This window comes from Caballeronia sp. NCF2 (assembly GCF_023631205.1).
Classification (GTDB): Bacteria; Pseudomonadota; Gammaproteobacteria; order Burkholderiales; family Burkholderiaceae; genus Caballeronia; species Caballeronia zhejiangensis.
On sequence record NZ_JALQDN010000009.1, the window covers coordinates 1 to 111395 of the forward strand.

The 111395-nt window shown below is 63.2% G+C and carries 110 protein-coding genes and 3 tRNA genes (1 of these 113 running past the window's edge); 63 read left to right on the forward strand and 50 right to left on the reverse strand.

Annotation, left to right across the window (positions count from 1 at the left end):
* Positions 1 to 504 precede the first annotated feature (504 nt).
* Positions 505 to 1251, forward strand: coding sequence for an HNH endonuclease (locus NCS02_RS05710; RefSeq protein WP_250482027.1), 747 nt, complete (start codon positions 505 to 507; stop codon positions 1249 to 1251).
* Between the two features lie 492 nt (positions 1252 to 1743).
* Positions 1744 to 3051 (forward strand): hypothetical protein, encoded by a 1308-nt coding sequence (locus NCS02_RS05715; protein ID WP_250522936.1) that lies wholly within the window; start codon positions 1744 to 1746, stop codon positions 3049 to 3051.
* Positions 3052 to 3398: 347 nt separating this feature from the next.
* On the opposite strand, the gene NCS02_RS05720 is transcribed toward NCS02_RS05715, so the two are convergent.
* From NCS02_RS05720 to NCS02_RS05760, 9 genes are all read right to left on the reverse strand, one after another.
* On the reverse strand, positions 3399 to 3725 hold the full coding sequence (locus tag NCS02_RS05720) for a hypothetical protein (RefSeq protein ID WP_250522937.1): 327 nt from the start codon (positions 3723 to 3725) through the stop codon (positions 3399 to 3401).
* A 30-nt stretch (positions 3726 to 3755) separates the two neighbouring features.
* Positions 3756 to 4544, reverse strand: a complete 789-nt coding sequence (locus NCS02_RS05725) for a hypothetical protein (RefSeq protein WP_250522938.1) — start codon at positions 4542 to 4544, stop codon at positions 3756 to 3758.
* 590 nt (positions 4545 to 5134) lie between these two features.
* Positions 5135 to 6184: a 2,3-butanediol dehydrogenase gene (locus tag NCS02_RS05730; RefSeq protein ID WP_250522939.1), complete on the reverse strand. Its 1050-nt coding sequence runs from the start codon at positions 6182 to 6184 to the stop codon at positions 5135 to 5137.
* Positions 6185 to 6245: 61 nt separating this feature from the next.
* Positions 6246 to 7400: a hypothetical protein gene (locus tag NCS02_RS05735; RefSeq protein WP_250522940.1), complete on the reverse strand. Its 1155-nt coding sequence runs from the start codon at positions 7398 to 7400 to the stop codon at positions 6246 to 6248.
* Between the two features lie 142 nt (positions 7401 to 7542).
* The gene (locus NCS02_RS05740; RefSeq protein WP_250522941.1) at positions 7543 to 8322 is read right to left on the reverse strand and encodes an acetoin reductase; all 780 of its coding nucleotides are present in this window, start codon (positions 8320 to 8322) and stop codon (positions 7543 to 7545) included.
* A gap of 78 nt (positions 8323 to 8400) precedes the next feature.
* A complete protein-coding gene (locus tag NCS02_RS05745) occupies positions 8401 to 10203 on the reverse strand; it encodes an NAD(P)/FAD-dependent oxidoreductase (RefSeq protein WP_350029927.1) in 1803 nt (600 codons plus the stop codon).
* Between the two features lie 91 nt (positions 10204 to 10294).
* Positions 10295 to 11437, reverse strand: coding sequence for a sigma-54-dependent Fis family transcriptional regulator (locus tag NCS02_RS05750; protein WP_250522942.1), 1143 nt, complete (start codon positions 11435 to 11437; stop codon positions 10295 to 10297).
* Between the two features lie 1256 nt (positions 11438 to 12693).
* On the reverse strand, positions 12694 to 13104 hold the full coding sequence (locus NCS02_RS05755; RefSeq protein WP_008350411.1) for a hypothetical protein: 411 nt from the start codon (positions 13102 to 13104) through the stop codon (positions 12694 to 12696).
* Positions 13105 to 13189: 85 nt separating this feature from the next.
* On the reverse strand, positions 13190 to 13330 hold the full coding sequence (locus NCS02_RS05760; RefSeq protein ID WP_160172896.1) for a hypothetical protein: 141 nt from the start codon (positions 13328 to 13330) through the stop codon (positions 13190 to 13192).
* Between the two features lie 261 nt (positions 13331 to 13591).
* Between NCS02_RS05760 and NCS02_RS05765 the strand changes: the two genes are divergently transcribed.
* A complete protein-coding gene (locus NCS02_RS05765; protein ID WP_250519384.1) occupies positions 13592 to 15178 on the forward strand; it encodes an inorganic phosphate transporter in 1587 nt (528 codons plus the stop codon).
* An 11-nt stretch (positions 15179 to 15189) separates the two neighbouring features.
* Here the strand turns inward: NCS02_RS05765 and NCS02_RS05770 are convergent, their stop codons facing one another.
* The 3 genes from NCS02_RS05770 to NCS02_RS05780 all read right to left on the reverse strand — a co-directional run bounded on the left by NCS02_RS05770 (position 15190) and on the right by NCS02_RS05780 (position 17783).
* Positions 15190 to 15708: a hypothetical protein gene (locus NCS02_RS05770; protein WP_250519434.1), complete on the reverse strand. Its 519-nt coding sequence runs from the start codon at positions 15706 to 15708 to the stop codon at positions 15190 to 15192.
* A gap of 172 nt (positions 15709 to 15880) precedes the next feature.
* A complete protein-coding gene (locus NCS02_RS05775) occupies positions 15881 to 17338 on the reverse strand; it encodes an esterase-like activity of phytase family protein (protein ID WP_250522943.1) in 1458 nt (485 codons plus the stop codon).
* A 169-nt stretch (positions 17339 to 17507) separates the two neighbouring features.
* Positions 17508 to 17783: a hypothetical protein gene (locus tag NCS02_RS05780; RefSeq protein ID WP_008350405.1), complete on the reverse strand. Its 276-nt coding sequence runs from the start codon at positions 17781 to 17783 to the stop codon at positions 17508 to 17510.
* Positions 17784 to 18020: 237 nt separating this feature from the next.
* On the opposite strand from NCS02_RS05780, the gene NCS02_RS05785 reads away from it, so the two are divergent.
* Entirely contained in the window at positions 18021 to 18596 is a 576-nt protein-coding gene (locus NCS02_RS05785; RefSeq protein WP_250519386.1) for a hypothetical protein, read from the forward strand.
* Positions 18597 to 18924: 328 nt separating this feature from the next.
* Positions 18925 to 19632, forward strand: coding sequence for a DUF2968 domain-containing protein (locus NCS02_RS05790; RefSeq protein ID WP_250456440.1), 708 nt, complete (start codon positions 18925 to 18927; stop codon positions 19630 to 19632).
* 62 nt (positions 19633 to 19694) lie between these two features.
* On the opposite strand, the gene NCS02_RS05795 is transcribed toward NCS02_RS05790, so the two are convergent.
* Positions 19695 to 20006 (reverse strand): hypothetical protein, encoded by a 312-nt coding sequence (locus NCS02_RS05795; protein ID WP_372492530.1) that lies wholly within the window; start codon positions 20004 to 20006, stop codon positions 19695 to 19697.
* Here NCS02_RS05795 and NCS02_RS05800 point away from each other — a divergent pair.
* Positions 20005 to 20247 (forward strand): hypothetical protein, encoded by a 243-nt coding sequence (locus NCS02_RS05800; protein WP_008350396.1) that lies wholly within the window; start codon positions 20005 to 20007, stop codon positions 20245 to 20247. The genes NCS02_RS05795 and NCS02_RS05800 overlap by 2 nt on opposite strands.
* 51 nt (positions 20248 to 20298) lie before the next feature.
* On the opposite strand, the gene NCS02_RS05805 is transcribed toward NCS02_RS05800, so the two are convergent.
* Entirely contained in the window at positions 20299 to 20805 is a 507-nt protein-coding gene (locus NCS02_RS05805) for a PRC-barrel domain-containing protein (RefSeq protein ID WP_250519387.1), read from the reverse strand.
* Between the two features lie 110 nt (positions 20806 to 20915).
* On the opposite strand from NCS02_RS05805, the gene NCS02_RS05810 reads away from it, so the two are divergent.
* Positions 20916 to 21587, forward strand: a complete 672-nt coding sequence (locus NCS02_RS05810) for a reverse transcriptase-like protein (RefSeq protein ID WP_250519388.1) — start codon at positions 20916 to 20918, stop codon at positions 21585 to 21587.
* Between the two features lie 12 nt (positions 21588 to 21599).
* On the opposite strand, the gene NCS02_RS05815 is transcribed toward NCS02_RS05810, so the two are convergent.
* Positions 21600 to 22340 (reverse strand): SDR family oxidoreductase, encoded by a 741-nt coding sequence (locus NCS02_RS05815; protein ID WP_250519389.1) that lies wholly within the window; start codon positions 22338 to 22340, stop codon positions 21600 to 21602.
* 217 nt (positions 22341 to 22557) lie between these two features.
* Here NCS02_RS05815 and NCS02_RS05820 point away from each other — a divergent pair, with 217 nt between their 5' ends.
* From NCS02_RS05820 to NCS02_RS05835, 4 genes are all read left to right on the forward strand, one after another.
* Positions 22558 to 23727: a porin gene (locus NCS02_RS05820; protein WP_244807919.1), complete on the forward strand. Its 1170-nt coding sequence runs from the start codon at positions 22558 to 22560 to the stop codon at positions 23725 to 23727.
* A 66-nt stretch (positions 23728 to 23793) separates the two neighbouring features.
* The gene (locus NCS02_RS05825) at positions 23794 to 24426 is read left to right on the forward strand and encodes a LysE family translocator (protein WP_008350388.1); all 633 of its coding nucleotides are present in this window, start codon (positions 23794 to 23796) and stop codon (positions 24424 to 24426) included.
* A 420-nt stretch (positions 24427 to 24846) separates the two neighbouring features.
* A complete protein-coding gene (locus NCS02_RS05830) occupies positions 24847 to 26391 on the forward strand; it encodes a peptide MFS transporter (RefSeq protein ID WP_008350387.1) in 1545 nt (514 codons plus the stop codon).
* 39 nt (positions 26392 to 26430) lie between these two features.
* Positions 26431 to 26507, forward strand: a tRNA-Met gene (locus NCS02_RS05835).
* 330 nt (positions 26508 to 26837) lie between these two features.
* Here NCS02_RS05835 and rpsU read toward each other — a convergent pair.
* The 4 genes from rpsU to NCS02_RS05855 all read right to left on the reverse strand — a co-directional run bounded on the left by rpsU (position 26838) and on the right by NCS02_RS05855 (position 28737).
* Positions 26838 to 27050, reverse strand: a complete 213-nt coding sequence (gene rpsU / locus NCS02_RS05840; RefSeq protein ID WP_006999077.1) for a 30S ribosomal protein S21 — start codon at positions 27048 to 27050, stop codon at positions 26838 to 26840.
* A gap of 164 nt (positions 27051 to 27214) precedes the next feature.
* Positions 27215 to 27523: a 2Fe-2S iron-sulfur cluster-binding protein gene (locus NCS02_RS05845; protein ID WP_244808106.1), complete on the reverse strand. Its 309-nt coding sequence runs from the start codon at positions 27521 to 27523 to the stop codon at positions 27215 to 27217.
* A 26-nt stretch (positions 27524 to 27549) separates the two neighbouring features.
* Complete coding sequence (locus NCS02_RS05850) at positions 27550 to 28143, reverse strand: IMPACT family protein (RefSeq protein ID WP_175979941.1); 594 nt, start codon at positions 28141 to 28143, stop codon at positions 27550 to 27552.
* Positions 28144 to 28197: 54 nt separating this feature from the next.
* Positions 28198 to 28737: a GNAT family N-acetyltransferase gene (locus NCS02_RS05855; RefSeq protein WP_175979942.1), complete on the reverse strand. Its 540-nt coding sequence runs from the start codon at positions 28735 to 28737 to the stop codon at positions 28198 to 28200.
* 270 nt (positions 28738 to 29007) lie between these two features.
* On the opposite strand from NCS02_RS05855, the gene NCS02_RS05860 reads away from it, so the two are divergent.
* From NCS02_RS05860 to NCS02_RS05920, 13 genes are all read left to right on the forward strand, one after another.
* Positions 29008 to 30594 (forward strand): EAL domain-containing protein, encoded by a 1587-nt coding sequence (locus NCS02_RS05860; protein ID WP_250519390.1) that lies wholly within the window; start codon positions 29008 to 29010, stop codon positions 30592 to 30594.
* A 61-nt stretch (positions 30595 to 30655) separates the two neighbouring features.
* Positions 30656 to 31054: a hypothetical protein gene (locus tag NCS02_RS05865; RefSeq protein WP_033537211.1), complete on the forward strand. Its 399-nt coding sequence runs from the start codon at positions 30656 to 30658 to the stop codon at positions 31052 to 31054.
* 281 nt (positions 31055 to 31335) lie between these two features.
* A complete protein-coding gene (locus NCS02_RS05870) occupies positions 31336 to 32025 on the forward strand; it encodes an ABC transporter permease (protein WP_008350371.1) in 690 nt (229 codons plus the stop codon).
* Between the two features lie 23 nt (positions 32026 to 32048).
* On the forward strand, positions 32049 to 32780 hold the full coding sequence (locus NCS02_RS05875; protein ID WP_008350370.1) for an ABC transporter permease: 732 nt from the start codon (positions 32049 to 32051) through the stop codon (positions 32778 to 32780).
* A gap of 21 nt (positions 32781 to 32801) precedes the next feature.
* Positions 32802 to 33629, forward strand: a complete 828-nt coding sequence (locus NCS02_RS05880; protein WP_051996525.1) for an ABC transporter ATP-binding protein — start codon at positions 32802 to 32804, stop codon at positions 33627 to 33629.
* 43 nt (positions 33630 to 33672) lie between these two features.
* Positions 33673 to 34644, forward strand: coding sequence for a GlxA family transcriptional regulator (locus NCS02_RS05885; protein WP_235366349.1), 972 nt, complete (start codon positions 33673 to 33675; stop codon positions 34642 to 34644).
* Positions 34645 to 34754: 110 nt separating this feature from the next.
* Positions 34755 to 35981, forward strand: coding sequence for an aspartate aminotransferase family protein (locus NCS02_RS05890; protein WP_034472090.1), 1227 nt, complete (start codon positions 34755 to 34757; stop codon positions 35979 to 35981).
* Positions 35982 to 35997: 16 nt separating this feature from the next.
* Positions 35998 to 37044: an arginine/ornithine succinyltransferase subunit alpha gene (aruF, locus tag NCS02_RS05895; RefSeq protein WP_244808107.1), complete on the forward strand. Its 1047-nt coding sequence runs from the start codon at positions 35998 to 36000 to the stop codon at positions 37042 to 37044.
* Complete coding sequence (gene astA, locus NCS02_RS05900) at positions 37041 to 38072, forward strand: arginine N-succinyltransferase (RefSeq protein ID WP_244807920.1); 1032 nt, start codon at positions 37041 to 37043, stop codon at positions 38070 to 38072. Before aruF ends, astA begins: the two co-directional genes overlap by 4 nt.
* 12 nt (positions 38073 to 38084) lie before the next feature.
* Positions 38085 to 39557, forward strand: a complete 1473-nt coding sequence (gene astD / locus NCS02_RS05905; RefSeq protein WP_008350362.1) for a succinylglutamate-semialdehyde dehydrogenase — start codon at positions 38085 to 38087, stop codon at positions 39555 to 39557.
* 15 nt (positions 39558 to 39572) lie between these two features.
* Entirely contained in the window at positions 39573 to 40913 is a 1341-nt protein-coding gene (astB, locus tag NCS02_RS05910; protein WP_244807921.1) for an N-succinylarginine dihydrolase, read from the forward strand.
* Entirely contained in the window at positions 40897 to 41913 is a 1017-nt protein-coding gene (gene astE, locus NCS02_RS05915; RefSeq protein ID WP_250519391.1) for a succinylglutamate desuccinylase, read from the forward strand. Before astB ends, astE begins: the two co-directional genes overlap by 17 nt.
* Positions 41914 to 42036: 123 nt before the next feature.
* Entirely contained in the window at positions 42037 to 42840 is an 804-nt protein-coding gene (locus NCS02_RS05920) for an ABC transporter substrate-binding protein (protein ID WP_250519392.1), read from the forward strand.
* Between the two features lie 66 nt (positions 42841 to 42906).
* On the opposite strand, the gene NCS02_RS05925 is transcribed toward NCS02_RS05920, so the two are convergent.
* Genes NCS02_RS05925 through NCS02_RS05940 form a run of 4 tightly spaced genes read right to left on the reverse strand, consistent with a single transcriptional unit; the run spans position 42907 to position 47717 of the window.
* Positions 42907 to 43770: an efflux RND transporter periplasmic adaptor subunit gene (locus tag NCS02_RS05925; protein WP_250519393.1), complete on the reverse strand. Its 864-nt coding sequence runs from the start codon at positions 43768 to 43770 to the stop codon at positions 42907 to 42909.
* 41 nt (positions 43771 to 43811) lie between these two features.
* Positions 43812 to 44015 (reverse strand): DUF1656 domain-containing protein, encoded by a 204-nt coding sequence (locus tag NCS02_RS05930; protein WP_008350357.1) that lies wholly within the window; start codon positions 44013 to 44015, stop codon positions 43812 to 43814.
* Entirely contained in the window at positions 44002 to 46203 is a 2202-nt protein-coding gene (locus NCS02_RS05935) for an FUSC family protein (protein WP_250519394.1), read from the reverse strand. Before NCS02_RS05935 ends, NCS02_RS05930 begins: the two co-directional genes overlap by 14 nt.
* 2 nt (positions 46204 to 46205) lie before the next feature.
* Positions 46206 to 47717, reverse strand: coding sequence for an efflux transporter outer membrane subunit (locus NCS02_RS05940; RefSeq protein ID WP_250519395.1), 1512 nt, complete (start codon positions 47715 to 47717; stop codon positions 46206 to 46208).
* 167 nt (positions 47718 to 47884) lie between these two features.
* Here NCS02_RS05940 and NCS02_RS05945 point away from each other — a divergent pair, with 167 nt between their 5' ends.
* Together NCS02_RS05945 and NCS02_RS05950 are read left to right on the forward strand one after the other, a co-directional pair.
* Positions 47885 to 48823, forward strand: a complete 939-nt coding sequence (locus NCS02_RS05945) for a LysR family transcriptional regulator (RefSeq protein WP_008350353.1) — start codon at positions 47885 to 47887, stop codon at positions 48821 to 48823.
* Between the two features lie 124 nt (positions 48824 to 48947).
* A complete protein-coding gene (locus tag NCS02_RS05950) occupies positions 48948 to 49106 on the forward strand; it encodes a hypothetical protein (protein WP_244807928.1) in 159 nt (52 codons plus the stop codon).
* A gap of 18 nt (positions 49107 to 49124) precedes the next feature.
* On the opposite strand, the gene NCS02_RS05955 is transcribed toward NCS02_RS05950, so the two are convergent.
* The 5 genes from NCS02_RS05955 to wrbA all read right to left on the reverse strand — a co-directional run bounded on the left by NCS02_RS05955 (position 49125) and on the right by wrbA (position 53291).
* On the reverse strand, positions 49125 to 49835 hold the full coding sequence (locus NCS02_RS05955; RefSeq protein WP_034472073.1) for an SOS response-associated peptidase: 711 nt from the start codon (positions 49833 to 49835) through the stop codon (positions 49125 to 49127).
* A gap of 28 nt (positions 49836 to 49863) precedes the next feature.
* Entirely contained in the window at positions 49864 to 50667 is an 804-nt protein-coding gene (locus NCS02_RS05960; protein WP_250519396.1) for a metallophosphoesterase, read from the reverse strand.
* Positions 50664 to 52118: an FAD-binding oxidoreductase gene (locus tag NCS02_RS05965; protein ID WP_250434505.1), complete on the reverse strand. Its 1455-nt coding sequence runs from the start codon at positions 52116 to 52118 to the stop codon at positions 50664 to 50666. The genes NCS02_RS05960 and NCS02_RS05965 overlap by 4 nt, the downstream gene beginning before the upstream one ends.
* Positions 52119 to 52278: 160 nt before the next feature.
* Entirely contained in the window at positions 52279 to 52674 is a 396-nt protein-coding gene (locus tag NCS02_RS05970) for a DUF2069 domain-containing protein (protein ID WP_175979949.1), read from the reverse strand.
* Entirely contained in the window at positions 52671 to 53291 is a 621-nt protein-coding gene (gene wrbA, locus NCS02_RS05975) for an NAD(P)H:quinone oxidoreductase (RefSeq protein ID WP_175979950.1), read from the reverse strand. The genes NCS02_RS05970 and wrbA overlap by 4 nt, the downstream gene beginning before the upstream one ends.
* A 94-nt stretch (positions 53292 to 53385) precedes the next feature.
* Here wrbA and NCS02_RS05980 point away from each other — a divergent pair, with 94 nt between their 5' ends.
* Entirely contained in the window at positions 53386 to 54693 is a 1308-nt protein-coding gene (locus tag NCS02_RS05980) for a YihY family inner membrane protein (RefSeq protein WP_175979951.1), read from the forward strand.
* 18 nt (positions 54694 to 54711) lie between these two features.
* Here NCS02_RS05980 and NCS02_RS05985 read toward each other — a convergent pair whose 3' ends face one another.
* The 3 genes from NCS02_RS05985 to NCS02_RS05995 form a co-directional block, all read right to left on the reverse strand.
* Positions 54712 to 55032, reverse strand: coding sequence for an Mpo1-like protein (locus NCS02_RS05985; RefSeq protein ID WP_008350338.1), 321 nt, complete (start codon positions 55030 to 55032; stop codon positions 54712 to 54714).
* A 123-nt stretch (positions 55033 to 55155) separates the two neighbouring features.
* Positions 55156 to 55998, reverse strand: a complete 843-nt coding sequence (locus NCS02_RS05990) for an alpha/beta fold hydrolase (RefSeq protein WP_175979952.1) — start codon at positions 55996 to 55998, stop codon at positions 55156 to 55158.
* Positions 55995 to 57332, reverse strand: coding sequence for an O-acetylhomoserine aminocarboxypropyltransferase (locus NCS02_RS05995; protein WP_250519435.1), 1338 nt, complete (start codon positions 57330 to 57332; stop codon positions 55995 to 55997). Before NCS02_RS05995 ends, NCS02_RS05990 begins: the two co-directional genes overlap by 4 nt.
* Positions 57333 to 57581: 249 nt before the next feature.
* Between NCS02_RS05995 and NCS02_RS06000 the strand changes: the two genes are divergently transcribed.
* The 3 genes from NCS02_RS06000 (at position 57582) to aroC (ending at position 61317) form a co-directional block, all read left to right on the forward strand.
* A complete protein-coding gene (locus NCS02_RS06000; protein ID WP_008350333.1) occupies positions 57582 to 58034 on the forward strand; it encodes a CBS domain-containing protein in 453 nt (150 codons plus the stop codon).
* A gap of 183 nt (positions 58035 to 58217) precedes the next feature.
* Entirely contained in the window at positions 58218 to 60158 is a 1941-nt protein-coding gene (locus tag NCS02_RS06005) for an MFS transporter (protein ID WP_250439579.1), read from the forward strand.
* 52 nt (positions 60159 to 60210) lie between these two features.
* Positions 60211 to 61317: a chorismate synthase gene (aroC, locus tag NCS02_RS06010; protein WP_250519397.1), complete on the forward strand. Its 1107-nt coding sequence runs from the start codon at positions 60211 to 60213 to the stop codon at positions 61315 to 61317.
* Positions 61318 to 61359: 42 nt separating this feature from the next.
* Here the strand turns inward: aroC and NCS02_RS06015 are convergent, their stop codons facing one another.
* Positions 61360 to 63033 carry an electron transfer flavoprotein-ubiquinone oxidoreductase gene (locus NCS02_RS06015; RefSeq protein ID WP_250522944.1) on the reverse strand — a complete coding sequence of 558 codons (1674 nt, stop codon included), beginning with the start codon at positions 63031 to 63033 and terminating at the stop codon, positions 61360 to 61362.
* A gap of 203 nt (positions 63034 to 63236) precedes the next feature.
* On the opposite strand from NCS02_RS06015, the gene NCS02_RS06020 reads away from it, so the two are divergent.
* Positions 63237 to 64016, forward strand: coding sequence for an SDR family oxidoreductase (locus NCS02_RS06020; RefSeq protein ID WP_008350325.1), 780 nt, complete (start codon positions 63237 to 63239; stop codon positions 64014 to 64016).
* A 17-nt stretch (positions 64017 to 64033) separates the two neighbouring features.
* A complete protein-coding gene (locus NCS02_RS06025; protein WP_008350323.1) occupies positions 64034 to 64471 on the forward strand; it encodes an acyl-CoA thioesterase in 438 nt (145 codons plus the stop codon).
* A gap of 10 nt (positions 64472 to 64481) precedes the next feature.
* Here NCS02_RS06025 and NCS02_RS06030 read toward each other — a convergent pair whose 3' ends face one another.
* The gene (locus tag NCS02_RS06030; RefSeq protein ID WP_008350321.1) at positions 64482 to 65027 is read right to left on the reverse strand and encodes a LuxR C-terminal-related transcriptional regulator; all 546 of its coding nucleotides are present in this window, start codon (positions 65025 to 65027) and stop codon (positions 64482 to 64484) included.
* A gap of 217 nt (positions 65028 to 65244) precedes the next feature.
* Between NCS02_RS06030 and NCS02_RS06035 the strand changes: the two genes are divergently transcribed.
* The 14 genes from NCS02_RS06035 to NCS02_RS06100 all read left to right on the forward strand — a co-directional run bounded on the left by NCS02_RS06035 (position 65245) and on the right by NCS02_RS06100 (position 78834).
* Positions 65245 to 65949 (forward strand): CoA transferase subunit A, encoded by a 705-nt coding sequence (locus NCS02_RS06035; protein WP_008350318.1) that lies wholly within the window; start codon positions 65245 to 65247, stop codon positions 65947 to 65949.
* A 2-nt stretch (positions 65950 to 65951) separates the two neighbouring features.
* A complete protein-coding gene (locus NCS02_RS06040; RefSeq protein WP_008350316.1) occupies positions 65952 to 66593 on the forward strand; it encodes a CoA transferase subunit B in 642 nt (213 codons plus the stop codon).
* Between the two features lie 202 nt (positions 66594 to 66795).
* Positions 66796 to 67716: an alpha/beta fold hydrolase gene (locus tag NCS02_RS06045; protein WP_250507355.1), complete on the forward strand. Its 921-nt coding sequence runs from the start codon at positions 66796 to 66798 to the stop codon at positions 67714 to 67716.
* Positions 67717 to 67789: 73 nt separating this feature from the next.
* Complete coding sequence (locus tag NCS02_RS06050; RefSeq protein WP_008350311.1) at positions 67790 to 68143, forward strand: RidA family protein; 354 nt, start codon at positions 67790 to 67792, stop codon at positions 68141 to 68143.
* A gap of 32 nt (positions 68144 to 68175) precedes the next feature.
* Positions 68176 to 70398, forward strand: coding sequence for a RelA/SpoT family protein (locus tag NCS02_RS06055; RefSeq protein ID WP_034472050.1), 2223 nt, complete (start codon positions 68176 to 68178; stop codon positions 70396 to 70398).
* Positions 70399 to 70497: 99 nt separating this feature from the next.
* A tRNA-Val gene (locus NCS02_RS06060) sits at positions 70498 to 70574 on the forward strand.
* A gap of 293 nt (positions 70575 to 70867) precedes the next feature.
* A complete protein-coding gene (gene thrS / locus NCS02_RS06065) occupies positions 70868 to 72775 on the forward strand; it encodes a threonine--tRNA ligase (RefSeq protein ID WP_250519398.1) in 1908 nt (635 codons plus the stop codon).
* 47 nt (positions 72776 to 72822) lie between these two features.
* Entirely contained in the window at positions 72823 to 73350 is a 528-nt protein-coding gene (gene infC / locus NCS02_RS06070; RefSeq protein ID WP_075583511.1) for a translation initiation factor IF-3, read from the forward strand.
* A 234-nt stretch (positions 73351 to 73584) separates the two neighbouring features.
* On the forward strand, positions 73585 to 73782 hold the full coding sequence (gene rpmI, locus NCS02_RS06075; RefSeq protein WP_004191477.1) for a 50S ribosomal protein L35: 198 nt from the start codon (positions 73585 to 73587) through the stop codon (positions 73780 to 73782).
* A gap of 25 nt (positions 73783 to 73807) precedes the next feature.
* Entirely contained in the window at positions 73808 to 74167 is a 360-nt protein-coding gene (gene rplT / locus NCS02_RS06080; RefSeq protein ID WP_008350196.1) for a 50S ribosomal protein L20, read from the forward strand.
* A 203-nt stretch (positions 74168 to 74370) separates the two neighbouring features.
* On the forward strand, positions 74371 to 75384 hold the full coding sequence (gene pheS, locus NCS02_RS06085) for a phenylalanine--tRNA ligase subunit alpha (protein WP_033537244.1): 1014 nt from the start codon (positions 74371 to 74373) through the stop codon (positions 75382 to 75384).
* A gap of 77 nt (positions 75385 to 75461) precedes the next feature.
* Positions 75462 to 77894: a phenylalanine--tRNA ligase subunit beta gene (gene pheT / locus NCS02_RS06090; protein WP_250522945.1), complete on the forward strand. Its 2433-nt coding sequence runs from the start codon at positions 75462 to 75464 to the stop codon at positions 77892 to 77894.
* A gap of 65 nt (positions 77895 to 77959) precedes the next feature.
* Entirely contained in the window at positions 77960 to 78364 is a 405-nt protein-coding gene (locus NCS02_RS06095; RefSeq protein ID WP_008350190.1) for an integration host factor subunit alpha, read from the forward strand.
* An 89-nt stretch (positions 78365 to 78453) separates the two neighbouring features.
* Entirely contained in the window at positions 78454 to 78834 is a 381-nt protein-coding gene (locus NCS02_RS06100) for a MerR family transcriptional regulator (protein ID WP_008350188.1), read from the forward strand.
* 845 nt (positions 78835 to 79679) lie between these two features.
* Here the strand turns inward: NCS02_RS06100 and NCS02_RS06105 are convergent.
* The 3 genes from NCS02_RS06105 to NCS02_RS06115 form a co-directional block, all read right to left on the reverse strand.
* Positions 79680 to 79756 (reverse strand) — tRNA-Pro (locus NCS02_RS06105).
* Positions 79757 to 79845: 89 nt separating this feature from the next.
* Positions 79846 to 80256, reverse strand: a complete 411-nt coding sequence (locus NCS02_RS06110) for a hypothetical protein (RefSeq protein ID WP_008350183.1) — start codon at positions 80254 to 80256, stop codon at positions 79846 to 79848.
* A 141-nt stretch (positions 80257 to 80397) separates the two neighbouring features.
* Positions 80398 to 81288 (reverse strand): LysR family transcriptional regulator, encoded by an 891-nt coding sequence (locus NCS02_RS06115; protein WP_250434526.1) that lies wholly within the window; start codon positions 81286 to 81288, stop codon positions 80398 to 80400.
* A gap of 103 nt (positions 81289 to 81391) precedes the next feature.
* Here NCS02_RS06115 and NCS02_RS06120 point away from each other — a divergent pair, with 103 nt between their 5' ends.
* On the forward strand, positions 81392 to 81808 hold the full coding sequence (locus NCS02_RS06120; RefSeq protein ID WP_250519400.1) for a DoxX family protein: 417 nt from the start codon (positions 81392 to 81394) through the stop codon (positions 81806 to 81808).
* Positions 81809 to 81811: 3 nt separating this feature from the next.
* On the opposite strand, the gene NCS02_RS06125 is transcribed toward NCS02_RS06120, so the two are convergent.
* Both NCS02_RS06125 and NCS02_RS06130 read right to left on the reverse strand, forming a co-directional pair.
* Positions 81812 to 82735, reverse strand: a complete 924-nt coding sequence (locus NCS02_RS06125; protein ID WP_008350178.1) for a LysR family transcriptional regulator — start codon at positions 82733 to 82735, stop codon at positions 81812 to 81814.
* A gap of 34 nt (positions 82736 to 82769) precedes the next feature.
* A complete protein-coding gene (locus NCS02_RS06130; RefSeq protein ID WP_250519401.1) occupies positions 82770 to 83588 on the reverse strand; it encodes an IclR family transcriptional regulator in 819 nt (272 codons plus the stop codon).
* Positions 83589 to 83799: 211 nt separating this feature from the next.
* Here NCS02_RS06130 and NCS02_RS06135 point away from each other — a divergent pair, with 211 nt between their 5' ends.
* From NCS02_RS06135 to pcaC, 6 genes are read left to right on the forward strand one after another with little or no spacing between them, the layout of a single operon-like run.
* Positions 83800 to 84492 carry a 3-oxoacid CoA-transferase subunit A gene (locus NCS02_RS06135; protein ID WP_008350174.1) on the forward strand — a complete coding sequence of 231 codons (693 nt, stop codon included), beginning with the start codon at positions 83800 to 83802 and terminating at the stop codon, positions 84490 to 84492.
* Positions 84493 to 84508: 16 nt separating this feature from the next.
* Positions 84509 to 85165, forward strand: coding sequence for a 3-oxoacid CoA-transferase subunit B (locus NCS02_RS06140; protein WP_034472035.1), 657 nt, complete (start codon positions 84509 to 84511; stop codon positions 85163 to 85165).
* Between the two features lie 22 nt (positions 85166 to 85187).
* Positions 85188 to 86390, forward strand: a complete 1203-nt coding sequence (gene pcaF, locus NCS02_RS06145) for a 3-oxoadipyl-CoA thiolase (RefSeq protein WP_175979962.1) — start codon at positions 85188 to 85190, stop codon at positions 86388 to 86390.
* 4 nt (positions 86391 to 86394) lie between these two features.
* Entirely contained in the window at positions 86395 to 87750 is a 1356-nt protein-coding gene (locus tag NCS02_RS06150) for a 3-carboxy-cis,cis-muconate cycloisomerase (RefSeq protein ID WP_250518147.1), read from the forward strand.
* A 27-nt stretch (positions 87751 to 87777) separates the two neighbouring features.
* On the forward strand, positions 87778 to 88566 hold the full coding sequence (gene pcaD / locus NCS02_RS06155) for a 3-oxoadipate enol-lactonase (RefSeq protein WP_250519402.1): 789 nt from the start codon (positions 87778 to 87780) through the stop codon (positions 88564 to 88566).
* A gap of 2 nt (positions 88567 to 88568) precedes the next feature.
* Positions 88569 to 88952 (forward strand): 4-carboxymuconolactone decarboxylase, encoded by a 384-nt coding sequence (gene pcaC, locus NCS02_RS06160; RefSeq protein ID WP_008350165.1) that lies wholly within the window; start codon positions 88569 to 88571, stop codon positions 88950 to 88952.
* A 64-nt stretch (positions 88953 to 89016) separates the two neighbouring features.
* Here pcaC and NCS02_RS06165 read toward each other — a convergent pair whose 3' ends face one another.
* Positions 89017 to 90303, reverse strand: a complete 1287-nt coding sequence (locus NCS02_RS06165) for a DUF3443 domain-containing protein (protein WP_250519403.1) — start codon at positions 90301 to 90303, stop codon at positions 89017 to 89019.
* 10 nt (positions 90304 to 90313) lie between these two features.
* Positions 90314 to 90775 (reverse strand): DUF2844 domain-containing protein, encoded by a 462-nt coding sequence (locus NCS02_RS06170; protein WP_250519404.1) that lies wholly within the window; start codon positions 90773 to 90775, stop codon positions 90314 to 90316.
* A 415-nt stretch (positions 90776 to 91190) separates the two neighbouring features.
* On the opposite strand from NCS02_RS06170, the gene bamC reads away from it, so the two are divergent.
* Both bamC and NCS02_RS06180 read left to right on the forward strand, forming a co-directional pair.
* Positions 91191 to 92399 (forward strand): NlpB/DapX family lipoprotein, encoded by a 1209-nt coding sequence (gene bamC, locus NCS02_RS06175; protein ID WP_034472024.1) that lies wholly within the window; start codon positions 91191 to 91193, stop codon positions 92397 to 92399.
* Positions 92400 to 92859: 460 nt separating this feature from the next.
* Positions 92860 to 93150, forward strand: a complete 291-nt coding sequence (locus NCS02_RS06180; RefSeq protein WP_008350158.1) for a putative quinol monooxygenase — start codon at positions 92860 to 92862, stop codon at positions 93148 to 93150.
* Positions 93151 to 93167: 17 nt separating this feature from the next.
* On the opposite strand, the gene NCS02_RS06185 is transcribed toward NCS02_RS06180, so the two are convergent.
* From NCS02_RS06185 to NCS02_RS06195, 3 genes are all read right to left on the reverse strand, one after another.
* A complete protein-coding gene (locus tag NCS02_RS06185; protein ID WP_008350156.1) occupies positions 93168 to 93428 on the reverse strand; it encodes a hypothetical protein in 261 nt (86 codons plus the stop codon).
* 153 nt (positions 93429 to 93581) lie between these two features.
* The gene (gene aceB, locus NCS02_RS06190) at positions 93582 to 95192 is read right to left on the reverse strand and encodes a malate synthase A (protein WP_250519406.1); all 1611 of its coding nucleotides are present in this window, start codon (positions 95190 to 95192) and stop codon (positions 93582 to 93584) included.
* A gap of 18 nt (positions 95193 to 95210) precedes the next feature.
* Positions 95211 to 96050 (reverse strand): haloacid dehalogenase type II, encoded by an 840-nt coding sequence (locus tag NCS02_RS06195; RefSeq protein ID WP_250522946.1) that lies wholly within the window; start codon positions 96048 to 96050, stop codon positions 95211 to 95213.
* Between the two features lie 138 nt (positions 96051 to 96188).
* On the opposite strand from NCS02_RS06195, the gene NCS02_RS06200 reads away from it, so the two are divergent.
* Complete coding sequence (locus tag NCS02_RS06200; protein WP_034472020.1) at positions 96189 to 97091, forward strand: LysR family transcriptional regulator; 903 nt, start codon at positions 96189 to 96191, stop codon at positions 97089 to 97091.
* Between the two features lie 132 nt (positions 97092 to 97223).
* On the forward strand, positions 97224 to 97658 hold the full coding sequence (locus NCS02_RS06205; protein ID WP_008350148.1) for a universal stress protein: 435 nt from the start codon (positions 97224 to 97226) through the stop codon (positions 97656 to 97658).
* Positions 97659 to 97744: 86 nt separating this feature from the next.
* Here the strand turns inward: NCS02_RS06205 and aceA are convergent, their stop codons facing one another.
* The 3 genes from aceA to NCS02_RS06220 form a co-directional block, all read right to left on the reverse strand.
* A complete protein-coding gene (gene aceA, locus NCS02_RS06210; RefSeq protein ID WP_250519408.1) occupies positions 97745 to 99052 on the reverse strand; it encodes an isocitrate lyase in 1308 nt (435 codons plus the stop codon).
* Positions 99053 to 99426: 374 nt separating this feature from the next.
* Positions 99427 to 101091, reverse strand: coding sequence for a DEAD/DEAH box helicase (locus NCS02_RS06215; RefSeq protein WP_250519409.1), 1665 nt, complete (start codon positions 101089 to 101091; stop codon positions 99427 to 99429).
* A gap of 474 nt (positions 101092 to 101565) precedes the next feature.
* Entirely contained in the window at positions 101566 to 101835 is a 270-nt protein-coding gene (locus tag NCS02_RS06220) for an acyl-CoA-binding protein (protein WP_008350142.1), read from the reverse strand.
* A gap of 178 nt (positions 101836 to 102013) precedes the next feature.
* Between NCS02_RS06220 and tsaB the strand changes: the two genes are divergently transcribed.
* Genes tsaB through NCS02_RS06240 form a run of 4 tightly spaced genes read left to right on the forward strand, consistent with a single transcriptional unit; the run spans position 102014 to position 105147 of the window.
* Positions 102014 to 102793, forward strand: coding sequence for a tRNA (adenosine(37)-N6)-threonylcarbamoyltransferase complex dimerization subunit type 1 TsaB (gene tsaB, locus NCS02_RS06225; RefSeq protein ID WP_244808014.1), 780 nt, complete (start codon positions 102014 to 102016; stop codon positions 102791 to 102793).
* Entirely contained in the window at positions 102790 to 103284 is a 495-nt protein-coding gene (rimI, locus tag NCS02_RS06230; RefSeq protein ID WP_008350138.1) for a ribosomal protein S18-alanine N-acetyltransferase, read from the forward strand. Before tsaB ends, rimI begins: the two co-directional genes overlap by 4 nt.
* Positions 103271 to 104164 (forward strand): uracil-DNA glycosylase, encoded by an 894-nt coding sequence (locus tag NCS02_RS06235; protein WP_250434551.1) that lies wholly within the window; start codon positions 103271 to 103273, stop codon positions 104162 to 104164. Before rimI ends, NCS02_RS06235 begins: the two co-directional genes overlap by 14 nt.
* Positions 104164 to 105147: a DUF1853 family protein gene (locus tag NCS02_RS06240; protein WP_250519411.1), complete on the forward strand. Its 984-nt coding sequence runs from the start codon at positions 104164 to 104166 to the stop codon at positions 105145 to 105147. Before NCS02_RS06235 ends, NCS02_RS06240 begins: the two co-directional genes overlap by 1 nt.
* An 11-nt stretch (positions 105148 to 105158) precedes the next feature.
* Here NCS02_RS06240 and thiD read toward each other — a convergent pair whose 3' ends face one another.
* Genes thiD through lplT form a run of 4 tightly spaced genes read right to left on the reverse strand, consistent with a single transcriptional unit; the run spans position 105159 to position 108761 of the window.
* The gene (thiD, locus tag NCS02_RS06245; protein WP_350029880.1) at positions 105159 to 105965 is read right to left on the reverse strand and encodes a bifunctional hydroxymethylpyrimidine kinase/phosphomethylpyrimidine kinase; all 807 of its coding nucleotides are present in this window, start codon (positions 105963 to 105965) and stop codon (positions 105159 to 105161) included.
* A gap of 10 nt (positions 105966 to 105975) precedes the next feature.
* Complete coding sequence (gene thiE, locus NCS02_RS06250; protein WP_244808016.1) at positions 105976 to 106623, reverse strand: thiamine phosphate synthase; 648 nt, start codon at positions 106621 to 106623, stop codon at positions 105976 to 105978.
* A 1-nt stretch (position 106624) separates the two neighbouring features.
* A complete protein-coding gene (gene thiM / locus NCS02_RS06255) occupies positions 106625 to 107440 on the reverse strand; it encodes a hydroxyethylthiazole kinase (protein ID WP_250519413.1) in 816 nt (271 codons plus the stop codon).
* A 13-nt stretch (positions 107441 to 107453) separates the two neighbouring features.
* Positions 107454 to 108761 (reverse strand): lysophospholipid transporter LplT, encoded by a 1308-nt coding sequence (gene lplT, locus NCS02_RS06260; protein WP_008350127.1) that lies wholly within the window; start codon positions 108759 to 108761, stop codon positions 107454 to 107456.
* A gap of 281 nt (positions 108762 to 109042) precedes the next feature.
* On the opposite strand from lplT, the gene alr reads away from it, so the two are divergent.
* Positions 109043 to 110113: an alanine racemase gene (gene alr / locus NCS02_RS06265; RefSeq protein WP_034472003.1), complete on the forward strand. Its 1071-nt coding sequence runs from the start codon at positions 109043 to 109045 to the stop codon at positions 110111 to 110113.
* A 39-nt stretch (positions 110114 to 110152) separates the two neighbouring features.
* Positions 110153 to 111395, forward strand: the 5' portion of a protein-coding gene (radA, locus tag NCS02_RS06270; RefSeq protein ID WP_175979974.1) for a DNA repair protein RadA. The gene runs 143 nt beyond the window's last position; only the first 1243 of its 1386 coding nucleotides appear in the window; its start codon is at positions 110153 to 110155; its stop codon lies beyond the right edge, outside the window.

The following is a 111395-nucleotide window of genomic DNA, read 5'->3' on the forward strand; positions in this document are numbered from 1 at the left end:
AGAGCCGGATGCGGGAGATCTGCATGTCCGGTTCGATGAGCGGGGTGTGGAAACGGGGTTAAGGCGAGGTTACTCGGTCACCGCCAGACGAAAGGGGCGGCAACAGACAAACCGAACCTACCGCTACCGCGCCACATCTCGACTCTACCGGGTTGCGTCATCCCCGTCCTCCGCCTCCTCGCCGGTGAGCGGCCCGTGTAATTCTGCTTGCCCAAAACGGCCTTTAGTCACAGCGCGCGCTCCCGACCCACATCAGTCGATCGACACCAGTTGGGCGGGCGTTTCTTTCTGCCATAAAGCGGCCGTTGGCGACCTCTCCTGTTCGGCCAACATCCGTCGCTCCATGGAATTCCTACGCAGACATTCGAAAGTCAACCGACACATGCACACGCCGCCGGCTGGGCTCTCGAGTCCGCAGTTGAGAAGTCGTGGTCGCGATACCATACTACTTCAATTGTGTAGACGTCTTACGACGTTACGATATCTTTTCATTAATTGCAGAAAATGACCGATAAGAAGAAAAAGCAAGAAAGTACACCGGAAATGATCGAAGCGGGATACGAGATTTCTCGCCGGGTTTTCGAAGGGACGTTGCCGGAAAACAAGGCGAACGAGCTGTTTATGTCACGCCTGAGCCTTGAGCCTAATCGAAGCCGAACCGCCAACGGGTATTGGCAATGCTATCTCTACCTGCTTAACCGCCGCCTCATTCAAAACACGATCTCTGAGGATGGTTGGCGATACAACTTCGAAAAAATCGTTGCGCTGGGACCCGGCTTCCTAGCTACGGCTCTCTTTACGCTCAACAGCCACATTGCGTATGTCAAAAGAACGAATCCAACCTACCGTGTTCCGGAACGGATTCACAGACACTTTCTGGCGAGACTGTCCTTGATAGACGGAAGTAGTACGGAAGCAATCGATCTTGACCTTCGGGTCAGAAGCGCGCTTCTCGCGTCAGAAGTCGAGCGTAAGCGAGCCGTTGCGCAAATGCCAGCCGTCCCGGAGAAGATGACGGTGACGACGACCGTTTTCAAAAGAAACCCCTTCGTCATCGCCCAGGTTCTACTCCGGTCGAACGGAAGGTGCGAGGGCTGCCATAATCCGGCGCCCTTCCTCCGGCCTGATGGAAGCGCGTACCTTGAGGTGCATCACGTTCAACGCTTGGCGGATGGTGGGCTCGATACCGAAGAGAACGCACAGGCCCTTTGTCCAAACTGCCATCGAGAAAGACACTTCGGAGCGCGATAGTCGGAAAGCAAGTCAAAGTGTTATGAGAGTAGGAACTACCGCCGCCTTGTCCGGAAACGTTCGGCCACATCCTGTCGTTGCGCAAGCGGGGAAACCTGCCTTTGAGACGGCAGCAGTACTCCTGAACCTGACGGACCAACCACGCGCGCAGTTCGGCCTTTATAGGTCGCTCGTTGATCGTCGCTGGGTCGGCCGTTCCATGAGCCAGGCCGCCGTTCATGCAGCGGGCACCTCGAAAGGCGACTACTCATCTTATTCAGCGGGACGAGTTCTTCGACGCATCCCAGTCTTTCGACGTCACATCGCAAGACCGGTAGCTTCTATGCCCTTCCGATCATTCCTGCAGCCGCTCAAACCGAACATCAAGCAAAAGGTAGGCGAGGTGCTGAATTCCGGCGGCATGTTCATGGATGTCGCGGTTCCCGGCCTTAATCAAAATGCTAAACTTATAAAAGTGTGCGTCGCTATATCGCTTCCCCGAGACTAAAGACGATGAAATCTACAGAAAACCAAGAGCGCATTTACAATGTCTTAGTATATGGCTTTGAAAGGAAGGGGTTGCCGGTACCGACGGAGCCTCTTCGTACAAGAAACTATTCGTTATTCTTTGAACCGTATGGCACTACCAGGCGATTCCAAGAATACGATGCTGTTGTCTTGTTTCAGGGATTATTCGAGACGTTCGAGCGACACAACAATTACGCAGGTTCATACCTTGGGCATAAATTCGACCCAGATGAACTTGACAAACGAAAAAAGGAGGCCGCACTACTATTGGGGAAAGGGGGATTTCTTTGCTATCTTCTCACCCATCGGTTCGTCGACCACGAGGATGGACGCGATTTCTCACGCACCGACCTAGTCAAGTACCAGCTATCCTACAGCGGATTCTATAGAGAAAACTTCGCCTCCCGTCATGCTCATCCCGCGCCCGTGCTCGATGAGTTCAAGCGTTTCCTAGAAATGTTTGGAGCAGCGAATAGCTATTTTACGTGCCACGACGATTCGCTCGATTTCCGACCGTTGGCGACGGCCGGTGGCAGGACTGTCGGTTTCTTGCTGAACCGTGGCGAATATTTTGTCCCTTCCCTGATTCCAGACAGTCGCGATGAAGTAGTTGAAGAATATCTGGAGTTGCTTGTTGATGCGGTAATTGCTGTACACAACAAGCTGCATGAAACTCTCCCCGGATGGATTGCCTCGTATAACTTTGAAGAGGAAGATTCGCTGTCCGCAGGTAAGAGCGACTTACTTCTTAAAATAGCTGAAATCGACCGCCGCTTGCAAGAGTTGTCCAAATTTAAAGCGGCTCTCTTTCATAGCGGTTCCGAACTAGTCGCTGACGTGAGTGCCATACTGCATGCAGCGCTGGGGACGAGAGTTGATGCAACCGATGATTTGCGAGAAGACATCAAGCTATTGGATGACGATGGGAAAGTTATCGCGGTATGTGAGGTAAAAGGTATCAATCGTGGAGTCGGGCGCGAGAACATAAACCAGACCGACTCGCATCGCGATAGGTCGGGATATGATGAGAATTTTCCAGCAATACTTGTCGCAAATACGAACATAAAAAACGCGCGATCCATCGCCGAGAAAGATCAGGAGATCGATGGGCAACAAATCAGACACGCAGTGAACATGCGCATTCTGGTAACGCGAACTATCGATCTGCTCGGTGTGCTTCGGCTGGTGCTTGCAGGCAAGCTATCTCAACAAGACGCTCGTGGCCTGTTCCTTGAGAATGTGGGCTGGCTCCGCGTGGCAGGGGACGAGATCAGCGTCCTTAACGGGCAGTAGAATATCGTCAAGATGATCGACTGCTGGTTCGTCTGTCAGGGGTTCCGGAGTAATGTAGCCGGTCCAACGACACGGGCGCCGCAACTGGACGCGACAGACCGGCCGAGCAAGTCCGCCATCGCTCCGTCAGATCAGCGCGTCCCGAGCGGCCACTGAAGTTGCGTTCTACCTAGCCCCGGAAAGGCCGACCTGCCGTCCCCGCGAAGTCGGCTTGGATGACCGGACCATTCTGTTACCTGCCGTTGAATTCCTGATAGCGCGACCGGCGGCCGTGGGTCGTTCAGCGACGTTGATCGACCGCGTATAAATCCGCGAAGTGTACTTCGCCGTAAAGCAAGAAAATCTCACTACCTGTACCGGGCGATTCGCTCCTTCTTGTCTTCGAAGGCTTGGATCGGTTCGGGCAGGGGCGGAATGATTTCATGAAACCCCTTGTGGAGGTTTCTCGCCATCTTCACAAGCCAGTTCATCAGCCGATGACCGTCCTGCTGCGTCTCCTGGATGTGTTGCTTAAGCCGCACCGTGGTATCACCGCTTTCCTTGAGATAACGCGCATCCACCTCGCCGCCGTTGTGTTCGTAAACATGGCGGCGATGGAAAAGTCGCGTCACGAACTCGATTTCCTCGGCCTGCATGCCGCCGCATACCTCGATGCCAAAATACTTGGAGAACACATCGCAGACCTCGGCAAGGTCGTGGAACCTTCAACCCGTCAGGCGTTTCCGCCGCTGCTCCACCATCGGCACGAGGAGCGCGAGTGCCTTGGCGTATTGGGCGATGAAGGTGTCGATCGCGCCCACGCCGTCGCGTACGCAGTCGGAAGGGCTTGCACCTGCGTTCAGCCGGTCACGTATGGCCGGCACTATCCGGTCTTCAAAGTCCATGAGATCGTTGCGCGTCCCGCACAGTGAGCAGAACCCGAAACGCCCAAGGATGTCGTTGAACTCCTCGCAGGCACGGCATGTGAACTTGTGCTGCTGGCTCTCTTCGGAAACGTAAAATGACGGTTTTTCGCCCGAGGCCCCCACAGCCTCAGCGACGGCGTCCATGTCGATGGCTACGTCGCGCGCGTCGTCAGAGGACATGGCGGCAACTAGCACCTCACAGTAGTGGCGTACGTAACGACGCTGCGCACGCGACAGAAACTCGTACGATTGAAGCTGGACGGCGCAGTAAGGGCAGACGTTGGCCCACGGGCCACTGCGCCAGTAGCTATCGCAAGCAGGGCAGTGATGCCCGAACTTGCCTTCGCTGTCGGATGCCACCAGCACCGCGATGCATCCTGGAAACGGTGGTCCATCTGGGCCCGCGACGTTATACGTCGAGACGGGTATGCCTGACTCCGCCAGCGCCCAGACACCGGTCAGGACCACCGGTACCGGGCGCGACGACGAGTAGGACATCTGATATCCCTCGCGCCCGTCTGAGTCGGTCACACTCTTAAATGTAATCCTGCCACCCGAATGGCCGATCTCTTCGAACTCGCCCGCCATGCCCACCCCGGTTGTTGATTATCGGTAACAGTGTACGACGGCCGACGTCTAAGCTCCCAAAGCGGCCTCTCGTCTGGCGCGAGGCTGAAAGGCCGCAACGGGTCGGGAGTTCGCGTTGACGACGGGCCGTTATCCGGCAGCCAAGCCCAGATGGCCGCTTTGCGGCGACGAGTTCGTAGCTCGGATGGGCTCACCCCGACCCCTTGCCGTCACTCAGGTCGAAACTTCGGCAATGGCCGCTCCCGGAACTCTAACGGACCTCCGCCCACGTCACATCGTCCGAAATTTTGCAGCCGTTGTGTGATCTGTTATCAGAAGTGTCGACAACGCCCGGTCCGAGCGTACGGATTTCTACCCGATGTGTGAATGCCCGCACGGCACCGGCGCAGCAAAGACGATATTCGGTGGTGCGCTCATCGAAGGTAGTGGCGGCGATTCCGTGACGAATGAACAGTCCCTCACAAGTGCTGATCGACGAGTCAGACTCTGGAGAACGGGTACCCAGCACCGCCTAAGGCCGGTGAGACGCCGCATTGCTGCTATAACGGAGTGTGCCCTATGTCAGCAATGACCCGTTCCGCGACTGGTTTCTATTGTGTTGGGTCAACCAACACTTTCATTTTCCGCCCAGCTCGCAGTTCCTCAAAACCTTCCGAGAGCACATTCTCCAGCGGCACGGTTTCCACCCAGCCCGTGGTTTTGTAGTGTCCGCGTTCCATCAGAGCGATCACGCTCTCGTAGTCCTTGCCTGTGTAACAGAGCGTCCCCTGTATGCGCCGTTCACGCATAACAGTCTCGAGCAACGGCGTAAGCATCGGCTTGTCGTAGATCGCAACGCTCACAAGCGTCCGGTGCTCGCCCAATGATTTCAACGCAGCCGAGATAGCAGCCGGCACGCCAGCGGCGTCGTACGCGGCATCGACGCCTTCACCGTTGGTTCTATCCGCGATGAGTGCCGGCACGTCAATGCTCGTCGGGTCGATCGTGCGGGCTCCTAGCCCTTCAATTGCTTTGCGACGGATCGCCGACGGCTCTACCACGTCGATCTCGGTTACGCCCATGCCGCGCAAAGCGAACCACAGACCTATGCCAATTGGACCCGCGCCGAAAACAAGCGTACGACTCTGATCGGTCACATCCCCGAGCGTGGCCGCATGATAGGCGACCGCCATTGGCTCGACCAGCGCGCCCATTTCGACGGGGACGATGCCGGGTAGCTTGTGAACCATGTGGCTCGCCACGACCGCATATTCCGCCATGCCGCCGTCGGATGAGAGTCCCTGAAAGCCGACGCATCGGCACACGTTGTAGAAGCCGGACTTACATGGCCTGCACATGCCGCACCGAATAACCGGCTCGATCGCGACGTTATCCCCTTCCTCGATGCCGGTGACGTCGCGCCCCACTTCCACGACAGTTCCGGAGAACTCATGCCCGATCACCACGGGCAAGGTCCTTCCAGTCAATGGATGCGGCTCGGTCTTTGGAATCAGGACTGGACCGTCGTAGTATTCGTGGATGTCGGTCCCGCAGATGCCGTTCCGACTGACCTTGATCTTCACTTCGCCTTTCGATGGCGACGGCTCTGGAACATCGTCAATTGTGATTTGGCGATTACCATAGTAGACAGCAGCTTTCATAGTGATCGACTCCTTCGGTTAAGTGCAGAATGCACGTCCTGGAACCTGCCCGGCCCTTTTATCAACTCTCAGATTTCCTTTTGGAGAGACCATAGAATTCGAAATAAACGACATAGATCAGCATGACGTAGTTGAGTAAATCGACCCAGGTGAGCGGGTCACCGCCGAAACCGGGGATTATTTCCGCTTCATGAAGTACCGATACGGCAAACCATCGCGTATAGATTTCGAAAGAGATCAAACCAAGGCCCCAGCAAATCGATGCGCGTATCACACGATTCGTCGAATTGCCGAACCGATTCGACCAATTGCCCGTAACGTTGGCCCAGAAGATCAGCCAGAAGGCGATCCACACACCCAACTGCGCAGGCCAGATTGGCAGCGTTATACCGAGTTTTTCGACCGCGCTGGAAGGAATGAGAACCCATCTGAGCAGCGCGAGATGTCCTGCATAGAGTGCTGTCCCCAGTACGAAATTGCCGACGAGTGCCGCGAGCGCGGCGTGACTTTTCCGCTTGAGCATGCTCCACGGCCAGTTGTCGAAAATAAGGAAGGTCGTGAGCCACGCGACGATAACGGAATAGAACCAGCCGATCGCCACTGGCAGAGCAAGCAAGGGCGCGTGAGGCCCGGAAGCTGTCGTCAGGTTCGGGTATATAAGCAGGAAATAACCGAGTCCCGTGAGGCAACAGCCGCTTGCCAGTTGCGCAACGCTGTCGACTACAGGTTTCAGCCCGCTATCTGACCATGGCCAGCCGGACATGCCTGTAGGCAGGATGCCGAAGCCATAAAAACCGATCAGCACGATAAGTCCGGCCGCACCATATCCAACACCGCCGACTGAGCTAAATGCCGGATCCAATGTGCCATAGCCATAGACAAGTACGCCCGGCAAGAGGAATGCAAGCCCCACCGTAACAACGGTGGCGATACAGCCGCGGACGGGTTGTTTGAGCGTCGAGAACCCGGCCATGCCGAAATTGAAGCCGATGAAAACGAGCACCAGGATGCCCCAGAAGAGATACATGCCGAACGGCTGTGGCGAGTACTTCCAGACGGCCACTTTTGCGTCGACAAACAGACGCCATATGCCAAGGCTTATGGCATGCACAACTAAAAACACGGCGATTGAGAACATGAAAGGTCGGAGTACTAATCCCGATGGCGCTAGGGATAACTTCTTTTGCGCAGCAATGTCGGAGATAATGGGTTCCATGATCGGCATATCCAATACGATAAAAGCCCGATCGGTTAGCGCGCCGGACCCACGACGGTCAATCGCGCGCTTGAAAATCGGACGAAGAGAGCGCAGCCGCGTCGGTCAACGTCGCGCTCTGGACTGAACGGACGCTGGCACGCTATCGGTAAACAATTCCTCCGTCGATCATCGGCGCCTGTCCGGTCATATAGTCGGAATCGGGTCCGGCCAGATATGAAACCAATCCAGCAACGTCGTCTGGCGTTTCGGCGCGACCTAGTGCTATTCCCTCCACATATTTCTTGTATGTTTCGCCGACGGGCACACCTGTTACTTCAGCCATGCGTTTGTCTATCTCGACCCACATGTCCGTTCCGACCACACCCGGACAATAGGCATTGACCGTGATCCCGTCACTCGCCAGTTCCTTGGCCGCCGTTTGCGTCAGCGCCCGAACCGCGAACTTCGTTGCGCAATAGACGCCAAGCAGTGCGAATGCATCGTGAGCCGCAATCGACGCCGCATTGATGATTTTTCCCTTCTTGTTGAGCACCTTGAATTTCTTCGCGGCAGCCTGAATGCCCCACAGCACGCCCTCGATGTTGACTTTCAGAATCCGCTCTACCTCTTCCGGCGTGACATCCAGAAGCGCTTGCACTTGAGCGATCCCGGCGTTGTTCACCATGATGTCGAGCGGGCCTAGTTCATTTACGGCATGTTCGACAGCAGCATAGACTTCGTCCCGCTTCGAAACATCGGCCACGTAGAGGGTCGCCCGTCGGCCAAGATGGCGAATCTCGGCGGCAACCATCTGCAATTTCTCAACGTTGATGTCGACCAACGCAAGGTCGGCACCGTCCCTCGCAAGCCGCAACGCAATGCCGCGGCCGATACCTTGCCCGGCGCCCGTGACGAGCGCCACCTTCGAATGAATGGTCATCGGACTTCCTTCGTAGAAGTTTGAGCCGGCAGCCCAGTTACCCGTCTACAAGAATGCGCTGCCGGATCGTCGCGTTGATTACGACAGGTGATGAACTTCCTGCAGCCCGAACACGGGCGTCGGAATGCCTTCCATGCGCGCCTTCAGTTGCAGCGACAGATACTGCGAGTAGTGGCGCGACTGATGCAGATTGCCGCCGTGGAACCACAGCGCCTGCTGTTGTGTCGGCTTCCACATGTTGCGCTGCTCGCCTTCCCACGGTCCCGGATCTTTCGTGGTAGCGGAGCCGAGGCCCCATACTTTGCCCACCTTATCGGCGACTTCGCGAGAAATCAGATCGGCGGCCCAGCCGTTCATCGATCCATAACCCGTCGCATAGACGACGAGATCCGCCGGCAACTCGGTGCCGTCCGACAGCAGCACGGAATGCGCTTTCAGCTCCGCCACATCGACGCCGCTTTTCAACTTGATCTTGCCATCGGCGACGAGGTCGGACGCGCCGACATCTATGTAATAGCCCGAGCCGCGCCGCAGATACTTCATGAAAAGACCCGAGCCGTCATCGCCGAAATCGAGCATGAAGCCCGCGCGTTCGAGCCGCGCGTAAAACTCGGCGTCGAGTTTGCGGATCTTCTCGTAGACGGGAATCTGGAACTCGTGAAGGATCTTGTACGGCAACGACGCGAAAGTCATGTCGGCCTTCCATGTCGTCATGCCCGAGGCGACCGCGCGCTCCGAATAGAGATCGCCGAGCGCATGCTCCATTAGCGATTCCGACTTCACGATATGCGTCGACGAGCGCTGCACCATGGTGACGTCCACGCCCGCTTCCCACAGCGCGCCGCAGATGTCGTGGGCGGAATTGTTTGCGCCGATCACCACCACTTTCCTGCCGCGATACGCGTCGGGGCCGGGATGTTGCGAAGAATGGTGCTGCTCGCCCTCGAACACCTCGCGGCCTTTGAACGCGGGAATATTCGGTTTGCCCGACATGCCCGTTGCGAGCACGAGTTGTCTGGGGCGCAGCGTCAGCGTCTTGCCGCCACGCTCGACTTCCACCAGCCATTCTTTCGCGGCTTCGTCGTAGCGCGCCGATTTGCAGGTGGTCGAGCTCCAGTAGTTCAGCTCCATCACCTTCGTGTACATCTCGAGCCAGTCGCCCACCTTGTCCTTCGGCGTGAAAACCGGCCAGTTGTCCGGAAACGGCAGATAAGGCATGTGGTCGTACCAGACGGGATCGTGCAGGCACAGTGTCTTGTAGCGCTTGCGCCATGCGTCGCCCGGCTTGTCGTTCTTGTCGATGATGATGGTCGGCACGTTCAGTTGCCGCAGCCGCGCACCGAGCGCGATGCCGCCCTGTCCGCCACCGACAATCAGACAATACGGCTGCTTCGTCACACCCAGCGTTTCGCTTTCATGCTCGCGATGTTCCTTCCAGCTCGTTCGGCCAGCGCGCGCGCCGTGCTCCGCCCCCATCGGCCGCTTGAAATTCTTCGGCTCCTCGTGGCCCTTCAGTTCGCTCATCACCGTGAGCAGCGTCCATATCCGGCCGTTCTTCAGGCGGATGAAACCATTGCCGCGCGCAACGCCCGTCTCGAACGTGATCCACGCCTGTGCGATCCCATCCGCTTCTGTTTCGGCCTCACCGGTTGCGACGCGAAAATTCGACGGATCGGCGCTATCCAGTTGCGCCTCCAGCATCGCAGCGATCTGTTCGCGGCCTTCCATGGTCTTGATGTTCCAGGTGAGACTCACGAGGTCGCGCCAGTAGCAGTCCGGCTGGAACAACTCGACGACGGCGGGAAGGTCCCGGTTCGCGAGCGCGGTGTTCAGGCGCTCGAGCACGCCTGCTACGACGGAAATCGGATTGGCTTCGGCCACGGTTACTCCTCCATTGGAACGGATGGTCAATACATTGCTGAAGGCGGGTTTCTCGCCCGCACTGGAAATGGAACGCTAAAAGCCGCGTGAATCAGCGCCGATGAGGCGGCACGATGTCGTGCTTCGCGATGCGCCGGTAGAGCGTCGCTCGTGACATGCCGAGCAGCTTCGCCGCTTCGATCGGGCGCCATTTGGCCGTCGTGAGCGCGTTGACGATACGTCGCCGTTCGGTCATATCGGCTTCGCATACGGGTGCTTGGGGCCCGCTAACGGCGGCGGCCGGTGTGCTGTGCCGATGCAGCGTCTGGAGCACCGGCTGGCGCACCCGCGCGAAAAGCGGCTCACCGCTGCGCGCGAGCCGCAGCGATATGAAGTCGCTTCCCATGCGGGCATCGAGAAGCCGTAAGACGCGGGTATTGAAGAGTTCCGACGCATCGCACGGCAAGCGATCGAGGCCCGGCACGCATTCCTTTGCCCGGCGGTTCGCGGCAACGGCCCGGCCGCGCTCGTCGAAGGCGATGAGGATCTCGGGCTGCGATTCCACGTAGTGGCGGTTGCGGTGTGCAAGCATCACCCAGCTGTTCGTCGTGGCGTGGAGAAAATAGCTGTTTTCGATCAGAATCGCGCTCTGCCGCACGATATGGTTGACGAGGCGCTGACTCTCGCGTTCGTCCGGAGACCGTACGGCTGAAGCGTCCAGCACGCCAATCAGCTCGCCGGAAAGGCCGAAGATGGGCGCGGCGCTGCACGTCAGCGTCGTGAACGCGGCGCGAAAGTGGTCGAACTTGTGCACCGTGATCGGTTCACAGTCGAGCAGCACGGTCGCGATGCCGCAGGTGCCTTCCTCGCGCTCCGACCAACACGAACCCGGGTACAGCCCCGCGCGCTTGAACGCGTTGCGCCGGTCCGGGTCGACGCGATAGTCGATCGTCACGCCGGCCGCGTCGGTAAGCATCACGCAATAGTCCGCCTCTCGCACCATCTCGTGCAGTTGTGACAGGCACTGCCCCGACGCGCGCAGCACCGGTTCCTCGCGCTGGCGAATATCGCGAAGCTCCGGCGTTGTGAGGATACGGGGCCCGACCGTGGCACCCGGATCGAGGTGATATTGTTCGAGCGAACGCCGGTACGACGACACGAGCCGGGGCGACGCGCCTTCACCCGCGCGGGGCCCGCGCGCCTCGATTGCACTGCGCACGCGTTCGATATGTCGGGTCTGCGGAACATACGGCATGGCGAGTCTCCGGCGGTCCGATAGCGTCGCGCACAATACGTCGTTGCACGGCACATCGATACTTCGTTGGTTGAAGCTTTGTACCACGCGCGTTCGCGGAGATCACACCGCAATGCACCATCGCCGTCATTGAGACGTCCGTCTCAGTCGACCGGATCGACTGCCAACCTACGGCCGATGCAAGAAGATCGACGTCGTTTAACGAAGCGATGAGGGGGAGTTGCCGGTTGCGAAGCCGCCGTTCGAGCGGCCGAGGTTAAGCCTTAGTGAATGACGGTTGCTGGCTGATCGGGTGAGTCCACTACCGGCCGTTTACCAGCGTTCCGGTTGGCTGGACATCGATTCCACTAAATGGCTGGTTTAGAGGAAGCTGTCTGACCAGGTTGAGTCGTTTCCAGGCCTTCCGAATTCATTAAGGCTCCGGCTAGGGCAGGCGCGCGACGGCGCTAGCGGCCATTGGTGCACCCGTCTTTCAAGCTACGCTCAAGGCCAGCGCTATCGGTAGCCTGACCGCAACTGCATAAATACACTCAGTCTGTAGGCGGGTTGGTAGGCGGGTATAAGAGGATAAGGCGCACGAAGCCTTATAAACAAAGAGTTTATGGCGGACCCTCTCTCCGCCAGAACCTCAAGCCCTTGATCTTCAAGGGCTTTTTTTTTTGTTCTCAAAATTGACGCGGGCGCTGTAAAAGGCCCGTATGCCGAAAAAATCCGAAACGCGGCCCGTCGTTGTTTCGAATCTCAAGTGGTTCCAATCGAAATGAGGAAGCTTCGTCCTTTTCCTCGCGCTTCGACATCATAGATTCGGATAACTGATTAAACATGGCGGCGCGCAGTCGATCGAGCGTCGAGCATGCGGACAACAAGTGGAGGGGAGCGAGAAGAGTTGTCGTAAGAGTCATGAGCGCTGGTACGGTTGCGCCTCTAATAATGCTCGATGAACTCTCGCACATGGCAGGGCGCAGCGGCCCATGCAGCCCACCTCTTACGACATTCAGAAGGATAGACGATGCGGCCAGGAAAGAAATCGGATTAATCGCGTTATGTAAGCGGCAATCGTTCAACGATGCACCGGCTTGCCGGCAAACGCTGCAATTCGATCCGTTTCCGTCGTGGTGACTGCGGATTGTGCCGCCGCTTCGCGCGTCGCCTTCTTGCTTTGCGGCGGTGCAACGGACTTTGGACGGTTGCGCGCGGCGGCCGATCCGCCGAGAAAGAAACGCCCCGCGTAAGACACGGGGCATCGCATTGCAAGCTCAGTGCGTGAGAATCATCTGAGCGGCGTGATTCTCGGCGTCGTAGTGCAGCGCCGAGTTCGCCGCCTGCTGTTCCTGAATGAGCACTTCGCGCGCCGCCTGAGCACCTCGCTCATAACCGGCCTTCGTCGCGTGCTCCTCGAGTGCGGCGATAAGCGGCAATTGCTCCTCTGCCACCGAGCGCAGCAAATTCAGGATGTCGCGCCGCATCGCTTCGGGATAAGCGCAGAAGTGCTCGAAGCCACCCGGCGCAGCGACGATGTTCACGAGCGACGTAAGCAGTCGCGCGCGATTGTTGCAATGTTCGCTGATCTGCACCGACTGCGAGAGCGTCGCGTGGCCGTTCGGATCGACGGAAATATGCAGGTCATTCATCTTGAAAAGCCTCTTGTAATAACGGAAGGCCTGCATTTAAGCCGCTCCGGCGCTTGGAAACGCTCGGACGAATCCTATTACCTCGGGTGCGCGACGATCCTTTACTTTCGGATGTTTCCGCTCACGCGAAGCATCGTGCGAGCCAGCGCCAGAACGCGCGGCAACGGCCGGCCGTGACGACGCGCGATGCATCCATGTCGCGCTGCCAGGTCGCATTTTCCTGATCGTCGCGCGAGCGAGCGACGAGTGTCCCGAAGTACATGGCAGCCCCCTTTGCGGATATCGATGGCGAACGGCGTCACGTGAGCGACTCCGATGCATTCAGGATGCCGATGCTTCCGCGAGCGCAAAACCCGCATGACGCGGGGAGCGCGCTTTGCATGCGGACATGGGCGAAAGGAGGGGTACGCGCGTCAGCATGCGCGCAGCGAAAGTTTTACATGAACTGTTGACACAAAAGATTCACAGTCGGAAAGGTCGACGGACCGTATCTTTGCTCCGCTACGGTGAACGCGAGGCAACCATGCCGGATATCGCATTTCCTCAGCAGGGCGGCGTGAGCGAACGCACGCGCCGGACCGGTCTCATCGTTTTCGGTCTCATACTTCTCGGCGGTATCGGTTATGTCGGATTGCATCTGGCTAACGATCTCGAATCCGTCCGGCTGAGTTCCGCACTGCCTTATTTCCTGCTCGCCGTCGCGCTGCTGATCGCACTCGGATTCGAGTTCGTCAACGGCTTCCACGACACCGCCAACGCGGTCGCGACCGTCATCTACACGCACTCGCTGACGCCGAACCTCGCGGTGGTCTGGTCCGGGACGTGGAATTTCATCGGCGTGCTGGTTTCGAGCGGCGCGGTCGCGTTCGGCATCCTGCAACTGCTGCCCGTCGAGCTGATACTCCAGGTCGGCAGCAGCGCAGGCTTCGCGATGGTCTTCGCGTTGCTCATCGCCGCGATCATCTGGAACCTCGCGACGTGGTATTTCGGCCTGCCGTCGTCGAGCTCGCATACGCTGATCGGCTCGATCATCGGCGTCGGTCTCATGAATCAGCTATTGCGCGGGCCGAACGGCACGAGCGGCGTCGACTGGTCGCAGGCGGCGGGCGTCGGCAAGTCGCTGCTGTTCTCGCCGATTGTCGGCTTCATCTGCGCGGGACTCCTCTTGCTTTTGCTGAAGGCGCTCGTGCGCGTGCCGGCGCTCTATAAGGAACCGAAGAAAAATCATCCGCCGCCGTTCTGGATTCGCGCACTGCTGATTCTGACGTGCACCGGCGTATCTTTCGCGCACGGCTCGAACGACGGGCAGAAAGGCATGGGTCTCATCATGCTGATTCTGATCGGCACGGTGCCGACTGCCTACGCGCTCAACAAGGCGGTGAGCCCCGCCGAAACGCAGAACTTCGTAGCCGTGGCGCACGAGGCATCGGCGAGCTTCGCGAAATATCCGAACGATGCGCCACCATCCGCCGATGCACGCGAAGACGTTCAATCCTACGTGCGTACGCGCCAGCTTTCGCCCGCGACGCTGCCCGCGCTGAAGCAACTGACCGACATCATCGCGAACCAGGTCGGCGCGTCGGGATCGCTCGCGGCGGTGCCACAGAACCTTGTCGATAACGTGCGCAACAACATGTATCTCGCGTCCGAAGCGATCCGCCTGATGGAGAAGGCGAACGCGCCCGCGTTCGCGCCCGCGGACCGCGCCGTGATCGACAACTACAAGAAGCAGCTCGATCACGCGACGAAGTTTATCCCGACGTGGGTGAAGGTCGCGGTGGCGATCGCGCTCGGGCTCGGCACGATGGTCGGCTGGAAGCGCATCGTCGTGACCGTGGGCGAGAAGATCGGCAAGCAGCATCTGACGTACGGGCAGGGCGCGTCGGCGGAGTTGATCGCGATGCTGACCATCGGTGCGGCGGATGCCTACGGCCTGCCGGTCTCGACGACGCACGTGCTGTCTTCGGGCGTCGCCGGAACGATGGCCGCCAACGGCTCGGGGCTGCAATGGAACACCGTGCGCAGCCTCGTGCTCGCGTGGGTGCTGACGTTGCCGGCGTCGATCGCGCTCGCCGCCGGTCTCTACTGGGCGTTCAGAAACCTCTTCTGAGTGCGTGACGTTCAGGCGTTCGCCGGGCGGCCGGTCTTGACCGTTTCGAGCGCCTTGATCGCTTCGACGAGGCGTTTCTCGGGCGCGGCGTCGAGCATCGCGAGCGCGGCCCGCAGCAGTTCGCTCTTCTTCACGCGCACGCCGTTCTTCTGGCACTTCTCCTTGAGCGCGGCGATCTTCGCGTAGTCGGACTTGGGCATCGTGAAGCTGTCGCGCACGACTTTTTCCTTCTTCACGCGGCGGGCTTTCGCGTCGGCGTTCGGCTGGCTCGCGACGGTCTTTTCCGTTTTCTTCGCGGCAGCGGCTTCGACTGTCGGCGTCTTCCCGGCTTTCTTTGCGACGGGCGCTTTCGCGGCCGGCTTCTTCGCGGTCTTCGGCGTCGTGGCCGCGGCCTCGGTCTGCTCTGCTGGTTTAGCCGTCTTCTTGCTGGCCTTGGCCCCGCGCTTCGCGGGAGCGGGCGCGGCTTCCGTTGCGCCCTTGGGGAAATGAAACGCCTTCTTCGTCGGCGCCTTGACTTGCGGTGTGCTCATCCCGTTCTCTCCCGTCGTATGTGGAGAAAACAGTATATACGGTTTAAGGAGGCGCGCGTTCGCCGGACGCATCCGCGAAACGCGTGTCGCATCAACGGGATAGACGCGCGGCCCTCGACTTATCTACACGCTTGTCCACCGAAACTGTGGATAAGCGCGCGAAGGGGCCGCGTCAATCGTCATGACGGCGATGGCCGTGATCGTCGTCGTGGCGGGAGCGGCAAGCCTTGTCGTCGAGACGTTGCGCGACATAGCCCGGCAGATCGGCATCGTCGATCGCGAAGACGAAGAACTGGTTCGGATTATCGATGCCGTCCGGATGGTTCGTGTCCGTCACGGTGCCGACGAAGTCGTTGTCGTTCGCGATGAACAACGTGTGCTTGAGCGCGCCGCCGACGCGCACGTCCGGCCCGAACGCGAGGCTTTCGAGCTTCGCCGGAATGTCGGTCGACGCGATGCCGTGCGCGTTCAGCGCCTTGACGACATCGAGGAACAGCGTCTTCTGCAGCGCGAAAGGCGCGAGGCCGCTCGCGCCGCTCGTCTGGCTCACGTCCTGCGCGCCCGAAAAATCGACGTGATACACGCGCTTGACGGCCGCGCTCGAATCGTCGCCGAGGCCCTTGCCGTCGCGCTCGTCGAGCAGAAGCTCGTGGTCGTTCACGGCGACGATATCGCTGATCGTCGGATAGTTCGGTTTGTCGGCCGTGCCCATGTTGGTGAGCGGATAGGCGAACTGCGTCGACTTGCCGGTGCGCAGATCGATGCGCAGGATGCGCGTGTACGCGCCATTGGTGCCGCCGTCCTGCAGCAGCGGACTTTGCATCGCGCCGAAGAGCGCGTCGCCGTCCGGCGAGATCGCGAGGCCTTCCATGCCTTTGTTCGCGACGCGGCCCGACGCGTTCGCGCCGATCTCGTCGCTGCCGACGGGCGAGAGCGCCGTCACCGCGAACGACGCCGGCACCGCGTACGCCGCGATGCGCTCGCCGCTCTGCCGGTCGAAGCGATAGATGTACGGGCCGCATTCGTCGGAGATGAAGACGCTCGCGCCGTCGCGCGCCACGCGGATGCTTTCCGGATCGAAGCGCGCGTCGCGCGGATACGTCGACGGCCGCGTCGGCGCGAAGTTGTCGGAGCGGCCGGTGAAGTAGTGCGTGTGCTTCTTCGCGTTGAACGCGGGCGCGCCGTTGCCGACGTTCGCCGCGGCGCCGTCGCCGTATACGAGCGGCTCGCGCGTATGGAGGAGCGTCGTGTCGACGAGTGTCGGATCGAGCGTGTAGGGCAACGTGCCGCCTTTCGCGCCGGCATGGAGGCGCAGGATCAGCGTCTGGAAACGGTTGATGTACGACGCGGTGTCGTCGATGGCCTTGTTGTACGAGATCGCGTTCGGGCCGCGATCGGGCACGGCGAGAAACGTGTCGCAGCCGGCATACGCGAGTCCGGAGCCGAGCCCGCCGAGCAGATTGCCCGGCGCGCCGTTTTCGAGCGGCGCGGCCGTCGCCTTCGAGCGATCGACGGCATTGCCGCTCAACTGACCGATCGCGATGAGATCGACGCTCGCCCACGCGGACGAACCCGCGATGTTCAACGCTAAAAAACCGAACGACAAGGCACATGCACGCGCTCGAACCATGAACGTCTCCTTTCGATGGAATTGCCCGCGCATTATTACGAGCGGCAAGTGACGTTCATATGACTAAGGAAGCGATCCTTTACTTCGAGCCATATCCGACCGATGCGAGCGCGCGATCCCGAAACGACAACGCCGGCGCAAGGCCGGCGTCGTGGACGAAAGTGCGCGGCTACTGCTTGATCGTCCCGGTCGATTTGGAGTCACCCGGCTGAGCCGGCGACATCCCTTGCTCGCGCTGCTGCATCAGCGTGCCGCCGCCGGAGGTGCCGGACTGCACGCCGCCTTGCGACGAGTCGCCCGTGCGCGGGGCGGGCATCGGTTCATTCTTGCCCGGCTGCATCTGCTGCTGACGCTGCATCAACTGATCGCGCGACATTTCCTCCGAAAGCGCGCTGGTGCTGGCGAGCGCGAGGAGCGCGCCAGCGATCGCGGTAGTGGTTTTCATATCTGTCTCCTTGAGCCGGCGCCAGGCGCGCCGCTTACAGAACCGTCAGCATCGAACGTGCCGCGTGCGCCGCGATTAGGACTGTCCTTATTTATGTCTTAAGCGACGCTAAATGGCCGATAAACGGATAGGATATTTGACAGGCGATCCAGGGCGCGGGTCTATTACAATTCGCGATCCAAACAATATCGAATTGCCTGTTTCCCGTTCGAAAGTCTGCACGCCACGGAGTACTTCATGTCGATCATCGCACTGAGCGAATTATTGAAATGGCGCGATCAATTGCCCGAGGAGTCGGGCGAGGAAGCGCACATGCTGAACGCATTGATTGCGCGTCGCGAAGCGGAAATGCGCGCGCGTATCGCGGATTCGATCGCGGCAGTCAGTCAGCGCGAAAACTGGAAACTGCAACGCTGCGCGGCAATTGCACGGCGTGTCGAAGAAACGCCGGTTCGTTATTTGGAATCGATTGACGAATTTTTTCAGAATCGAAACGAAGGCGCGCCTCATGTCGAAACGCCAGAGGTTCTGTCAGATTTCTTCTCGGACGATCGGCGCGAAGCCGCACTGACGCACGCGCCGCTGCACAGGCCCGCGACGCAGATCGGCATGCCCGGATTGCCGACGCCTGTCGTCAATCTGCATGGCGTCATGGGTTCGCTCGAGTCGCGCGTCGCTGAGACGCCGGGCATTGCGTGCGGTCTTCAGGGCATCAGGATCATGCGTATGGTCGCCTTGATGTCGAAAGCGCGCTCCGCTCAAATCGCCAGGATGAGGATGAACGGGACGCAAGCGTTTTATCGCCACTCTTGATTTTCGATCGTTGCATTCGGCGCATTCCGATTTTTTCATCGCGTTACATTTTTATCCTCTTTCTCACGGAATCCGCGCACTGCGTCGGCGGCATTTTCTGCATCGTTTGAATCGCCGGACGTCTCGCCTATACTTGATCCGATAGCTTATTCGAGCGAAAGAAAGCAGATTCCGTTCGTCATGCAGAATGGTTGCGCCGGTATTCATTCGAATCGAATAACGCGTGTCGCGGTACCGAATTTAAACCAACCTCAATGCATGACGGCCAGTGCTGGAAAAGACTGGCCAGGGAGCCATCGTGAAAAGCCTGCTGAGCAGAAGAGGGAGCTTGCTCGACAACGCACCATCGTTTCTCGTGCGTCAAAAAGCCAACATTCCACGCGGCTTCACCGCGCCGGAGATCCACGCCGAAGACCTGTCCGAGGGGGAGTCCGTCCCGGTTCAGCTTTCGACGCGCGTCACGCCGCTGCGGCCCGGGGTCGTTCCCGCCACCCAGCAATCCGGCAAGGAAGCCGTGCAGGCCGCGCATCTCGCGGAAGTCGAATGGCTCGTTCAGCAAGGCGCGCTCTCGACGTTTCGCACGTTTCAGAGCTTCGCCTATTCCGCGAGCCTGTTGTTTTATCCGCGCGATCTGATCTATTACGCCGTGCTCCATCATGAGGATGCGGTCTGGCGCGTGCTCAAGGCCGGCGACCTCGGCGCGGCGGAATCGGCGTTCCGTCATTTCGTCGAACAGGCGATGCGGCTTGCCGACGCCGAAATGCGGCGCGCGCATCTCGAAGCGCAGAACGAGCAGATCGAACGTCTCACCGCGGAATCGGACGCGCAGATCGAGCGCGTGCGCGTCGATTTGCAGCGAGGCGGGCGGCACGATCAGGAGGTTGCGCTCAAGCAGCAGGAAATTCGCAAGGAGCTGGCGCAACTCGAAGGACGGCGCGCCGCGGCGCAGGCGCAACTCAACAAGCTGCAGCGCCAGCTTCACCAACTCAACACGGCGGTCAACGAGAACGTGCCGAATCTGCCTGTCGTTCGATGACGCCACATTCAATCGTCCGAAGAAAACTTCCCGATCTCGCGTAGAATCGCCCCTTCGGGCAGCTAGTCGATTCTTTCGGCATACTCCCCACCGAACTTCGCAATGTATGTGCTGAGCCCGCGTCCGGCGCGGGCCAGTTGCTTCATTTCCTCGACGCGCGCGCGACCGGGCACGCGATAGTCATACAGGTATGTCCCGCCGTTGACGAAGCGCACTTTGATGCCGTCGTGCAGGATGTCGAATGCTTCGACGCCCGAATTGCCGGCAATATTTCGATAAGGCTGCATGGTGTCTTCAAACTCGAACGTACGCAAACGATTGCGCGCTCGTAGCAGGCCTAAAGTTTCGTCGGCGGGGACCGTTAAGGATGTCATGGATAAAGACCAATTCCCGTTCCTCGACTCGGACGATCCGCACTTTCAGCACGCTCGCGCGCTGAGCCTCTCGGTCGGTGCGATTCGCCGTGCACAAGGCAAGTGCAGCCCCAACGACTTCCCGGTCGGCTCGCTCGAATGGCACTTCGCCATCGAGGATTTCGCAGGCGATGTCCTGCGCGCGCTGATGGGCGAAACCGAAGGCGTCAACATTCAGGTCGGAGAGCGGCCGCTCGACTGACCGCGCGCCGCGCGTCTTAAACGCCGCCCATCGGCGGCGATTTCCTCTTTGCTATAGCTTCACGCCGCCCGCTTCGGGCGCATCCACGCCGCCGGGCGGGATCGCGCCGCCCGGGCCGACGTCGCTCGTCCGGTCGCTCGACCAGTACGGCTCGCGTCCGTAGTGCTGATGCACGGTGCTCGCCCAGACGCGATCCGCCATCGAAGGCCAGGAATCCTTGTCGAAGCCCGGCGAGTTGCGCACCTGCTCGGCCGTCGCGTCGATCCGGAAGCAGTGGTTGTCCGTATCGAGCGTGAGTGCGCTCCACGGCACAGCGAGCAGTTTGTCGCCGAGGCCCAGAAAGCCGCCGCTCGACAGCACCGCATAAGCGATCCGTCCGCTCGTCACGTCGAGCATGATTTCCTTCAGCGATCCGACATCCTGGCCGTCGCTGCTTGTGACCGAATTGCCGTCGAGCGTGCTCGCCGCCATGACATCGGGTCCGGGGCCGGCGGCCGTCGCCGCGCCCTTGCCGACGATCTTCGCGCCCGCGGAAGCCGGTTCCATCGATTGACTCATGATCCGCTCCTTTGACCATCGTGAGACACGTTATGGTGAGCAACGGCCGTACCCATGGCGTGTCATCGCGCTCTGCTAAGCTCGGAATTCGTTCATTCCGTCCGCTGCCCATGATCGCTTTCGAGGAATTGCTGGCCGTCGCCTACAAGAAGGAGCGCATGCAGAGCCGCCGTCTCGCCAAAGGCGCGGCGCTCACCGAGCACGCGGCGCTCGTCAGGACGTTGCAGAAGGCGGCGGGCGAGCAATCCTTGCGAGATTTCGTCGATGCGCGCCGCGCCGAGCAAATCCGAAACGCCGATGCGCTGCGCTCACGCGACGCCCGGCGCGCCGAACGGAGCAGGCCGCGTAGGACCGAGCCCGAAGCGACAGGATGGCGCGGCTGGTTCGACGGCTCCGCGCTGCCGAATCCCGGGCGGCTGGGAATGGGAGGGGTGCTCGTCGGTCCGCTCGGGGAGACGGTCGAGATCAGCATCGCCGCGGGCATCGGCGACAGCAGCGCGGCGGAATATCTCGCGCTGATCGCGCTTCTCGAAGCGGCGCTGCGCGAAGGTGCAGCGGATGCGGTGGTCTACGGCGACAGCCGCGTCGTCATCGACGACGTCAGCGCACCGGAGAACGCCGGCATCCGCTCGCTCGCGCATCACGCCGCGCGCGTGCGCTCGCTCATCGCGCAGATCGGCGATGTGCGTCTGCAGTGGATTCCGCGTGCGCGCAACGCCCGCGCCGATGCGCTGTCGCGTCAGGCGCTCGACGCGGCGCGCGCGTCGGTCGAAGCGGCCTGACTTGCGGAATCATTACAAACCGCGGACGTCCGCCGTCGGGGTGTCGCCGAATGCGTCGCTCAGGAGATAATCGACGACCTTGCGCGCCGACGCCTCGGGCGTTGCGAGATGGCCGTCGCGCTTGAGCGCGTCGAAGCGCTCGCGCATCGGGAAGCGTTCGAGCGCGGTGCCGCGGATTTCGGCCTGCATGTCGGTGTCGACGACGCCCGGCGCGACGCTGCAGATGCGCAGCGCGCGATTGCCGTCGAGCGCGATCGCGCGCGCGTGATGATCGAGCGCCGCCTTGGTCGCGCAGTAGATGCTCCAGCCGGGGTAAGCGTTGCGCGCCGCGCCGCTCGAAATATGCACGATGCGCGTGTCGATCGACGGCCCGGCCGCCTGCGCCACCGCCGACGCAAGCATCAGCGGTGCGGCGACGTTCACACTGACCGCGCGCGCGACGTCGGCCGGCTTCTGATCCGCGAGACTGCCGACCGGCGCGAGCAGGCCCGCGTTGTTGACGAGCACCACGCGTTGCGCGCCGGACACGAAGCGGGACAGGGCGTCGCCCGACAGCCATTCGGTGAGCTTCGGGAGATCGGCGAGATCGAACTCGACTTCGTGCAACTGACCGGGATGGCGCGCGGCGAGTTCGTCGTTGCGCTTTCGGGAAATCGCGAGCACTTGCGCGCCTTGCTCGAGCAGCAGCGAAGCGAGCGCGGCGCCGAGTCCGCGGGTGTGGCCGGTGAGGATGACGCGAATCGGTTCGGACATGAGCGTGGTCGGGTTGGCTTAAGTCGTCCGATTCTATCGACAAGCGCGGCGGGGCGCCGGCTACGCCAAAACGCGTCATCCCCGCAACAGGAGCGAGCGGGGAATACGGTCGTTCGTTGGTTCCTGGACACAGATGCGATCGGGCATCTTCTTTTGACTGACAAGCTTCTTCACAAAATTGACAATCGATCTCAAACAAGAATCATCGGAGCCTGCCATGCCGAATCGCCGCAAAGCATCCCGAGCTGCGTCGTCGATCTCCGAGTCCGATCACCTTGCCGCGCGCAACAATCGCTCGCTGACTTGCTGCATCGCGGCTTGCGCGGCCTTCATCGGCTTGCCTGCGGCGTCGTGGGCTCAGAGCTCGGTGCAGCTCTACGGTGAACTCGACGCGGGCATCGCTTATACGAACAACGTCGGCGGCCACTCGCAATATCGCCTGACGAGCGGCACCATCGACGGAAGTTACTGGGGACTGCAAGGCACCGAGGATCTCGGTGGCGGCGCGCGCGCGATCTTCCGGCTCGAGCGCGGCTTGTCCGTCGCGACGGGCGAGGGGCTGAACGATCATCCGATGTATGTCGGCATCGGCACCGATACGCTCGGCACGCTCACCTTCGGCCATCAATACGACTCGATCCACGATTACTTCCAGACCTTCACGCTGACCGGCAACACGGGCGGCACGGCGTTCGCGCATCTGCTCGACAACGACAACGCGAACAACTCGTTCCTCGCGGCGAACTCCGTCAAATACACCAGTGGAAACTATGGCGGCCTGAGTTTCGGCGGTCTCTACGCGTTCTCGAATCAAGCGGGCGGATTTTCGGACAATCGCGCGTACAGCGTCGGGGCCAACTATTCGGCGGGCTCCTTCAACGCGGGCGCCGCCTATCTGCACAACAACGGGCGCGGCAACACGACGAGCGGCGCATACGATTCGCTCGCGCTGCCCGGCCCGGGCAACACGATATTCAACGCCAACGTGCAGCGGCAGAACACGTTCGGCGTCGGCATGAGCTACGAGATCGGCGAATTCACGTTGGGCGGCGCATTTTCCCGCGCGATCAATTCCGGCGTCACCGATGCCGACACCGGCGAGCTGATGCCATCGCTCGCGCTCAACAATTACGAGATCAACGGCATCTACAAGCTGACGCCGGCGATTCAGATCTCCGGAATGTACGTGTACACCAACGGCGGCGGCGCGCACTGGCACGAGGGCGCGCTGCAGGTGGACTATCTGCTCTCCAAGCGCACGGACGTGTATCTGGAGTCGATCTATCAGCGCGCTTCGTCGGGCGCGCCGGCGGTGATCAACACCAACGATCCGTCGAGCGGCCGCAATCAGCTGATGTTGAGCACGGGCATCCGTCATCGTTTCTGACCATTCTGCAGGCGTCGCGCGCGTGCTAATTTTGCGGTTTGTTTTGCGCCGATCCGCAGGTGTCCCATGTCGCTCCAGACTTTCTCGCTGTTCCTGCCCGCGTGCTTCGCCATCAACATGGCCTTCGGGCCGAACAACGTGCTGTCGCTGTCGAACGGCGCGCGCGATGGCGTTCGCGCGTCGGTGCTGGCGTCGTTCGGGCGGATCGTCGCTTTCGCGATCATGATCGCCATCGCCGGGCTCGGGCTCGGCGCGCTTTTGCTCGCATCGCAGACGCTCTTCACGGCGATCAAGTTCGCCGGCGCGGCGTACCTCGTGTGGATCGGCGTGAAGCTGATCCGCTCCGGACCGTCGCTCGTCGTCAAGGAAGAGGGCGCGGCGCGCGGTCCGATGAATCTCGCGCGGCTCATCAAACAGGAATTCTGGGTCGCGGCGGGCAATCCGAAGGCGATCCTCGTCTTCACGGCCTTCTTCCCGCAATTCGTCGATCGCAGCGCGTACGCGACGAGCTTCGCCATTCTCGGCGCGACGTTCCTGCTGCTCGAACTGGTGGCGATCTTTATTTACGCCGCGCTGGGCGCGCGCCTTGGCTCGCTTTCGCGCGGCGCGCGCGGTTTCACATGGTTCAATCGCGTGAGCGGGGCGCTGATGATCGGCTTCGGCGTGATGCTCGCGTTCGTGCGGCGGCCCGCGACCTGATTCAGCGACTTTCGGGATCGAATTAATCGCGCGAATTATTACATTGAGTCATAGTCGATAACTGCGCATTAATTCTCGCGACAAATTACGCCAATCGCAGAATCCGAGAACTTTGCGTTTCGCTTGATTTACCCGCCATGCGAGAAAGCGGCGACGAAACGTCGCGCGCCGGATTTTGCCGATTACCCGATACTTCCTTGCCTCGCGCGTCGAGGAAAGCGAACGCCGCGCGTGCGCCGCTGATTCAGGATTCGATAGCAATCGAATGTCTCCGATTTGCGATAATCGCGTGTTTGCCGCGGATAATCGCCCAGCTATTCATCTGACCATTTCGCGGACTATTCGCTCGTTTCGTCATTACGTGCAATCGGTATCTCGAAATGCGCCGATTCGCTCACGCCGTTTGAAGGATTTTTTCCGATGCTAACTCACTCGTCCCGCGCCTCGCAGACGCGCTCGTTCACGACCGTCTTTCTGATCGAAATGTGGGAGCGCTTCGGCTATTACGGCATGGCTGCGCTGCTCGTGCTGTTCATGGTCGACAAGATCGGTTTCGCCGATGAGCAGGCCAATCTCACTTGGGGCGCGTTCACCGCGCTCGTGTTTTCGGCGCCGTCGATCGGCGGCTGGATCGGCGACAAGATACTGGGCGCGCGCCGCACCATGACCGCGGGCGCTTTCGTGCTGGCGCTCGGCTATCTGATGCTCGCGCTTCCGGTCGACACGCTCGGCTTCATGTATGCGTCCCTCGGCGTGATCGTCGTCGGCAACGGGCTCTTCAAGTCCAACGCGGCGAATCTCGTGCGCCGCATCTACGAGGGCGATGACGCGCGCATCGATAGCGCGTTCACGATCTATTACATGGCCGTCAATATCGGCTCGACGTTTTCGATGCTCGCGACGCCGTGGATCAAGGATCACTGGGGCTGGCACGCGGCGTTCGCCGTGTGCTGCGGCGGCATGGTGCTCGGCCTGCTGAATTTCGCGGTGATGCGCCGCACGCTCGCGCACATCGGTTCCGCTCCGGACGACCAGCCGATTCGCTGGAAGCACGCGTTCGCGGTTGCGGCGGGGAGCATCGCGCTGGCGGCATCGACCGTATTCATCCTGCAGCACAAGACCGTGGCGGTCGCGTGTGTCTACGCGGCGGGCGTGGCCATTCTGGCGATCTTCGGCTACATGTTGATCAAGTGCGACCGCAGCGAGCGCGCGGGCCTCGTCGCCGCGCTGATCCTCACGCTGCAGGTCATTCTCTTCTTCGTGTTCTACCAGCAGATGTCGACATCGCTCACGCTGTTCGCGCTGCGCAACGTCGATCCGTCGTTCTCGATCGGCAACGCAGAGCTGTTCACGTGGAGCGCGGCGCAGTTTCAGGCGCTCAACCCGATCTGGATCATGCTCCTGAGCCCGATTCTCGCGTTCCTTTACACGCGACAGGCACAGCGCGGCCGCGGCATGTCGGTGGCCTTGAAGTACGCGCTCGGCTTCGTCGTCGTGGCGATCGGATTCTTCGTGTTCGGTCTGAGCGGGCGTTACGCGGTGGATGGGCGTGTGTCGTCGTGGTTCATGGTGGCGGGCTACGGTCTCTATTCGCTCGGCGAACTGCTCGTGTCGGGCCTCGGCCTCGCGATGATCGCGCGCTACGTCCCGGCGCGCATGAGCGGCTTCATGATGGGCGCGTATTTCGTCGCGACGGGCGTGTCGCAGTATCTCGGCAGCGTCGTCGCCAATTTTGCGCGCATGCCGTCCGGCAACCTCGAACCGGTGCAATCGCTGCCGCTTTATACGCATCTCTTTTTCGGGCTCGGCTGGCTGGCCGCGGGCGGCGCGGCGGTCGCCATGGCGCTCCTGCCGGTGCTCGGCAGACTGTCGCGGGCGCATCAGCAGGCGGTGGAGCAGGCCGTCAACGCCGCCGCGAACGAACGCGCGACGCCGGCAGCAACGTTGAGTACAAACAACGTTTGACTTCGGGGAATGCTTCGGTCTATAATTTAATTCTTCAGACGCGGGGTGGAGCAGTCTGGCAGCTCGTCGGGCTCATAACCCGAAGGTCGTAGGTTCAAATCCTACCCCCGCAACCAGTTTCAAAAAGCGAAGAGCCCGGTTCAGCCGGGCTCTTCGCTTTTGTGCGTTCGTTTCTTCTTCGTTCTCAATGGCGCAGGGTCCGGCAGCGAAAAAGCGCGACCGCTCATCCGACCGAAAATTTCCTTCCCAAGCACGAAAAGCCTGCATGAGCTTTGTGCTCATGCAGGCCTTGTGCGATCTTGCCAGCTTTAATCGATTGGGGCGCTACGATAGTGCGCGAATCCGCGAGCTTTCACGCGACCTGCGCGTGAAACCGCGACCCCATCGATCTCAGGTTGCGATGCCGATCTTGCCTAAGCAGACGAGGGCGCGATGCCCTGCGTCGATCAATAGAACTTTTTCGGCAGTTGCGCGCGACGGATCTGCTTGCGCAGACGAGCGACAGCAGCAGCTTTCTTGCGCTTGCGCTCGGTGGTGGGCTTTTCATAAGCCATGCGCGACTTGAGCTCTTGGATCAGGCCCGTGCGTTCGACGGTACGGCGAAAACGACGCATGGCGACGTCGAAAGGCTCGTTCTCTTTCAACAGTACTTTAGTCATTGAAATCTCGGTTGATCTGGCCCTGCCAGAATTTAGGGCAAAACGCAATTGTACACTTTTTGAGCGTGACCCTGCACGCACTTTGTACGAAAGCATGCATATGCGGACGTTGGAATCACATCGTAGGTCGTTGAATCGAGACGACAATCCCGGAATACCCGCGCTCAGAATCCGCGCGAGCGAGGAGGCCTTCGATCGGGCTCGGCTTGGCGCGCGTCCGGCTGCTCGATCGTCACGTCGGACAGGGCGAGCGCGACGCACGGCAGAATCCAGCGTTCGGCTTTTTCCTCCGCGGTGAGTCCCGGCCATTCCACGCGATACGCGATCTCGCCTTCGACGATCCGGCAGATGCACGCACGGCAGGTGCCGTTGCGGCACGATCGCGGCAGCGACAGATTCGCCCGCAGCGCGGCTTCGAGCAGCGTCTCGCCGCCTTTCACCGCGACGAAGTGTCCGGCAGGCTCGATGACCATCGCGAAGGCGCGCGGCTCGTCGTCATTCACGCCTGTACCTCGACGTTCGCGCGGCCGTTGGTGAGATCGCGCAATTCGGCGGCGGCCGGCTCGCGCGCGATCGCGGCCATCCGCACGACGAGGCGCACGGTCATCCCATATTCGCTTTGCACGAGTTCGGCGTCGTGCTGCTCGATCCATCGGCGCACGCGCGCTTCGTCGGCATAGTCGATGTCGATGCCGATCAGCCCTCGCTCGATGCGCTCGACGCGCTCGGCCGACTGCATCGCGCTTGCGATCGCATCGGTGTAGGCGCGCACGAGGCCGCCCGCGCCGAGCTTGATGCCGCCGTAATAGCGCACGACCGCGGCCAGCACGCCATCGACTTCGTGATGCCGCAGCACTTCGAGAATCGGCCGTCCGGCGGTGCCGGAAGGCTCGCCGTCGTCGGACATGCCCGACTGGCCGCCCGCGAGCAGCGCCCAGCAGACATGCGTCGCGCCCGGATGCTCGGCGCGCAGACGCTCGAGCTCGCGCATGGCTTCGTCGCGATCCGCGACGGGTATCGCGAGCGCGATGAAGCGGCTCTTGCGGATGTCGATTTCAGCGCTGACGGAAGCGGCGAGAGTGTACGTTGGCAAAGCGGAAAACGCGCGGGAGGCAAATATCGAATCATAGCCGCTCGACGCGGCCGGTCATGCCGCCACGTCCGAGCCGTCTTTCAGCGCGCGCTGCATGAGCACTGTATCGACCCATCGTCCGTGCTTGAAGCCGACGTCGCGCAGCACGCCGACATGTTCGAACCCGAGCCGCGCATGCAGCGCGATCGAGCCGGCGTTGCCGCTGTTGCCGATCACCGCGATCATCTGCCGCCACGGTCCGCGCTCGCATCGTTCGATGAGCGCCGTGAGCAGCGCGAGGCCGACGCCGCGGCGACCGAAACCATCGGCGACGTAGACCGAATCTTCGATCGTATGCCGGTAAGCCGAGCGCGGCCGGTATGCCGACGCATACGCATAGCCCGCCAGCCGTCCGTCCAGCTCCGCGACAAGATACGGCAAGCCCGCCGCCGCGATGGCCGCGTGACGCGCGCGCATGTCGTCGACCGACGGCGCGATCTCTTCGAAAGTCGCGAGCGCGTTTTCGACGTAGTGCGAGTAAATGCGCGCGATGGCGTCGAAGTCGCCTTGCGCGGCGTCGCGCACGAGCGGTCGGGAGGAAACGTCGGAGGCCATGTCTGTCGTTCGATGCAAGGAAAACGCGGTTTCTGGTCTGGCCATTTTCGCACGGTGCATCGGCGGCAAAAAAAGCTTGCGCGGGCCGTGCGGAAGACCACCAAAAGGCAGCGTTTTCGGGCAAAGAAAACGTTGAATCGAGCGATGCGCGACCCCTACACTAAGTCGTTTGTCCGAGACTCGGGCGCGGCGCAACGCACGCCGGCCACGTCGGGCAGGAAATACACAACGCGCGCGCGACAGTCTTTGCGCCGCGGTCCATAAGACGCAATGAACAAAATTCAACGTGGGGCGCTGGCGGCGCTTCTGATCGTCATCGTGGGAATCGCGGCGCTGGCGCCGGCGGGGATCGGCTTTTTGTTCGCGCAGCGCAGTCAGCGGCATGACGAGACCGCGCGCCTGAACACGGTCGCGGCCGCCGCGCTCTTTCGCGCCGAAGATGTCACGCGGCGGCTGTCGGGCGCGCTCGGGGAAATCGGCAAAGTGGCGGCCGTGCCGTGTTCGCCGCCGTATCTGCAGGAGTTGCGACGCATCGCGCTCACGCACGAGCAGGTGCGCGACGCCGGCGCTTACGATCGCGACGGCCGCTGGCAATGTTCGTCGCTCCTGGGCGCGGTGTCGGCGGGCGTGCTCGACGGCCTCACGCTGCCGCCGCCCGACTGGCGCTCGCGCGACGGCGTGATGGCGTGGTACGGGCTGTCGCGTCTGCCGGGCGGCAAGTCTTCGCTCGTGATGGGGCGCAACGGCTTCTACGTCGCCGCCGATCCATCGCTTTACGTCGACACGCTCGACGCGAACGACGAGGTCGCGAGCGGCGTCGCCGTCATCAACACGGAAGTGAGCCGCGTGATCGCGACCACGCCCGCCACCGACGCCAACGCGATCCTCGCCGTCTATCGCACCGAGCCGCCCGTGCGCGACGACTCGCCGTACGTCGTGCGCCGTTCCGTGTCGATGCCGCTCGCGGTCGTCGTGAGCGCGCCGCATCAGACGCTGCGCCAGCGCCTGCGCACGCTGCCGTGGGGCTGGCTGCTCGGCGGCGTCGTGGTCGGGCTCGCGCTCGCGAGCTGGGCGGCGTTCTTCTTCGTGCGACGGCTCTCGCCGCGCGGCCAGTTGAGCGATGCGGTGCGGCGGCATCAGTTCATCGTCGCGTATCAGCCGATCGTCGATCTCGCCACGCGGCGCTGCGTCGGCGCGGAGGCGCTCGTGCGCTGGAAGTATCACGATCGCATCGTGCGGCCCGATCATTTCATCCCGCTCGCGGAGCATCAGGGGCTGATCCAGGCGATCACCGATCAGGTGCTCGACACGATCCTGCTCGAACTCGGCGACTTTCTTAAGCGCTACCCGGAGTACTACGTGTCGGTGAATCTGTCCGCGCCGGATCTCACCACGCATCGCTTTCTCGACGTGCTCGGCCCCGCGATCGCGCAGCAGGGCGTGCGGCCGGAGCAGATTCACATCGAGGCCACCGAGCGCAGCTTTCTCGACGCCGATGCCGCCAAGGAAGTCATCGGCGCGTTTCGCGAAGCGGGCCATGCCGTCTATCTCGACGATTTCGGCACCGGTTATTCGAGCCTCTCGCACTTGCAAAACTTTCGCATCGACGGCCTGAAGATCGACAAGTCGTTCGTCGATACCGTCGGGCAGGACGCGGCGTCGAGCAGCGTCGCGTCGCACATCATCGACATGGCCGCGACGCTCGACGTGCAGGTGATCGCCGAAGGCATCGAGCGTGAGGAACAGGCTGCGTATCTGCTCGCGCGCGGCGCGCGGTTCGGGCAGGGCTGGCTGTTTTCGGCGCCGCTCACGGCCGCGGAATTCATCCGCTACGCGGGCAAGACGCGCGCCGCTTGATCGGCCTCGATTCGTCCTTATCTACGATGTTTCCTGACGAGGCCCGATCATGACCACTCCGATGAACGACCCGACCGCCACCGCTTTCCTGCGCGACGTGCGGCATCCGCTGCTCGTGCTTCATCGCAGCGTGCTTGCGCATTTGCGCGCGCGCCACGAGGCCGAGTTCGGGCCGACGTCGCCGGGCGAATTCCTGCAGATCGTGATCAACGGATCGGCGTATCGCTGGCTTACGCCGTTCTCGACGCTCATCGCCGCCATCGACGACGTCCTCGACGACGAGGAAGCCACCGCCGACGCGCGCATCGCGCACGCGCAAGCCGTCGTCGACATGTTCAGCGCCGGCACGCGCGACCCGGCATTCGCCGAGCAATTCCTGCCTTTGCTGCAGGACAGCCCGGAGATCGCCGTGGCGAACGGGCAGGTCGCGCAACGCGTGCGGGACGTCGCGCGCGCGTAAATGGCGTGATCGACGGGCGCGCGGTCTATCGAAAATGCGACCTGAAAACCGCAATTTCCGGATTCCGCGCGCATCGGGGTTTTCCTGTCTGTCGCGTGCGAACAGCGTTGCGCGGCGGGCCCGTGGCCGCGTGACGGCTCACCGCGTCGTCGTGCTGCATCGCAGCAAAGACGTTTCATCACAATTGAGCGATTAATTTTCGCTTGCGAGTATCGCCGCCAATCGCCGGAGCGCTCGTAGTCGCGCTCCGCTTCTTTCAACGAAGACGATGGAGGCGACTCTTGATCCTGTACGGCTTCGGCCCGCTCCTCTGGGCGGGCGCCAAAGAGACGCTCGCGCTTGCGGTGCTGTCTCTCGCGGTATCGGTGCTGCTCGGCTTGGCCGGCGCATCCGCGAAACTTTCGCGTCACGCGCCTTTGCGCGCCGTCGCGACTGCATACACGACGCTCATCCGCTCGGTTCCCGACCTCGTGTTGATGCTGCTGCTCTTCTACAGCATTCAGATCGCGATCAACAATGTCACCGATGCCTTCGGCTGGAGTCAGTTCGACATCGATCCGTTCACGGCCGGCGTGCTCACGCTCGGCTTCATCTACGGCGCGTATTTCACCGAGACGTTTCGCGGCGCGTTTCTGGCGGTGCCGCGCGGGCAACTCGAAGCGGGCAGTGCGTACGGCATGAGCGGCATGCGCGTGTTCGGCCGCATTCTCTTTCCGCAGATGATGCGTTTCGCGCTGCCGGGCATCGGCAACAACTGGCAGGTGCTCGTGAAGGCGACGGCGCTCGTGTCGATCATCGGTCTCGCGGATGTCGTCAAGGCGGCGCAGGACGCGGGCAAGAGCACGTTCAACATGTTCTTCTTCATCCTGATCGCGGCGCTGATCTATCTCGCGATCACGAGCGCATCGAACCTCGTGTTGATGGCGCTCGAGCGCCGCTATTCGATCGGCGTGCGGCACGCCGAACTCTGACTCCTGCCAGCGAGCAAAAAGCCATGATCCAGATCTTCGCCGAATGGTGGCGTCCGTTCCTGTATTCCGACGGCATGCGGGCGTCGGGCCTCGTCGTCACGTTGTGGCTGCTCGCGGCGTCGATCGCGCTCGGCTTCTGCGCGGCGGTGCCGCTCGCCTGCGCGCGCGTATCGCGCAACCGCTGGCTTTCGACGCCCGTGCGCCTCTACACGTACGTGTTTCGCGGCACGCCGCTTTACGTGCAACTGCTGCTGCTCTACACCGGCATGTACAGCCTGGAATTCGTGCGTACGCAGTCCTTGCTCGAAGCGTTTTTCAAAAGCGGCTTCAATTGCGCGATCCTCGCGTTCGCGCTCAACACCTGCGCCTATACCACCGAAATCTTCGCCGGCGCGATTCGCGGCATCGCGCACGGCGAAGTGGAAGCGGCGCGCGCATACGGCATGAGCACCTTCACGATGTATCGCCGCATCATCCTGCCGTCCGCGCTGCGGCGCGCCTTGCCTTTGTACAGCAACGAAGTGATCCTGATGCTGCACGCGACGACCGTCGCCTTCACCGCGACCGTGCCGGACATCCTGAAGGTCGCGCGCGATGCGAATTCGGCGACCTATCAGTCGTTCGAATCGTTCGGCATCGCGGCGCTGCTGTATGTCGCGATCTCGTTCGCGCTGGTCGCGGCATTCCGGCGCGCCGAGCGGCGCTGGCTCGCGTATCTGCGGCCGGCGGGCGCGGTGCGCGCTGTGCGTCATTAACGAGCGGTAAAATTTGAAGCCATGCGTCACACCCTGTCATCACCCGAGGAGAAAGCGTTGCAGCCAACCGCCAAAGACGTCGCGACCAAGCTCGTCGCCGAGGACATTCACAAGCGCTACGGCGACAACGAAGTGCTGAAGGGCGTCTCGCTCGCGGCCAAAGCGGGCGATGTGATCAGCATCATCGGCGCGAGCGGCTCGGGCAAGAGCACGTTTCTGCGCTGCATCAACTTCCTGGAGCGGCCGAACGCGGGGCAGATCATCGTCGATGGCGAAGCCGTTCGCACCAAGACCGATAAATCCGGCAATCTCGAAGTCGCGGATCACAAGCAGTTGCAGCGCGTACGCACGAAGCTCGCGATGGTCTTCCAGCACTTCAACCTGTGGTCGCACATGACGGCCATCGAGAACGTGATGGAAGCGCCGCTGCATGTGCTCGGCATATCGAAGAAGGAAGCCGAGGATCGTGCGCGCGAATATCTCGAGAAAGTGGGCCTGCCGCCGCGCGTCGAGAAGCAGTATCCGTCGCATCTGTCGGGCGGTCAGCAGCAGCGCGTCGCGATTGCGCGCGCGCTCGCGATGCATCCGGATGTCATGCTCTTCGACGAACCCACGTCCGCGCTCGATCCCGAGCTCGTCGGCGAAGTGCTGAAGGTGATGCAGCGTCTCGCCGAAGAAGGCCGCACGATGATCGTCGTCACGCATGAAATGGGCTTCGCGCGCAACGTGTCGAATCACGTCATGTTCCTGCATCAGGGACGCACGGAAGAAGAGGGCGCGCCGTCCGAAGTGCTGAGCGCGCCGAAGAGCGAGCGTCTGCGCCAGTTCCTGTCGGGCAGCCTCAAGTAACGTGACGCTGCAAGTTGCGATCGTCGCGCTGCCGCCGGTGTCGATGAGCGGCATTGGGCCGATCATCGACAGTCTTTCGCTCGCCAATGAAATCGACGGGCATCGTCTCTACGAATGGCGCATCTGTTCGTGGGACGGCCGTCCGGTGCCGCTTTCGGGCGGCGCACAGCTTCCCGCCGATTGCGCGTTCAACGACGCCGTGCGTTGCGACTGGCTCATCGTCGTGTCGGAGCGCTATCAGCAGTTCGCCGATTACCGGCTCTTTCTCGCGAGCCTCGCGCGCGTCGCGCCGCGTACGCCGCTCGTTTCCGGCATTCATCACGGCGTATGGTGGCTCGCGATGGCCGGGCAGCTTTCGCAATATCGCGTCGCGGTGAACTGGGAAACGTATCAGCAGTTCACCGAGCAGTTCGAGCGCGCGATCGTCAGCCAGCAGATTTTCGAAATCGACCGCGATCGCGCTACTTGTTCCGGCGGGCAAGCGGCCATCGATTTCATGCTCGCGATGATCGCGCGCGATCACGGCCCGGACCTCGCCGAACGCATCGCGGATTCGCTCGGCATCGGCACCTTGCGCGCGGGCACGGAGCGTCAGCGCATTCCGTTCGTCACGGCGCCGGGCGAGCGGCATCCGCGCCTGAACGACGCGCTTCAACTGATGGAAGCGAATATCGAAGACCCGCTCGCCACCGATGAAATCGCGAATCTCGTCGGCATTTCGCGCCGGCAGCTGGAGCGGCTTTTTCGTCAGTATCTCGGCGCGATGCCGTCGAAGTATTACCTCAATCTGCGTCTCACGAAGGCGCGCACGCAACTGCAGCGCACGAGCAAATCGGTGGTGCAGATCAGTCTCGCGTGCGGGTTTTCATCGGCGGCGCATTTTTCCAATGCGTATCGCGACCGTTTCGGCGTGACGCCGCGCGAGGAGCGCCGTAACTGGATCGAAAAGCAGCGCGGCGGCGCGATCGACGAACCGCGCGGCGGCGCGCTGATCGAGCCGCCCGGCGCGGCATAGAAGCTGCACGGTATCTGCGGAAAAGCTCATCGAAGCATGTCGCGAACGCGCAAGACGGAACGCGGGCGATTGCCTAATATCGACGTAATGCTCAAACCGAGGAGTGGCTCATGACCGACATCAATGTGAATCGCGGTACGTTCGACGAAGTAATGGTTCCGGTGTTCGCGCCGGCCAATTTCGTGCCCGACCGGGGCCGCGGCTCGCGCGTCTGGGACACCGAAGGCCGCGATTATGTCGATTTCGCCGGCGGTATCGCGGTGACGGCGCTGGGCCACGGTCATCCGGAACTGCTGAAAGTGCTGCACGAGCAGGGCGAGAAGCTCTGGCACATCGGCAACGGTTACACGAACGCGCCGGTGTTGCGCCTCGCGAAACGCCTGACCGATCTCACCTTCGCCGACCGCGCGTTCTTCGCGAATTCGGGCGCGGAAGCCAACGAAGCGGCGCTGAAGCTCGCGCGCCGTTACGCAATCGACAATCACGGCGACGACAAGATCGAAATCATCTCGTTCACCCAGTCGTTCCACGGGCGCACGTTCTTCACGGTGAGCGTCGGCGGACAGCCGAAGTATGCGGAAGGCTTCGGTCCGCAGCCGGCGGGCATCCGTCATCTGCCGTACAACGATTTGCCGAAGGCGCTGGAAGCCATCGGGCCGAAGACGTGCGCGGTCATCGTCGAGCCGGTGCAAGGCGAAGGCGGCGTGCTGCCCGCCGATCCCGCGTTTTTGAAGGGCTTGCGCGAAGCCTGCGACAAGCACGGCGCGCTGCTGATTTTCGATGAAGTGCAGACCGGCGTCGGCCGCACCGGCACCTTTTACGCGTACATGCAGTACGGCGTGACGCCGGACATCCTGACGAGCGCGAAGGCGCTGGGCAACGGCTTTCCGATCGGCGTGATGCTGACCACGAACGACATCGCCGCGCACTTCAAGGTCGGCGTGCACGGCACGACTTACGGCGGCAATCCGCTCGGCGCGTCGATCGCGGAGAAAGTCGTCGAACTCATCAGCGATCCGAAGCTGCTCGAAGGTGTCGCCGAACGCAGCAAAGCGATCAAGGCGCATCTGGAGCGCATCAACGAGCGCTTCGGCATGTTCAGGGAGATACGCGGACGCGGCCTGCTGATCGGCGCGGAACTGAACGACAGCTACAAAGACCGCGCGAAGGACGTGCTCAACGCGGCGGCCGCGAACGGCGTCATCATGCTGATCGCGGGGCCGAACGTGCTGCGCTTCGCGCCGTCGCTCATCATGCCGATGGCCGATCTCGACGAAGGCTTCGCGCGCATCGAAAAGGCGATCGAGCAGGTCGTCGGCACGGTTGCGGTCAAGTGACCAACGGAATCCGATGATGCTCTTCGTCCGCCCCGCAAGACTCTCCGATCTCGACGAGCTCGAACGCATGGCGCGCGCCGCGCTGCCCGTGCTGCACTCGTTGCCGCGCGACCGGCGCGCGCTCGAAACGCGCGTCGCGCTCTCGGAAGACTCGTTTCGCGCCGAAGTGGAATTTCCCGGCGAGGAGTTCTATCTCTTCGTGCTCGAAGACTCGCAGACAGGCAAGTTGCTCGGCACGTCGAGCATCGTCGCGTCGGCGGGGTATTCCGAGCCGTTCTACGCGTTTCGCAACGATGCGCTGATTCACGCCTCGCGCGAACTCAAGGTAAACCGAAAAATCCACGCGCTCACGATGTCGCACGAACTGACGGGCAAGAGCCGTCTGACGGGCTTTTATATCGATCCGTCGTTGCGCGACGAAGCGAACGAAGCGGCCGCGCATCTCTTGTCGCGCGCACGCATGATCTACATCGCGGCGAATCGCAAGCGCTTCTCCAGCGAAGTCTTCTCGCTGATGCTGGGCGTCACCGACGAATCAGGCGCGTCGCCGTTCTGGGACGCGGTCGGACGCAAGTTCTTCGGCCGCGACTTCGAACAGGTCGAATCGGAATCGGGCGGACGCAGCCGCACGTTCATCGCGGAAGTGATGCCGAGCTATCCGCTCTATGTGCCGCTGCTGCCCGGCGATGCGCAGCGCGTGCTCGGCGAGCCGAACGAAAGCACGCTGCTCGCCTACGAGATTCATCTCGAGGAAGGCTTCGAGCCGGATCGTTACGTCGATATTTTCGATGCCGGTCCGGTGCTGACGATCGCCGTCGACAAAAGCGCGTCGGCGAGTTCGGGCGAATTGCGCGCCGTGCGCGATGCCGCCGTCGAAAGCGGCGCGCCGTATCTCGTCGCGGCGGGCGGCGCGCATGCGTTCCGTTGCATCGTCGCGGGACTCGCGGGCACGCGCGCGGACGGCGCCGAATTGACCGCACAGGCGCGCGATGCGCTCGGCGTCGAAGACAAGGACACGGTGCGTTGCGTGCCGTTGCATCAGGCATCGGGAGAATTGCAATGATCGTCGTGCGATGCACGCAGCCGGGCGATGTCGACGCGCTCGTCGCGCTCGCCCAGGAAACGGGCCCGGGCCTCACCACGTTCAAGCCGGATCGCGGCGCGCTCGCGGCACGCGTCGAACGCGCGCGCCGCACGCTGACCGGTGAAGCGCAAGCCTTCGAAGCAGGCTATTTCTTCGTGATGGAAGACACCGCGACCGGCGATGTCGCGGGCGTGTGCGGCATCGAAACGGAAGTCGGGCTGGAGCAGCCGTTCTACAACTATCGCGTATCGACGGTCGTGCACGCGAGCCAGGACATGCGCGTGTGGACACGCATGTCGCTGCTCAATATCTCGCACGATCTGACGGGTTATGCGGAAGTCTGTTCGCTCTTTCTCAGCCCGCGCTATCGCACGGCGGGCGTGGGCGGCCTGTTGTCGCGCTCGCGCTTCATGTTCATCGCGCAGTTCGCGGATCGCTTTCCGCAGCGTTTGTGCGCGGAATTGCGCGGCCACTTCGACGAAAACGGCGAGTCGCCGTTCTGGAACGCGGTCGGCTCGCATTTCTATCAGATCGATTTCAACGAAGCGGATTACCTGAGCTCGCACGGCAAGAAGTCGTTCGTCGCCGAACTGATGCCGCGCTATCCGGTGTATCTGGACTTGCTGCCGGAGACCGCGCAACAGGCGGTCGGCGTCACGCACAGGGACACCGCGCCCGCACGCAAGATGCTCGAGGCGGAAGGGCTGCGTTACGAGAATCACGTCGATATCTTCGATGCCGGTCCGGTGCTCGAATGCCACATCGCGGACTTGCGCACGGTGCGCGAGAGCGTGATCGCGAGCGTGCGTATCGGCGATCGAAGCGACACGGGCAGCGATGCCAGAAGCCTCGTATCGAACACCTTGCTCGAAGATTTCCGCTGCGGCGCGACGACGGGCGCGGTCGAGGACGGCGCGTTCCTGCTGACGGCGGAAGAAGCCGCGGCGTTGCGCGTGAAGGAAGGCGATCAGGTGCGCGTGCTGACTTCTCATCCGCGCGCCAAGTAAATGAGACACGACATGGATATTTCGAACCAGTTGTATATCGGCGGTGAGTGGCAGGACGGCAAGGGCGCGGCGTTTGCATCGCGCAATCCCGGCACCGATGAAACCGTGTGGCAGGGCAAGAGCGCATCCGCGCAAGACGTGGATCGCGCGGTGTCGTCGGCGCGGCGCGCGTTCGCGTCGTGGTCGGCGCTGTCGTTCGACGAGCGCGTCGCGGTCGCCAAACGCTTCGCCGCCTTGCTCAACGAGAACAAGGAAGCGCTCGCAAACGCGATCGGCCGCGAAACCGGCAAGCCGCTGTGGGAAGCGCGCACGGAAGTGGCGTCGATGGCCGCGAAGGTCGATATCTCCGTGCAGGCGTATCACGAGCGCACCGGCGAAAAGCGCGCGCCGATGGCCGATGGCGTCGCGGTGCTGCGGCATCGTCCGCATGGCGTCGTCGCCGTGTTCGGGCCGTACAACTTTCCGGGGCATCTGCCGAACGGACATATCGTGCCGGCGCTCATCGCGGGCAATACGGTCGTGTTCAAGCCGTCCGAACTCGCGCCCGGCGTCGCGGCCGCAACCGTCGCGCTGTGGATTCAGGCTGGCTTGCCCGAAGGCGTGCTCAATCTCGTGCAAGGCGAAAAGGACACGGGCGTCGCGCTTGCGAATCATCGGCAGATCGACGGGCTTTTCTTCACCGGCAGCTCGGATACCGGCACGCTCTTGCACAAGCAGTTCGGCGGACGTCCCGAAATCGTGCTCGCACTGGAGATGGGCGGCAACAATCCGCTCGTCGTCGCGAACGTCGAGGATGTCGATGCCGCCGTGCATCACGCGATTCAATCGGCGTTTCTGTCGGCGGGCCAGCGCTGCACCTGCGCACGCCGTCTCTTCGTCCCCGACGATGCCGTCGGCGAGCGCTTCATGCAGCGCTTCATCGAAGTGAGCGCGAACATTCGCGTCGGGAAATACGACGATGAGCCGCAGCCGTACATGGGCGCCGTGATCTCGGCGCGCGCGGCGGCGCGTCTCGTCGATGCGCAGACGCGTCTGATCGAAGCCGGCGCGAAGCCCGCGCTTGAAATGAAGCAGCGCGCGGCGCATCTCGGCTTTGTCTCGCCCGCGATCCTGGACGTGACGAACGCGCGCGACGTCCCCGACGAAGAGCACTTCGGCCCGATGGTGCAGGTCACGCGCTACAAGACGTTCGACGAAGCCATCGAGCGCGCGAACGACACCGCTTACGGCTTGTCCGCGGGCCTGCTCGCCGACGACGAATCCGCGTGGAAGCATTTCCAGCGCACGATCCGCGCGGGCATCGTCAACTGGAACCGGCCGACCAACGGCGCATCGTCGGCGGCGCCGTTCGGCGGCATCGGACGTTCGGGCAATCAGCGGCCGAGCGCGTACTACGCGGCGGACTATTGCTCGTATCCGATGGCCTCGGTGGAAAGCGCGCAATTGCAGATGCCGGCGAGCGTATCGCCGGGACTTACGTTCTAAGCGGCGGAAATGAACATGCTTGCAACCGAAGCGAACTTCGACGGGCTCGTCGGCCCGACGCACAACTACGCGGGACTCTCGTTCGGCAACGTCGCGTCGCGCAACAACGAGAAGTCGGTGGCCAATCCGAAGGCCGCCGCGAAGCAGGGCTTGCGCAAGATGAAGCGGCTCGCCGATCTCGGCTTTCGGCAGGGCGTGTTGCCGCCGCTCGAACGCCCGTCGATCAGGCTGTTGCGCGCCGTCGGCTTTTCCGGCGACGACGCCAGCGTGATCGCCCGCGCCGCGCGTGAAGCGCCGGAACTGCTGGCGGCGGCGAGCTCCGCATCGGCGATGTGGACCGCGAATGCGGCGACCGTGAGTCCGTCCGCGGATACGAAAGACGGGCGCGTCCACTTCACGCCGGCGAATCTCGCGGCCAAGCTGCATCGCGCGATCGAGCATGGCGAAACGCGCCGCTCGCTTGGCGCGATCTTCGCCGACGAAGCGCGCTTTCGCATTCATCACGCGCTGCCCGGCACGCCCGCGCTCGGCGACGAAGGCGCGGCGAACCATACGCGTTTTGCGCGCGAGTACGGCGAGAAGGGCGTCGAGTTCTTCGTGTACGGGCGCAGCGAGTACGGCCAGGGTTCGCAGCCGCAGCGCTATCCCGCGCGTCAGACGCTCGAAGCGAGCCGCGCGGTCGCGCGCCTGCACGGTTTATCCGCCGATGCGACCGTGTTCGCGCAGCAATCGCCCGATGTGATCGATGCGGGCGTGTTCCACAACGACGTCATCGCGGTCGGCAATCGCACGACGCTCTTTTGCCATGAGCGCGCGTTCGTCGATCAGCACAAGGTCTACGACGAGCTACGCGAGAAGCTCGGCGCGCAAGGCACGCCGTTTCACGCGCTCGAAGTGCCGGACAGCGAAGTGAGCGTCGAGGATGCGGTTTCGTCGTATCTCTTCAATAGCCAGTTGTTGTCGCGCGAGGACGGCAGGCAAGTGCTCGTCGTGCCGCAGGAATGCCGCGAGAACGCGCGCGTGGCGGCGTATCTCGATTCCCTCGGCGGCCGCAAGACGCCGATCGACGAAGTGCTCGTCTTCGATCTGCGCGAAAGCATGAAGAACGGCGGCGGGCCGGCTTGTTTGCGTCTGCGCGTCGTGCTGAATGACGCCGAGCGCGCCGCGGTGAACCCGCGCGTGTGGATGAACGACGCGCTTTTCACGCAACTCGACGCGTGGATCGACAGGCATTACCGCGATCGCCTCGCGCCCGCCGATCTCGCCGATCCGAAACTGCTCGCCGAATCGCGCGGCGCGCTCGACGAACTGACGACCATCCTCGGACTCGGTGCCGTCTATGACTTTCAGCGCTGATTCGTCCTTGCTCGAAGACTTCCTCGCCTTCACGCTCAACGGCGGGCGCCCTTCCGTCGCACAGGGCGTCGCGCCTTCGGGCGTGCGCTGGACCTGGCAGGGCGAGGGCGTGTTGCTGCTGGAACCCGCGACAGAACCGACGCATAGCGTGCTCGCGTCGGCGGGCATTCACGGCGACGAAACCGCGCCGATCGAAATGCTGTGCTCGCTTGTCGCGGATATCGCGAACGGCCGCGCGCCGCTCGTCGCGCGCATGCTCGTGATCCTCGGCAACATCGACGCGATGCGTGCCGCCGACCGCTATCTCGACGACGACCTGAATCGCCTGTTCAGCGGCCGTCATGCGGATTTGCGCGACAGCCGCGAAGCACCGCGCGCCGCTGAACTGGAAGACGCCGCGTTGAAGTTCTTCGATGGCGTCACGCATCGGAAATGGCACATCGACATGCATACGGCGATTCGCGCGTCGGTGTTCGAGCAGTTCGCGTTACTGCCGCACACCGGCGCGCCGCTCGCCCGCGCGATGTTCGACTGGCTGCGCGATGCGCGTCTGCAGGCGGTGCTCCTGCATCGCGAGAAGGGCAACACGTTCACGCACTTCACTGCGCAGCACGCGGGGGCGCTCGCCTGCACGCTCGAACTCGGCAAGGTGCGCCCGTTCGGTCAGAACGATCTCGCGCGTTTTGCCGCATCGGATGCGGCGTTGCGTCGCCTGATTGCGGGCGAGGCGGCGAAGGAAAGCGCGCCGCTGCGCGTGTTCACGGTCGTCGCGCAAATCGACAAGCAGAGCGAGCAATTCGTGCTGAACGTGGCGAGCGACGTGCCCAACTTCACCGCGTTCGCCGCCGGCTCCGAGCTCGCGCGCGACGGCGATTATCGTTATCGCGTGTCGCACGACGAAGAGCGCATCGTGTTTCCGAATCCGAAGGTCAAGCCGGGCCTGCGCGCCGGCTTGATGGTCGTCGATACGACCGATTCGACGCTCGCCTCTCTCGATTGACCGGCAACGGTTCATCGATTCACTTCCCGATGTTTATCCGACGCACAGCGGGTGCGCGCTACAATCGCGCCCCGGTGTCGGATCATCACACCTGTATCGAACCGCAATGGAAGGAGATGGAAGTTGAAGAAATCGCATCTGATCGGTCGCAAGCTCGCCGCGCTGGCGGTGCTGGGCGCCGCCGTCGTCACGTCGAACGCGCAAGCGGCCGATGACATGAAGCAACTGCGCTTCGGCGTCGAAGCGTCTTACGCCCCGTTCGAATCGAAGTCGCCGAGCGGCGAGCTGCAGGGCTTCGATATCGACATCGGCAACGCGGTGTGCGCGAAGCTGAAGATGAAGTGCGTGTGGGTCGAGAATTCGTTCGACGGTCTCATTCCCGCGTTGCAGGCGCGCAAGTTCGACGGCATCAACTCGGACATGACGATCACCGACAAGCGCAAGCTCGCCATCGACTTCACCGATCCGATCTACACGATCCCGAATCAGCTGATCGCGAAGAAGGGCAGCGCGATTCAGCCCACGGTCGAGGGTTTGAAGGGCAAACGCGTCGGCGTGCTGCAGGGCTCGATCCAGGAAACCTACGCGAAGGCGAAGTGGGCGACGGCGGGCATCGATGTCGAGTCGTATCAGGCGCAGGACCAGATTTATGCCGATCTGGCGTCGGGCCGTCTCGATGCGGCGTTCCAGGATGCCGAAGCGGCGTCGAAGGGCTTTCTGAAGCAGCCGCAGGGCGCGGGCTTCGCGTTCGCTGGCCCGGCCGTGGCGGATGACAAGCTGCTGGGTTCGGGCGTCGGCTTCGGTGTGCGCAAGAACGACAAGGCGCTCAAAGATGCGCTCAATCGCGCGCTGAAGGAGCTGAAGGACGACGGGACGATCGATCGCTTCGCGCAGAAGTATTTCGATGTGAAGGTGGTGTTGAAGTAAGGCTTCGGTTTGCCGGATGTGAGAAGCCCGCTTCGGGAGTGGTGCCGGGAGCGGGCTTTTTTTACGTCACATCGACGGCGTGACGATCACCGTCGCCGTCGTCCCCGCACTCAGCAGCACCCCATCCGGCACTTCATCGATATGCACGCGCACCGGCACGCGCTGCGCGAGCCGCACCCAGTTGAACGTCGGGTTCACGTCGGCGAGCAGCTCGCGGCTTTGCGGATTGTCGCGATCATAGATGCCGCGCGAAATGCTCTCGACGTGCCCCTTCAGCTCGCCGCCGCTCATCAGGCGAATCGATGCCTTGTCGCCGATACGCACATGCGGCAGCTTCGTTTCCTCGAAGTATCCATAGACCCAGAATGAATGACTGTCGACGATCGCGAGCTTGGCCGCGCCCGCCGTCGCGTAGTCGCCGCGAAACACGTTCAGGTTGGTGACGTAGCCGTCGACCGGCGAGAACACTTTGGTGCGTTCGAAGTTGAGCTTCGCGGCATCGAGCGCGGCCTGCGCCTGCTGCAACTGCGCTTCGGCGGTCGATGCGGTCTGCATCGCGTTTTCGCGCGCTTCCTTCGATACGACGAGGCTGTCCATGTCGGCGCGGCGCGCGGCGTCCGCACGGCGCATGCGCAATTCGGCCGCGCGCGCGGTGACGTTCGCCTGCGCCTGCTCGACCGCGATCCGGTAATGCGACGGATCGATCTCCATCAGCAGATCGCCCTTCTTCACGAACTGATTGTCACGAACCGGCAACTGCACGACCGCGCCCGACACGTCCGGCGCCACGTTGACGACATCCGCGCGCACGCGGCCATCGCGCGTCCACGGCTCGTCCATGTAATGCACCCACAGCACGCGCCCGATGACGAGCGCGACCGCGAAAATGGCGATCGTCAAAACCAGCCCGATGATTTTCCTGAGAATCATGATGCGAACTCTTTTTCAGCTTGTATGAAGGTGATGTCGATTCAGCGATACGCGATGAGCCCGAGCGTCCCGCAAATGCAGACGAGCAGACTCGCGCGAAACAGCGCCGGATGCCAGACCACGCGATAAAGGCCCGTCAGCGCGAGCGCGCGGTCGACGACCCATGTGATCATCGCGCCGGCGATGAAGAGCAGCAGGATCGTCGGCACATAGGCTTCGAGGATCGCGACGTTACGCGGGAACATGGTCCGCTCCTTCTGGCGTGTGTTTCCGAACCGGCGCACCGTGCACGAAGGGCGCGAACGGCGATTCGTGATCGAGCAGCGCGGTCCGGACAAAATGAAGATGACTGGCGATGCGCTGCAGCCGATGCTTTTCCTCGCGCGGCAGATCGAACCGCGCGAGCACATTCCGCGTATCGTCGATCGCGCGTTCGGTCGCGGCGAGCGTGGCGTCGAAGCGCTGCGCATTCGGGCGATCGAAAAGGCGCGCGATGGCGTCGAGCGTCGCGTCGATCGAGCGGCGCCACGGCATCGACGCCGCGTACTGCGGCGCGTTCGACAGCCCTGCGATCTCGCGTCGCAGATCGATCACCGCGTTGCCGAATTCGAGCACGGCGAAGAGCCATTGCAACGCATCGCGCTGCAAGTCGGGACGTCCGGTCGCGAGCGCGTTGATTTGCGCGAGCAGATCGCGCGTGCGGCTTTCGAAGTGCGTCGTGAGACGCGTGAGACGTCCATGGCGCGCGCTCACGACTTCGCGCCGCAGATCGCCGAGCAGGAGACGCCGCAGCCACGGCGCATCGGTCGGCAGCAGGACGGCGAAGGCGACCGCCGCGACGATCATCGACAGCACGAGCGCGAGGGCATCGTTCATATAGCCGGTCGGATCGTAGTGCACGAGATTGTCCGGCCCCGCGAGAAAGCAGAAGAAGATGCAATAGCCGATGCCCACGCCGGCGAGCGCGCGCCGCGTGCTCAGATAGGCACCGAGCAAAAGCGCGGGCGCGAGCGCGCCGCACATCATCGCGAAGCCCTCGATATGCGGAAACACGCCGAACACGACGATCATCCCGGCGACGGCCGCGAGCATCGTGCCGAGCGCCATTTGCGCGGACATGAGCGTCGGACGCGGCGACGACGACGCGAGCGCGCACACGGCCGCCGCGTTGAGCACCATCGTGCCGCCGCTCGGCCACGCCGTCGCGATCCAGAACGCGGACAGGACGAACATCACGATCGCGCCGCGCAGGCCCGAAATCGCCGCGGCGAGCAGGTTCGTCTTCGGCACGTAGCGCGCGATCCAGCGCTCGCGTTCGTGCGACGGCGAGCTCAGCGACGCATACGTTTCGGCATAGGCGAGCATGTCGTCGACGAAGCGATACAGCAGTTCCGTCGCGGTATCGAACTCCAGTTGCGCGAAGTCCGGATCCGCTTCGAGCGCGGCACGCGTCGCGCGCACGCGCCGGGGCAATGCGGCCTTGTAGTCGCGCAGTTGCGCGGCGGCGTGCGCGGCATCGGCGGCATTTTTCACCGGTTCGCCCGATACCGAGAAGAGCGGCGGCACTTCGCGAAAGAACGGCTCCAGCGCGGCGATCGTCGTCGCCGATGCGTTCTCGCGCAGCCGGTTCATCAACTGATGCAGCGCGTGAAAGCGCGTCGACGCGCTCATGAACTCGCTGTTGAGACGTGCGAGCCGCCCGCCGCGCATCCGCGATTCGGGATTCTCGAACACGGCGACGCTGCGCGCGGCCTCGAAGCCGACGATATCCGACACGAACGCGAGATTGGTTCGCTCGATCTGCGCGCGTTCCATGTTGCCCGACAGCGCGCGGCACACGTAATCGACGAACTGCGCGAAGCGGCGGCGCACCGTCGTGCGAACCTGCTCGCCCGCGTGCTGCGGAAAGACGAGCGCGCTCACCGCGCCGGAACACACGATGCCGAGCGTCACTTCGCCGACGCGCGTGAGCGCCGACAGATACGCAGCCTCCGGATGCTGCGCCGCCGGAATGCCGATCAGCGCGGCCGTGTAACCGGCGAGCACGAAGCCGTACGAGCGGAAGTTGCGATTGCGCGCCGCGCCCGCCGTGCAGACGCCGACCCACAGCGCCGTCGCCGAGAGGAACAGCACCGGCTGCTGAGAGAACAGGCTGATGAAGATCATCATCACGACGAGACCGACCATCGTTCCGCAGAAACGATAGAAGCTCTTTGCGAGCACCATGCCGCTTTGCGGCTGCATCACGACGAACACGGTGGTCATCGCGGTGCGCGGCTGCGCCATGTCGAGGCGCATCGCGATCCACAGCGACAGCAGCGCCGCGAGCACCGCCTTGAAGATGTAGATCCACGCGAGGCCGTCGGTGCGCGCCCAGTCGAGCACGACCTCCTTGAGCCGCTGTCGTCCGATGAGAGAAGCGGGCGTCGACATGCTCAATCCCGTGCCTTGCTGAACGGCCCGATATGCTTCGACGGCGCGAGCGCGGTCTGCTGCGGCCCGTTCGACGGATCGTCGATGCCGCCGCCGAGCGCCGACGTCAACGTCGCGTAGGACGCGAGGCGTTGCGCGCGCACGCGCGCCTCGCCGTCCTGCGCCTTGAGCAATTGCGTCTGCGCGATCAGCACGTTCAGATAATCGGTGAGGCCGCGCTTGTAGCCTTCGTTCGCGAGATCGTAGTTCTTGCGCGCGGCGGCGACGGAGCGGCCCGACGCTTCGAGCTGCGTATCGAGCGAATGCACGCGCACGACCTGATCGGCGATGTCCTTGAGCGCGGCGACGAGCGTCGCGTTGTAATGATCGACGGCCTGATCGTATTGCGCCGATGCCGCGCCGAGCTGCGCGCGCAGGCGTCCGCCTTCGAAGATCGGCAGCGAGATCGCGGGGCCGAAGCTGTAGCCCGATGCGTCGCGCGTCAGGAACGAGAGCAGCGCGCCGCCCGCGAACGCCTGCGTCAGCGACGCAGCGAGATTGATGTTCGGATAGAACCCGGCCTTCGCGACATCGATGCCACGCGCTTGCGCGGCCACCATCCAGCGCGCCGCGACGATATCCGGCCGATGTCCGACGAGTTCCGCCGGCAGCGCGGAGGGCAGGGGGAGCGGCATGGCGAGCGACAGGTCGGGACGCGTGAGCGCTTCGCCGGCGCCGGGGCCGTCGCCGGCGAGCGCGGCCAACTGGTTGCGCGCCAGTTGGATCTCTTCCTTGTAGACATCGACCTGACGTTCGTATTCGGGCAAGGGCGCTTCGGCCTGGCTGACTTCGAGCTGCGTGCCGAGCCCGCCTTTCAAACGTCGCCGCGCGAGATCCGCGATGCGGTCCTGCTGCGCGAGCGTCTGCTCCGCGATATCGAGCAGCGCGAACGACTGCGAAAAGCCGATATACGCGCGCACGACGTTCGTTTCGAGTTCGAGTTGCGCGGCGCGGGCATCGGCAGCCCGAACGTGTGCGACGTCGAGTGCGCGCTCGGCGTTGCTGTCGTCGCGATGCCAGAGATCGAGGTTGTACGACAGCGACAGGCCCGCGGTGTTGTCCCAGGTGGTCGTGTCGGCGTACGTGCCGGGGCCGTAGAAATCGTTGTTGGGCCAGTTCTTGCGGGCGATGCTCATCGAGCCGTCGACGTGCGGCAGCAACTCGGAGCGCGCGACGCCCGCCTGTTGCTGCGCTTCGCGCACGCGCGCCGCGGCCATCGCGAGCGTGGGGCTGCCGGCGGTCGCGCGTGCGATCCACGCGTCGAGTTGCGGGTCGCGATAGGCGCGCCACCATTGCTCGGCGGGCCATTGGGCGTCTGCGTTGGCGGCGCGAATGGCGCTGCCGGCATCGAGCGTCGCCGCGTCCGTGAGGGAATCCTGCGGCGCGATTTTGCCCGTGCTTGCGCATCCACCGATTGTTAATAGTGCTGCAAGAACGGCCGCGCCTGCAGCGCTTCTGGACAGTCGTCCCCGCACGATTCACTCCTGAAATGAATTAGATGCCAAGAAGTGATTATATTTTTGCGCAGATTGTCGAATAACCCGCAAGGATGCAAAGCATTTTTACGAGGGATGTGATAATCGTTGTTGTTACGCGTGTAACAATCCGAGTCACGAACGATTTTTAAGACGGAATTAGCGGCATGGACACGCTCCAGAACATGCGCGTATTTGTGCGGGTCGTGGAAGCGGGCAGCTTCACCGCGGCCGCGCAGCATCTGAACACGACGACGGCTTACGCATCGCGCGCCGTATCCGACCTCGAGGCGCACTTGCGCGCGCGCTTGCTGAACCGGACAACGCGGCGCATCGCGCTCACCGAAGCGGGCGAGCGCTATCTGCAACGCTGCGAGCAAATCCTCGCCTATGTCGATCAGGCGGAAGCCGAGGCCGGCGATGCGCACGCGCGTCCGTCCGGCAAGCTCAAGGTCCATTCGATGACGAGCTTCGGCCAGCACTACGTCGTGCCGATGATTTCGCGCTATCAGCAGCGGCATCCTTCGGTGCAGGTCGATCTGACGCTCGCGCAGCGCGTGCCCGATCTGCTCGACGAGGGCTACGACGTGTCGATCGTGCTCGCTTCCGATCTGCCGGATTCGGGTCTCGTGTCGGCGCGTCTCGGCTCGGTGTACAGCATCGCGTGCGCGTCGCCGGCGTACATCGAGAAGAACGGCGCGCCGCATGTGCTCTCCGATCTCGTGCGCCATACCTGCCTGCATCTGATGACGCCGGTGTTTCCGGCCGACCGCTGGGTTTTCGACGGCCCGAACGGTCAGGAGACGGTGAGTCTCGGGCCGTCCACGTTCACGGTCAACGTCGCCGAGGCGATGGTCGCCGCGATCCGCGAAAGCATGGGCATTGGCGTGCTGCCGACGTCGTCCGCGCTGCCGGGCTTGCGCGCGGGCACGCTCGTGCGCGTGCTGCCGCAATACACGATGCAGGAGTTGAACGTGTACGCGCTCTATCCGTCGCGGCAGTATCTCGATGCCAAGATCCGCACGTGGGTCGAGTTCCTGCGCGAGGCGCTGCCCGACACGCTCGCGGCCGACGCGGAATCGCTCAAGGAATTCGTCGTCGCCTGAACACGGATGAAGCTGCGTTCAGTTACGAAAAAAGCCGCGGCGCAACACTTGCTTACTCACGATTTGTCCGCAGCTTGATACTTTCTGCACTGGTTCTCACGCATCTTTGACCGGGATAAGTCACATGAGTACGCCTCTTTTGCTCGCACTCGCCGCGCTTCTCGTCCTGATCGCCGTTCCGGCGTCGCGCGATCTGTTCAACGCCATGCGCGCGCAGTCGGAGCGCGAGGCGAAGCGGCGCCTGGTGCCGATCCGTATCGACGACGATCGGCCGCGGCGCTAAACGAACTTCACACAGCCTTCACAGCGAGGCTTCGAGCGGCTCGATGAGTCGCGGCTCATCATTGGTCGCGCGATTCACATCGGCCGATACGCGGTGCCAGACGAAGTGCGACGCCGGCACGCCGTCCGACTCGACGAGCGCCGCGAGATCGTCGGGCGACGCGTCCGGATCGAGCCAGCGGCGCGCGTTTGCCGGCGCGAACACGAGCGGACGCCGGTCATGCACGTCGACGAGTCCTTCGTCCGCCGCCGCCGTCACGATGACGAAGCCCGCGCCGGGCGCGGCAGCGTCGTCGTCGCGCATGATGCTCGTCAGCGCGGCGAGGTACATCGGCTCGCCGTCCGCGCGCTGGATGAAGTAGGGCTGCTTGAAAGGCTTCGCGGCGGGGTCTCCCGGGCGTGGCTCGATACGCCATTCGAACCAGCCATCGGCCGGCACGAGAATGCGCGCCTTCTTCCATAAATGCTTGAAATACGCGCTCGTCGCCGCCGTCTCGACGCGCGCGTTGATGGTCTGCGGCAGCTTCTTCTGAATCGCCCACGGCGGGCAATAGCCCCAATGCACCGCGCGGATGGTTTCGTCGGGATAGACGGCGAGCGGATGCGTGCCGGGCGACAGGTTATAGCCGGGACGCCTGTCGGCGGCATCGACCAGCACGAACGGATTTCTCAGATGCAGACGCTGCGCGTAATGCATCGGCAGTCGGTACTGGCTGATTCGGCCGCACATGGCGTTCCTCCGCAAAGTCCGCGACGTTTCAAATTTCGACGACCTTGTCCCACGCGAAATCCGGATTCTCCCACCGTTGCTCGCGGCGGCTGAAGTAGCCGCGCGGATTGCACACGACGCGCGTGCCGTCCACTTCGTAATCGAACGACGTATGCGTGTGGCCGTGAATCCACAACGACGCGGGCGCGCGCACGAGCGACGGCAGATGATTCACGAAGCCCGCGGACACGAGATCTTCCGCGTAACGCGGCGCGAGGCTCTGGCGCATCGGCGCGTGGTGCGTGACGACGATCGTTTGCCCTGCGAACGGCTTCGCGAGTTCGCTCTCGAGCCATGCGCGCGACTGTTCGTGCAGCGCGAGGGAATCGTCCGGTGCGAATTCGCGCGGTTCGCCGTCCGGCTCGGGCCACGCGAGTTGAATGAGGCCCTTATAGTCGAGCATCACTTTCGTGCACGCGGCCTTGGCGTTTTCGATTTGCGCATCGCCGGAGCCGAACAGCGCGAAGTCGGTCCACAGCGTCGTGCCAAGCACGCGCCACGCGCCGCGCCGATCCACCAGCGACGCGTTGTTCAGATAGTGCACGTTGTCGACGCTGCGCGCGGCGTCCTGCATTGCCGCTTCCATCGCGCCGAACTCGGCGTCGTAGTATTCGTGATTGCCGGGCACGTAGACGACGGGCACGTCGGAATCGAAATTTTCCGCGGCCCAGCGCAAACCTTCGGCGTGGTTGTGAATGTCGCCAGCCAGCACGACGAGATCGGCCTGTGCATACGGAATCGCCAGCGGCTCGTCGCATTCGAGATGCAGGTCCGACAGCACGCGAATCTTCATGCGATGTTCTCCTTCGCGAGCGTCGCGTTCCAGCGCACGACCTTGCCGGGATTCATCAGGTTGTCCGGATCGAGCGCGGCCTTGATCGTCTGCATGAGACGGACTTCGACCGGCGACTTGTAGTGCATCGCTTCATCCACCTTCAACTGGCCGATGCCGTGCTCCGCGCTGATGCTGCCGCGGTGCCGGTGCACCTGGTCATACACGAGCGCGTTGATCGGCGTCTGGAATTCGCCGAGGAAGCGCTTTGGGTCGACGCCTTCGGGCGCCTGCACGTTGTAGTGCAGGTTGCCGTCGCCGAGATGGCCGAACGTCACCATGCGCACGCCGGGCACTGTCTTCGCGATGATCGCATCGGTTTCCTCGATGAACCGCCCGATGCTCGAAATGGGCACGGCGATGTCATGTTTGATGTTCAGACCTTCCTCGGCCTGCGCGAGCGGAATATGCTCGCGCAGATCCCAGAAAGCCTGCGACTGCGCGAGGTTTTCCGCGACGACGGCATCTTCCACGATGCCCTTCTCGAGCGCTTCTTCCATCAGCCGCTCGAAGAGGGCGCGGGCGTGCTCGTCGCTTTCGCTGTCGGAAAGTTCGAGCAGCACGGTTTGCGCGTGCGGTTCGCCGAACGGATAGCGCAGTTGCGGGAAATGCTTGCCGACGAGCCGCATCGAGAAATCGGACATCAGCTCGAAGCCGGTCAGAAGCGCGCCCGCGTGATGCTGCGCCAGCGAGAGAAAGTCGAGCGCGGCATGCGGCGAAGCGAGCCCGGCCAGCGCCGTGACCTTCGCGACCGGCGCGGGATGCAGCTTCATGACCGCCGCCGTGATGATGCCTAGCGTGCCTTCCGCCCCGATGAAGAGATCGCGCAGATCGTAGCCGGTGTTGTCCTTGCGCAGCCCGCGCAGGCCGTCCCAGATTTCGCCCTGCGGCGTCACGACTTCGAGGCCGAGACACAGCTCGCGCGTGTTGCCATAGCGCAGCACGCCAGTGCCGCCCGCGTTCGTCGAGAGATTGCCGCCGATGGTGCAGCTGCCTTCGGCGGCGAGACTCAACGGGAACAACCGTTGCGCTTCTTCGGCGCGCGCCTGGATTTCGGCGAGCACGACGCCCGCTTCGACGGTGATCGTGTTGTTATGCGGATCGACGCCGCGCACGCGATTGAGCCGCTTCAGGCTGATGACGGCTTGCGCCCCGCTCGAATCTGGCGTTGCGCCGCCTGCGAGACCGGTGTTGCCGCCCTGCGGCACGATCGCGACGCGATGCTCGCGAGCGATCCGGACCACGGCCGCGACCTGCGCGGTATCGGCGGGCAGCAGCACGGCGCACGCAGTGCCGCGATAGCGCTTGCGCCAGTCGACGAGGTACGGCTCGGTATCGTAGGCGTCGGTCAGGACATGCGATGCACCGAGAGCGTCGGCGCACGCGGCGATGAAAGCTTGAGTGGCGGTCATGGGCAGATGGGCAAAGGATCCGGTAGAGCGTAGTGCACAGTATCGCGCAGGCGAGCGGCGCGCGACCCTCGTCCGAATGGCATAGGCACGCGCGCACGGTGAGGTTTCATGCTACAAAGCATCACGTCCGGGCAGAACGCGGGCGAAAAAAGCGAACGTTTCAGCTTTTTTCCGCACGAGCGTTCAACCGGGCCGCGCGTTTGAAGGGCGCGACGTACGCGAGCGCGCAGACGAAGAACGCGAGGGCGAGCGCTGCTTCCAGCCAGGCGAGCGACGCGGGGAGGCGCGCATCGGTCATGCCGCGCACGATGCCTTCGGCGAAATACAGCAGCACGAGCATCGACGCCCATTGCAGCGTGTAGAGATTTTTGCGCGCGACGCCCGGCAGCGCGCACGCGAGCGGCAGCGCCTTCAGCGCAAGCGCCCATGCGCCCGGACGCAGCGGCGCGAGCCAGAGCTCCCAGACGAGCGCGAGCACGACGAGCGCCACGAGGCTCGCAAGCGCGCCCGATGCGAGCGCGCCGTTGGGACGTGCTGTGGAGATCGGCGTGGTCATGCGGAACGGGCGCCGCGCGCGAGATTGAGCGCGGTGCGTGCGAGCCGTGCGCCGAGCGCGATTGCGAGCGCCTTCTCATCGGCGGAAATGCCGTGCCGCTGATTTTCGTCGCCGCCCGCGCGGGCGTGATGAGACGCGCCGTAGGGCGTGCCGCCGCTTTGCGTCGTGGTGAGCCGCGATTCGGTGTACGGGATGCCGACGATCATCATGCCGTGGTGCAGCAGCGGCAGCATCATCGAAAGAAGCGTGCTTTCCTGGCCGCCGTGCAGGCTGCCGGTGGACGTGAACACGCTGGCAGGCTTGCCCGAAAGCGCGCCGGACAGCCATTGCGGCGTGGTGCCGTCGAGGAAGTACTTGAGCGGCGCGGCCATGTTGCCGAAGCGCGTAGGCGAGCCGAGCGCGAGGCCGGCGCATTCTTCGAGATCGCGCAATTCGGCGTAGGGCGGTCCGTCGGCGGGAATGTCGGGCTGGGTCGCTTCGCAGACCGTGGAAACCGGCGGCACGGTTCGCACACGCGCCTGCATGCCGGCCACGCTATCGACGCCCTGGGCGATTGCGAGTGCGAGCTCGCGCGTCGCGCCGTGGCGGCTGTAGTAAAGCACGAGGATGTCGTTCATAAGGCTTTTTTAGTGAACGGCTATTATAGGTATTGGGTGATTTTCGTGGCGAGAAGCGGCTTTGCACGCGGGACGCCATGACGGGAGAACGCGTTTGCAGCACGTTTTTATCGATCTCGCGGCGGTCAGGCGTCTCGCCAGTTTTGTCGCGCGGCGCATCGGCGAAGACCGCGTCGCGCAAGTGGCGGGCAGCCTCACGTTCACGAGCGTGTTGTCGCTCGTGCCACTCGCCACGGTCGCGTTCGCGCTCTTCACCGCGTTCCCGATCTTTGGCTCCTTCCAGGCGTCGCTTCAGGACTTCCTCGCGGTGCACCTGATGCCGCCGCAGATCAACGATCAGATCTTCAAGTATCTGAACCAGTTCGCGTCGAAGGCGAAGGGGCTGACGACCGTCGGCATGATCATCCTGTTCGTGACCTCCGTCATGACGATGATGACGGTCGAGTCCGCGTTCAACGTGATCTGGCGCGTGAAGAAGGCGCGCCCGATCGCGCAGCGCGTGCTCGTCTACTGGTCGATCATCACGCTCGGGCCGATTCTCTTCGGCTGCAGCCTGTCGATCTCCTCGTACGTGTTCGCGCATTCGGTCGCGTTCGCGGGCTCGCACAACCTGATGCCGCCGATCGTCGAATGGGCGCTCACAGGCGTCTCGCTGCCGCTGACGGCGCTCGCCTTCACGTTCATCTACGTCTATATGCCGAACTGCAAGGTCGAATGGCGCGATGCGATCGTCGGCGGGCTGATCGCGGCGGTCGCGTTCGAACTCGGCAAGCGCGGCTTCGGCTATTACGTACGGCGCATTCCGACCTACACCGCCGTCTACGGCGCGTTCGCGGCGCTGCCGGTCTTTCTGCTGTGGGTGTATCTGTGCTGGATGTTCGCGCTCATCGGCGCGATGGTCACATCCGCGCTGCCTGCGATTCGCACGGGGCAATATCATCGGCGCGATTTTCCGGGCAGCGATCTGCTCGATGCACTCGAGATCCTCGCGCGGCTCGTCGAGGCGCGGGACGAGGGCAAGCCCGGCTACACGTCCTTGCAGCTTTCGACCCTGGCGCGCTGCGATCTCGATACGTCGACGAGGCTGATCGCGCGGCTCGACGCGCTCGGCTGGATCGGCAGGCTGGAGGATTCGCGCATGCCGCGTTATGTGCTGATCGCCAATCCGAATCAGATCACGGTGACGATGCTCTTCGAGCAGTTCGTGATCGATCGCGCGGAACTCGAATATCAACTGAAGCTGGATGCGGCGCAGGTCGACTGCGGCGCGTTGATGAACGCGCTGGATAACGAGAAGCTGGAAATCACGCTCGGCTCGCTGATCGCGGCACGCGCGTCTGCGCTGACGAGCGCGCGTCTGCGCGAGGTGCCGCGCTCGTCCATGCCGGAGCAGCCGGCCTGAGCCTTCGTTCGACGCATATCAAAGCGAGATTCTGCCGACGCAGATGTCCTTGAACATCACCCAGTCGCCCATCAGGCTGTAGATCGGGTGGCGAAACGTCGCGGGGCGGTTCTTCTCGAAAAAGAAATGGCCGATCCACGCGAAGCCGTAACCGCAGACGACGGCCGCGGGCAGCCAGAGCCAGTCGCCGGTAGCGATCGCCATCGCGAGGCAGCCGATCACGCCCAGCGATCCGATGAAGTGCAGCCTGCGCGACACCAGGTTGCGATGCTCTTCGAGGTAATAGGGATAAAACTCGGCGAAATTCGCGAAATGTTCACCATGTGCGGTGTGCGCCATGACGGCCTCCCTGATGATGCGTGCCGGTGTCTGAAGATTAGCCAGCAAGAATCATTCTGCGACTGCCAGTCGCGCCATGCAAGCAGCCACGGCGGGCTTGCGCGGCCCGCCGCACGCGCGTTTTCAGGCCGACGGCGCTTTCGCGCTGGCGCACGCGAGCGCGAAAGCGAACAGCGCATCGAGCGTCGCGTCGGGCTGCTCGGTCATGATCGCGTGGCCCGCATCGAGTTCCACGGTCTTCAAGGACGCGCCGGCTTTCCTGAAGGCATCGACGAGCGGACGGGCAGCGCGCGGCGGCGTCATCAGGTCGCGCTTGCCGCTCACGATGCACACCGGGCAACGCACGGCGGCCGCGCGTTCGAGCGCGTCGGCGTAGGTGTTGCAGGCGCTGAAATCGGTGTGAAAAAGCAGCGCTTCGCCGCGCAGGCTCACGCGTTCCATGAGCCGCTGATTCACGCCTTGCAGCCAGAAGCCCGGCGCGGGACTCGACGGCTTCGCGGCGATCGTCGAATGCGACCATTGGTTGACCATCGCGATGGCTTCGGGCTCGTGCTCGCGTGCGGCGTCGAGCAGCGTATCGGAGACGGCCATCGGCGCGGCCGTCGCGAGCAGGGCGAGACCCGCCGCGCGGTCGGGATAGCGGCCAGCGGCATCGAGTGCGATCAGCGAGCCCATGCTGTGGCCGACGAAGAGCGCTTGCTGCACGCCGGCCGCGTCGAGCACGGCGATGACCCAGTCGGCGAACTCGCCGATGGTCGAAAGCGCGGGACCGGCGCTTCTTCCGTGACTCGGCAGATCGAGCGCGAGCACGCCGAAACCGTGATGCGCGAAATAGCGCGTCTGCAAGGCCCAGACGCTGTGATCGTGTTCCGCGCCGTGAATGAACACGACGGCGGGGCGCGTCGCGTCGAAAGGCTTGCCGCCGGTGTAGGCATAGGCCGCGCGGCCGTGGACGTCGAGGATCATCCGCGGCTCCCGAGCGGCGCGGCGGCGCTCGCGTCCGGAGCGCTTTCTGCCGCTTTCTGCGCGGCTTTCAGCGCGCGCTTGAGATCGTCGATGAGATCGTCGGGATCTTCCAGTCCGATCGACAGACGGATGCGCCCCGGCCCGATGCCCGCAGCTTCGAGCGCGGCGGCATCCATGCGGAAGTGCGTCGTGGATGCGGGATGAATCACGAGCGAGCGCGCATCGCCGACGTTCGCGAGATGCGAAAACAGCGTGAGCGTTTCGATGAACTTGCGCGCCGCCGGCACGCCGCCCTTCAGATCGAAGCTGAAGACCGCGCCGGCGCCGCGCGGCAAGAGACGTCCGGCGAGCGCGTGATCGCGATGCGTCGGCAGTTCGGGATAGGCCACGCCTTCCACTGCCGGCGAACTCAGCAGGAACTCGATCACCTTGCGCGTATTCGCGACATGCCGATCCATGCGTAGCGGCAAGGTTTCGATGCCTTGCAGCAGTTGCCACGCCGCCTGCGGATGCAGACACGCGCCGAAATCGCGCAAGCCTTCGCGCCGCGCGCGCAACAGGAACGGCGCGACGGTGCTCTCTTCGGCGAACACCATGCCGTGAAAGCCGTCGTAAGGCTCGGTGAACTCGGGGAAGCGTCCGCTCGCGGTGAAATCGAACGTGCCGCCGTCGACGAGCACGCCGCCGATCGTCGTCCCATGTCCGCCGAGAAACTTGGTCGCGGAGTGATAGACGAGATCCGCGCCGTGCTCGAACGGACGCAGCAGATACGGCGTCGTGAACGTGGAATCGACGAGCAGCGGCACGGCGTGCTCGTGCGCAATTTCCGCGACGCCCGCAATGTCGAGCACGTCGAGCCCCGGATTGCCGAGCGTTTCGCCGAAGAAAAGCCGCGTGTTCGGCCGTGCCGCCGCGCGCCATGCATCGAGATCGTGCGGCTTCACGAATGTCGTCTCGATGCCGAAGCGCCGCAGCGTGTAATGCAGCAGATTGTGCGAGCCGCCGTAGAGCGCGCTGGACGCGACGATGTGCGAGCCCGCGCCCATCAGCGTCGCGATCGCGAGATGCAGCGCGGCCTGGCCGCTCGCCGTGCCGATGGCGCCGACGCCGCCTTCGAGCGCCGCGACGCGCTCCTCGAACACCGCGACGGTCGGATTCGAGATGCGCGAGTACACGTGCCCCGAGCGCTCCATGTTGAAGAGCGCGGCGGCGTGATCGCTGTCGCGAAAGGTGAACGACGTCGTCTGATAAATCGGCGTCGCGCGCGCGCCGGTGACGGGATCGGGCGCGGCGCCCGCGTGCAGCGCGAGCGTGTCGAAACGGTTGGCTGGCATCATAGGCGGCCGGCGCGCGAGACGGCCGGCGTGCGGCGAAAATGAGGGTCAATCATCCTAACATCGGATGCGCGCGCCCAAACCTAGGGCGAACGCGCGGCCTTCGATCGCGCAAAGCCTTGTCCGTTCGGCCAATGCGGGCGAACCGTCGTCCCGTTCGCTTTCCTTTTGCGGGCCTTTCCGATAGCATCGGCCTATGGTTTCATCATCGTTCGGCCAATCGAACAGGCATTTCGCTAGGAGACAGTCATGCGAGTCAGCGACATTCTGAAAGTTAAGGGCAACACGCTGTTCACCGTGACACCGGACACGCCGCTCTCCGACGCAATCGACACGATGGCCGCGCACGATATCGGCTCTCTCGTCGTCATGGAGTACGGCGATCTGGTCGGCATGCTGACTTTCCGCGAAATCATCCTGACGTTGCACAACAATGGCGGCTCGGTCGGCGCGACGACCATCCGCAAGGTCATGGACGACCATCCGCTCACCTGCACGCCCGAAACGGACGTAAACGAAGTGCGCCGCATGATGCTCGAACATCACGTGCGCTATCTGCCGGTCATGGAAAAGCGTCAGTTGATGGGCGTCATCTCGTTTTATGACGTCGCCAAGGCGGTCGTCGAAGAGCAGGGTTTCGAAAATCGCATGCTGAAGGCGTATATCCGCGACTGGCCGGAGCAGCAGGAAGAAGCACGCTGAGCATGTCGATGTCGCGAGGCGTCGCGCTTCGCGTGCATCGGACCCACCGAAGCGCGCCCTCATGGCGCGCTTTTTTACGTCTGGCCCAAGTGGGAGGGTTAGCATTTCGCCCGGTTTCCCTTCCATTCGGATTCGACCGCGGACATTGCGCGATCAACGCCGAACTCAACTATTGCGCAAGACATGAGTGACAAACCGCTGCGCGCCTCGCCGCGCGCTTCCCGACGTTCCCAAGCCGAAGGCGACGGCCAGTTTCGCCTGTTGCGCGAGCGCCGTTTCGCGCCGTTCTTCTGGACGCAGTTCCTCGGCGCAATGAACGACAACGTCTTCAAGGTCGGCTTCACGTCGCTCGTGACGTTTCAGGCCGCGCGCTTCTCCGGCGTCGATCCGAAGACCGCCGCGTTTCTCATTTCCGCGATTTTCATCGTGCCGTTCTTGCTGTTCTCCGCGACGTCCGGCCAGATCGCCGACAAGTACGACAAGGCCGTGCTCGCGCGGCTCGTGAAGAGCTTCGAGATCGTCGTGATGCTGATCGGCGGCGCGGGTTTTCTGCTGCACAGCGCGCCGCTGCTTTACGCGTGCACGTTTTTGATGGGCGTGCATTCGACCGTCTTCGGCCCCGTCAAATACGCGTATCTGCCGCAGCATCTCGATTCGCATGAACTCGTCGGCGGCAACGGACTCGTCGAGATGGGCACCTTCGTCGCGATCCTGATCGGCACGATCATCGGCGGGGCGGCGGCGGGCGCGTCGGAACACGGCGCGATGCTCCTCGCGATCGCGTGCATCGCGTTCGCGATCGTCGGGCGCGTAGCGTCGGCGTTCGTGCCGAAGTCGGACGCATCGCAGCCGGACTTGCGCATCAACTGGAATCCGGTCTCGGAGACATGGCGCAATCTGAAGCTCGCGAAGCAGGACCGCACGGTGTTTCTGAGCCTGCTCGGCATTTCGTGGCTGTGGTTCGTCGGCGCAACCTTTCTCACATCGTTCTTCAATTTCGCGAAGGACGTGCTTTCCGCCGATCCCGACGTCGTGACCATCCTTCTCGCGACGTTTTCCATCGGCATCGGCACGGGATCGCTACTGTGCGAGCGGCTTTCGAAGCGGCGCGTCGAGATCGGGCTCGTGCCGCTCGGCTCGATCGGCATCAGCGTGTTCGCGATCGATTTGTTCTTCGCGAGCCATCGCATCGCGCCGGCCGGGCATCTGCTCAACGTCGGCGAATTCCTGATGACGCTGCCGCACTGGCGCATTCTCGCGGATCTCTTTCTGCTCGCCATGTTCGGCGGCTTCTACAGCGTGCCGCTCTACGCGCTGATCCAGGCGCGCAGTCAGCCGACTCATCGCGCGCGCATCATCGCGGCGAACAACATCCTCAATTCGTTTTTCATGATCGTGTCGGCGCTGATGGCGCTCGCGCTTACGTCGTTGGGCGTCGGCATTCCGGGACTCTTTCTGACGACCGCGCTGCTCAACGTCGTCGTCGCGGTCTATATCTATTCGCTGGTGCCGGAGTTCTTGCTGCGCTTCATCGCGTGGATTCTGGTGCACACGTTCTATCGGATCCGTCTCGTCGACGCCGAGCGCATCCCGGCGCATGGCGCGGCCGTGCTCGTGTGCAATCACGTGAGCTTCGTCGATGCGGTCGTCATCATGGCCGAAAGTCCGCGGCCGATTCGCTTCGTGATGGATCACCGCATCTTTCGCACGCCGTTCGTCGGCTGGATGTTCCGGCATGTGAAGGCGATTCCGATCGCGCCCGCACACGAGGACGCCGACATGCTCGAACGCGCGTACGCCGCCTGCACGCGGGCTTTGGATGACGGCGATCTCGTCTGCATCTTTCCCGAAGGCAAGCTGACGCGCACGGGGGATATCAATCCGTTCCGGCACGGCATCTCGGAGATTCTGCGGCGCCATCCGGCGCCCGTCGTGCCGATGGCGCTGCGCGGTCTGTGGGGCAGCGTGTTCTCGCGCCACGAAGATGCGCAATGGCCGCGTCCGATCCAGCGTGGGGCGATGACGCGGCTGACGCTCGCGGTCGGCGAACCGATCGCGCCAGAGGACGCGACGCCCGCGCATCTGCAGGAAGCCGTGTCGGTCTTGCGCGGCGCGCGGCGGTAGACGGCGCTGGCATAATAGCGGTTTCCCCGACACTTTTTTCAGGTCGACGCTCATGTCCGGCAATACCCTTGGCACGCTCTTCACCGTCACGAATTTCGGCGAGTCGCACGGTCCGGCGATCGGCTGCGTGATCGATGGTTGCCCGCCGGGCATGGCGCTCAGCGAAGCCGATATTCAGATCGAACTCGACCGGCGCCGCCCCGGCACGTCGCGTCACGTCACGCAGCGGCAGGAAGCGGATCAGGTCGAGATTCTTTCCGGCGTGTTCGAGGGCGTGACGACCGGCACGCCGATCGCGCTCCTGATCCGCAATACCGATCAGCGCAGCAAGGACTACGGCAACATCGCGCAGACCTTCCGTCCCGGTCACGCGGACTACACCTATTGGCAGAAGTACGGCGTGCGCGACTATCGCGGCGGTGGCCGGTCATCGGCGCGTCTGACCGCGCCGACCGTCGCCGCCGGCGCGGTTGCGAAGAAGTGGTTGCGTGAGAAGTTCGGTCTCGAAACGCACGGCCGCATGAGCGCGCTCGGGGAAATCGACATTCCGTTCGTCGACTGGCGCCACGTGCCCGAGAATCCGTTTTTCTCGGCGAACGAAGCAATCGTGCCGCAGCTCGAGGAATACATGGACAACCTGCGTCGCGACGGCGATTCGGTCGGTGCGCGCATCGAAGTCGTCGCGACGGGCGTGCCGGTCGGTCTCGGCGAGCCGCTTTACGATCGCCTGGACGCCGATATCGCCCACGCGATGATGGGCCTGAACGCCGTGAAGGCCGTCGAGATCGGCGCGGGCTTCGCGAGCGTCGCGCAACGCGGCTCGCAGCACGGCGACGAAATGACGCCCGAAGGCTTCGCGACGAACAATGCGGGCGGCATCCTCGGCGGCATTTCGAGCGGGCAGGACATCACGGTGTCGATCGCCATCAAGCCGACGTCGAGCATCCGCACGCCGCGTCAGTCGATCGACAAGGACGGCGCCAGTGCGACGGTCGAGACCTTCGGCCGTCACGATCCGTGCGTCGGCATCCGCGCGACGCCGATCGCCGAAGCGCTGCTCGCGCTGGTGCTGATGGATCACGCGCTGCGGCATCGTGCGCAATGCGGCGATGTGGAAGTCGGAACGCCGAAGATCGCGGCTCAAGCGCCGTCGAATTAAAAGAAAAGGGCGCCGATTTGGCGCCCTTTGTCGTTTCAGACCTCACATGTTCGGATAGTTCGGCCCGCCGCCGCCTTCCGGCGTAACCCAGACGATGTTCTGCGTCGGGTCCTTGATGTCGCAGGTCTTGCAATGCACGCAGTTCTGCGCATTGATCTGCAGGCGCTCGTTGCCGTCGTCCGACTTGACGAACTCGTACACGGCGGCGGGGCAGTAGCGGCTTTCAGGACCGGCATACGTGCGCAGGTTCACGTTGACCGGCACGCTCGGATCCTTGAGCGTCAGATGCGGGGGCTGATTCTCTTCGTGGTTCGTGTTCGAGATGAACACCGACGAGAGACGGTCGAACGTGAGCTTGCCGTCCGGCTTCGGATAGACGATCGGCTTGCATTGCGACGCCGGCTTCAGCATCTCGTGATCCCAGTGCTGATGATGCAGCGTCCACGGCACGTTGCCGCCCATCACCTTTTGCTCCAGACCGACCATGAACGTGCCGAGGTACAGACCCTTGCTCATCCACTGCTTGAAGTTGCGCGCGCGGTAGAGTTCGGTCTTGAGCCACGAACTGTCGAACGCTTCGGGATAGGCCGTGAGTTCGTCGTTCTGGCGTCCCGCCTGAACGGCTTCGAACGCGGCTTCGGCGGCCATCTTGCCGGACTTGATCGCCGCGTGGCTGCCCTTGATGCGCGATGCGTTGAGGAAACCGGCGTCGTCGCCGGCAAGCGCGCCGCCCGGAAACGCGAGCTTCGGCAGCGACATCAGGCCGCCGGCGGTGATCGCGCGCGCGCCGTAGGAAATGCGCTTGCCGCCTTCGAGGAACGCGCGGATCGACGGATGCGTCTTGTAGCGCTGGAATTCCTCGAATGGCGACAGATACGGATTCGAATACCCGAGCCCGACGACGAAGCCGACCACCACCTGATTGTTGTCCATGTGGTAGAGGAACGAACCGCCGTAGGTGTCGGGTTCCAGCGGCCAGCCGGCCGTGTGGATCACGAGACCGGGCTTGTGCTTGACCGGGTCGATTTCCCACAATTCCTTGATGCCGATGCCGTACACCTGCGGATCGGCATTCTTGTTGAGCTTGAATTTCTCGATGAGCTGACGGCCCAGATGCCCGCGCGCGCCTTCGCAGAAAAGCGTGTATTTCGCGTGCAGTTCCATGCCGAGCTGAAGATTCTCCGTCGGCTCGCCGTCCTTGCCGACACCCATGTTGCCGGTGACGACGCCGCGCACCGAACCGTCGTCCGCATACAAGACTTCGGCGGCCGGGAAGCCCGGGAAGATCTCGACTCCCACCGCCTCGGCCTGCTGGCCGAGCCAGCGCGTGACATTGGCGAGCGATATGACGTAATTGCCGTGATTCTTGAAGTTGTCGGGGAGAAGCCAGTTCGGCACCTGCTTCGCGTCGTTTTGCGACAGGAACAGGAACCGGTCTTCGGTCACTTCGACGTCGAGCGGCGCGCCTTTTTCCTTCCAGTCGGGAATGAGCTCGGACAGGCCGCGCGGATCCATGACCGCGCCGGACAGGATGTGCGCGCCGATCTCGGAGCCTTTCTCCAGGACGCACACGCCGATCTCGACGCCTTTTTCTTCCGCCAGTTGCTTCAACCGGATGGCCGCCGACAAACCGGCTGGTCCGCCGCCGACGATCACGACGTCGTATTCCATCGATTCGCGGGGACCGTATTGCTCGATGAGGCTCGCCGGGGTCATCAATGCTCCTATGTGCCGTTAGAATGCCCTTTCGGGATCGCGTATTTTCAGGGAAGGTGAAGCGGGCCGCAACCAAAGCTCGCTAATTTAGCACGATCGTACTATTATTCACGACACCCGCGCTATCGGTGTTGACGCTTATTGCCCGCATCGGCGCGCCGCGTGCCTGCCCGGGCTGAGCCAACCATAAAAAGGGAAGCACAATGGGCCGTTCGATCAACCTGGAAGGCAAGGTCGCGCTGATTACCGGCGCGTCCAGCGGTTTGGGCAAGCGTTTCGCGCAAGTGCTGTCGCAGGCGGGCGCCAAAGTGGTGCTCGCCAGCCGGCGCACGGAGCGCCTGAAGGAGCTGCGCGCCGAAATCGAGGCGTCGGGCGGCGCAGCGCACGTCGTTTCGCTCGACGTCACCGATTACCAGAGCATCAAAGCGGCGATCGCGCATGCGGAGACCGAAGCGGGTACCATCGACATCCTCGTGAATAACTCGGGCGTGTCGACCACGCAAAAGCTGACGGAGGTCACGCCCGCGGACTACGAATTCGTGTTCGGCACGAACGTGCGCGGCGCGTTTTTCGTCGCGCAAGAGGTCGCCAAGCGCATGATCATGCGCGGCAACAGCAACAGCGCGGCCAAGCCGGCCTATCGCATCATCAACGTGGCGTCGGTGGCAGGCTTGCGGGTGTTTCCGCAGATCGGCCTCTACTCGATGAGCAAGGCCGCCGTCGTGCAGATGACAAAGGCGATGGCGCTCGAATGGGGCCGACACGGCATCAACGTCAACGCGATCTGCCCGGGTTATATCGATACCGAGATCAACCACCACCACTGGAAGACCGAGCAGGGGCAAAAGCTCATTTCGTTGCTGCCGCGCCGCCGCGTGGGCTCGCCAAACGATCTCGACGGTCTTTTGCTGCTGCTCGCCGCCGACGAATCGCAGTTCATGAACGGCTCGGTCATCTCGGCGGACGACGGTTTTTCGCTTTGAACTTTTTAGCGCACGCAATGACCACGCATAACGATTTCCACACCGTCTTCGAACTTTCCATGCCGATCCGCTGGGGCGACATGGACGCCTTCGGGCATGTCAATAACACCGTCTATTTCCGCTACATGGAGCAGGTGCGTATCTCGTGGTTCGAAGAGATCGGTCTCGTCGGCGGCAATGGCGACGGGCAAGGGCCGGTGATCGTAAACGCGTCGATGGAGTTTCTGAAGCAGCTTCAGTATCCCGGCGACGTGATCGGGCGCATGTCCGTCGGCAAGCCGGGGCGCAGCAGTCTCGATACGCGCTTCGAGCTGTATCGCGCCGATGAACCCGCCGCACTGTATGCGCGCGGCGCGGCGAAAATCGTCTGGATCGACTACGCGGCGGGCAAGTCCGTGCCGCTGCCGGACATGTTGCGGCAGATCATCGAGACCGCCGCGCCCGTCGCGCCGTAAAGCGCGCAGGTCAGGTGCCGAGCAGCCGTTGCAGCAGTTCGGTCGCATTGCCCGTGTCGTACTTTCTCATGAGCCGCGCGCGGTAGATATCAACCGTCCGCGGGCTGATATCGAGCACGCGGCCGATCTGCTTGCTCGTCTTGCCCGTCACGAGCTGCGCGGCGATCTCGCGCTCGCGCGGTGTCAATTCGATCGCGACCCGCCGCGTCGCGCTCAAGTCCTCGAATGTCCAGACGCCCGCCGCGTGAGGCGCGGTCCGGTCGAGCGCGCGGCCGGTGACGTGACACCAGAACAGTTCACCGTTCTTGCGCTTCATGATGCGGTCGTCGCTGTACGTGCCTTCCTTGCTGATATGCGCGGCGATGCGCTCGCCGATGCGCGCGAACTCGTCCGGCGAGGGATACAGCACCTCGAACGACTTGCCGATGAGCGCCTCGCGCGTGGAACCGAAGATCGCGCAAAGCTGCTCGTTGCAGTCTTCGATGGTGCGCTCGCGCGAAAGCACGAGCCCGACGGGCGCAAGTTGAAACGCGGTTTGATAATCCAGTGCACGCATGTGAGATCGGGCGCGCGGCGCCTTGCGTATCGCGGCGAAAAGCGCCGGGAACCAACGCGCGCGGGCAAAGACTTATGTATTTTTGCGTATTGTGCCGGATCATCGGCACAAAGTACGCTTGTGCCACGTCAAAAGGCCGCGCGATGCGCTCGAACAGTGCATCGGCGGCATCAAAAAACCGATTTTCAGTTGGTTTCAACATGGAAGGGACACACAGATGAACAAGGTCTATCCCAGCGCGAAAGCCGCGCTCGAGGACATCGTCAAGGACGGGCAGACGTTCGCCGTCGGCGGTTTCGGGCTGTGCGGCATTCCCGAAGCGCTCATCGCCGCGCTGCGCGATACGGGCGTCAAGGGCATCACCTGCATCAGCAATAACGCGGGCGTCGACGGCTTTGGCCTCGGTCTCTTGCTCGAGACGCGCCAGATCAAGAAGATGATTTCGTCGTACGTCGGCGAAAACAAGGAGTTCGAGCGCCAATACCTCGCCGGCGAACTCGAGCTCGAATTCACGCCGCAGGGCACGCTCGCCGAGAAGCTGCGCGCGGGCGGCGCGGGCATTCCGGCGTTCTTCACGAACACCGGTTTCGGCACGGTGATCGCGGAAGGCAAGGAAACGCGCCAGTTCGGCGAGAACCATTACGTGCTCGAGCATTCGCTCACGGCAGACGTCGGTCTCGTCAAGGCATGGAAGGCCGATAAATCCGGCAACCTGATCTTCCGGCGCACCGCGCGCAACTTCAACCCGATGTGCGCGATGGCCGGCAAGATCACCGTGGCCGAAGTGGAAGAAATCGTCGAGACGGGCGAACTCGATCCGGACGCGATCCATCTGCCCGGCATCTACGTGCAGCGCCTCGTGCTGAATGCGCAGCCGGAAAAGCGCATCGAACAACGCATCGTCCGCGCGAAAGGAGAGTAATCATGGCTTGGACTCGTGACCAGATGGCCGCGCGCGCGGCGCAGGAACTGCAGGACGGCTTCTACGTGAACCTGGGTATCGGCTTGCCGACGCTCGTCGCCAATCACGTTCCGGACGGCATGGAAGTGTGGCTGCAGTCGGAAAACGGTCTGCTCGGCATCGGGCCGTCGCCGTATGAAGACGAAGTCGACGCCGATCTCATCAACGCCGGCAAGCAGACCGTGACGACGCTGCCGGGCTCGTCGATCTTTTCGTCGGCGGATTCGTTCGCGATGATCCGCGGCGGCCACATCAACCTGGCGATCCTCGGCGCAATGCAGATCAGCAAGAAGGGCGATCTGGCCAACTGGATGATCCCCGGCAAGATGATCAAGGGCATGGGCGGCGCGATGGACCTCGTCGCCGGCGTGAAGAAAGTCGTCGTACTGATGGAACACGTCGCGAAGGGCGACCAGCACAAGATCCTCGAAGAGTGCTCGCTGCCGCTGACGGGCGTGGGCGTCGTGGATCGCATCATCACCGATCTCGGCGTGATCGACGTCACCGACAATGGCCTCAAGCTCGTCGAGCTGGCCGACGGCGTGACGGTCGAGGAAATTCAGAAGAAGACGGGCGCGCCGCTCGATGTCACGAGCGTGAAGTGATAGCGGCGTGACACGAACGCCGGTTCTCTCGGCGTGAGCGCGAACACGGGCGGGCGAAGCTTTCGGAGCTTCGCCCGCTTTGCTTTTGCGGGTTTCGCCCGCATCTGTGCACGCGGGAAGGGGTCGTCCGTTCGGCATAGGCCCGCTCGATCCGGTGAGATGCGCTTTACAATCGTTTCGACACTTCCACGAGGACCTCTCCATGACCGCATCCATCGTCGCCGAAGCCGTGCATTCCGATCTGAGCGAGCCGCGCCAGCGCTTCGTGCAATGCGCGAGCCCGGCGGGTCTGCATCGCATCGCCTATACGGAGTGGGGCGATCCGGCCAATCCGCGCGTGCTGCTGTGCGTGCACGGCCTGACGCGCTCGGGACGCGACTTCGACAAGCTCGCGCAAGCGTTCGCGCGGGACTATCGCGTGGTGTGTCCGGACGTGGTCGGGCGAGGACTGTCCGACTGGCTCGCGGATCCGCGTTACTACGGCGTGCCGCAGTATGTCGCGGACATGGTAACGCTGATCGCGCGGTTGAACGTCGAGACGGTGGACTGGTTCGGCACGTCGATGGGCGGTCTCATCGGCATGGCGCTCGGCGGCTTGCCGAACACGCCGATCCGAAAGATGCTGCTCAACGATGTCGGGCCGCATATCGAACCGGTCGCGCTGCAGCGTATCGGCGAGTATCTCGGCAAGCCGGCGCGTTTCGCATCGCTCGACGAAGGCGTGCGGCACGCGGCGGCGCTCGCGTCGTCGTTCGGGCCGTTGACCGACGAGGAGTGGGCGAGCATCAACACGCCGCTCCTGCACGAGCGCGACGGTGCGTGGGGCTTTCGCTACGACCCGGGCATCGCGACGCCGTTCACGTCGGCCACCGATGAGCAGAATGCGGCCGGCGAGGCGTTTCTTTGGCGCTCGCTCGCGTCGATCAGGACGCCGGTGCTCGTCGTGCGCGGCGAGAGCTCGGATTTGCTGTCGCGCGAGACGGTCGCGCAAATGGTCGAGAAAGGTCAGGCCGTGACGAGCGCCGAGATCCCGGGCGCGGGTCACGCGCCGGCCTTTCTTGTCGAAGATCAAATCGCCATCGCCAGGGGGTTCTTTCTCGGCGATGACGCGAGCGGGGCATAATATTGGGCTGAACATAAGGTGCTTGCGCGCCGCTTGCGCTTCTTTTCTCACCATCACCGATCAGGAACAAACAATGGCAGTCATTCGTCATCACGTCGGGCCGCGCCTTTCCGAAACCGCGATCCACAACGGCACGGTGTATCTCGCCGGCCAGATCGCCGAGGACACGGACCAGGACATCACCGGTCAGACGCGCGAAGTGCTCGGTCACATCGACCGCCTGCTCGAAGAGGCGAACAGCGACAAGTCGCACTTGCTGTCGGTGCAGATCTATATCTCGGACATGATCCATTTCCCCGGCATGAACGCCGTGTGGGACTCGTGGGTCGCGGAAGGCAACACGCCGCCCCGCGCCACCGTCGAGGCGAAGCTCGCCAATCCGGCGTGCCTCGTGGAAATCGTCGTGATCGCCGCACAGCGCAACTGAATCGAGTCGTCTGAAGTATTGGCATCGCCCGAATGACCGAGACCGCCGTCCCCACCGAAACGTTGCCCGAGCCGTCCATCGACGACGCGCTCGCGTTCGTGCGCGAGCACGCGAAGGACGCGCGCGTCTCGACGGGCGAACTGCTCGCGGACCACGCTGCCGGCACCGCGCGCATCATGCAGACGCTCAACGTCGATTCGCACGCGGTCGCCGCCGCGGCGCTCTTCGTGCTGGCGCCGCATCTCGACGATCCGGAGAAGGTGATCGCGGAGCGCTTCGGCCCGGAAGTGCAGCGGCTCGTCGGCGATGTACGCAAGCTGTTGCGGCTTGGTTCGGTCAGCTCGCGCGCGACGCTCGCGGAACTGCCTGAAAACACGCGCGACGCGCAGGCCGCGCGCCGTGCGCAGGTCGAAGCGTTGCGCAAGATGTTGCTTGCGTTCGCGCAGGACATTCGCGTGGTGCTGATCCGGCTCGCCTCGCGCGTGCAGACGCTGCGCTACTACGCCGCGCACAAGATCGAACCGTCGCCCGACGTGCCGCGCGAGACGCTGGAGATTTACGCGCCGCTCGCCAACCGGCTCGGCATCTGGCAACTGAAGTGGGAACTCGAAGACCTGTCGTTTCGCTTCGAAGATCCGGTCACGTACAAACGCATCGCGAAGCTGCTCGACGAGAAGCGCGTCGAGCGCGAGACCTATGTGACCGAGGCCATCGCTCGTCTGCAGAAGGAACTGGAAACCGCGCACATCAAGGCGGACGTCAGCGGACGGCCGAAGCACATCTACAGCATTTGGAAGAAGATGCGCGGCAAGCAGCTGGATTTCGCCGAACTGAACGACGTGCGCGCATTTCGCGTGATCGTCGGCGACATCAAGGATTGCTACACCGTGCTCGGCATCGTGCACAACCTGTGGCAGCCGGTGCCGCGTGAGTTCGACGATTACATCTCGCGTCCCAAGCCCAACGGCTACAAGTCGCTGCATACGGTCGTGATCGGCGACGACGGGCGCGCATTCGAAGTCCAGATTCGCACGTACGAGATGCATCAGTTCGCCGAGTACGGCGTGGCCGCGCACTGGCGGTACAAGGAAGCGGGCGCGCGTGGCTATGCGGGGCAGGTGACCGCGAGCGAGAAATACGACGAGAAGATCGCATGGTTGCGTCAGCTTCTCGCGTGGAAGGACGACGTCGAAGGCGAGCATCCCGGCTGGCAGCATCTGCGCGACGCGACGCTCGACGACGACCATATCTACGTGCTGACGCCGCAGGCGCGCGTAATCGCGTTGCCGCAAGGCGCGACAGCCGTCGATTTCGCATATCACCTGCACAGCGAGCTCGGACATCGTTGTCGGGGCGCTCGCGTCGATGGCGCGATGGTGCCGCTCAACACGCCGCTGCAAAACGGACAGACGGTCGAGATCGTCGCGGTGAAGGAGGGCGGTCCGTCGCGCGACTGGCTCAATCCGCAGCTCGGCTATCTGCATAGCGCCCGCGCGCGGCAGAAAGTGCGCTCGTGGTTCCTCGCGGCGGATGCGGCGGAGAACATCGCGGCCGGACGGAGCATCGTCGAGAAGACCTTGCAGCGCGAGGGAAAGACGTCGGTCAGTCTCGAACAGCTCGCGGCCAAACTCGGCTTCAAGGCGCCCGAGGAGCTTTACGCACTCGTCGCGAAGGACGAGTTCAGTCTGCGCAACATCGAGCAGGCGCTCTCCGATGCGCCGCCGCCCGAGCCCGAACCCGAAGCGCCCGAGCAGTTCGAGAAGCGCAGCAGCGGGCAAAGCGTGGCGCACGGAGCGTCGACGGGCGTGCTCGTCGTCGGTGTCGATGCGCTGCTCACGCAACTCGCGCGTTGCTGCCGCCCGGCGCCACCCGATCCGATCGCGGGATTCGTCACGCGCGGCAAAGGCATGTCGGTGCACCGGACCGATTGCGAGACGTTCAAGCGCATGGCCGAGCGCTCGCCCGAACGCGTGCTGCACACGACTTGGTCCGCCGAGGTGATGAACGGGCGTGGCTCGTCCGTTTATCCGGTGGACCTTTCGGTTGAATCGGCGGATCGCCAGGGCTTGCTGCGCGACATCTCCGAAGTGTTCGCGCGCGAGAAGATCAACGTGATCGGCGTGAAGAGCCAGAGCCGCAGGAATGTCGCGTATATGCAGTTCACCGTGGAAGTGTCGAGTGCAGCGCAGATTCAACGCGCATGCACGCTGCTCGGCGAAGTGCAGGGCGTGATTCGCGCTTCGCGTCGCGCGTAGCCTTTAGAAGGGATTGAACGGATTGGCGAATATTTTCGATTTTTCTGAAGATAAGCACTTGCCAACATCTGAAACACTCCATATAATCTCACTTCTTTCAGGCTCGTAGCTCAGCTGGTTAGAGCACCACCTTGACATGGTGGGGGTCGTTGGTTCGAGTCCAATCGAGCCTACCAACGAAAACGAAATCCAGCGGACTTCGGTTCGCGGGGTTTCAAACCGCAAGAAGCGCGCAGCGCAAAAGGCGAAAAAACATGGCACGTCGAACGTTGACCGAAACAACTTCGGAGCGACGCTAGTCGAGGACCATATTCGCCTTCTGCCAAATTGTTTCGCGGTATGTGTGAAAAGTGAATGCGGCCCCTCGATAGCGGGGCCGCATTTTTTTTGTCTTGCGATTTTCAAAACGAAATCGCGTGGCAATGCTTAATCGAATCGCCCGGCATGTGCCGGCGTCTTGGAGAACGATATGGTTTCGGTACGTTTGCCTGATGGGTCGGTCCGACAATACGACCACCCGGTGACCGTCGCGGAAGTTGCGGCATCGATCGGCGCGGGCCTCGCCAAGGCGGCGCTCGCCGGCAAGCTCAACGGCGAACTCGTCGACACCTCGTTTCTGATCGACAAGGATTCGTCGCTCGCGATCGTCACCGACAAAGACCCGGAAGGCGTCGATGTCGTGCGTCACTCGACCGCGCACTTGCTGGCCTATGCCGTGAAGGATCTGTTCCCCGAGGCGCAAGTAACCATCGGGCCGGTCATCGACAACGGCTTCTACTACGATTTCTCGTACAGCCGTCCGTTCACGCCCGAAGATCTCGAAAAGATCGAGAAGCGCATGCAGGAGCTCGCGAAGAAGGACGAGCCGGTGTCGCGCCGCGTCGTCTCGCGCAACGAGGCCGTCGAGTACTTCAAGAGCATCGGCGAGGCGTACAAGGCCGAGATCATCGAATCGATTCCGGAAAGCGACGAGATCCGGCTTTACGCGCACGGCAATTTCATCGACCTGTGCCGAGGCCCGCACGTGCCGTCCACCGGCAAGCTCAAGGTTTTCAAGCTGATGAAAGTCGCGGGCGCATACTGGCGCGGCGATTCGAAGAACGAGCAACTGCAGCGCATCTACGGCACCGCGTGGACCAAGAAGGAAGACCAGGAGCAGTACCTCCACATGCTGGAAGAAGCCGAGAAGCGCGATCACCGAAAGCTCGGCAAGCAGCTCGACCTGTTCCATCTGCAGGACGAAGCGCCGGGCATGGTGTTCTGGCATCCGAAGGGCTGGTCGCTATGGCAGCAGGTCGAGCAGTACATGCGTCGCCGCGTGAACGAAGCCGGCTATCTCGAAATCAAGACTCCCATGGTGATGGACCGTTCGCTGTGGGAAGCATCGGGGCACTGGCAGAACTATCGTGAAAACATGTTCACGACCGAGTCGGAAAAGCGCGACTACGCGATCAAGCCGATGAACTGCCCGGGCCACGTCCAGGTGTTCAATCACGGCTTGCGCTCGTACCGCGACTTGCCGCTGCGTTACGCGGAGTTCGGTTCGTGCCATCGCAACGAGCCGTCGGGCGCGCTGCACGGTCTGATGCGCGTGCGGGGCTTCGTTCAGGACGATGCACATATCTTCTGTACCGAAGATCAGTTCATCGTGGAATCGATCGCGTTCAACACGCTCGCGATGAGCGTGTATAAGGATTTCGGCTTCGATCACATCGACATCAAGCTGTCGCTGCGTCCGGAACAGCGCGCCGGCACCGATGAAACCTGGGATCGCGCGGAGCAGGGCCTGCGCGAAGCGCTGACCGCCTGCGGCCTGCAGTGGGAAGAGCTCGCGGGCGAGGGCGCGTTTTACGGTCCGAAGATCGAGTATCACATCAAGGATGCGCTCGGCCGCTCGTGGCAATGCGGCACGCTGCAGCTCGACATGGTGCTGCCGGAGCGTCTCGGCGCGGAGTACGTGGCGGAAGACAACAGCCGCCGCCGTCCGGTGATGCTTCATCGCGCAATCGTCGGATCAATGGAGCGTTTCCTCGGCATTCTGATCGAGCATCATGCCGGCGCAATGCCGCCGTGGCTCGCGCCGATCCAGGCCGTTGTGTTGAATATTGCTGAAAGTCAGGCCGAATATGCCGGAAATCTGGCTCAATCGTTGCAAAAACAAGGGCTTAGAGTAGAGTCCGATTTGCGCAATGAGAAGATTAGCTATAAAATACGCGAGCACACGCTGCAAAAGGTGCCGTATTTGCTGGTCGTCGGCGACAAGGAGCGTGATGCACAAACCGTAGCCGTGCGTGCTCGTGGCGGTGTCGATCTGGGCGTGATGCCGGTCGACGCATTCCTCGAACGTCTGCAGCAGGAAGTGCGGGCGTTCAAGTAAGTCACTCGCAGCGCGGCTTGTTTTTTCATTTTTAGAGGAAACGTAACATCGCTACTGATAAGTCGTCACATCGCATCAACGGTGAGATTACCGCGCCGGAAGTGCGTTTGGTCGGAGTGGACAACGAGCCGCTCGGAATCGTGAAACTGGCCGAGGCGTTCCGTCAATCGGAGCAACTCGACGTGGATCTCGTCGAAATCGCGCCGCAGGCTTCGCCGCCTGTCTGCCGTTTGATGGATTACGGCAAGTTCAAGTATTCGGAAGCGAAGAAGCAGCACGAAGCGAAGTTGAAGCAGAAGATCGTGCAGGTGAAGGAAGTCAAATTCCGCCCCGGCACGGATGACGGTGACTACAACGTCAAGCTGCGCAACCTCACGCGCTTCCTCGAAGACGGCGACAAGACGAAAATCACGTTGCGTTTCCGCGGTCGCGAAATGGCGCACCAGGAAATCGGCATGCGTATGCTCGAGCGCCTGAAGTCCGATCTGGACGAATATGGCCAGGTCGAGCAGATGCCGAAGATGGAAGGGCGTCAGATGATCATGGTGCTTGCCCCGAAGAAGAAGGGCAAGTAACCGAACAGCAGTAGGGCGATGGATCGCGCGCCGTCGAAAGGCGGTCGGCGCGGCATTGCCGGCGGTTTCAGGCCGGCGTCATTTCGGTGACGCCGGTCATGAAAAGCGGCGGTTCTTCACCGAACCGTTCGCACACAAGTGGAGCGTGGGTTTCGAAGGGCGGGAAGGGGTTCGCGGGCAGTATCGGCGGATCATCCGCACACCCATGACCATCTAATAAACTGGAGTTGTTTCATGCCGAAGATGAAGACCAAGAAGAGTGCTGCAAAGCGCTTCGTGGTGCGTCCGGGCGGTACCGTCAAGCGCGGTCAGGCCTTCAAGCGCCACATTCTTACCAAGAAAACCACCAAGAACAAACGCCATCTGCGTGGCGCCACGGCCGTTCATGATTCCGATCTGAACTCCGTCCGCGCAATGCTGCCGTTCGCCTAACCTCATCTAACTTAAGGAGAGCAACATGCCTCGAGTAAAACGTGGGGTTACCGCACGGGCCCGTCACAAGAAGATCATCCGTCTGGCCAAGGGTTACCGCGGCCGTCGCAATAACGTCTATCGCATCGCCAAGCAGGCGGTCATGCGCGCAGGCCAGTACGCCTACCGCGATCGCCGCAACAAGAAGCGTGTGTTCCGCGCACTGTGGATCACGCGTATCAACGCGGCGGTGCGTCAGCACGACATGACCTACAGCGTGTTCATCAACGGCCTGAAGAAGGCTTCGATCGAACTCGACCGCAAGGTTCTGGCTGACATGGCTGTGTTCGACAAGGCTGCTTTTGCTGCGATCGTGAAGCAGGTGAAAGCCGCCGTTGCAGCCTAATTGCGAAATTAGTACTGCGTGGTTCGCCTCCTCGTCGCCGCATCGTAGAAATACGTTGACGACGGCGCGAAGGCAGAAAACGGGGCTCTCACCGAGCCCCGTTTTTGTTGGTCGGACGGTTTTGCGCATCTCATGCCCATCGTGGAGCGTGGATGAGCAAAACCGAACCTCAGATTGAATTTCGACGCTAAAAGATGGGATCAATGGATCTGGACCAGATTGTCGCCGACGCGAAAAGCGCCTTTGAACACGCCGCCGATACCACCACGCTCGAAAACGAGAAGGCACGGTTCCTCGGCAAGTCCGGCGCGCTGACCGAATTGCTGAAGGGATTGGGCAAGCTCGATCCGGAAGCGAAGAAGACAGAAGGCGCGCGCATCAATCAGGCAAAGCAGCAGGTTGAAGCCGCGCTGAACGCGCGCCGTCAGGCGCTGGCCGACGCGCTGCTGAATCAGCGTCTCGCGTCGGAAGCCATCGACGTCACGCTACCGGGACGCGGCGCGGGTGCGGGCACGCTGCATCCGGTGATGCGTACGTGGGAGCGCGTCGAACAAATCTTCCGCACGATCGGTTTCGATGTCGCCGACGGTCCGGAAATCGAGACCGACTGGTACAACTTCACGGCGCTGAACAGCCCGGAGAACCATCCGGCGCGCTCGATGCAGGACACGTTCTACGTCGACGGCAAGGACGCGGATGGCCGTCCGCTTTTGCTTCGCACGCATACGAGCCCGATGCAGGTGCGCTACGCGCGCATGAACAAGCCGCCGATCAAGGTGATCGTGCCGGGCCGCACGTATCGCGTGGACAGCGACGCCACTCATTCGCCGATGTTCAACCAGGTCGAAGGCCTGTGGATCGAAGAGAACATCAGCTTTGCGGATCTGAAGGGCGTCTACACCGATTTTCTGAAGAAGTTCTTCGAGCGCGACGACATTCTCGTGCGCTTCCGTCCGTCGTATTTTCCGTTCACGGAGCCGTCCGCCGAGATCGACATGATGTTCGAACACGGCAAGAACGCGGGCAAATGGCTGGAAATCTCAGGCTCGGGGCAGGTGCATCCGACCGTCATCCGCAACATGGGCCTCGATCCGGAGCGCTATATCGGCTTCGCGTTCGGCAGCGGCCTCGAGCGCCTGACGATGCTGCGCTACGGCGTGCAGGATCTGCGTCTGTTCTTCGAGAACGATCTGCGTTTCCTGCGTCAGTTCGCGTAAAGCACTTAGCGCCCGCGACGATCGCTCCTCGATAAGCGGCGATCGTGAGACTCCAAACATTTCGAACGTAGACACACATGCAATTCCCAGAATCCTGGCTCCGCAGTTTCGTCGATCTTAAGCTCTCCACCGACGAACTCGCGCACGCGCTGACGATGGCCGGCCTCGAAGTCGAAGACCTGCGCCCGGTCGCGCCGCCGACCACGAAGATCGTCGTGGGCCAAGTGCTCGAAGTCGCCAAGCATCCGAACGCCGACAAGCTCAACGTCTGTCAGGTCGATGCGGGCACGGGTGAGACGCTCAATATCGTGTGCGGCGCGCCGAACGTGTCGCCGGGCATCAAGGTGCCGGTCGCGCTGATCGGCGCCGTGCTGCCGCCGGCCGAAGCGGGCGGCGAGCCCTTCGCGATCAAGCCGACGAAGCTGCGCGGCGTCGACAGTCAAGGCATGCTGTGCTCCGCACGTGAGCTCAAGCTGTCGGAAGATCACAGCGGTCTCTTGATCCTGCCGACCGATGCGAAGGTCGGCCAGGACATCCGCGAGGCGCTCAATCTCGACGACACCGTCTTCGAAATCAAGCTCACGCCGAACAAGGCAGACTGCCTGTCGGTGTTCGGCGTTGCGCGCGAGACGGCAGCGATCACCGGCGCGCCGCTCAAGCAACCGGACATGCCGGCCGTCGAAACGAGGCTCGACGAAAAGCTGCCGGTCAAGGTGCTCGCGCCCGATCTGTGCGGGCGCTTCTCGGGCCGCGTGATTCGCGGCGTGAACGCCCGCGCGAAGACGCCGCAATGGATGGTCGAGCGTCTGGAACGTGCGGGCCAGCGCAGCATCTCCGCGCTCGTCGACATCTCCAATTACGTGATGCTCGAACTCGGCCGTCCGACGCACGTGTTCGATCTCGATAAGATTCACGGCGCGATCGAAGTGCGCTGGGGCAAGAAGGGCGAGTCGCTGAAGCTCCTGAACGGCAACACCGTCGAGCTCGATGAAACCGTCGGCGTGATCGCCGACGATCGTCACGTCGAAAGTCTCGCGGGCATCATGGGCGGCGACAGCACGGCCGTCTCGCTCGACACCACCAACATCTATCTCGAAGCCGCGTTCTGGTGGCCGGACGCGATCCGCGGCCGCGCGCGCAAGTACAACTTCTCGACCGATGCGGCGCATCGCTTCGAGCGCGGCGTCGATTATTCGACGACCGTCGAGCATATCGAACGCATCTCGCGCCTGATCCTCGACATCTGCGGCGGCGAAGCGGGTCCGGTCGACGATCAGATCGTGAACGTGCCGGATCGCAATCTGGTGTCGATGCGCGTGTCGCGCGCGCATCGGATCATCGGCGTCGAGATCGGCGCGGAAGAGATCGCGCAGATCTTCACGCGTCTGAACCTCGCGTTCGAGCGCGACGGCGACACCTTCAAGGTCACGCCGCCGCCGTATCGCTTCGATATCGAGATCGAGGAAGACCTGATCGAGGAAGTCGCGCGCATCTACGGTTTCGAGAAGATTCCGGCGCGCCCGCCGGTCGCGCGCAGCGAGATGCGCATCACGAACGAAACGAAGCGCTCGATCCATACGCTGCGCCACGAAGTCGCCGCGCGCGACTACTCGGAGACGGTGAACTTCAGCTTCGTCGACGCCGAGTGGGAGAAGGACTTCGCCGGCAACGATAATCCGATCAAGCTGCTGAACCCGATCGCGAGCCAGCTCTCGGTCATGCGTTCGACCATGTTCGGCAGCCTGATCGAAGTGCTGCGTCATAACCTGAATCGCCGCGCAGACCGCGTGCGCGTGTTCGAAGCGGGGCGCGTGTTCCATCGCGACGCAACGGTTAAAGCGGGCGAACTGACGGTCGAAGGCTTCGCGCAACCGAAGATGATCGGCGGGCTCGCGTATGGTCCGGTGGTCGAGGAACAGTGGGGCGTGGCCACGCGCAACGTCGACTTCTTCGACGTGAAGGGCGATGTCGAAGCGCTCTTCGCGCCCGTCGTGCCGCGCTTCGTTAAGGCGGAGCATCCGGCGTTGCATCCGGGACGCAGCGCGCGCATCGAGGTGGCGGGGCGCGCGGTCGGCTGGATCGGCGAACTGCATCCGCGCTGGCTGCAAAAGTACGACTTGCCGAACGCGCCGATCCTCTTCGAAATCGACGCCGACGCGTTGATGGATCGCGCATTGCCGGCGCCGTCCGAAGTGTCGAAATTTCCGCCGGTGCGTCGCGATATCGCGATTGTCGTGGATCAAAACGTGGCGGTTCAGGCGCTGCTCGACGAGCTCGAAAGCGCGCGCGCGGAAGCGGCGTGCAGGTACGTCACGAAGGTTGCCCTTTTCGATGAATTTCGTCCAAAATCAAATACTTCCGGTGGCTTGGGAGCGCATGAGAAAAGTCTTGCCTTCCGTGTAACGTTGCAAGATACTGGCGGCACGCTTCAGGACGAAACGGTCGATACGGCTATCAAAACGCTGGTGGATCGCCTGGCTCGAGTACACGGCGCGCGGTTGCGCGGATAGCCTTCAGTTGGCCCTTTCCGTCTTAATCGCCAAGTCTTAAATATGGCAAGCGCCGTTTTACCGATATGAACCAAATGAACTCGAGTGATTTCGAAGCCCTTCTTTCGGCGCAGCGTAGCGCCATGACCCGAGATATTCCGACCTCGAGCGCGCCCGGCGATACGCCGACGCTCACCAAAGCCGAGTTGGCGGAGATGCTGTTCGACCATGTCGGTCTGAACAAGCGCGAAGCCAAGGACATGGTCGAAGCCTTCTTCGAAGTCATCCGCGATGCGCTGGAGAGCGGCGAGAGCGTCAAGCTTTCCGGCTTCGGCAATTTCCAGTTGCGCGACAAGCCTCAGCGTCCCGGCCGCAATCCGAAGACGGGCGAGGCCATTCCTATCGCCGCGCGGCGGGTCGTCACGTTTCATGCAAGTCAGAAGCTGAAGGCGCTGGTCGAAACGGGAGCGGAGACCGATCTCACTCGCTGATTTCCCGGTGGCGCGCGAATGACTCGCGCGTCGCGTTGCTTGGCCACCGCGCTTCAATCGACATCACTTATAACGATGGTTGATCGACGATGGAAAAAGTCGTCTTGCCTCCGATCCCCGCCAAGCGATACTTCACGATTGGCGAAGTCAGCGAGTTGTGCGGCGTCAAGCCTCACGTGCTGCGCTATTGGGAGCAGGAGTTCACGCAGCTGAGGCCGGTGAAGCGGCGTGGCAATCGCCGCTACTATCAGCATCACGAAGTCTTGTTGATCCGGCGCATCCGCGAGTTGTTGTACGAGCAGGGCTTCACGATCAACGGTGCGCGTAACCGGCTCGATTCGCAGGGACGTGCAATCGACGACGATGCGGACATGGCCGAGACGCAAGTGTCGGCGCAAGCGCAACCGGGCGTCGATGTCGAGCAGTTGCGCAAGGATATTCTTCAGGTGATCGATCTTCTCGGCGGATGAACGCCGTCCGATTCAAAGTCCCGATGCCGCGAGTTCTCGCGGCATTTTTTTTGTCCGTCCCACGCTGTAATTACCGGATGCGTCGCAAGGCATCGTGGCCGCCGATGTAGCGAAGGTGTACCAGCCGCCGTCGAGGAGTCGATGACCGGACAGGCCCCGCCCGCGGTTAAGACTTGACGCCTACGCGGAAGCGCTTTTTCGGACCGGCTGCTTGCGAGGCCGGCAACTTGGTCTTGACCGACCAATAGACGATGCTCGGTCCGACACCCCATGGCGGATAGATGCGCCAGTCATCGACGCCATGGTGGAAAAAGTAAAGCGCGAAGCATCGGCCTGGTCTCGACGCGCGAACGGAGACATAGCGGCTGCCGCCGGGATAGATGCGCCCGAAGCGCGTGACGCGCGCGCCGCTTCCCGGACCGAACCATCTCGCGATTTCCGCGCGCAGGGCGGAGCAGGTTTGGCCGCATCGGCTGCGCCGCGCTCTGGCGGACGCTGGGACAGACAAAGGCATGGGGCGCCGTTCCTTATGTGTCACCTTAAGATTAGGGCTTAAATTACTGACACACAAGTGTTTTTTAGGCTTTTACGTCTGAATATTGGCGGACGGCGCCGCGTTTTTGCGCGCGTGTCGTCCATGACGAATGGCTTCAGACGGTCATGCCCATCGTCGCGGCCGTTTTGGTCAGCGCTTCTTCATCGGCGCCGACTTTAAGCATTGCATCGGCGAGGTGGTAGTCGAGCTGCGCACGCCCTTGGAGAAACGCGGGCGATGCGTCATCGATGACCCGCGAGGGGCCAAAGAAAAAAGGCTCTCCGGCAGAAGCCGGAGAGCCTTCAATTTCTGGTCGGGGCGAGAGGATTTGAACCTCCGACCACCTGCACCCCATGCAGGTACGCTACCAGGCTGCGCTACGCCCCGAAAGAGCGAAAGTATATCAGAGAGAAACGAATAGTAGAACTGCTTCCAACAATTTCGCTGTTGCACTCACAAAATTCACTCGCAATGCGTCAGAGCGTCAGTTCCGACTGCGTGTACGGCGACGTCTGGATCTTCACCGAATCCTCGCGCTCGGCCGACGCCCGCTCAGGCGAGACTTCCAGCGCGAAGCGCTGACGCCTGCGGAACCTCAAAGCCAGAAGCAACGAAATCGCGCATGGAATCAGATAGGTGGCGATGCGCTCCGTCCACGCGATGCGCGATCCGAAACTGTCGTACGGCGTGCGCTCATCGAAGCCGGCGGACGCAAAGATCATCGTCAACGTGAAGTCCAGCACCATGGCCGCGCCGCACAGACACAGAAAGATCAAGGCGCCGTTCCACTTCAGAGCGCGTTCGCTCGCATTCAACGTGCGGCAGACGAAGAGCGTCACGCCCAGCAAACTCAGGATAAAAATCAAGGGAAGCCACGGAAAATGCATGTCGCGCGCCTCGCGTATGGGTAGAAGGGACGATCCCGGCGGCGCGCAAGATGGATTTATGTTGCGTCTGGAGCGCCCGCTTCCGGAAGCGAGCGCGATGATTACACGCAAGTCTCGACGCAAAAATAAGAGTAATCCTAATCAGATTGGCCGATCGGCCAGCGACTCCGACAGGAAATCGATGAACGTCCGCACCTTCGTCGTCATGTATTTGCGGCTCGTGTACACCGCATACACGGACGGCGCGAACGCCGAATAGCTCGGCAGCACGCGCACGAGCGAGCCCGACGCCAATTCCGGCTCGACGATCCACGCCGGAAAGTATGCGAGCCCGAGTCCGGCGCGCACGAGCTGTAGCGCCATCGACGTATCGTTGGTCTTGAGCACCGCCTGGTTCTTCACGGTAAACGCGCCGTCCGGGCCCGTCAACGTGACGGAATCGATATTCGTGTAGGTCGGCAACACGAAGCGATGACGCGCGACATCATCCGGATGACGCAGCTTGCCGTGCTGTTCGAGATACGCGCGCGAACCCGCGAGCACGAACGGCATCTTGCACAGCGGCCTGACGATCAGCGAGGGCGAAGGCTCCGACGTGGCGCGGATCGCCATGTCGTAGCCTTCCTCGACGAGATCGACGAAGCGATTCTCCAGCCGCAGATCGACGAGCACGCCCGGATAGCGCGCCTGATACGCGACAAGCAGATCCGCGAAGGTGCGATTGGCGAACCAGCCTGGCGCCGTGACCTTGAGCACGCCTTGCGGCTCCGCCGTCTGCACGCCGACGGCGGCTTGCGCGGCCTGCAGGATGTCGAGCGCCTCGCTGCATTGCTCGTAGTAGACGTTGCCGGCTTCCGTGAGACTCAGGTGACGCGTCGTGCGGTTCAGGAGACGCACGCCGAGCTGGCGCTCTAGATTGGCGACGTGCTTGCTCGTCATCGCGGTCGAAATGTCGAGCCGTTCAGCAGCCTTCACGAAGCTGCCGGCCTCGACGACTTCGCGGAACACGCGCAAGCTGGTGAGAGCATCCATCGATCATTTCCTGCCGGGAAACAAAACGCTAATGTTAGCCGGATTTATCGACCGACGATGTCTGCCTAAACTGCAGGCAACCTACCTTCACTGGAGTTTTGCGATGTCTGCGACACACACTGGACCATCCGCGGCCAACGCGTCGGCGCTCGCCGTCTACGCTCACGCGCTGCTGCGCATCGTCGCTTCGTATCTGCTGCTCACGCATGCGAGCGCGAAGCTGTTCCATGTTCCGCACATCGCGATGTTCGACGGTCTGCCGCTCGTCTCGCTGCTCGGCGTGGCGGGCGTCATCGAATTGATCGGCGGCGTGCTCGTGCTGATCGGCCTGTTCACGCGGGCGGCGGCGTTCGTGTTGTCGGGCGAACTGGCGTTCGCGTACTTCATCGGGCACGCGCCGAAAGGAAACTTCCTGCTGCCGCTATTGAATCAGGGCGAGCCGGCCGTGCTGCTGTCGTTCATCTATTTGTTCATCGCGGCGGCGGGGCCGGGCGCGTGGAGCATCGACGGGCGACGTTGAGCATCACTTCGGCCACTCGTCTAGCTCGTCGTTGAAGAGCGAAGCGACGATGCCGCGCAGCCACATCGTGCGCGCATCGTTGTGAAACTTGCGATGCCAGTGCTGCTTCAGATCGAAGCGGGGCAACGCGAGCGGCGGCTCGGCGAGCGTGATCGACGCATGCTCGGCGACATACGCGAAGCCGATCGCATGCGGCACCGTCGCGATCAGATCGGTGCGCGACAGGATGAACGGCAGGCTCATGAAGTGCGGCGTTTCGAGCACCGCGCGCCGGCGCACGCGTTCCTTGTCGAGATAATTCTCCAGCACTTCCTGGCTGCGGCCTTCCGCGCGCACGACCGCGTGGCCGCATTCCATGAAGCGTTCGAGCGTGAGCGGCTGGTTCGCGAACGGATGATCGCGCCGCATCAGACAGATGAACCGGTGCGAGAAAAGCCGCTGCTGAAAGAAGTTGTTGCCGCGCAAGTCCGGAAAGTAGCCGACCGCCAGATCGATATCGCCGGCTTCAAGCCCGCGCTCCACATCACCATGCGACGCCGACACCGAGCGCAGATTCGCGTTCGGCGCTTCCTTCGCGAAGGCCTGCAAGAGGCGCGGCAGAAAGACGATCTCGCCGACATCGGAAAGCGCGATCGAAAACGTCTCCGCGCTCGTCGAAGGATCGAAGTGCTGCCGGTCGAGCAGGCCGCGTTCGATGCGCGCCAGCGCCTCGCGCGCCGCGGGCACGAGCGCGATGGTGCGCGGCGTCGGCTCCATGCCGCGCGAGGTGCGCACGAAGAGCGGATCGTTGAAGTACTCGCGCAGACGTGCGAGCGCGGTCGACACGCGCGGCTGACTCACCCCGAGCCGCTCGGCGGCGCGGCTCACGTTGCGCGTCTCCTCGATGGCGACGAGGTACGGAATCAGGTTGAGATCGAGATCGTTCATTTCGGAACCGCCGTCTCCTCGCGTCGATACGGCGTCATCCGCGCCGCGCGACCATGTCCGACACGCGCTGCGCCGCTTCCTGCAGCGGTTCGAGAAACGCCTTCACCATCTGCTTTGCGTTCTTGCGCTGCGCGTTGCCGCTGATGTTCAGCGCCGCGATCACGCGGCCTTGCCGGTCGCGGATCGGCGCGGACATCGAAATCAGTCCTTCCTCCAGTTCCTGATCGACGATTGCCCAGCCCTGGCGGCGGACCGCGGCGATGGCTTCCTTGAGCGCGCCCTTGTCGACGATCGTGCGCGGCGTGCGCGCGACGAGCGAACTCGCATCGAGCGCTTCGTCGAGGCGCACTTCGTCGAGCGCGGCGAGCAGGACGCGGCCCATCGACGTGCAGAACGCAGGCAGACGGCTGCCGATCGACAGATTCTGCGTGATGATCTTGTGCGTCGGCACGCGCAGCACATAGACGATTTCCGCGCCGTTCAGCACGGCCGCCGAGCAGCTTTCGTGCACTTGCTCGACGAGATCTTCCATTACCGGTTCGGCCAGATTCCAGAAGGGCATCGACGTCAGATAGGCGAAGCCGAGGTCGAGAATCTTCGGCGTCAACTGAAAGAGACGCCCGTCGGCCTCGACATACCCGAGCGCCTGCAGCGTCAGAAGGATGCGGCGCGCGCCGGCGCGCGTAAGGCCGGTGGCCGCCGCGACATCCGTCAGCGTCTGCGCGGGGCGGTTCGCATCGAACGAGCGGATGACAGCGAGCCCGCGCGCGAACGACTGCACGTAGGCATCGCCGGGGCGCGCCTGCGCGTCTTGCGGCTCGGCATCCGGATTGAGCGTGGCTGAATTCTTCATAAGGCGTGTGATGAAAGCGCGAACGGACGGTCGACGCGAAGTTCGAGCTCGGTGAAAACCCCCACTTCGCGCATGCTTCGTTGACACGACAACGAATGCGGGACTAACATGCCGATGTTCGCTAAACGAATCCATGTTCGCATGACGAACATTTCAGCGCAAGTGTGCTGACGAGCAGGTAAACCCCAGTTCGAGACAGACAGGAACGGCAATGATCAACAAGATTTTCGATTCGCTCGCCTCGGCCGTCGCCGACGTCCACGACGGCGCGACCATCATGATCGGCGGTTTCGGCACGGCGGGCATGCCGTCCGAGCTGATCGACGCGCTCATCGAGCAGGGCGCGCGCGGGCTCACGATCGTCAACAACAACGCCGGCAACGGCGACACGGGACTGGCCGCGCTGCTGAAGGCGAAGCGCGTGCGCAAGATCATCTGCTCGTTCCCGCGTCAGACGGACTCGCATGTGTTCGACGCGCTCTATCGCGCGGGCGAAATCGAGCTGGAACTCGTGCCGCAGGGCAATCTGGCGGAACGCATCCGCGCGGCGGGCGCGGGCATCGGCGGATTTTTCACGCCGACGGGCTACGGCACGAAGCTCGCCGAAGGCAAGGAAACGCGCGTGATCGACGGCCGGCACTACGTGCTCGAAGCGCCGCTGCACGCGGATTTCGCGCTCGTGAAGGCATATAAGGGCGATCGCTGGGGCAATCTGGTCTATCGTAAAACTGCGCGCAACTTCGGTCCGATCATGGCGAGCGCCGCGAAAACGGCCATCGTGCAGGTCTCGAAGGTCGTCGCGCTCGGCGAGCTGGACCCCGAAAACATCGTGACGCCGGGCATTTTCGTGCAGCGCGTCGTCGAAGTACCGCAAGCCGTGCATCAAGCCGAACTCGCCGCTTAAGGAAGGACGAAAAGCCATGAAGAAACTCACTCGTGACGAAATGGCCAAGCGCGTGGCCGCGGACATTCCCGAAGGCGCGTACGTGAACCTGGGCATCGGCGTGCCGACGCTCGTCGCCAATCATCTCGCGGCGGACCGCGAGATCTTCCTGCACAGCGAAAACGGCCTGCTCGGCATGGGCCCGGCGCCCGCCAAAGGCGAGGAAGACGACGAACTCATCAACGCAGGCAAGCAGCACGTCACGTTGCTGACCGGCGGCGCGTTTTTCCATCACGCCGATTCGTTCGCGATGATGCGCGGCGGCCATCTCGACTTCTGCGTGCTCGGCGCCTTCCAGGTTTCCGCGACGGGCGATCTCGCGAACTGGCACACCGGCGCGCCCGACGCGATTCCGGCTGTCGGCGGCGCGATGGATCTCGCGATCGGCGCGAAGCAGGTCTACGTGATGATGGAACTGCTCACCAAGCAGGGCGAGAGCAAGCTGGTCGACGCCTGCACGTATCCGGTGACGGGCGTGGCATGCGTGAATCGCGTGTACACGGATCTCGCCGTGTTCGACGTGACGCCGGAAGGCTTCGTCGTGCGCGAAATCGTCGACGGCCTGTCGTTCGAAGAGTTGCGGAAGCTGGCCCAGGTGCCGCTGCAATTCGCGCCGCTGACCGAAGCAGCCTGAGAGAATTCTGGAGACATTGAAGATGAAAGAAGCTTTCGTATGTGATGCCATCCGCACTCCGATCGGTCGTTACGGCGGTTCGCTGTCCTCCGTGCGCGCCGACGATCTCGGCGCCGTGCCGCTGCGCGCGCTGGTCGAGCGCAACAAGGAAGTGGACTGGGAAGCCATCGACGAAGTGATCTACGGCTGCGCGAATCAGGCGGGCGAAGACAACCGCAACGTCGCGCGCATGTCGGCGCTGCTGGCCGGTTTGCCGGTCGGCACGCCGGGCTCGACGGTCAATCGCCTGTGCGGCTCGGGCATGGACGCGATCGGCGTCGCGGCCCGCGCGATCAAGGCGGGCGAGACGAGCCTGATGATCGCGGGCGGCGTCGAAAGCATGAGCCGCGCGCCGTTCGTGATGGGCAAGGCGACGAGCGCGTTCTCGCGTTCCGCAGAAATCCACGATACGACCATCGGCTGGCGCTTCATCAATCCGCTGATGAAGAAGCAGTACGGCGTCGATTCGATGCCGGAAACCGCCGAAAACGTCGCGGACGACTACAAGATCAGCCGCGCCGATCAGGACGCGTTCGCGCTGCGCTCGCAGCAGAAGGCGGCGCGCGCGCAAAAGGACGGCACGCTGGCGCAGGAAATCGTCGCGGTGACGATTCCGCAGAAAAAGGGCGATGCGCTCGTCGTCGACAAGGACGAGCATCCGCGCGAAACGAGCCTCGAAGCGCTCGCGAAACTGAAGGGCGTCGTGCGTCCGGACGGCTCGGTGACGGCGGGCAACGCGTCGGGCGTGAACGACGGCGCGGTCGCGATGCTGATAGCCGACGAGGAAAGCGCGAAGCGCAACGGCCTCACGCCGCGCGCGCGCATTCTGGGCTTGGCCACGGCCGGCGTGCCGCCGCGCGTGATGGGCATCGGTCCAGGTCCGGCCTCGCAGAAGCTGCTTGCGCGTCTCGGCATGACCATCGACCAGATGGACGTGATCGAGCTGAACGAAGCGTTCGCGTCCCAAGGTTTGGCGACGCTGCGCATGCTCGGCGTCGCCGATGACGATCCCCGCGTCAATCCGAACGGCGGTGCGATCGCGCTCGGCCATCCGCTGGGCGCGTCCGGCGCGCGGCTCGTCACGACCGCGAGCTACCAGTTGCATCGCACGGGCGGACGTTACGCGCTTTGCACGATGTGCATTGGCGTCGGCCAAGGCATCGCGATGATCATCGAGCGCGTCTGATCACATGTTTTCATCGACCGGACGTTTGACCGATCTCATTTGCGGCAACGCCGCCGCGAATGAGATCTGGTCGCCGCGCGCGACCGTGCAGGCCATGCTCGATGTCGAAGCCGCGCTCGCGCGCGCATCCGCGCTGCATGGCGTGATTCCGTCGGGCGCGGTGGATGCGATCGTCGCCGCCTGCGATGCCGATAACATCGACGCCGATGCGCTGATGACCGGCGCCGCGGCGGGCGGCAATCTCGCGATTCCGCTCGTCAAGCAACTGACGGCCGTCGTGAAGGCGCGCGACGCCGAAGCAGCCAAGTACGTGCATTGGGGCGCGACGAGTCAGGACATCATCGATACGGGCGTCGTGCTGCAATTGCGCGCGTTTCTCGATCTGATCGATGCGGATCTGCGCTCGCTCTCCGATGCGCTCGCCACGCAGGCGCAAGCCCACAAAAACACGCCGATGATCGGCCGCACCTGGCTTCAGCAGGCCCTGCCGATCACGCTCGGCCTGAAGTTCGCGCAATGGCTCGATGCAGTGACGCGTCATCGCGAGCGCCTCGGCGAACTGAGGTCGCGCGCGCTCGTGCTGCAATTCGGCGGCGCGGCGGGCACGCTCGCGAGTCTGCGCGACAAGGCCTTGCCGGTCGCGGCATCGCTTGCGCAGGACCTGAAGCTGGCGCTTCCCGCGTTGCCGTGGCACACGCAGCGCGATCGCATCGCGGAAACCGCGTCGTTTCTCGGCATGCTGACGGGCACGCTGGGCAAGATCGCGCGCGATGTCTCGCTGATGATGCAGACCGAGCTCGGAGAAGTCGCCGAACCGGCGGCCGCAGGCAAGGGCGGATCGTCGACGATGCCGCACAAGCGCAATCCAGTCGGCTGCGCGGCCGTTCTGACCGCCGCGACGCGCGCGCCGAATCTCGTCGCGACGATCTTCGCGGGCATGGTGCAGGAGCACGAGCGCGCGCTCGGCGGCTGGCAGGCCGAATGGGAAGCGCTGCCCGATCTCGCGCGTCTGACGGCGGGCGCGTTGTCGAACATCGTGGGCATCGTTCCGTCGATGGAAGTCAATGTCGAACGGCTCGCACGCAATCTCGACGTGACCAACGGACTGATTCTCGGCGAAGCGGTGATGCTCGCGCTCGGCGACGCAATCGGCAGGCTCGACGCGCACAAGCTCGTCGAAGGCGCGTCGAAGGCGTCGGTGGCGAACGGCACGTCGCTCTTCGACGAACTCTGCTCGAACGAAACCGTCACGCGTCATGTTTCGCAGGATCAACTGAAATCGCTGCTCGATCCGGCGAATTACGTCGGACAGGCGCAGGCGTTCGTCGATGCCGCCATCGCGAACGCTCACTCGAAATAAGCAGGAACACACAGGAGCGGTAAAAACATGCCTCTTGCCGAAGTCAACGGAACACGGATTCACTATCGCATCGACGCGACGGCGGGCGACAACGCGCCGTGGCTCGTGCTGTCGAATTCGCTCGGCGCCGATGTCTCGATGTGGACGCCGAACATCGAGGCGTTCGCCGCGCGCTATCGCGTCGTGCGCTACGACACGCGCGGCCACGGTCATTCGGACGTGCCGCCGGGCTCGTACACGATCGATCAGCTGATCGGCGACGTGATCGGCCTGATGGATCATCTGAAAATCGAGCGCGCGAACTACTGCGGCCTGTCGATGGGCGGGCTGACCGGCATCGGGCTGGCGGCGCGTCATCCGGAGCGCTTCTCGCGCGTGGTGTTGTCGAACACCGCCGCGCTGATCGGCTCGGACGCCGTGTGGACGCCGCGCGCCGCGAAAGCGCGCGAGCCGGGCGGCATGCCCGCGCTGACCGACGCCGTGATCGCGCGCTGGTTTACCGCGCCCTTCATCGAGCGTGAGCAGCTCGAACTCGCGAATATCCGCGACGTGTTTCGCCACACCAACGGCGACGGCTACGCGTCGAACTGCGAGGCGATCCGCGACGCCGACCTGCGCGACGAAGCGAAGACCATCGCATTGCCCGTGCTTGTGATTGCGGGCACGCACGATCTGTCGACGACGGCCGAGCAGGGCCGCGAGCTCGCGGGTTATATCGGCGGCTCGCGCTACGTCGAACTGGACGCGGCGCATCTGTCGAACATCGAAAAGCGCGACGACTACACGCGCGCCGTCCTCGACTTCCTCGGAGAATAAAGATGACCGACGACGAACGTTACGAAGCCGGAATGAAAGTGCGCCGCGCGGTGCTGTCCGACGCGCACGTCGACCGCTCGCTTGCAAACCGCACCGAGCTGACGACCGAATTCCAGAACTTCATCACGCGCTATGCGTGGGGCGAAATCTGGACGCGCGACGGCCTGCCGCGTCACACGCGCAGCCTCATCACGATCGCGATGATGGTCGCGCTCAACCGCAGCGAAGAACTCGCACTGCACTTGCGCGCCGCGAAGAACAACGGCGTCACGCAAGACGAGATCAAGGAAGTGCTGTTGCAAACGGCGGTCTACTGCGGCGTGCCGGCGGCGAATTCGGCGTTCCACCTCGCGCAGAAAATCTTCGACGAAGAGAGCAAGGCGTAGTCGCGACGCGGAACCGATAAAAACCGTCTCCGGGAAACCGGAGACGGTTTTTTCGTTTGCGGACTCAGAACGCGTAGAACGGTCCCGGTCCTGCGGGCGTCGGGCGTCCTGCGAGCGCCGTGAACACGCGCCGTCCGTAGAAGAAAGGCAAGCCCCAGTCGAAGAAGCCGCTCGCGGAGCCGGCGAGATTGTCGAAGGCGAAGTGGCCGGTGCCGAACAAGGTCGTCGATTGCGCGATGGTGAAGCTCACCGCGCTCTGCGCGCCGCTCGACGAACGGATCGTCGCGGCGATCGTCGTCGGCGTCGACGGGCAATACCACGCGCCGCACTTCGCGAGCGTCGCCGACGGGAAGAAGACGCCGTTCGATCCGCTATCGATGAAGCTCGAACCGTACTGGCTGCCGCCGAAATCCGTCGTGACGTAGCCGGACAGCGAACTCGCCTTGAGCACCGTGGCCGAGCCGAGCAGATTGTTCGACTGCGAGCCGATGCCGAAGGTCATCGTCCCCGTGACCGCCGATGCGCCGCTATCCGGCAGGTCGGGCAGCTCGATCAGCACACCGTTGTTGTCCGACGCGAAGTTCGCGACCGGATTGGTCACCTGCTGCGCGACCGCCAGCTTGCTCGCGGTGCAGTTGCCCGAGATGCAGCTGTAGTACCAGCGCGGCATCGCCGAGGTCGCGCATCCCGCGCCGCAGTCGGCGGTGAACGGTCCGACGCCGAGGATGCCGTTGCCGCGCAGGCTCGACGCGGAGAGCATCGGCAGGCCGGACTGGCCGCAGTCCTGCGCCGCGTTGCCTGCGGCGGAGTCGGCGATCAGTTGCACGGAAGTCGAGCGCGCGACCTGGCTCGCGAGCCGGATATCGGCCGTGCGGACCGCGCCCCACGTATAGCCTGAGCCGAACACGGCGCATTCCGCGATGATCGCGCTCTGGCTGCCGCCCGCGACGAGCGGCAACGCGATCGACGGACTGAGTGCGGACGCCAGCACTCTCAAGCCGTGCGAGCCGGTATCGACCTGAATGTCGTCGATGGTCTGGCATGTGTCCGTGCCCGGCACGCAGATCGTCACGCTGGTTTGCAGCATGTTGCGCGTGTTGGTCGGCGTGCTGGAAACATGGATGATCTGGACGTTGGGCGTCGTCGATTGCGCGACGGTCGTGCCGGTGGATGGGGACGACGCCGCGCTCGCGGGCGTCGCGGCGCTGGCCGTCTGGGGGGCGCTGGCCTGGTGAGGCGACGCGGCGGCGCTGCCGTTCGTGCCGCCGTCCGAACCTCCGCCGCCGCCGCAGGCGTGAAGCAGAACGCAAGTGCCGAGTGCGGCGATCGAGAGAAGGGCGCGTGGGTTCATGGCGGGCCTCTTACTGAATGTCCGTTGCGCTCACGCCCGGCGGCAGGGCGCTCGCAAGCCATGCGCGGCCGATGTATTCGCGCAGCCGCATGCGATTTTCGACGACGAGATCGCCCGCGGCGACATGCGCCGCATGCAGACCCGCATCGCCGACCGACGCGCTCGCGCCTTGCCTGAACGTCTCGAAATGGCTGCCGAGCAGCGTGCGGACGTCCGGCATCGCCGGGCCGCGCCAGGACACCGCGTACACCGTGCCGCTCGAATCGACATACTCACGCACGACGATGCCGTCGGCATCGGTCGTTTCGTGGAATTTCACGAGGCCGCTCTGCGCCTGATGCACGACATCGCCCTGCGATGCGCTCGACGCGCGCCCGGCGGCACCGAGCTGCGCGTGGGCATTAGCCGACGCGCCGATCGCCAGAATGGTCAGGCACGCGGTCGCGTAGTGAGGAATTCTGATTTTTCTCATGACGTTCTCTCCGTTAATTAGGACTCTTCTTATTTTCGAGATGCGATTTTAGGAGGAAGTCAGAAAAAACTGATACACGTCGATGTTTCCGCGCGAAACGGGCGGATGCGCGTAGGAGAAAAAGAAGTCGCTATGAATCAAAAGGTTACGCAGATCGAAAAGCCGAGTTGCCGCTTTTCGCGATTGTCATAAATTGTCAATTCGATGCGGAGCGGCTTAAATGGAAGTTTGAGGCGCGCCTTTTGGCTGCGCGTAGTCTGCTTTCGTCATTGAAAGGCAACGTTTAATGGGCGCGCTGCGCAGCCTTGCCGGAAGCCGTCGTGACCTCTTTTTTGTCACGGCGCACGGCGGACCGGTAAAATAACGGGTTGATCCACGGAAGAACGCCCGTGGCGTAGCGGAAGGACTTCTCCAAATGACAGATTTTCGTGTAACGAAGCGGATGGCTGCGCTTTTCGCGGTGGCCGGAATCGTGGCGGGATGTGGCTCGTCCAATCCCAACGCGTTCAACTACAAGAGCGATCAGCGTTCGAAACAGGTGTCTCTCGCCGTGCCGCCGAACCTGCTCGACGAAGCGGCCGATCAGCGTTCATTGCCGCCGCAGGGCGGGCAGGCATCGCTGTCCGATCTGCAGCAGATTCAGAAAGTCGCACCGAACGCGCCCACGGTGGTTCCGCCGGTGTCGGGCATGCGCGTTCAGCGCGACGGCACCGAGCGCTGGCTCGTCGTCGATGGCAAGACGCCCGATCAGGTGTGGCCGCAGGTCCGCCGTTTCTGGCAGGAGCAGGGCTTTCTGCTCGTCGTCGATCAGCGCGACAAGGGCGTGATGGAAACGGACTGGAACGAAACCCATCCGCAGATTTCCGACGGCCTGATCCGCGACACGCTCGCCAAGGCAACGGGCAACTCGTATGTCACGGCCGAGCGCAACAAGTACCGCACGCGTCTCGAAGCGGCGCCGAACGGCGGCACGTATGTGTTCATCAGCCAGAAGGGCATGCGCGAGGCGCTGACCGGCGTGAACAATGACACGAGCCAGTGGCAGGCCCGCCCGAACGATCCCGCGCTCGAGAACGAATACCTCAAGCGCCTGATGTCCTCGCTCTCACTGGCCGACCAGCGGGCGGCTTCCGGCGGCGCAACGCCGCTCGACGCCCCGGCCGCCGGTGCTGCGGGCGCGCAAGCCGCGAAGGGCGGCGATGCGAAGGCGGCGTCGGTCGCGGCGCAGAACGCCGCGTACGCGGGCAATTCGCCGATCCGCAACGAAGTCGTGCCCGAGGCCGCATCGTCGCAACTGACCTTGCCGGAAGCGTACGACCGCGCGTGGTTGCGCGTGGGCATCGCGCTCGATCGCGCCAACTTCACGGTGGACGACCGCGACCGCAGCAAGGGCGTCTATTACGTGCGCTACGTCGATCCGACGGACAAGTCGTCGGCGGAACAAGGCTTCTGGAGCCAGGTGTTCCACGGCCGCAAGGAAATGAAGGCGAAGCAGTATCAGGTCAACGTGCGCGCCGTCACCGAGCAGCAAACGCGCGTGGCGATCGTCGACGACAAGGGCGAAGTCGATTCGTCGCCGCAAGCTCGCCAGATCATGGCGCTGCTCGCCGACCAGATCAGCTGATCGTTTTCCGCGCCGATCCGCAGAAACCGCCTCCTTCGCGAGGCGGTTTTTTTGCGCCGTCGATGCCGCCGCCGGGCGCGCAAACGATTTTTTCAGCGCGCACGGAAATGCGAGCGACGCGTAAATATTGCGCAGACAATTCTTTCTATCGGGAAATGTGCGCAAAAGCTTATAGAAATGAACGCCCGGACAGTACATTGCATCAGTGGCGTAAATCACCCGCCGGAAGTTCCACGAAGCGCGCGTATCACGCACGTTGTACCTGACAAACAGACGATTGGTTCGCGCTGCGCGAACCCCGATGGCCCCGTCGCCTATCCTCGTAGGGCGACGGTTTTTGCCCGCGTTTCTCTTGGAACGCGGGCTTTTTCTTTGGCTTGCAGATCGGGCGTTTTCGGCGACATGCGCGATGCGCGGTTATGCTCGTGCTTCCATCGTTCAAGTAAGAAAGGAGAAGCTCATGTCGGAAGTTGCCGTCGTCGCGATCTTTGTTGCCAAACCGGGCAAGGAAGAGGAACTGAGGGAAGTGCTGGAAGCGAACGTCGAGCCGACGCGCAAGGAGGCGGGTGCGCTGCAATACGACTTGCACCGCGACCTGAAGGAGCCGCGGCGCTTTATCTTCGTCGAGCGCTGGGAGAGCGAGGCCGCGCTCGCGAAGCACGGCGAAACGGCGCACATCCAGACGTTCCGCGCCAAATCGCCGGACTTGTGCGAGCACGGCGAAGTCCGTGTCGCGAGCAAGATTCTCTGACGGACCGGACAGCGCTTTTAATGCGTTTCTTGCGGGACGTCGAGGATCAGGATGATGGTCCAGTCGGCGTCGCCGTCGTGATGATACTGGCGCTCCGCGACGATGAACGGCTGCTGCTTGCCGGACGGTCCGAGGAACAGCACGTCGCCTTCCATCGGCAGGCATTCGACGGGCGGCAGCGCCAGATACGAGTCCTTGTTCGCGTTGCGCGGCATCAGTTTTTCGATCTTGCGCGATGCCGCTTCGGTCCATTCGATATCGAGCTGGATATTGCTCATGCTGTCGTTCGCACGATGAGTGCGCTCCACGGTTGAATCGTTGAAAAGACGATGCGCAATGTAGCACACGCCGTGCGCGATCCATGCGGCGTGCCAGACGAAAAAACGGCCCGAAGGCCGTTTTCCGTTCGTGCGCGAGACGGCACGAAACGCTCAAATTTCCTCGTACAGCGGCAGCGTCAGAAACTCGGTGAAGTGCGCCGAAGTCGACATTTCCTCGAAGATCTTCGCCGCGCGTTCGTAGGGCTTCGTGTCCGCGCCCGACGCGCTGACCGCCTGCTTCACCTTCTCCAGTTCGTCGATGGTGATCTCGCGCACCATCGATGCCGTGACCTTGCGGCCGTCGTCGAGCTTGCCCTTCGGCGAGCGGATCCATTGCCACACCTGCGAGCGCGAGATTTCGGCGGTCGCGGCGTCTTCCATCAGATTGTGGATCGGCACGCAGCCATTGCCCGCGAGCCACGAACCGAGATAGTGGACGCCGACGTTCACGTTGTTGCGCAAGCCCGCTTCGGTGATCGGCTCTTCCGGACGGAAGTCGAGCAGATCGTGCGCCGTCACCTGCACGTCGGTGCGCTGCTTGTCGATCTGGTTGGGCTTGTCGCCGAGCACCTTCACGAACTCTTCCATCGCGACCGGCACGAGGCCCGGATGCGCGACCCAGCCACCGTCGTAGCCGTCGGAGGCGTCGCGCGCCTTGTCGGAGCGCACGCCGCCCATCGCTTTGTCGTTCGCGGCCGGATCGTTCTTGATCGGAATCAGCGCCGACATGCCGCCGATCGCCGGCGCATTGCGTTTGTGGCATGTCTTCAAAAGTTCGAGCGCATAGGCGCGCATGAAGGGCGACGTCATCGTGATCTTCGCGCGGTCGGCGAGGCAGAAGTCCGTGTCGTTCTTGAACTTCTTGATCGCCGAGAAGATGTAATCCCAGCGGCCCGCGTTGAGACCCGAGCTATGCTCGCGCAGCTCGTACAGGATTTCGTCCATCTCGAACGCGGCGAGAATCGTTTCGACGAGCACCGTCGCGCGAATCGTGCCGCGCGGGATGCCGATGGCCTCCTGCGCCGCGACGAAAATGTCGTTCCACAGACGCGCTTCGAGATGGCTTTCCATCTTCGGCAGATAGAAGTACGGACCGCTGCCGCGCGCGATCAACTCCTTCGCGTTGTGAAACAGGAAGAGCGCGAAATCGAAGATGCCGCCCGACACGCGCTCGCTATCGACGGTGACGTGCTTTTCGTCGAGATGCCAGCCGCGCGGACGCACGATCAGCGTCGCGATCTTGTCGTTGAGCTTGTACGACTTGCCGTTCTGTTCGAGCGAAATCGTACGGCGCACGGCTTCCTTCAGATTGACCTGGCCGACGATCTGGTTGTCCCAGTTCGGCGCATTCGAATCCTCGAAGTCGGTCATGTAGGAATCCGCGCCGGAGTTGAGCGCGTTGATGATCATCTTGCGCTCGACCGGACCGGTGATCTCGACGCGACGGCATTGAAGATCTGCCGGCAGCGGCGCGACCTTCCAGTCGCCTTCGCGGATCGATTTCGTTTCTTCGAGGAAGCTCGGGCGCTCGCCCGCATCGAGACGCTTCGTGCGCTCGACGCGCGCCGCGAGCAATTGCTTGCGGCGCGGCTCGAACTGGCGATGCAGCGACGCGACGAACGCGAGCGCTTCGGGCGTCAGGATGGTCTCGTAGCCGGGCTTGATATCGGCTGAGATGGCCATGCCTTTCGGAAGCGAAAGCGGATTCGATGGATGCGTCATGGTTTTCTCCTTGGTCGGTCAGACGGTTTTGCTGGTGGTTGTGCGTGAAGCGTTGCGCTGCCTGCTTTTCGGCTGCGTGATCCGGCGAGAGTTGGCGACGGCGCGCGTCGCGCCGCCTTCGATGAAAGCGATGAGATCGGCCATGCCGCAGCCGCTGCCGTGCGGCGCGACGCCCAGTTCCTCGGGCGGCAGCGCGGCGCGGTTGATCCAGAAAGTCGTGTAGCCGAACCATGTTGCGCCGGCGACATTCCAGCCGTTGCTCGACGCGAATACGATGTCGCGCGCGCTGGCGTCGAAGGCTCGGGTGCCGAGCGCGTAGGCGGCGGGCGCGGGCTGGTAGGCGCGCGCTGCATCGACCGACAGAACGTAATCGAAGAGGCCGCTCATGCCGGCGCTTTTCACGGCGATGTCGAGCATCGGCGGATTGCCGTTCGACAAAATCGCGAGCGGAATGGCGAGGCCGTCGCGCAACGATCTGAGCGCGGGCAGCGTGTCGGGGAACGCGGAAAGGCACGCGTATTCGTCCATCAGGCGCTTCTCGGCGGCGCTCGTGAGCGCATCGGCGAGGTTCAGGCGTGCAGCCGCGTGGCGCAGCGCATCGATCGTGACTGTCCAGAACGGCTCGTAGTGCGCGCCCGACGGATCGGCGAGCGTGCGCAGTTGCGTGTACTCGATCTGCTTGCGGCGCCAGAGCTTCGAGAGTGCGTCGCCGTGGCCGGGAAAGAGCTGCTCGGCCGCCGCGACGACCGAGTGGACGTCGAAAAGCGTGCCGTAAGCGTCGAAGATGACTGCGCGGGGGAGCTTGGACAACTCGCGGGAAAATTCGCTGGACGATGCGTGTGTCGTTATGGCCGACATAGCCTTGCGCTCCGTTTAGAGGTCGGAATCGATTGTATTCGTGATCTAAGTGATGGAAAAAGCACCGCAGCATCACTTGATCTTTTACTTTTACTTACCTAATCTGTGGTTCAACACCGATATTGACGACGAACGCGCATGGATCGATTCAAGCAGATAGAAACCTTCGCTTCGGTCGCGGCGAAGGGCAGCCTGTCGGCGGCGGCACAGGCGGAGGGCATCGCGCCGGCCGTCATCGGACGCAGGCTGGATGCGCTCGAAGAGCGGCTCGGCGTGAAGCTGCTCGTGCGTACGACGCGCCGAATCACGCTGACCTTCGAAGGCTCCGCGTTTCTCGAGGACTGCCAGCGCATCATCAACGACATGCAGAACGCGGAGGCGAGCGTGTCGGCGGGCGGCGTGAAGGCGAGCGGGCATTTGCGCGTCTCGGCGCCGGCGGGCTTCGGACGGCGTCACGTCGCGCCGCTCGTGCCGAAGTTCACGACCTTGCATCCGGACGTTTCCGTGAGTCTCGATCTGACCGACCGCATGGTCGATCTCGTCAACGAAGGCTTCGATTGCGCCGTGCGTCTCGGCGAGTTGCCGGATTCGTCGCTGGTCTCCTTGAAGCTCGGGGAGAACCGACGCGTGTGTGTCGCGTCGCCGGAGTATCTGGAAAAACGTGGCGAGCCCGCCGATCTCGCCGCGCTCGCGCATCACAATTGCCTGGCACTCGGCGCGTCGGCGAATCAGCAGCGTGGCTGGGTGTTCGAGCAGGACGGCAAGGTTGTCACGATCAAGGTTTCCGGCACGATGGAATGCTCCGACGGCGCCGTGCTGCACGAATGGTGTCTCGAAGGCCGCGGTCTCGCGTGGCGCTCGTGGTGGGAAGTCGGCGATGACATCGACGCTGGCCGCCTCGTCAGCGTGCTCGATGCGTACGCCGCGCCGCCGATCGGCATTCACGCGGTGTTTCCGCAAAGGCGGCATCTGCCGTTGCGCGTGCGATTGTTTCTCGATTTGCTCAAACATACCTATAACGCGACGGGATATTGGGGTTGACTGCGAGCCGGTGAAAGCTTCGGAATCCTATGCGCGGCGTCGCATCGCCGCGCGGGTACATCGAAATTGCTCTGCGCCGGCGCCCGTTACTACAATGGAATCACGCACCATCAACTGACGGGGGAGGACGCCATGTTCAAACACATCCTCGTGCCGACCGACGGCTCGGAGCTATCGCAAAAGGCCATCGACGGCGCGATCGATCTTGCGCAATCCGTCGGTGCGCGCATCACGGCTTACGCGTGCCTGCCTCAGTATCCGTATTCGCCATTCGCCGATGTCGCCGTCGAGCCGCCCGACGATTTTCACGCCCGCGCCGAGAACGAAGCACGCGAACATCTGCGCGCGGTCGAGCGCGCCGCGGAAAGCGCCGGCGTGCCCTGCACGAGCGTGACGAGCATCGATGCCGCGCCGTATATCGGCATCATCGAGGCGGCGGAGCAAAATGGTTGCGACGTGATCCTGATGGCGTCGCACGGACGGCGCGGTCTCGGCAGTCTGCTGATCGGCAGCGAAACGCAGCGCGTCCTGACGCATACGAAGATTCCGGTAATCGTGTATCGCTAGCGAGCGGCGTTCCCCGGCGCGTGGCTGCGCGCGCCGGGACGCCGCTTCTTTTCACCACTCTCCCTGATTCGCCTGCTGAAGCCGTATTACGCGACCTTCTTGTCGAAGAACTGCTCGTCTTCGGTCGAGCCGTGCAGAGCGGTCGTCGATGCTTCCTTCTCGACCGTCTGCGTGACCGCGTCGAAGTAGCCGGTGCCCACTTCGCGCTGGTGCTTGACGGCCGTGAAGCCCTGGTCGGCGGCGGCGAATTCGGCCTGCTGCAATTCGACGAACGCGCTCATCTGCGAACGGGCGTAGCCGTGCGCGAGGTTGAACATCGAGTAGTTCAGCGCGTGGAAGCCGGCCAGCGTGATGAACTGGAACTTGTAGCCCATCGCGCCCAGTTCGCGCTGAAACTTGGCGATGGTCGCGTCGTCCAGATTCTTCTTCCAGTTGAACGACGGCGAGCAGTTGTACGACAGCATCTTGCCGGGGAATGCCTTGTGGATCGCCTCGGCGAACTTCTTCGCGTATTCGAGATCCGGCTTGCCCGTTTCGCACCAGACGAGATCGGCGTAGGGCGCGTAGGCGAGGCCGCGCGAAACTGCCTGCGCGAGACCCGGCTTCGTGCGGAAGAAGCCTTCCACCGTGCGCTCGCCGGTGAGGAACGGCTTGTCGTTGTCGTCGATGTCGGACGTGACGAGATCGGCGGCTTCGGCGTCCGTGCGGGCGATGAGCAACGTCGGCACGCCGCACACGTCCGCGGCCAGCCGCGCGGCCGACAGCTTCGCCACATTCTCGCGCGTCGGCACGAGCACCTTGCCGCCCATGTGACCGCATTTCTTGACCGACGCCAGTTGGTCCTCGAAGTGCACGCCCGCGGCGCCGGCTTCGATCATCGCCTTCATGAGTTCGAACGCGTTCAGCACGCCGCCGAAACCCGCTTCGGCATCGGCGACGATCGGCGCGAAGTAATCGATATAGCCTTCATCGCCTGGATTCTTGCCTTCCGACCATTGAATCTGATCGGCGCGGGTGAGCGTGTTGTTGATGCGCTTCACGACGAGCGGCACCGAATTCGCCGGATACAGCGACTGGTCGGGATACATTTCACCCGCGACGTTGGCATCTCCCGCCACTTGCCAGCCCGACAGATAGATCGCCTTGAGGCCGGCCTTGACCTGCTGCATCGCCTGATTGCCGGTCAGCGCGCCGAGCGCGTTGACGAACGGCTCGTCGTTGATCGATGCCCACAGCCGTTCGGCGCCGCGTCGCGCGAGCGTGTGCTCCGGCTGCACCGAGCCGCGCAGACGCACGACGTCATCCGCCGAGTAGCCGCGCTTGATGCCCTTCCAGCGCGGATCGGTTTCCCATTGCTGCTGGAGTTGCTGGGCTTGTTGTTGACGTGAGGTCATGGCGAATCTCCCTTGAGACTGGACTGATGTTCCTGAATCGCATGAGCGGCGCCGAATCGGCGTTCTGCGTTTGCTCAACTCTTATATAAGAGTCTAGGCTAATGCGATTTTCCGAAACACCTCTCTGACAGAGATTTCGGGTTTATTTTCCTTGTTAAAAATCAACGAGATACGATCGGAATATCGTATTGCGGAACGGCGTTTTCTATCTTGCAACCGCCGGTTTTGTGCCGCGCAGCACCGCTTTTGCGACGCAAAAGAGCATTGCGCATGGTGAAATATGGCGACGGGGCGAAAAAAAACCGATGCACGAGGCATCGGTTTTTCTTTTCGCAACGGGGAAGCGGTATCAGGAACCGCTTCCCGCAAGCAGCTTAGCTGCCGCGGCGCGGGGCGCGCGGGCCGTCGTTACGGCGTGCGCTGTAGCCGTCGCGCGAGCCGTAGCCGCCTTCGCGATTGCCACCGCGATAGCCGCCGTCGCTGTTGCCGCCACGGTAGCCGCCATCGCTGTTGCCGCCGCGATAACCGCCGCCATCGCGATAACCGCCGCCATCGCGATAACCGCCTTCGCGAGAACCTGCATTCGACTTGTTGCCATAACCGCCGGCGTTGCCCGGACCGTAACCACGGCCACTGCTGCTGCCGCCGCCATTGCCACCGAAGCGACGGCCACCGCCGTTACCGCCCGGACGGCCACGGCCGCCGCCGAAACCACCCTTCGGCGGCGCCTTGCGCGGTTCGAAGCCTGCGACGACGTTCACCGGCAGCGGCGCGCGCACGAAACGCTCGATGCGCTTCAACGCGCCCATTTCGGCGTAGTGCACGAGGCTCACCGCCGTGCCGCTGCGGCCAGCACGGCCGGTACGGCCGATACGGTGCACGTAGTCTTCCGCGAACTTCGGCAGGTCATAGTTGAAGACGTGCGTGATACCCGGAATGTCGATGCCGCGCGCGGCGACGTCGGTCGCGACCAGCACGCGCACGCGGCGCTCGCGCAGCGCGCGGATCGTCCGGTTGCGCGCGCCTTGCGGCAGATCGCCGTGCAGCGCGGCGGACTCGAAGCCCGCGTCGGCGAGACGGTTGGCGATCAGATCCGCGTCGCTCTTCGTCGCCGTGAATACGATCGCCTGATCCAGGCCTTCGCCGCGCAGCAGATGATCGAGCAAGCGGTCCTTGTGATCGCGGTCATCGACGTAATGCACGGTCTGCGCGATGTTGCTCTTCGCTTCGAGCTTCTGGACGATCTCGATGCGCTCCGGATCCTTCAGCAGCCGGCCGGTCAGCGACGTGATCTTGCTGTCGATGGTCGCGGAGAAGAGCAGCGTCTGACGCGAGGCGGGCGTCGCGTCGACGATCGTCTCGATGTCTTCGATGAAGCCCATGTCGAGCATGCGATCGGCTTCGTCGAGCACGAGCATGTTGAGTTCCGACAGGTCGATGCGGCCGCGTTCCAGATGGTCGATCAGGCGGCCCGGCGTCGCGACGAGAATCTCAGGGTTCTTCGCGAGGAGCATGAGCTGCTGGCCGTACGCGACACCGCCCAGAATGCTGACGGTGCGCAGGCGGCGCAGATGCTTGCCGTACGTGGTCGCGGCGGTGGAAACCTGCATCGCGAGTTCGCGCGTCGGCGTGAGCACGAGCAGCTTCGGGCGCGCGATCGGCTGCGGACGGCGGCCACGCGCTGCGTTCGGGTCGCGCGGCGCGCGCGGCTGTTGCGCTTCCAGCTTTTGCAGTTGCGCGAATTTTTCGATGGCGGGCAGCATGAACGCGGCCGTCTTGCCCGAACCGGTCGGGCTGGAGACGAGCAGATCGCGGCCGGCGAGCGCGGCGGGAATCGCGCGCTGCTGCACGGGCGTCGGGGATTCGTAGCCCGCAGCGGTCAGCGCGGACACGATGTCGGCGGAAAGGCCGAGCGATTCGAAAGTGGGGCCGGCGGGCTTGTCGGCGGGTGCGTCGGTGGTCGGGGTATCGGCCGAGGGGGTGATGCCAATGTTTGCTGCGAGATTGTCCAACGGGCTAGCGGTGAAGCTCGAAGTCATGTCGATCCTTGAAACGAGGAATAAGGCGTCGGCGCCAATCGGCATACCCAGGTCGTTGGATTCAGCGAGCGAAGAAACAGCGAGCAAATCGAAAAACGTAGGCTACTCGCGCGAACGTGCGGCGAGTATCTTTGTTAGAAGCTGTATCGGATACGGCAGGCTCGATCGTTCCGAAGAGAACGACGGGCGCTGACGTCAGCCTGATGCATGACGGGCCGAGAAACGTGCTGCGCGCAAATGCGACGCAAAGGCCTGGCAGGAAGGGGACAGTTTCTAAACTGGATTGGAGCGAAACGCTACGAAGCGCCTTGCTGCGTGGGACTTGCCGGAAGGCTCGCCACCCGCAATCGAGCGCTGACCGCTAGTATATCGGAATTTGCTGCACTGCGCCACATTTTGACGCATCGCCGCGCCATCTTCGGGCATCGGACGGCGCGGCCGGTCCGCTGGAACTGGCCGACGCCGGCCGGAACTTCAGGCCGCCTCGCCCCGCTTGAGCGATTCGACGAGTTCGACGTAGCGTGCCTTGGCGTCGTCGGCGGGCGTGCCTTGCAGCGCGGCCCACGCTTCGTATTTGTATTTGCCGGCGATATCCGTGAAGCCCGGCTTTTCGCCTTGCACGTCGCCGATGCTCGCCTGCTTGAAAAGCGCATAAAGCCGCAACAGCGTGAGATTGCCGGGACGCTCGGGCAGTTGAGTGACGTCAGACTGGGCTTGGGCGAATTGCTGATCGATGTCGGTCATGCGTTCTCCGTTGTTATCGAGATGGACCGGACGATCTTAGCAAGCGAGACGCGCGAGCCCGGTCGAGGCTTTCCTCCAACCGAGGACGCCTTCCAGGCGCCTTGCGGACGCGAATTGGATCGACCGCGTATCGCCGATCACGCGAATCCGGCGCATGTCCCGCATTACAATACCGGCTATGACACGCACCGTTTTGCTCGCCCTCGACACCTCGACGGAATTTTGCTCCGTCGCGCTCCTGCTCGCCGACAGCGCTTTCGCCGCCACTCCGAACTCCGCCGCGCCTCAATACGTGAACGGCGACACGCGCGTGTGGTTTCGCCACGAGGCGACCGGCGCCGTGTCGAGCACGCGCCTTTTGCCGGCCGTGCGCGAGCTTTTCGCCGACGCCGGGCTCGCGCTCGCCGACTGCGCGGCGATCGCATTCGGCGCGGGCCCGGGCTCCTTCACCGGCTTGCGCACGGCGACAGGCGTGGCGCAAGGCCTGGCGTTCGGTTTGAACGTGCCGGTCGTGCCGGTGGGCACGCTGCTCGCCTGCGCGGAGCACGCGCGCCTGAACGATCCGTCGATCCCGGCGCGCGTGCTAGCGGCGCTGGACGCCCGCATGGATGAAGCGTACTGGGCCGATTTCGAATTCGATGCCGCCGCCGGCGACTGGCGCACGCTGCATCCGGCCGCGCTCGATGCGCCCGGCGCGCTGCCTCTGCCCGACGTGCCGTTCGCGCTCGCGGGCAACGCCGCGTCCGCATTCGGCGATCGTCTGCCGGCGCTCGCCGCCGCCGCGCGTGTCGATCGCGAAGCACTGCCGCACGCGTTGCCGGTCGCGCTCATCGGCTTGCGGGACTGGCGGGCTGGGCGCGCGGTCGCACCCGAACACGCCGCGCCCGAATATGTGCGCGACAAGGTCGCCCAGACGACGGCCGAACGCATGCAGGCTCGCGAGGAGGCGCTTCGGTGAGCGGCGTGCTGCTGGCCGATCGGTATCTCACACCGATGACGGAAGCGGACCTCGACGAAGTCGCCGCGGTCGAAAAGCTCGCCTACGAGTTTCCGTGGAGCCGCGGCAATTTTCAGGATTCGCTGCGCAATGGCTATTTCGGCGTGTGTCTGCGCCATGTGACCGGCACGCTGATCGGCTATTGCGTGCTGATGCCCGTCGTCGACGAGATGCATCTGCTCAATCTGTGCGTCGCACCGTCTGCGCAGCGGGCGGGGGCGGGTCTGACGCTTCTGCGCGAAGCGGTCCGCATCACGCGCGCGGAGAAGCTCGAAGGCGTGCTGCTCGAAGTGCGGCCGTCCAATCCGCGCGCGATCCAGCTCTACGAGCGTTTTGGCTTCGCGGCCATCGGACGCCGCAAGAACTATTACCCCGCGCGGCATCGCTCGCGCGAGGACGCAATCGTCATGCGTCTGTCGTTTACGGAGGAGACTGCGCATGGCGCTCGATGAAATGCTGATCGAAGAGTTGGGAATCGGGCCGGTCTGGGTACGGCGTGGGCTTGCGCCCGCGCCGAAGGTCGAGGAAGAGCGCACGCCTGAAGCGATCGCCACGATGGCGGAAGCACCCGCGCCCGTCGTCGTCGACATGCGGCCGGAGCCGAAGCCGCTCCAGTCCGCACAGCCCGAATCCGACGCGCCGCCGCTCGACGCCTACGACGATCTCCCCTGGACCGACGAAACGCCGCTCCATGTCGAGCCCGCCACCGCGGAAGCCCCGAGCGACATCCACACGCTCGGCTGGGATGCGCTCGCCGAACGCGTCGCGACCTGCGAGCGCTGCCGTCTGTGCGAGCGCCGCACGAACACGGTCTTCGGCGTCGGCGATCGCGAAGCCGACTGGATGCTGATCGGCGAAGCGCCGGGCGAGAACGAGGACAAGCAAGGCGAGCCGTTCGTCGGCCAGGCGGGCAAGCTGCTCGACAACATGCTGCGCGCGCTCACGCTGTCGCGGCAGACGAACGTCTATATCGCGAATGTCATCAAGTGCCGGCCGCCCGGCAACCGCAATCCCGAGCTCGACGAAGTCGCGCGCTGCGAGCCGTATCTGCAACGGCAGGTCGAACTCGTGAAGCCGAAGGTCATCGTCGCGATGGGACGCTTCGCCGCGCAGAGTCTGCTGAAGAACGAGGCGAGCATCGCATCGATGCGCGGACGCGTGCACGAGTATCGTGGCGTGCCGGTGGTCGTCACGTATCACCCGGCTTATCTGCTGCGCAGCCTGCAGGACAAGTCGAAGGCGTGGGCCGATCTCTGCCTCGCGCGCAATACGTATCGCGAGGCGCTCGCCGCGCTCGGCGTCGAGCAAGGAGCAGAGAAGGGCGGCGTCTGATGACGGCCCGGGCGAGCGATCTCACGCGTCTCGTCGATCGTTTCGGCGACGTCACGGTTCGCGATCTCGCCTGGCTTCTGTTCGCTCCCGATCTGCTGCGCGAAGGCGACGCCGCGCTCGCGCATCCGTTCGCGTCGACAGCGGAGCGCGACGCGACGCTCGTGTGGCTGAAGGCGCTCGATGCCGCGCCGCAGCCGCTGCACGATCACGCGCGCGATCCGAAGTTCACGCGCCTCGGCATCTACGCCGAGAGCCTCATCCGCTTTTTTCTCGCGCACGGTCCGGCGGCGCGCCTCATCGCGGCGAACGTGCCGTTGCGGCAACAGCGGCGCACCATCGGCGAATGCGATTTCCTGCTCGAATCGGCGGATGGCGCGCGGCTGCACTGGGAGCTGGCGGTGAAGTTCTACCTGCATATCGACGATAGCGACGGCGATGCGGCGCGCGCGGCGCGTCTGTCGAACTACGTCGGGCCGAATCTGCAGGATCGCTTCGATATCAAGCACGAGCGGCTTCTCACGCATCAACTGGCGCTGACGCGGCGCGCCGAGTTCGCGTTGCTCGGCTTCGACGGTCCGTGGCAGGCGCAGTTGTTCATCAAAGGCCGGCTTTTCTATCACGGGCACGGCGGCGACGAGGTCGTGCCCGCGCGCGAAATAGGGGAGCACCATCTGCGCGGATGGTGGCTGACGGCGTCGGAATGGCGCGACGCGCGCTCGAATGCGTCGGACGATGAGCGCGCGTGGGTCGTGCAGCCGCGCATGGCGTGGCTCGCGTCGCGGCGGCTCGATGCGGATTCCGCCGAAACGCTGATCGCGGAATCGGACGCGATTCGCGCGCGTCTCGAAGGCACGATCGCGCCGACGATGGTTGCCGCCTACGCGCGCGACGAAGCGGGAAATTTCGTGGAGGAATCGCGAGGCTTCATCGTGCCGGACGACTGGCCGGAGCGCGCGCGGGCGTTCGCCGCGTCGGCGGACTGATCACCGGCTGATCACCACCAGCGGAAAAAATGATGCACCGGACCGACGCCATGACCGACGTCGAGCCGCACGCTCGCTTCGATCGCGCCGGTCAGATAGCGCTTAGCCTCGGCGGTCGCGCTCGCAAGATCCTCGGTTTGCGGAATCAGCGCCGCGATCGCCGACGACAGCGTGCAGCCCGTGCCGTGCGTGTTCTTGAGCGGCACGCGCGCGCCGCCGAGCCTCAGTGCGCCCGCCGCCTCGATCAGCCAGTCGGGACTGTCGTTCGATGCAAGGTGGCCGCCTTTCATCAGCACGGCCCGCGCGCCGAGCGCGCGCAAGGCTTCGCCCTGACGGACCATCGCGTCTTCGTCGGCGGCGCTTTCGTCGCCTAACAGCGCCGCCGCTTCCGGCAGATTCGGCGTGACGAGCGTCGCGAGCGGCAGCAATTCGTCGCGCAACGCGGCAACGGCTTCCGGCGCGAGCAGCGCGTGATTGCTCTTCGAGATCATCACGGTGTCGAGCACAACATGTTTCGGCCGATGGCGCTTGAGCGCCTCGGCGACCGCGCGCACGATGCCCGCGTTCGCCAGCATGCCGATCTTCACGGCATCGATGCGGATGTCGTCGAACACGGCGTCGAGCTGCGCCGCGATGAACGCGGGCTCCGGCGCGTGAACGGCTGTCACGCCGCGCGTGTTTTGCGCGGTGAGCGCCGTGATGACGCTCGCGCCGTACGCGCCGAGCGCGGAGAACGCCTTCAGATCGGCCTGAATGCCCGCGCCGCCGCCCGAGTCGGAGCCGGCGATCGTGAGGACGTTCGGAATGGTTTTCGTGATTGCCATGAGCTTAGATGCGTGACTGTGCGATGGTCGCGGCAAGCGCCGAGGCCGCCGTGCGCGGATCGGCCGCCTTGCAGATCGCCGACACCACCGCGAGACCGGCCGGCTTCGCGCGCATGACGTCTGCGGCGTTATGCGCCTGAATGCCGCCGATCGCGACGGTCGGCACATGCGCGGCCGCGCAGATTTCAGCGAGACCCTCGATGCCGCAGGGCGTGGAGGCGTCGGTCTTGGTCGGCGTCGCGTACACCGGACCCGCGCCGAGATAATCGACGACGCCCGCGCGTTTCGCCGCGTCGGCGGTTTCATCGAGATTCGATACCGACAGGCCGATCAGCGCGTCCGGCCCGAGCAGTCGGCGCGCGACATCGGCGGGCAGATCGCGCTGGCCGATATGCACGCCATCCGCGCCGACAGCCAGCGCGACATCGACATGATCGTTGACGACAAACGGCACGCCGTGCGCGCGCGTGATCGGCAGCAAATCGCGCGCGAGTTCGAACCACGCGCGCTTGTGCCACTCGGGCGCGCGCAGTTGCACGATGGTCGCGCCGCCTTCGAGCGCGGCGCGCGCGACACGAACCGCCGCGTCATGACCGCCGCACTGCACGGGATCGAGCACGAGATAGAGCGAGAGATCGAACGAAGCGCGCATGTCAGCCGGCAACGATGTCGCGCTGCACGAGCGTCTTGCCGAACGCGGCTTCATCGAGCGATGCGAGCCGGTCCAGATACGCGACGGCGAAGCTGCCGGGCAGCGCGGCGTCGCGCGCGGCGAGTTCCCCCGCGATGGTCGAATAGGCGATGGCGGCGACGATCGCGGACCAGAACGCGTCGCGATCCGGCGCCGCGCCGACGAACGCGGCCACCGTCGCGGACAACGCGCAGCCGACGCCCGTCACGCGCGTCATCAAGGGCGAGCCGTTCGACATCGCGATGACACGGCGGCCATCGGTCACGTAATCGGTCTCGCCCGTGACCGCGACGACGGCCTGCGTCTTCAGCGCGAGCACCTGCGCGGCGTCGAGCGCGGCATCGGTGGCGGCGGTGCTGTCGACGCCGCGTCCGCTTGATGCGCCCCCCGACAAGCTGATGATCTCCGACGCGTTGCCGCGGATCACCGCGGGCTTCGCATCGAGCAGATCGAACGCAAATTCGGTGCGAAACGCGAGCGGCCCGACCGCGACCGGATCGAGCACCCACGGCGTGCCCGCGCTGTTGGCGGCCTCGACGGCGGCGCGGATCGCGCGGCTCTGCGGCACGTCGAGCGTGCCGAGATTGACCGACAGCGCATTGGCGACGGCCGCGAATTCGCCGACTTCCTCGCGCGCGACGACCATCGCGGGCGCGGCGCCGATCGCGAGCAGCACGTTCGCGGTGAAGTTGGTGACGACGAGATTCGTGAGGCAATGCACGAGCGGCGCGCGTTCGCGCACGCGGGTGACGAAGGAAAAGAGATCGGCGGCAAGCATGATGCGAAGAGGGTCAGTGCCGCGCTTCGCCGATCAGCGCGACCGAATCGAACGCGCGCTGATTGGCCTGATGCCGTCGCATCACGAAGTACATCATGAGACACACGAACGAGCCGAACAGCACGATGACGAACTGGATCGGCACGTCGAGCCACACGAGCACGGCGTAGAGGCACAGCATGACGAGCACCGACAGGTTCTCGTTGAAGTTCTGCACGGCGATGGAATGCCCGGCGGAAAGCAGAACGTGCCCGCGATGCTGGAGCAGCGCGTTCATCGGCACGACGAAGAAGCCCGACAGTCCGCCGACGATCATCAGGAACACATATGCGATCAGCAGATAGCCGGGGAAGTGCATCTTGCCGAAGTAGATGCCCCAGTGCGCGGGAAAGAGATGGCGCGTGTAGAAGGCCATCAGCATGACGGCGAGTCCCATGACGATGCCTACCGGCAGCACGCTGAGCGAGCGCTTGAGCGGCACGCGCGCGGCCGCGAGCACCGCGCCCGCCGCGACGCCGACCGCGATCACCGCCTGCAGGATCGCTGCCTGCGAGAGCGTCATGCCGAGCGACACTTCGGCCCATTTCAGCACGATGAACTGCAGCGTCGCGCCTGCGCCCCAGAAGAGCGTCGTGACGGCGAGCGAGATCTGGCCGAGCTTGTCGCGCCAGAGCACGAGAAAGCAGTCGGCGAAATCGGTGATGAGCTTGAGCGGCCGCGTCTCCTGCTTCGGATAGCGCGCGCCGGTGTCGGGAATGCGCAGATTGAAGATCGCGGCGATCACGTACATCAGCATGATGACGAGCATCGCGGCTTCGGCGGGCGTGTTGATGCGCGGAATGTGCAGCGACAGCAGATGACTCGCGATATGCGGACTGATGAGCGCGCCGCCCATGACCGTGCCGAGGATGATCGAGCCGACCGTCGTGCCTTCGATCCAGCCGTTCGCGGCGACGAGCCGATCGGCTGGCAGGAGCTCGGTCAGAATGCCGTATTTCGCGGGCGAATAGGCCGCCGCGCCGAACCCGACGATGCCATACGCGAGCAACGGATGCGCGCCGAAGAGCATCGTCACGCAGCCCACGACCTTGATCGAATTGGTCACGAACATGACGTGGCCCTTGGGCCGGGAATCCGCGAAAGCGCCGACGAAAGCCGCGAGAATCACATACGACAGGACGAAGAACAGCTTGAGCAGCGGCGTCATCCAGTTCGGGGCGTGAAGGTCTTTCAGCAGTGCAATGGCAGCGATCAGTAGAGCGTTATCGGCCAGCGATGAGAAAAACTGCGCGGCCATGATGGTGTAAAAACCTTTTTTCATCTGATCCGAAGCTTTCCTCACTGCGGGTGATCCGCCCCGGGCACCGGTCGTGCACTCGGGCTTATGCCTTTCGAAATGGGTTGTGTGCACGGCTTTATAACACGAAAATAGGCGCATTCTGACTAGCAGTAATCTCGATCGCGCCAGAAATGACGCGCCTGTGTTCGTGATTCCTCATAACATACTGATTCGCAAGGCGTCCCGGTCGGCGCAGCAGGACGCGTCCCGCTCGCGTATGCTGGCCTTTTAGACCGCACTCGTTGCAATTCCACCAAACGCTCATGCCGCGCCCCCTTTCAGCAACAATTCACACCGCCGCGCTCGCCAACAACCTGGCCGTTGCACGCAAGTACGCCCCGAAATCCAAGATCTGGGCCGTCGTCAAGGCCAATGCATATGGCCACGGTCTCGCCCGGGCGTTCCCCGGTTTGCGCGCAACGGACGGCTTTGGCCTTCTCGACCTCGAAGAAGCCGCGAAGTTGCGTGAATTGGGGTGGGCCGGGCCAATTCTTTTGCTCGAGGGCTTTTTCCGGCCGACCGACATCGACGTGATCGACCGCTATAGCCTCACCACGGCCGTGCACTGCGACGAGCAGTTGCGGATGCTGGAAATGGCGCGGCTGTCGAAACCGGTCAACATTCAGTTGAAGATGAACAGCGGCATGAACCGGCTCGGCTATACGCCCGAGAAGTTCCGCGCCGCGTGGGAGCGCGCGCGCGCCGTGCAGGGCGTCGGCCAGATCACGCTCATGACCCATTTTTCCGATGCCGATGGCCCGCGCGGCGTCGCGCATCAACTGGAAGCGTTCGAACGCGGCGCGGAAGGCATCGCGGGCGCGCGCAGTCTCGCAAACTCGGCGGCGCTCTTGTGGCACCCGGGCGCGCACTTCGACTGGGTGCGGCCCGGCATCATGCTGTACGGCGCATCGCCGTCGGGCGTGACCGCGGATATCGCCGATACCGGCCTCAAGCCCGCGATGACGCTCCAGTCCGAGCTGATCGCCGTGCAGACGGTCGACGCGGGGAGCAGCATCGGTTATGGCTCGACGTATACAGCGGGAACGCCCATGCGCATCGGCGTGGTCGCGTGCGGCTACGCGGACGGCTATCCGCGCGTGGCGCCCGAAGGCACGCCCGTGATCGTCGACGGCGCGAGAACGCGGCTCGTCGGCCGCGTGTCGATGGACATGCTGACCGTTGATCTGACGCCGTGCCCGAACGCCGGCATCGGTTCGCGCGTGGAACTGTGGGGCGCGAATCTGCCGATCGACGATGTCGCGAGCTCGGCCGGCACGATCGGCTACGAACTCATGTGCGCGATCGCGCAACGCGTGCCGGTGCGCGCGGAATAAAACACGAAATCAACAACAAGAAATCAGGCAAGGCTTCGAGTGGCAAAAGTAGCGAAGGCAAAAACGCTGTATGTGTGCAGCGAATGCGGCGGGGAATCGCCGAAGTGGACCGGCCAGTGCGCCGCATGCAACGCGTGGAACACGCTGACCGAATCGGTGGCGCAGACGGCGTCGAACCATCGCTTCCAGGCGCTCGCGAAGAGTTCGCCGGTGCGCAAGCTCGCGGAAATCGAGGCGTCGGACGTGCCGCGCTTCACGACGGGCGTCGGCGAATTCGATCGCGTGCTGGGCGGCGGGCTCGTGCCGGGCGGCGTCGTGCTGATCGGCGGCGATCCGGGCATCGGCAAATCGACATTGCTACTGCAATCGCTCGCCGAAATCGCGCGCGAGCGGCCGGCGCTCTACGTGAGCGGTGAGGAATCCGGCGCGCAGATCGCGCTGCGCGCGCAGCGGCTCGGACTGATCGGCGGCGCGAGCGCCGCGGGCGATCTCGCGCTGCTTGCGGAAATTCAGCTCGAAAAGATCCAGGCGACCATCGATGAGCAACGGCCTGAAGTCGCCGTCATCGACTCGATTCAGACGATCTACTCGGAAGCGCTGACGTCCGCGCCCGGCTCCGTCGCGCAAGTGCGAGAGTGCGCGGCGCAACTCACGCGCATCGCGAAGCAGACGGGCACGTCGATCATCATGGTCGGCCACGTGACAAAAGAGGGCAGCCTCGCGGGACCGCGCGTGCTGGAGCACATCGTCGATACCGTGCTGTATTTCGAAGGCGACACGCACTCGTCGTTCAGGCTCGTGCGCGCGTTCAAGAATCGCTTCGGCGCCGTCAACGAGCTCGGCGTCTTCGCCATGACGGAAAAGGGCTTGCGCGGCGTCGCCAATCCGTCGGCGCTATTTTTGTCGCAGCACGAGCAGAGCGTCGCGGGTTCGTGCGTGCTCGTGACGCAGGAAGGTTCGCGGCCGCTGCTCGTCGAAGTGCAGGCGCTCGTCGATACCGCGCACGTGCCCAATCCGCGCCGGCTCGCGGTCGGGCTGGAACAAAACCGGCTGGCGCTGTTGCTGGCGGTGCTGCATCGGCACGCCGGAATTGCGTGTTTCGATCAGGACGTGTTCCTGAACGCGGTCGGCGGCGTGAAGATCACCGAGCCCGCCGCCGATCTCGCCGTGCTGCTCGCGATCCACTCGTCGATGCGCAACAAGCCGCTGCCGAAGGGTCTCATTACGTTCGGCGAGGTGGGCTTGGCGGGTGAAATCCGGCCGTCGCCGCGCGGGCAGGATC

What these genes read in the sequence shown, in the direction of transcription:
- NCS02_RS05845 (WP_244808106.1), bottom strand. Translation starts at nt 27,523, where the DNA reads ATGGTCATCGAGCCTGCCGGACACTTCGTCGCGGTGAAAGGCGGCGAG.
- NCS02_RS05985 (WP_008350338.1), bottom strand. Translation starts at nt 55,032, where the DNA reads ATGGCGCACACCGCACATGGTGAACATTTCGCGAATTTCGCCGAGTTT.
- NCS02_RS05965 (WP_250434505.1), bottom strand. Translation starts at nt 52,118, where the DNA reads ATGACCGCCACTCAAGCTTTCATCGCCGCGTGCGCCGACGCTCTCGGT.
- NCS02_RS06205 (WP_008350148.1), top strand. Translation starts at nt 97,224, where the DNA reads ATGTTCAAACACATCCTCGTGCCGACCGACGGCTCGGAGCTATCGCAA.
- NCS02_RS06005 (WP_250439579.1), top strand. Translation starts at nt 58,218, where the DNA reads ATGAGTGACAAACCGCTGCGCGCCTCGCCGCGCGCTTCCCGACGTTCC.
- NCS02_RS06040 (WP_008350316.1), top strand. Translation starts at nt 65,952, where the DNA reads ATGGCTTGGACTCGTGACCAGATGGCCGCGCGCGCGGCGCAGGAACTG.
- NCS02_RS05785 (WP_250519386.1), top strand. Translation starts at nt 18,021, where the DNA reads ATGTCGATCATCGCACTGAGCGAATTATTGAAATGGCGCGATCAATTG.
- thrS (WP_250519398.1), top strand. Translation starts at nt 70,868, where the DNA reads ATGGTTTCGGTACGTTTGCCTGATGGGTCGGTCCGACAATACGACCAC.
- NCS02_RS05855 (WP_175979942.1), bottom strand. Translation starts at nt 28,737, where the DNA reads ATGGCCTCCGACGTTTCCTCCCGACCGCTCGTGCGCGACGCCGCGCAA.
- NCS02_RS06100 (WP_008350188.1), top strand. Translation starts at nt 78,454, where the DNA reads ATGGAAAAAGTCGTCTTGCCTCCGATCCCCGCCAAGCGATACTTCACG.
- NCS02_RS06015 (WP_250522944.1), bottom strand. Translation starts at nt 63,033, where the DNA reads ATGACCCCGGCGAGCCTCATCGAGCAATACGGTCCCCGCGAATCGATG.
- NCS02_RS05800 (WP_008350396.1), top strand. Translation starts at nt 20,005, where the DNA reads ATGGATAAAGACCAATTCCCGTTCCTCGACTCGGACGATCCGCACTTT.
- NCS02_RS05820 (WP_244807919.1), top strand. Translation starts at nt 22,558, where the DNA reads ATGCCGAATCGCCGCAAAGCATCCCGAGCTGCGTCGTCGATCTCCGAG.
- NCS02_RS05725 (WP_250522938.1), bottom strand. Translation starts at nt 4,544, where the DNA reads ATGGCGGGCGAGTTCGAAGAGATCGGCCATTCGGGTGGCAGGATTACA.
- NCS02_RS06120 (WP_250519400.1), top strand. Translation starts at nt 81,392, where the DNA reads ATGTCTGCGACACACACTGGACCATCCGCGGCCAACGCGTCGGCGCTC.
- NCS02_RS05760 (WP_160172896.1), bottom strand. Translation starts at nt 13,330, where the DNA reads ATGTACTTCGGGACACTCGTCGCTCGCTCGCGCGACGATCAGGAAAAT.
- pheS (WP_033537244.1), top strand. Translation starts at nt 74,371, where the DNA reads ATGGATCTGGACCAGATTGTCGCCGACGCGAAAAGCGCCTTTGAACAC.
- NCS02_RS06185 (WP_008350156.1), bottom strand. Translation starts at nt 93,428, where the DNA reads ATGAGCAATATCCAGCTCGATATCGAATGGACCGAAGCGGCATCGCGC.
- rplT (WP_008350196.1), top strand. Translation starts at nt 73,808, where the DNA reads ATGCCTCGAGTAAAACGTGGGGTTACCGCACGGGCCCGTCACAAGAAG.
- NCS02_RS05830 (WP_008350387.1), top strand. Translation starts at nt 24,847, where the DNA reads ATGCTAACTCACTCGTCCCGCGCCTCGCAGACGCGCTCGTTCACGACC.
- NCS02_RS05765 (WP_250519384.1), top strand. Translation starts at nt 13,592, where the DNA reads ATGCCGGATATCGCATTTCCTCAGCAGGGCGGCGTGAGCGAACGCACG.
- astA (WP_244807920.1), top strand. Translation starts at nt 37,041, where the DNA reads ATGATCGTCGTGCGATGCACGCAGCCGGGCGATGTCGACGCGCTCGTC.
- NCS02_RS05990 (WP_175979952.1), bottom strand. Translation starts at nt 55,998, where the DNA reads ATGATCCTCGACGTCCACGGCCGCGCGGCCTATGCCTACACCGGCGGC.
- NCS02_RS06140 (WP_034472035.1), top strand. Translation starts at nt 84,509, where the DNA reads ATGAAGAAACTCACTCGTGACGAAATGGCCAAGCGCGTGGCCGCGGAC.
- wrbA (WP_175979950.1), bottom strand. Translation starts at nt 53,291, where the DNA reads ATGAACGACATCCTCGTGCTTTACTACAGCCGCCACGGCGCGACGCGC.
- NCS02_RS05815 (WP_250519389.1), bottom strand. Translation starts at nt 22,340, where the DNA reads ATGTCCGAACCGATTCGCGTCATCCTCACCGGCCACACCCGCGGACTC.
- aroC (WP_250519397.1), top strand. Translation starts at nt 60,211, where the DNA reads ATGTCCGGCAATACCCTTGGCACGCTCTTCACCGTCACGAATTTCGGC.
- NCS02_RS05970 (WP_175979949.1), bottom strand. Translation starts at nt 52,674, where the DNA reads ATGACCACGCCGATCTCCACAGCACGTCCCAACGGCGCGCTCGCATCG.
- NCS02_RS06055 (WP_034472050.1), top strand. Translation starts at nt 68,176, where the DNA reads ATGACCGAGACCGCCGTCCCCACCGAAACGTTGCCCGAGCCGTCCATC.
- NCS02_RS06235 (WP_250434551.1), top strand. Translation starts at nt 103,271, where the DNA reads ATGGCGCTCGATGAAATGCTGATCGAAGAGTTGGGAATCGGGCCGGTC.
- NCS02_RS06170 (WP_250519404.1), bottom strand. Translation starts at nt 90,775, where the DNA reads ATGAGAAAAATCAGAATTCCTCACTACGCGACCGCGTGCCTGACCATT.
- NCS02_RS06130 (WP_250519401.1), bottom strand. Translation starts at nt 83,588, where the DNA reads ATGAAGAATTCAGCCACGCTCAATCCGGATGCCGAGCCGCAAGACGCG.
- thiE (WP_244808016.1), bottom strand. Translation starts at nt 106,623, where the DNA reads ATGCGCGCTTCGTTCGATCTCTCGCTCTATCTCGTGCTCGATCCCGTG.
- astD (WP_008350362.1), top strand. Translation starts at nt 38,085, where the DNA reads ATGGATATTTCGAACCAGTTGTATATCGGCGGTGAGTGGCAGGACGGC.
- NCS02_RS05960 (WP_250519396.1), bottom strand. Translation starts at nt 50,667, where the DNA reads ATGAAGATTCGCGTGCTGTCGGACCTGCATCTCGAATGCGACGAGCCG.
- NCS02_RS06030 (WP_008350321.1), bottom strand. Translation starts at nt 65,027, where the DNA reads ATGCGTGCACTGGATTATCAAACCGCGTTTCAACTTGCGCCCGTCGGG.
- NCS02_RS05740 (WP_250522941.1), bottom strand. Translation starts at nt 8,322, where the DNA reads ATGACCATTCATTCGAAGGTGGCGCTCGTCACGGGCGCCGGGCAAGGT.
- NCS02_RS05755 (WP_008350411.1), bottom strand. Translation starts at nt 13,104, where the DNA reads ATGCAGGCCTTCCGTTATTACAAGAGGCTTTTCAAGATGAATGACCTG.
- aceA (WP_250519408.1), bottom strand. Translation starts at nt 99,052, where the DNA reads ATGACCTCACGTCAACAACAAGCCCAGCAACTCCAGCAGCAATGGGAA.
- NCS02_RS06115 (WP_250434526.1), bottom strand. Translation starts at nt 81,288, where the DNA reads ATGGATGCTCTCACCAGCTTGCGCGTGTTCCGCGAAGTCGTCGAGGCC.
- NCS02_RS06200 (WP_034472020.1), top strand. Translation starts at nt 96,189, where the DNA reads ATGGATCGATTCAAGCAGATAGAAACCTTCGCTTCGGTCGCGGCGAAG.
- thiM (WP_250519413.1), bottom strand. Translation starts at nt 107,440, where the DNA reads ATGCTTGCCGCCGATCTCTTTTCCTTCGTCACCCGCGTGCGCGAACGC.
- NCS02_RS06035 (WP_008350318.1), top strand. Translation starts at nt 65,245, where the DNA reads ATGAACAAGGTCTATCCCAGCGCGAAAGCCGCGCTCGAGGACATCGTC.
- NCS02_RS05875 (WP_008350370.1), top strand. Translation starts at nt 32,049, where the DNA reads ATGATCCAGATCTTCGCCGAATGGTGGCGTCCGTTCCTGTATTCCGAC.
- astE (WP_250519391.1), top strand. Translation starts at nt 40,897, where the DNA reads ATGACTTTCAGCGCTGATTCGTCCTTGCTCGAAGACTTCCTCGCCTTC.
- NCS02_RS06000 (WP_008350333.1), top strand. Translation starts at nt 57,582, where the DNA reads ATGCGAGTCAGCGACATTCTGAAAGTTAAGGGCAACACGCTGTTCACC.
- NCS02_RS05865 (WP_033537211.1), top strand. Translation starts at nt 30,656, where the DNA reads ATGAACGACCCGACCGCCACCGCTTTCCTGCGCGACGTGCGGCATCCG.
- NCS02_RS06095 (WP_008350190.1), top strand. Translation starts at nt 77,960, where the DNA reads ATGAACCAAATGAACTCGAGTGATTTCGAAGCCCTTCTTTCGGCGCAG.
- pcaF (WP_175979962.1), top strand. Translation starts at nt 85,188, where the DNA reads ATGAAAGAAGCTTTCGTATGTGATGCCATCCGCACTCCGATCGGTCGT.
- alr (WP_034472003.1), top strand. Translation starts at nt 109,043, where the DNA reads ATGCCGCGCCCCCTTTCAGCAACAATTCACACCGCCGCGCTCGCCAAC.
- NCS02_RS05995 (WP_250519435.1), bottom strand. Translation starts at nt 57,332, where the DNA reads ATGCCAGCCAACCGTTTCGACACGCTCGCGCTGCACGCGGGCGCCGCG.
- NCS02_RS05825 (WP_008350388.1), top strand. Translation starts at nt 23,794, where the DNA reads ATGTCGCTCCAGACTTTCTCGCTGTTCCTGCCCGCGTGCTTCGCCATC.
- NCS02_RS05710 (WP_250482027.1), top strand. Translation starts at nt 505, where the DNA reads ATGACCGATAAGAAGAAAAAGCAAGAAAGTACACCGGAAATGATCGAA.
- NCS02_RS05775 (WP_250522943.1), bottom strand. Translation starts at nt 17,338, where the DNA reads ATGGTTCGAGCGCGTGCATGTGCCTTGTCGTTCGGTTTTTTAGCGTTG.
- NCS02_RS05735 (WP_250522940.1), bottom strand. Translation starts at nt 7,400, where the DNA reads ATGGAACCCATTATCTCCGACATTGCTGCGCAAAAGAAGTTATCCCTA.
- NCS02_RS05770 (WP_250519434.1), bottom strand. Translation starts at nt 15,708, where the DNA reads ATGAGCACACCGCAAGTCAAGGCGCCGACGAAGAAGGCGTTTCATTTC.
- NCS02_RS06020 (WP_008350325.1), top strand. Translation starts at nt 63,237, where the DNA reads ATGGGCCGTTCGATCAACCTGGAAGGCAAGGTCGCGCTGATTACCGGC.
- NCS02_RS05715 (WP_250522936.1), top strand. Translation starts at nt 1,744, where the DNA reads ATGAAATCTACAGAAAACCAAGAGCGCATTTACAATGTCTTAGTATAT.
- NCS02_RS05930 (WP_008350357.1), bottom strand. Translation starts at nt 44,015, where the DNA reads ATGTTCCCGCGTAACGTCGCGATCCTCGAAGCCTATGTGCCGACGATC.
- tsaB (WP_244808014.1), top strand. Translation starts at nt 102,014, where the DNA reads ATGACACGCACCGTTTTGCTCGCCCTCGACACCTCGACGGAATTTTGC.
- NCS02_RS05885 (WP_235366349.1), top strand. Translation starts at nt 33,673, where the DNA reads ATGAGCGGCATTGGGCCGATCATCGACAGTCTTTCGCTCGCCAATGAA.
- NCS02_RS05795 (WP_372492530.1), bottom strand. Translation starts at nt 20,006, where the DNA reads ATGACATCCTTAACGGTCCCCGCCGACGAAACTTTAGGCCTGCTACGA.
- NCS02_RS05880 (WP_051996525.1), top strand. Translation starts at nt 32,802, where the DNA reads ATGCGTCACACCCTGTCATCACCCGAGGAGAAAGCGTTGCAGCCAACC.
- pcaC (WP_008350165.1), top strand. Translation starts at nt 88,569, where the DNA reads ATGACCGACGACGAACGTTACGAAGCCGGAATGAAAGTGCGCCGCGCG.
- NCS02_RS05950 (WP_244807928.1), top strand. Translation starts at nt 48,948, where the DNA reads ATGAGTACGCCTCTTTTGCTCGCACTCGCCGCGCTTCTCGTCCTGATC.
- NCS02_RS05730 (WP_250522939.1), bottom strand. Translation starts at nt 6,184, where the DNA reads ATGAAAGCTGCTGTCTACTATGGTAATCGCCAAATCACAATTGACGAT.
- NCS02_RS06215 (WP_250519409.1), bottom strand. Translation starts at nt 101,091, where the DNA reads ATGACTTCGAGCTTCACCGCTAGCCCGTTGGACAATCTCGCAGCAAAC.
- NCS02_RS05955 (WP_034472073.1), bottom strand. Translation starts at nt 49,835, where the DNA reads ATGTGCGGCCGAATCAGCCAGTACCGACTGCCGATGCATTACGCGCAG.
- NCS02_RS05860 (WP_250519390.1), top strand. Translation starts at nt 29,008, where the DNA reads ATGAACAAAATTCAACGTGGGGCGCTGGCGGCGCTTCTGATCGTCATC.
- NCS02_RS05805 (WP_250519387.1), bottom strand. Translation starts at nt 20,805, where the DNA reads ATGAGTCAATCGATGGAACCGGCTTCCGCGGGCGCGAAGATCGTCGGC.
- NCS02_RS05750 (WP_250522942.1), bottom strand. Translation starts at nt 11,437, where the DNA reads ATGCCGTATGTTCCGCAGACCCGACATATCGAACGCGTGCGCAGTGCA.
- NCS02_RS05890 (WP_034472090.1), top strand. Translation starts at nt 34,755, where the DNA reads ATGACCGACATCAATGTGAATCGCGGTACGTTCGACGAAGTAATGGTT.
- NCS02_RS06150 (WP_250518147.1), top strand. Translation starts at nt 86,395, where the DNA reads ATGTTTTCATCGACCGGACGTTTGACCGATCTCATTTGCGGCAACGCC.
- rpsU (WP_006999077.1), bottom strand. Translation starts at nt 27,050, where the DNA reads ATGACTAAAGTACTGTTGAAAGAGAACGAGCCTTTCGACGTCGCCATG.
- NCS02_RS06180 (WP_008350158.1), top strand. Translation starts at nt 92,860, where the DNA reads ATGTCGGAAGTTGCCGTCGTCGCGATCTTTGTTGCCAAACCGGGCAAG.
- lplT (WP_008350127.1), bottom strand. Translation starts at nt 108,761, where the DNA reads ATGAAAAAAGGTTTTTACACCATCATGGCCGCGCAGTTTTTCTCATCG.
- NCS02_RS05945 (WP_008350353.1), top strand. Translation starts at nt 47,885, where the DNA reads ATGGACACGCTCCAGAACATGCGCGTATTTGTGCGGGTCGTGGAAGCG.
- pheT (WP_250522945.1), top strand. Translation starts at nt 75,462, where the DNA reads ATGCAATTCCCAGAATCCTGGCTCCGCAGTTTCGTCGATCTTAAGCTC.
- NCS02_RS06045 (WP_250507355.1), top strand. Translation starts at nt 66,796, where the DNA reads ATGACCGCATCCATCGTCGCCGAAGCCGTGCATTCCGATCTGAGCGAG.
- NCS02_RS05935 (WP_250519394.1), bottom strand. Translation starts at nt 46,203, where the DNA reads ATGTCGACGCCCGCTTCTCTCATCGGACGACAGCGGCTCAAGGAGGTC.
- NCS02_RS06125 (WP_008350178.1), bottom strand. Translation starts at nt 82,735, where the DNA reads ATGAACGATCTCGATCTCAACCTGATTCCGTACCTCGTCGCCATCGAG.
- NCS02_RS06240 (WP_250519411.1), top strand. Translation starts at nt 104,164, where the DNA reads ATGACGGCCCGGGCGAGCGATCTCACGCGTCTCGTCGATCGTTTCGGC.
- NCS02_RS06050 (WP_008350311.1), top strand. Translation starts at nt 67,790, where the DNA reads ATGGCAGTCATTCGTCATCACGTCGGGCCGCGCCTTTCCGAAACCGCG.
- NCS02_RS06220 (WP_008350142.1), bottom strand. Translation starts at nt 101,835, where the DNA reads ATGACCGACATCGATCAGCAATTCGCCCAAGCCCAGTCTGACGTCACT.
- astB (WP_244807921.1), top strand. Translation starts at nt 39,573, where the DNA reads ATGCTTGCAACCGAAGCGAACTTCGACGGGCTCGTCGGCCCGACGCAC.
- pcaD (WP_250519402.1), top strand. Translation starts at nt 87,778, where the DNA reads ATGCCTCTTGCCGAAGTCAACGGAACACGGATTCACTATCGCATCGAC.
- NCS02_RS05925 (WP_250519393.1), bottom strand. Translation starts at nt 43,770, where the DNA reads ATGATTCTCAGGAAAATCATCGGGCTGGTTTTGACGATCGCCATTTTC.
- rpmI (WP_004191477.1), top strand. Translation starts at nt 73,585, where the DNA reads ATGCCGAAGATGAAGACCAAGAAGAGTGCTGCAAAGCGCTTCGTGGTG.
- aceB (WP_250519406.1), bottom strand. Translation starts at nt 95,192, where the DNA reads ATGACGCATCCATCGAATCCGCTTTCGCTTCCGAAAGGCATGGCCATC.
- NCS02_RS06025 (WP_008350323.1), top strand. Translation starts at nt 64,034, where the DNA reads ATGACCACGCATAACGATTTCCACACCGTCTTCGAACTTTCCATGCCG.
- NCS02_RS06110 (WP_008350183.1), bottom strand. Translation starts at nt 80,256, where the DNA reads ATGCATTTTCCGTGGCTTCCCTTGATTTTTATCCTGAGTTTGCTGGGC.
- NCS02_RS05810 (WP_250519388.1), top strand. Translation starts at nt 20,916, where the DNA reads ATGATCGCTTTCGAGGAATTGCTGGCCGTCGCCTACAAGAAGGAGCGC.
- NCS02_RS06195 (WP_250522946.1), bottom strand. Translation starts at nt 96,050, where the DNA reads ATGTCGGCCATAACGACACACGCATCGTCCAGCGAATTTTCCCGCGAG.
- aruF (WP_244808107.1), top strand. Translation starts at nt 35,998, where the DNA reads ATGCTCTTCGTCCGCCCCGCAAGACTCTCCGATCTCGACGAGCTCGAA.
- bamC (WP_034472024.1), top strand. Translation starts at nt 91,191, where the DNA reads ATGACAGATTTTCGTGTAACGAAGCGGATGGCTGCGCTTTTCGCGGTG.
- NCS02_RS06135 (WP_008350174.1), top strand. Translation starts at nt 83,800, where the DNA reads ATGATCAACAAGATTTTCGATTCGCTCGCCTCGGCCGTCGCCGACGTC.
- NCS02_RS05780 (WP_008350405.1), bottom strand. Translation starts at nt 17,783, where the DNA reads ATGAAAACCACTACCGCGATCGCTGGCGCGCTCCTCGCGCTCGCCAGC.
- NCS02_RS06165 (WP_250519403.1), bottom strand. Translation starts at nt 90,303, where the DNA reads ATGAACCCACGCGCCCTTCTCTCGATCGCCGCACTCGGCACTTGCGTT.